The organism is Streptomyces sp. NPDC031445 (genome assembly GCF_055581365.1).
Window position 1 is genome coordinate 1 of record NZ_JBVIJO010000017.1, and the last position, 112926, is coordinate 112926.

Genomic DNA, 112926 nt, shown 5'->3' on the forward strand with positions numbered 1-112926 from the left:
GCAATCCCCGGAACTACCTGGCCTTTCTCGGCCTCGCCGCCGCCCTGTGCTGCTACAAGAGACTCGTCCACCTCACCACATAGGACACCGTCTTAAGGGCCGTCTGCGCGTCGCAGGACCACACCGCGGACACGACCGGCGTCATGAAGTGGGCGCGGAAGTAGGACGAGAATCCGGCCGCGTCCAGGAAGGCGCCGAGCGTCAGCGTCTCATCGGGGCCGGTCTCCAGGAGGCGCCGGGCGGCGCGGTGGAAGCGCGGCACCTCGGCCAGCATGCGCAGGTACGGCCCGCGCAGGGTGTTGCGGGGCTGGGCGAGCAGTCCGCGAAGGCCACGGGCGCCCGCGTATTCCAGTCCGCAGCCCTCGCACCGTACGGACATGCTCATCTCCGACTCCTGTGTGGCCACGCCGAGTTCGCGGAAGAGGCGCAGGAGGCTGGGGTAGGTGCGGCGGTTGTGCACGATGAAACCGGAGTCGACGCGGTGGGTGCGTCCGTCGGAGGCGGTCAGGTCGTGGGTGTGGGCGTGGCCGCCCAGCCGTTCGTCGACCTCGTAGAGGGTGACATGGTGGGCGCGGCCCAGGATGTGAGCCGCGGTCAGTCCCGCTACTCCGCTGCCGATGACGGCCGTGCGGCGCCGGTTCTCGGAGCGGGGGCTCCGCGCGTTCGACGCCGCATCGGACGGTTGTTCCATGATGGTGTCTCCCTCCCCGGACGGGTGAACGGCAAGATCAGAGGGCTGGGCTGCAGGCCCGGGGGTCTGCAGCCCAGCCCTCTGATGAGGGACACCCGCCAGGCCCTGCCGGTCGGGCGCCTGGCGGGTGCCCCGGCCAGGAGGACGCGTGCCGCCTGAGTCGCTCCCGTCAAGGCGACCGGGCAGGACGCGCGTCCTCGGCTCGCGGTGGTGTCAGCTCTTGGGCATCAGGACGGTGTCGACGATGTAGACGTTGGCGTTGGCGGTTTTGACGTTGCCGCAGACGACCTTGGCGGAGTCGTTGACGGTGTAGGACTCGCCCGAGCCGGAGGTCATGACCTTGGACTTCTCCAGCGTGTCAAAGGAGCCGTTCTCCAGGTCCTTCGGCGTGAGCTTCCTGCCGACGACGTGGTAGGTGAGGATCTTCGTCAGTTGGGCCTTGTCGTTCAGCACCTTGTCCAGGGTGGCCTTCGGGATCTTGTTGAAGGCGTCGTTGGTCGGCGCGAACACGGTGATGTTCTGTGCGTTGTTGAGGGTGTCGACCAGGCCGGCCTTCTTCACTGCGGTCACGAGGGTGGACAGTGCGGGGTTGTTGGAGGCGGCGGTGGCGACCGGGTCCTTGGCCATGCCGTCGAAGGAGCCGGCGCCGTTCTTCGGCACGGCGGAACAGGCGGGGCCGAACGGCTGGTCCATGCCGCTCGCGTTGCTGCTCGAGCCGCTGCCCATGTCGTCGCTGCTCTTGGTGGCGGGAGCCGATGCCTTGTTCGAGGAGTCGGACTTGCCCGAGTCGCTGCTGCCGGTGGAGCAGGCGGTCAGGGCCAGGGGCAGCACGGCGGCCGCGGCGAAGAGTCCGGCGCTACGGCGGATACGGGTGTTCATCGTGTTCTCCTGTCGGAAGGTGCAGCGTGATACGGCTGCGCTTGTGGTGTTGCGGAACGGTGGTTGGGAAGGGGCACAGGGCCTCTTGTGATCACTCGACGGTCACTACGACGGAGTGCCATCCGCTGGCGCCGTCGGGGATGGTGCGGGTGCGTTTGTCGGTCTGCACCGTGCCGGTGCGGTCGGTGGCGCGGACGGTGAGGGTGTGGCCGCCCTTGGTGGCCTGCCAGGGAAGGGACCACTGGCGCCAGGTGTCGCGGGTGTCCTCGGCGGCCAGGTCGGGTTCTTGCCAGGGGCCGTCGTCGATGCGGACCTCGACCTTGTCGATGCCCCGGTGCTGGGCCCAGGCGACTCCGGCGATCATCACCGTGCCGGCCTTGGGCCGGCCGAAGGGCTTGGGGGTGTCGATCCGCGAGGCGGTCTTGATCGGGGCCTTGCGGGCCCAGCCGCGCTTGACCCAGTACGGGTCGTAGGAGTCGAACGTGGTGAGCTCGATGTCCTTGATCCACTTGCAGGCGGAGACGAATCCGTACAGGCCCGGGATGATCATGCGCACGGGGAAGCCGTGGTCGAAGGGCAGCGGCTCGCCGTTCATGCCGAGGGCGAGCATGGCATCGCGGCCGTCCATGAGGTCCTCGACCGGGCTGCCGATCGTCATGCCGTCCACCGACCGGGACACCAACTGGTCTGCCGGCCCGCCCTGGGACGGAGGCTTGATGCCGCATTCGGCGAGCAGGTCGGCCAGCCGTACGCCGATCCAGCGGGCGTTGCCCACATAGGGGCCACCGACCTCGTTGGAGACGCAGGTCAGGGTGATGTCCCGTTCGATCAGCTCCCTGCGCAGCAGGTCGTCGAAGGTGTAGGTGCTGGGATGTTGTACGCCCCTGCCGTGGATCCGCAGGCGCCAGGCGGTGGCGTCCACCTTGGGCACCACCAGTGCGGTATCGACCCGGTAGAAATCGGGGTTGGGGGTGACGAAGGAGCTGATCCCTGGGACGCGGATTCCGGCCCTCTTGGGGACCGGTTGCGCCGGTGACCCGGGAGAAGGCAGCACGAGCTTTTTACGGGAGGCGATCGCGTCCTGGCCGCGCGAGGCGTTCAGGGACCGGCCGACCGCGCCGACCGCAGCAGAGGCCGCTGCCGCGGATGCGGCCGCGAGGACGAAGCCCCTGCGGTCCCAGCCTGGGGACGGAGGCGAAGCGTCTCCCGCTTCCTCGGTCGCCGACTCGGATGTCGACGCTGCTGGCCGCCTCACCGCGGTGAGGCGGCCCACCAGCACGTACAAGAGCGGCGCTCCGGCAACGGCCCCGACGACGGATGGGAGTGCGTCGGTGAGGCTGCTGGAGTCGGGGCGGCTGACGGCCGCTGCCGCCCCGACGACTCCGAAGAGAAGGACCCCGGCGGCTCCGACCCGCCGATACCGCACTGCCAGCGAACCCAGCACCAGGGCCAGCACGGCCAGCACGACTAGGATGCCGAGCTGCAGCACGAGCTTGTCGTTGGTGCCGAAGTGGCGGATCGCCCAGTCCTTGACCGCAGCGGGCGTTGCGTCGATGGAGGCGCCGCCCACCGCGATGACCGGACTGGACTGCGGACGCACCGCTGCCGCGACCAGCTCGGCCACCGCCAGCGCTGTGAAGCCGGCCAGCACCCCGCTCAGCGCACCCAGCGCCAGGCGCGGCCACCCTGGCCGTACTCGCTGATCCTTCTCTTCATCCCTCACGGGGGGAATCCGGTTCTGCCCGCAGGCCGGATTGGTCTTAGACCTGATCAGGTGAAAAAAGATTTCAGACCAATCCACCGTGCATTCCGTTACGGATTATCCAGTTGAGCGCCGGCAAGCATCGCCGGACTCGCTCCCCTGGGGCATGCGTGGCACTGCTCGGAGGCGCCTGCGCAAGCAAGTCGATCACGTCGACCCTGTTGCCGCGCAGGCGTTGACCGGGACGCTGACCGGGATCCGCACCACGTCGCCCTACAGCACGCCGCGGCGAGCCGACCGCAGCCCCCTACCGGTCGCCGCCCGCTCACTCAGCCGTCGCACCGGCGAGCGCCACCCTGTCCTCAGTGACCGCCGGACCCGCACCCCCTCGCCCGAGACCGCAGAATCGTCATGTTCACGCGCCTGCGGCAGCAGCCGCCGGCCGGCCGCGTGCCATGACCACCACAGGTAATGCGCTGCCGACCGCAGACCGCTCACAACGGCCTGGACAACCCGAGCGCGCTACCCGGACACCGGCGAAGCCCTCATGTCGGCATGGCGCATGACCGGCAAGCCGATGCTGGGAAGCGGCCACACGGCACACGCCGTCCGATGCTGATGTGCACCAAGCCTTTCTGCCGACGGCTGCGGATTCCGTGCGCGAGATGTCACTGCACAGTGACACCAGGAAGGAGGGGATCGTGTCGACCGTGCAAGAACACGAAGGAAAGTCAGCAACGTCGGCGCTGCGGCTGCGGCACTGCCCGCGGCAGCCGCGGGCGGCGATCGTCAGCCTGCACGGGGGACGGGCGGACAGCTGCCAGACATCGCAGCCCTGGCACTTGACGGCACTGAGAATGCGCCCCGTCCTCCGCGTCGGCTGCATCCGCCATGCCCCTGGACGACATCGTTCTGGCCCACGTGCGCTACCGCCACCGCGGCTGGAACCACAACGATCCCCTGCACGACACCTACCGCGCCCTCAGGGAACTGCACCAGATCGCAGGAGCGGTGCCGACCATCCTCATCGGCCATTCCATGGGGGGCAGGGCAGCCCTGCGGGCAGCTTCTCACCCGCAGGTACACGGCGTCCTCGCTCTCGCGCCATGGCTTCCGCCAGGGGAACCCGCCGGGCAGCTGAGCGGAAAACGCGCCGTCGTCATGCACGGCGAGCGGGACAGGGTGACCAGCCCCCGCGCCTCCGCTGACTACGTCCAGCGGGCCCGAACGGCCGGGGCCCGTGTCGGCGTGATCCTCATCCGCAAAGGGCCCCCTTACGAGGGGGCCCTTCCTGGAGTGGTCGGGGCACGCCGGTTCGTCGCGCGGGTGACAGTGAGCCTTTTCAGCGTTGCTTCTCCAGGGTGAGGATGACCTTGGTGATGACGGACATGCGGTTGGGGCTGATGCGGGATCTGCGGAAGATCTGCCAGGACCCCAGTCGTGCCATGCCGCGTTCGACGGGTGCTCGCGCCTGGGCGAGGGCGTGGTTGATGGTGCGCTGAGTGGGGGTGAGTTCACCGCCGGGTGGCCGTTTGAGTGCGGTGGTGGCCCAGGGGCCGGCGCCTTGGTAAGCGCGGTCGGCGAGGATCGGGATACCTTGTCGCTCGCAATACCGGATGATCTTGTGTGTGCGGGCTGCGGTGAGGTCGTGGGTGCGGCCCGGCAGTGCGGGCGAGATCCGCAGCACCTCACCGGCGGGATCGGTGATGACCTGCACGTTCACGCCGTGGCGGCGGTGTTTGGCGGAGTAGTCGGCACGACTGTCGCCGACACGGTCGCACTCGGCGAGGGTTCCGTCCAACAGGACGAAGCCGGGATCGTGCTCGCGCAGCGTCTTCAGCAGGCCGGGGGCGCGTTCGGTGAGCAGGCCGACGACGCTGGTGACGTAGGCGTGGGCGGTGCCGACGGACATCCCGAAGCCGGCCGCCATGCGGGCCAAGGTGTCGTGACGTCGGAGGTACACGAGAGCGACGAGCGCACGTCGGTGCGGCGGCAGTTTGCACCGCCTGTCACCCTCGCGGGTGACGATGAGCATCGTGACCCACTCGACCAGGGCGTGGGGCAGGTCGATTGCGGCAGGATACGGAAACCAACAGGCCTCCTGCACCGATGGGTTGAGACTTCGAACACCTCCCTCAACGGCACGGGAGCCTTGTCCGTTACGGGCCCCACCCTCACGTCGCCTCCGTCACTCGATCGGCGACCACGCTGAAAACGCTCAGTAGTGGTGCAGTCAACTGTGGCCTCCGGCGACGCGTCCCGATGGGATGCGCATCATCCGCCTCGCCTCACGCTCGGCCGGCCCGCCATCACCGGCGAAGACGACTCCAGCGTGGGCTGCTCAGGGTCAGCGAAATGAATCTACCCTCCGCAGGGCATCTTCCGCCTCCCGCAGCATTCTCGTGACAATCTCGCGCGCCGGGAGAATATCGTGGATGAGTCCTGCGGACTGGCCAGTGAACGGCATGTCTTCGTCCCCGCGCCCCTCAATTACTGCGTTCAACAGGCGTGATGACGCCTCAGCGGAGTCGACAAGTTCCGGATTGTCGCGAAGCATGTCGACGAGCGGTGTTCGCAATGATCTGGGGACTCCGAAACCGTCCGGGCGACTGAACGGTGGCATCACCCTGTCGCTGTTCACTACCTTGACCGCGTCAGAGCCGTCCGACTCAATAATTCTTTGCTTCCACGAATGAGAGACGTTCATTTCGTGGGAGGCAAGGAATCGAGTACCCATGACGACGCCCTGTGCGCCCAGTGTGAGGGCGGCAGCCAGGCCGCGTCCGTCCGCGATGCCGCCGGCAGCAAGGACGGGGGTCTGGCCTGCAAGGTCGACGACTTGTGGTACGAGCACCATGGTGGCCACATCTCCGCTGTGGCCACCTGCCTCGCCACCCTGCGCAACGAGCACATCCGCTCCGGACTCCAGTGCCGAAGTGGCCTGACGGACGTCTGAGACCTGTTGGATCCACAAGATACCCGTGTCGTGAGCTCGGGCGATCAGGTCTGCCGGGACAGCCAGGTGGAAAGAGACGGCTGTCGGACGCTCTTCCAGAGTGGCTGCGAATGCCTCTTCGTCGAAAGGGCGCATGGTGTGATTCACGGCGAATGGCCGTGCAGTCAGTCCTCTCAGGCTATTCCATTGCTCCCTGAGCTGGGGCAATGATCGCACGGCCGTGCCGAGGCTGCCCATACCCCCCGCCTCGCAGACCTCTGCTGCCAGCTGCACCTGATCCCATGGACCGAAAGGAGCACAGACGACGGGCACGCTGATCCCGAGAAGCTCACACACGGGTGTCCTCAACATGTATCGCATCGTAAAGCAGCCACGAGTCGTATCTGTCCCGGAAACGCAGGCGGGCGGGTCCCAGCCGGCTACTGAACGAAGCGTCGCGCGGCTGAAGGCCTGGCAGATCTTCCGCCGTGCCCGTTGCAGCCCCAACCGCCTGTCGTCAGTCTCCGCTGCCGTCCTCACCCTGGAGCGTCAACGCTGAAAACGCTCAGTGAACCTCTTTCATCCTGAATAGTCGCAGGTCAGTAGTGTGTGGATGGCTTGGACGGTGCGGCTGATGCGGCGGGTGGAGGAGCGGGCTCTGCGCATGATGCGCCAGGACTTGAGTCGGGCGAAGGCGCGTTCGCCGGGGGCTCGGAGCCGGGCGTGGTCGCGGTTGAACTGCTGGTAGTGCTCGGGCTGTTCGCCGTGGTGGTAGTACGGGGTTCGGAAGGTGGCGCCGGCGCCCTGGTAGGCCCGGTCCGCCAGCACAAGGATCTGCCGGGTCAGGCAGGCCTGGACGATGCCGTGGGCACGGGCCGAGGTCAGGTCATGTGTGCGGCCGGGCGTCGCCCGGGAGAACCACAGGGGTGTGCCGTCAGGGCGCGCGATCACCTGCACGTTCATGCCGTGCTTCCTGTGTTTCTGCGAGTAGTACGGCTGATCGGCGTGGACGCGGTCGGTGGGGATCAGCGTGCCGTCAACGATGACGTGGTCGCCCTCACCGAGGCCGGTGAGGGCTTCATGCAGGCCTGGGGCCCAGGAAGCCAGCACCTCCAGAGCCTCGTCCACATAGCGCCAGGCGGTGGCCTGCGATATCGCGCACCCGGCGCCGAGCTGGGCGAACGTCTCGTTCTTGCGCAGATGGACCAGCGTGAGCAGTGCCTGGTCGAAGCAGCCGAGCTTCCGCCAGCGGGTGTTACGTGCGCGGCGGTGCTCGTACAGCAGCCAGGCAACGTGCTCAACGAGCTCATGCGGGACGTCGAGCGTGGCACGATACGGAACCAACAGGGCCCCTTCGGTCGCCGGTGTGCTGAGTGGAATCACCACGCCAACGACGAGGGGCCCTGCCTCGTCACCACACCCACTGACCAGCCCATTTCACCCCCCAGCACAGGATGAAAGAGCTTCACTGAGCTTCTTAATCCTTGACGTTCCAGGGTGAGGATGGCTTTGGCAATTGACGTCATGCGGTTCGGACTGCATCGGGACCTGCGGAAGATCCGCCAGGATTTCAAGCGGGCGACGCCGCGTTCGACCGGTGCCCGTGCCGCGGCCAGGGCCCGGTTGACGGTCTTCTCGATGGGGGTGAGTTCCTGCAGGGGCCTGCGTTTGATGCCCGTGGTCAGCCAGGGGCCGCCGCCCTGGTAGGCGAGATCGGCCAGGATGGGGACGCCCTGGCGCTCGCAGATGCGGATGATCCGGTGGGTGCGGGCGGCGGTCAGGTCATGGCAGCGGCCCGGCAGTGCGGGCGAGAGCCACAGCAGCCGGCCGTCCGGATCGGCGACCACCTGCACGTTCACCCCGTGGCGGCGGTGCTTGTGGGAGTAGTCGGCCCGTGAGTCGCCGACCGGGTCACACTCGGCGAGCGTGCCGTCCAGGAGGACGAAGTCCGGACCGTGCTCGCGCAGGACTTTCAGCAGGCCTGGGGCGCGTTCGGCGAGGAGACGGACGACCGCGCTGGTGTTGGCGTGGGCGGTGGACTCGCTGATGCCGAACCCGGCGGCGATCTTCGCCAGGGTGGTGTGCTCGCGCAGGTACACCAGTGCCACCATCGCGCGTTGGGACGGGCGGAGCTTGCAGCGCCGGTCACCCTCACGGGTGACGATGAGCATGGTGACCCACTCCACGAGCGCATGGGACAGGTCAAGTGCGGCAGGATGGATGACCAGCGAGGCCCCGAGCAGCGTGGTTGAGACGTCAGACATCTCCACCAACTGCCCAGGGGCCTCGGTCGTGGCGCTTCGCGTCGACGTGGCACCTGACGGTCGACTTTTCCGGAACCAGGCTGGTAACTACGTGGACGCTGCCGCCTACGGCATCACATGGGCGCGGGCCCGGGAATACGCCCTGACTCGAACTGAGCGCACTTCTCGCCTGGCCAAGCGGCCTTACGATCTCCGTCACGCCGGGATCTCGTTCTGGCTCTACTCCGGAGTGGACCCGGCCGAGTGCGCCCGCCGCGCCGGCCAGAGCATCGAGGTTCTCATTCGCCACTACGCCAAGTTCCTTGACGGCCTTCGAGAGCAGGCGAACCGTCTCATCGAGCAGTCCATGAACGAGTGGCAGCGCGTCAGTCAAGGTGACGCACCCGAGGGCTGAACCGGAGGTTTGGTCCGTGGCTGGTCCGGAAGCACTGGTCAGGAGGGGTGCAGTCGTGGGAGGAATTGGGAGTTAGCGCGCAAGCCGGGCTCGGTCGAGGGCGGGTTGAGTGAAGGGCGCCTGACGGGTGAATACCCAGGTCAGGCGCCTTTCCGCGTGCCTCTAGAAGAAGCCGAGCTTCTTCGGCGAGTACGACACCAGGAGGTTCTTCGTCTGCTGGTAGTGCTCCAGCATCATCTTGTGCGTCTCACGGCCGATCCCCGACTGCTTGTAGCCGCCGAACGCCGCGTGTGCGGGATAGGCGTGGTAGCAGTTGGTCCACACACGGCCCGCCTGGATCGCGCGCCCCGCGCGGTAGGCGGTGTTGATGTCCCGGGTCCACACACCCGCGCCCAGGCCGTACAGCGTGTCGTTGGCGATTTTGACCGCGTCTTCGAAGTCGTCGAACGAGGCCACGGAGACGACCGGGCCGAAGATCTCCTCCTGGAAGATCCGCATGCGGTTGTCGCCCTCGAAGATGGTCGGCTGGACGTAGTACCCGCCCTTCAGCTCTCCCTCAGCGTCGATGCGTTCGCCACCCGTGAGGATCTTCGCGCCCTCCTGGCGGCCGATGTCCAGGTAGGAGAGGATCTTCTCCAGCTGGTCGTTGGATGCCTGCGCGCCGATCATGGTCTCGGTGTCCAGAGGGTGACCCGGCTTGATGCGCCGGGTGCGTTCGACGGCCGCCTCCAGGAACTCCGCGTAGTGACCGCGCTGGATCAGTGCCCGGGACGGGCACGTGCAGACCTCGCCCTGGTTGAGCGCGAACATCGTGAAGCCCTCGAGCGCCTTGTCGCGGAAGTCGTCGTCGTGCGCCCACACGTCGTCGAAGAAGATGTTCGGCGACTTCCCGCCGAGCTCCAGGGTGACCGGCTTGATGTTCTCCGAGGCGTACTGCATGATCAGCCGCCCCGTCGTGGTCTCCCCGGTGAACGCGACCTTCGCCACCCGCGGGCTCGACGCCAGCGGTTTGCCCGCCTCCACGCCGAATCCGTTGACGATGTTCAGCACACCCGGCGGCAGCAGGTCCGCGACCAGGCTCAGCCAGTAGTGGATGGAGGCCGGGGTCTGCTCGGCCGGCTTGAGGACGACCGCGTTGCCCGCGGCGAGCGCCGGCGCCACCTTCCAGGCCGCCATCAGGATCGGGAAGTTCCACGGGATGATCTGCGCGACCACCCCGAGCGGCTCGTGGAAGTGGTACGCCACCGTGTCGTCGTCCAGCTCGCCCAGCGAGCCCTCCTGCGCGCGGATCGCCCCGGCGAAGTAGCGGAAGTGGTCGATCGCGAGGGGGATGTCGGCGGCCAGCGTCTCCCGGACCGGCTTGCCGTTCTCCCAGCTCTCGGCCACCGCCAGCGGCTCCAGGTGGGCCTCCATCCGGTCGGCGATCTTCAGCAGGATGTCGGAGCGCTCCGCGACCGGGGTACGACCCCACCCGGGCGCGGCCTCGTGAGCCGCGTCCAGCGCCCGCTCGACGTCCTCCGCGGTACCGCGCGCGATCTCCGTGAACGGCTGACCGTTGACCGGTGACGGGTTCTCGAAGTACTGCCCGCGCGCCGGCGGCACATAGGCGCCACCGATGTAGTGGTCGTAGCGCGCCTGGTAGGAGACGATCGCGCCTTCGGTGCCCGGCGCCGCGTAACGAGTCATCCTGGTTGCCTCCCGGTGCAGCGCTGCCCGCCGTTGGGCAGCTCTCGGCGCGAGGCTAGGGACGCGGACGTTGCAAGTACGTTGCGTCGCGGCTCCGCGCCCGTGCCCGGCCGGCCGGTGCCGCCAGTTCGGCCTCCAGCGTGGCGAGCCGGGCCCGTACCGGTGCAGTCGGGCGTACGGCGGCGAGCGCCCGCCACACCTCCAGGTCGTCCTCACCCCACGGCGCGTGCGCCCAGTCCGCCAGCAGATCGGGGTCGCCGTGCGCGATCAGCGCGGAGCGCAGCCCGCCGGCCAGCCGCTCCCGCAGCCGCACGATCGCCGGGGCCTGGGAACCGGGCAGCAGCGGGCCGGTGTACGCTTCCGCCGCCGCCGTCAGCGCCCCCGCCTCCAGTCGCCGCTCGACCACGGTGGCGTCCGACTCCACCGCCGCCGTCAACCGGTACGGCCGCGAGGCGAGCAGCCCCGGACCGAGCAGTCTGCGCAGACGCGCCAGCTCGGCGCGCAGCGTCACCGGGGTCACCGACTCGTCCGCGTACAGCGCGCACAGCAGCTCGTCGCCGCTCAGGCCCTCGGGATGCCGTGACAGCAGCACGAGGATCTCGCTGTGCCGACGGCTGAGCCTGATCCGGCGTTCTCCCACGGCGAGTTCGGCCTCGTCGCGGCCGAGCGCGCTCAGCAGCGGCCCCTCCCCGGCGGCGCGCGGCGGGACGAGCAGGGCGAGCTGTGCCTCGGCGGCCCGCGCCACCGCCCGCACGAAGCCGAGACTGTGCGGATGGGCGAGCCCGTCCCCGCCGGTGATGTCCACGGCCCCCAGGACCCGACCGGTGCGTGGATCGTGCACCGGAGCGGCGGCGCAGGTCCACGGCTGCACCTGCCGTATGAAGTGCTCCGCGGCGAACACCTGCACGGGCCGGTCCACGGCGACCGCGGTGCCCGGCGCGTTGGTGCCGACCGTGCTCTCCGACCACCGGGCACCGGGCACGAAGTTCATCCGGTCCGCGCGGCGCCGGGTCGCCGCGTGCCCCTCCACCCACAGCAGCCTGCCGTGCGCGTCGCACACCGCCAGCAGATGTTCGCCATCGGCCGCGAAGGTGCCCATCAACTCCCGGAACAGGGGCATCACCCGGGACAGCGGATGCTCCGCGCGGTAGGCGCCGAGATCGTCGTCGGTCAGCTCCACGCTGGCGGCGCCGTCCGGCCCGACACCGGCCCGCGCGCTGCGCCGCCACGACTCCGCCACCACCGAGCGCACCGGGCGCGGCACCGTGCCCACCGTGGTGAACGTCTCGTGCGCCCGGCGCAGCAACCGGACCCGCTCGGCGGGGTCGGCCCCCGGCTCCAGGGCAACCCACGGATCGCTCAACTCGGCCTCCCGGACAGTGGAACGGTGGTGGTGCGGTGCGGTACGGGACGGTGATACGGCCTACGGCGGCTCCGGGCGGTGGTGCGGTCGGCTCAGCGGTGACACAACGGCTGCCACGGCGGCTGGGACCATCGTCGCCCCGGGCGGTCGCGCGGACAACCGGTGCGACGGCGGCTCCGCCTCCGGCTAGGGCCTTCCGTTTGGATCAGGCCGGACCAGGGCGGGGTGCCAGGGCCCGCGAGCCCGGCATGGTCCGGACGAGAGGCCCTCCTAGGCGAAGTTGACCATTCTGATGTACCGCACCCAGTCCCAGTCCGGCCCCGGGTCGGTGTGGTCGGTTCCGGGCACCTGGTAGTGGCCGATGATGTGCTCCCTGTCCCGGGGGATGCGGTACTTGGCGCAGATCGCCGCCGTGAGCTTCGCCGACTCCTCGTAGAGGGCGTCGGTGAAGTAGGCAGGCTGGTCGATCCAGCCCTCGTGCTCGATGCCGATGCTGCGCGTGTTGTAGCTCCAGTTGCCCGCGTGCCAGGCGATGTCGGTCTCGTGGACGCACTGGGCGACGTGCCCGTCCGCCGAGCGGACCACATAGTGCGCGGAGACCTTCTTCTGCGGGTTGCTGAAGATCGCCAGCGTGTCGGTGAACGTCTCCTGTGTGACGTGGATGATCACTCGGTCGATGGTGTAGTCGCCGGGGCGGGCGGACGCCGTGTAGTTGGAGCTGCTGGCCGCGTGCCACTCGGCGGGCGGATAGTCGACAGCCGCGCTCTGGGCGCCGGCCCGCGGCTCGGGGAGCAGCGCGTAGGGGACGGCGGCGAGTGCCGCGCCCTTGAGCAGCCGGCGCCGGCTGAGCCGGGGTCTGGCTCGGTCCATGTCCATGGCGGGATGCCTTTCGGGATGCCTTCCGGGATGGCTCGGGGAATGCCGTTCGGCGGGCTTTCGGGTGTCGGGGTACGACGGGGACGTCAGCGGCGCAGGGCCCGCGCGGTCTCCCGCAGCCGGGCGTGCACGCCGCGGTACGTCTCCCGCGCGGGCAGCCACTGTTTGCGGAGCTTGGCCACGCACGTGTAGTTCGTGTCGCACACGTTGGCCAACGGGGATTCGACCGCCTGGGTTGCGAACTGGTACGCGTCCAGCTCACTGAACCCGTAGTCGCGCACCAGCCACTGCACCAGGTCGAGCTGGGATATCCGGAACGCGTCCTCCAGCGGCCGGGCCGAACCGGTCGAGATGATGTGCGTGTCCGACTCCAGCCGGGGCCACGGTGTGGCGACGTCCTTGAGGAGGTCGACGACCACCACCGTGTTCATCGCGCACTCCACGGCCACGCCACAGGTCTCGCCCTCGCCCTGCCGGGCGTGCCCGTCGCCGAGGCTGAGCAGGGCGCCCTCGACGTTGACACCCAGGTAGCAGGTGACGCCGGCCCGCATCTCCGGCGTGTCCATGTTGCCGCCGTGGGCGTCGGGCACCAGGGCCGAGCGCACCTCCAGGCTGGCGGGTGCCACACCCACCGTGCCGTGCATCGGGTCCAGGGGCAGCTCCACCTGGAGGTCGCTGTCCCGCGCCTGGAACAGTGCCGTTCCGCGGGCCCGGTCCAGCTGCCAGATCCACACCCGCTCAGGCAGCGGTGGCTGAAGGGCGGCCGTCGTGTGCGTGGAGGTCAGCGCACCGAAGAGGGGGACCGTCGTGGACGCCGCCCAGTCGCGGGCCGGTTCGATCGACACGAAGTGCACGGCCACGGTGTCACCGGGCTCGGCGCCCTCGATGTGGAAGGGCCCGGTCTGCGGATTGAGGAAGGGGAACTCGCACACCTCGGACACCAGGTCCTTCTCGGAGCGGACCCGGCCCGCGAAGCAGTCCTCCGTGTAGAGGTCGAGGACCGTACCGGGCGCGATCCGCGCCAGGGGCGCCGCTCCGCCGAACGTCCACGCGTACTGGTCAGGTTCGGGGCGCACGGTGAGGATCCGGGGGTCGGTCATCGTGGCGTGACTCCCTTCTGGGGGCGTACCCCGGGGCGGGGACGCGGGCGGGTGTGGGTGGAGCCCCACGTGAGGGGTGGTCAGCCCGGCACGGATCCGTTCATGCGGCCGGCGCCGGGGTCGTACGCGTCGAGGTGCACCCGCGCGGTCTCCGCTATCCGCTCCGGGTGCCGCCGTATCAGCACGACCAGCACGACCGCTCCCACGGCCATCCACGCGCCGACGACCGGACCGGCGTAGGACACCGGTGCCGTCAGTTCCGTCACGAAATCGAACACCGGAAGGCCGGCCGCCGTCAGCAGGGCGGGCACGAACGCGGCGATGCCCAGCACGGGGAACAGCAGGTGCCGTACCGGTGCGAAGGAAGCCCGGCCGGAGCGCAGGAAATAGCCGGCGCAGGAGAGGTTCACGACGATGTAGACGCCGACGACGACCGTGACGATCACCGTGGCGAGCAACAGGAACGCGGTCACCGGGCCGTAGGCGAAGCCGAGCCCCAGCACCGCTGCGACCGCGACGAGGGTCTGCAGGGCGATGCCGGCCACGGGGGAGTGGTGCCGGGGATGAAGCGTGGCGAGCAGGCCGGGCAGGACGCGGACGCGGGCGAGGGCGAAGGCCGTGCGGGTCGAGACGTTCGCGCTCGCGTTGGCGTTCGCGATGGCCGAGTTGACCACCGCGAGGAACACCAGCACCCAGAACAGACCGAACGAGGCCCGGGCGACGCCCTCCCAGGACGCCTCGCCCGAGGCGCCGAACTCCGCGAAGCGGTCGGGGCCGAAGTAGACGGTCATCGCGTACGTCGTGAGGACGTAGAACAGGCCGATGCCCACGGCCGCTCCGAGGACCGCGCGGTGCATGGTCCGCCGCGGGTCACGGGTCTCCTCGGCGAGCGGCGCCGCCGCCTCGAACCCGGCGAAGGCCAGCACCGTGTACACGGACCCGGCGAACACCCCGGCGGCCCCCGTGTAGCCGTCGGCGGTGTGGGACGTACCGAACACCGACAGGGTGTTGGCGCTGCCCGCCTTGCCGATGAGCAGCACGGCGAACACCAGGAGGACGAGGATCTCGAAGACGCCGAGGACGGTGCCGAAGCGGGCGGAGGCACGGACGCCCAGATAGCCGGAGACGGCGATCACCCCGGCGCCCGCCAGCGCCCACGGCCACCACAGGTCGGCCGGGTACGCCGGCCATTCCTCGTGCAGCGTGCCCGCCGCCGTGAAGCCCAGCTGGAGGAGCAGCAGGGGTGGCACCAGCATCTCCACGAAGACGTAGGCCCACCCGACGAGGAAGCCGACGGCCGGGTGCAGGCCCTGTGCCGCGTACGTAGCCACCGAGCCGGCCGCGGGCAGCTCCCGCGCGAGCTCGGCCACGCAGGAGGCGGTGAACAGACAGGCCACCAGGGCTACGAGCACCGCGAGCGGGAGGCTGCCGCCCGCGAAAGCGGCGCCCGACGGAATCGAAGCCGCCACCGCGGCGGCCGGCGCCATCGCCGTGATGCTCTGGAACAGCACCTCGCGCAATCCGATGGCGTCGCGCCGCAGCGTCCCCTTCGTCTCCCCGTGCATGTGTCCCCCGATACGTCTCAGTCCGCCGCCACCGCCGCCCGCGCACTCTTGATTCCGCTTGCCCCTGCCGCCTGGTGACGATCCGTCGGCTGGGTCTCGCGTGAATCACGGTACGACTCGGGTGGGTTGGGCAGAAGGGGGTGCCACGGTTCCGTGGACGAGTCGCGGCTTGTGGACAACTTGCTCACTCGATCGGGTGAGGTTGGGCGAGGCGCCGGCTGCGACGTGCCAGGCACCGCGCGCACCGCGGAGGACCGCCACGCCCGCAACCGGCCGGGGATGCTCCCCGTGGTCCGGCGTCCCGGCGAGCAGCGCCGCCTGGGCACCGTCTCCCGGGCATCACCGCCCGGGTGGGCCGCGCCCACGGCTGGAACTCGGTCCAGCGGGGGGACTCAGTCCGTCACCCGACTCCACCGGCCGGGTCCCCGGCGCGCGCCGGACCGCGTCAGGATCGTTCCGCCACCACCGCCGGATCGTCCAGTACCGCCCGGACGACCGAGTGCGCGGCGCCCAGCAGGGGGCCCTGCGGGCCCAGTGGGGAGACCGTCACCGGGCAGGCCGGGCCGGCCGTGCGGCCCGACAGCTCCGTGTCCAGCGACGGCAGCAGCCACGGGGACAGACCGGCCAGGGCCCCGCCCAGGACCACCGTCTCGGGATCGAGCAGGTTCACCGCTCCGGTAAGGGCGATGCCGAGGGCCGTACCGGCGTCCCGCAGCGCGGACCGCACCCTCTCGTCGCCCGCCTCGGCGCGTTCCGCGAGCAGGCCGACCCGGTCGTCCCGCGGCTCAAGACCGGCCGCGCGCAGGACCGCCTCCTCGCCCGCGTACTGCTCCAGGCACCCCCGGCTGCCGCACGGGCAGGGGGGACCGTCCGGTCGTACGGGCACGTGGCCCAGCTCACCCGCGAAGCCCCGGGTGCCGCGCAGCAGCCGGCCGTCCACGACGATCGCCGCGCCGATGCCGATCTCGGCCGACACGTGCAGGAAGTCGCCCGGCGTACCGGCGCCGAGCCACAGCTCGGCCAGCGCGCCGAAGTTGGCCTCGTTGTCGACGGTCAGCGGCCCCTGCGCGGGCAGCAGGGGACCGAGGTCGGTGTCGTGCCAGTCGAGGTTGGGGGCGCGTACGACCGTCCGCCCGTCCCTCGCCACCAGGCCGGGCACGGCGACCGCGAGTCCGGCGGGCCAGAGCTGCGCGCGTTCCGCCTCCGCGACGACCTGCTGGATCAGCGCCGTCAGCTCCTCGATCACCGGTCCCGGCGACCGGCCCCGGTTGACACCGCGCCGCACCGCCCGCGCGCGGACCTCGCCGCGCAGGTCGACCGCGCACACCGCGAGGTGGTCGACGCCGATCTCGGCCCCTATCCCCGCGGGCCCCCGCCCGCTCACCGCGAGCGCCGACCCGGGCCGGCCCACCCGCCCCGGCCGCTCGGGCCCCAGTTCCTCCAGCAGGCCCCAGCGGATCAGCTCGTCCACGAGGGTCGACACCGCGGCCCGCGTCAGTCCGATCCGGGAGGCGACCGCCGCCCGGGACAGCGAGCCCTCGGCGCTCACGGCGTGCAGTACCCGGGCCAGGTTGCGCCGGCGCATGCCCTGCTGGGTGTCCGGCAGGGCGCGCCCGGCGCCCGATGGGCGCGCCTCGTGCAGCGGTGCGGTCATGCCTCCGTCGATCCTCGGTGTCTGCCGCCCGGCTGGTCGCGGGCGGATCGGTCACTCGGTGTCCGTCCCCCGCTCCAGCAGCGGGGCCGCGTCGGAGAGTACCCCGGTGATCCGGTCCAGCGTCGCCCGGTCCCGTTCCACGGGCTCCAGGACGGGGCCCGCGGCCGTGTTCCAGCGGCGAGCGACCGCCGCGGGATCCTCGCCGGTCAGCAGTCCGGCCGCCTGGGCCGCCGCACCCAGGGCGACCAGTTCCCTGGCCTGCGGGATCTGGACGGGCCGTCCCGAGAGCCGGCGCACGGTCTGCTGCCAGGCCGTTCCGCGGGCCCCGCCGCCGATCAGGAGCAGGGGGGTGGCGCGGTCCGCGTCCTCGTCGAGGACGAGGTCGAGAGCCCCGAGCAGCGCGTGCACCGCGCCGTCGTACGCGGCCTGGAGCAGCTGACCCGCGGTGGTGTCGTGCCGCAGACCGTGCAGCACTCCGGAGGCGTGCGGCAGGTTCGGCGTGCGCTCGCCGTCCAGGTACGGCAGCAGGGTCACGGAGCCGCCGGATTCCACCGCCTCGCGGTCCAGGCCCAGCAGGTCCGCGACGCGGTCCACCGCGAGGGTGCAGTTCAGGGTGCAGGCCAGGGGGAGCCAGTCCCCGCGCGCGTCGGCGAAGCCCGCCACCGTTCCGGTCGGATCGGTGGGACGGCGCCGGGAGACGGCGTAGACCGTGCCGGACGTCCCGAGGCTCAGCACCGGCGTGCCGGGACGCAGCCCGAGGCCCAGGGCCGCCGCCGCGTTGTCGCCGGTGCCCGGGGCCACCAGGGTGCCCTTCGAGAACGGCAGGTCGTGGCTGTCGCGCACGGTGCCGGCCACCTCGCCGGGTCGTACCACCCGGGGCAGCAGCGCCGGGTCCAGGCCGACGTGCGCGAGGGTCCCCTCGTCGTACGCCTCCGTACCGGATGCCCACCAGCCGGTGCCCGAGGCGTCACCGCGGTCGGTCGTGCCCTGCCCGGTCAGGCGCTCGGTGAGGTAGTCGTGGGGGAGCCGTACCGCCCGGGTCGCGCGGACCGCCTCCGGTTCGTGCTCGGCGAGCCACGCCCACTTGGTGACCGTGAAGGACGCGCCGGGCACGCTGCCGGTGCGCTCCGCCCAGGCCTTCGGCCCGCCCAGCTCCTCCACCAGACGCACGGCCTGCGGCGCCGAGCGGACGTCGTTCCACAGCAGCGCCGGACGCACCGGCTCGCCGCGCTCGTCCAGGGTGACCAGACCGTGCTGCTGGCCGCCGATCGACACCGCGGCCGCCTCGTGCGCCGCGTCACCGCACTGGCGCAACGCCTCGCACAGCGCGTCCCACCACTGGCGCGGATCGCTCTCCCGGCCGGCGCCGGACGAGACCGTGTGCGGTGCCTGGCCGCTCGCCACCACCCGACCGGTGGCCACGTCGACGACCAGTGCCTTCGTGGACTGGGTGGACGTGTCCACCCCGACGACGAGCGGACCCTCGGCTGCTGACATCGGGCTCTCCCTCTTCCGCGGCTCCGCGGGACGTGCGGGTGTGTGGTTTCGAAGACACCTTGCTGTCGAAGACATCTTGTCTCTTCCCAGAGGTGCGTCGGCATACTAATTTGTAAACCGCCATGACGAAATAGTCGCAACAGAGCAAGGAGCCGCGGCATGAGCTACCAGCCCACCCCCGAGGACAGGTTCACGTTCGGACTCTGGACCGTCGGCTGGCAGGGCAGGGACCCGTTCGGCGACGCCACCCGCCGCGCCCTCGACCCGGTCGAGACGGTGCGGCGCCTGGCGGAACTGGGTGCCTCCGGAGTGACCTTCCACGACGACGACCTGATCCCCTTCGGTTCCTCGGACACCGAGCGCGAGTCCCACGTCAAGCGGTTCCGCCAGGCCCTGGACGCCACCGGCATGACCGTCCCGATGGCCACCACGAACCTCTTCACGCACCCCGTCTTCAAGGACGGCGCCTTCACCGCGAACGACCGCGACGTCCGCCGCTACGCCCTGCGCAAGACGATCCGCAACATCGACCTGGCGGTCGAGCTGGGTGCGAAGACGTACGTCGCCTGGGGTGGCCGCGAGGGCGCCGAGTCCGGCGCCGCCAAGGACGTGAGGTCCGCCCTGGACCGCATGAAGGAGGCCTTCGACCTCCTCGGCGAGTACGTCACCTCGCAGGGCTACGACCTCCGCTTCGCCATCGAGCCCAAGCCGAACGAGCCCCGCGGCGACATCCTGCTGCCCACCGTCGGGCACGCGCTGGCCTTCATCGAGCGCCTGGAGCGGCCCGAGCTCTACGGCGTCAACCCCGAGGTCGGCCACGAGCAGATGGCCGGCCTGAACTTCCCGCACGGCATCGCGCAGGCCCTGTGGGCCGGGAAGCTCTTCCACATCGACCTCAACGGTCAGTCCGGCATCAAGTACGACCAGGACCTGCGCTTCGGCGCGGGCGACCTGCGGTCCGCCTTCTGGCTGGTCGACCTCCTGGAGAGCGCCGGTTACGAAGGCCCCCGCCACTTCGACTTCAAGCCGCCGCGGACCGAGGACCTCGACGGCGTGTGGGCCTCGGCGGCGGGCTGCATGCGCAACTACCTCATCCTGAAGGAGCGGGCGGCCGCCTTCCGCGCCGACCCCGAGGTGCAGGAGGCCCTGCGCGCCTCGCGCCTGGACGAGCTGGCCCAGCCGACCGCGGCCGACGGCCTGCAGGCCCTGCTCGCCGACCGCGCGGCCTTCGAGGAGTTCGACGTGGAGGCGGCCGCCGCGCGCGGCATGGCCTTCGAACGCCTCGACCAGCTGGCGATGGACCACCTGCTCGGAGCGCGGGGCTGAACGCAGGAGGGCCGGGGCGGGCGCCAGCCGTTCACCCCGGCCCCCGGCCGTGAGCCCGGTGTCAGCGGCCCTCGGGCAGCCGGACGTACGTCACGGTCGTCTTGATCCCGCTGTCGACCAGGCGGCCCTGGGCGTCGAAAGCGCCCGTCCCGTCGGTCATCCCGAAGTCGTTGTCGTTGACGAGTGCGAGCGTGTCGTGATCCACGCGCGCGATGCCCTCGATCTTCCCTGGCACCCCCGCGACCTTGCCCAGGTCGACCACCAGGCGCTTGGCCAGCACCGGCACGCCCTGCGCCGCGGGGTCGTCCAGCTGCTCCAGCGACGGAGCCGTGGTGTCGTCGTCCCAGGGACCGCCGAGGATGTCCGACGTGCGCCGCAGGCTGACCAGCTGGAGCCGGGCGGCCTTGTCCGTGCGCTCCTCGACCAGCAGCCGGTCACCGCCGGCTGCGACCACCGAGGAGATCTTCAGCTCGGAGGTGTCGTCCTCGCCCGGGTCCACCACGTCCACCGGGTCGAAGCGGTAGGCGTACTCGGCCGTGACGGCCTTCGCGCGGGGTGAGAAGCGCAGCAGGCGGGTGGTGCGGGAGGCGTCGCCGGCGTTTGCGTCCGGCAGCGACAGCGGGCTCTGCAGGGCCATCACCAGGTCACCGCCGGGAAGCTGCGCCAGCCCCTCGAACCCGCGGTTGGTCTTGCGGTGCAACAGGACCTCCGGGAGCGCCTCCACCACCGGGTAGTCCGCGCCCGTCAGACCGAGCCCCCTGGGCACGTAGCGCGCGAGGACCCGCCCGCGCGCGGAGACGTGCACGAGGGAAGGCCCGTACTCGTCCACGAGCCAGAAGCTGCCGTCCCCGGCCCGGACGAGGCCCTCGGTGTCGAGGCCGTTCGGGTCGTAGGACAGCGGCGTCCGCGCGTCGTAGGTGTACGGCGCCTCGTCCCGGCTCTTCTGATCGGGCAGTCCGGTGACGGCCTTCCCGGAGGAGGTGGTCAGCGGCATCGCGTCGATGACCTTGACGGTGTCCCCGGCAACCTTGATCCTCACGATGGCCGGATCGAATCCCGGCACCGGGAAGGTGCGGCGCTTCTTGCCGTCCACCTTGATCTGACCGTTGGGACCGCGGTCGGTCACCGTCCAGTACTCGTCCTTGCGGCCGGCCGGGTAGATGTCGCTGCCGATGCCGCCGAGCTTGATCCCGTGGTCGTCGGCCACGCTGCCGGGCAGCAGCGCGTTGCTGAACGCGCCGAGCGGGATCTCGCCGAGGGTCGCCGTACGGATCACACGGGCGTCCCCCGACGGCGCCGCGGTGGCCGTCCCCGCCGCGACGAGGACGGCGGCCAGGGCCAGGGGCCAGCCCGTGGCGAGGGAACGGCGGACGCGGCGCAGACCGGCGGCGTGCGGGGACATCGGGCCTCCTGGAGCAAGGTCATGGACTGCCGACACCCTTGGGCTCCCGGAGGAACGCCGCACGACCGCCCGGTGAACGGCCGGCGTCCGCCGCTCATCGGATCACGCCCTCGACGATCCTGGCTATCCGTCAGGAACCGTGCGCTGCCGGAACCTCCCTGTCCGGCCGCGCGGAGGCGAGCGCTGTCGCGGGGTCCGGATCGGCCCCGCCCGCCGGGACCCAGCGTCCCCCCTCGTCGCGGTACGGCCACCAGCGGCCCTCGCGCCCGAGCCGCAGCTGAACGCCTTCCTCCCGGACGGTCCACCGGTTGCCGCCGCGGTGGAACACCGGCCGCTCGTCCGCCTCCCAGGCCGCCTCCAGAGCCGCACGCGCGCGTGCCAGCGCCACACCCTCGACGTCCCGGTCCTCGTCGAGCACCGCCAGGGCCGCCGCGCCACCGGACCGCCAGGCGCGGACCGCTGTCATGAGCCCGTCGTGCCCGCGCCCCGACCCCGCGGCGAGCCGCTCGGTGACGGCTGCGGGGGCCGCCCCGCACGCCAGGCGTACGGCGTCCTGAGCGACCGTCAGGTCCGCTTCCGTCCGCGTCTCACCACGCAGCGCCGCCGCCAGCAGCCGGTACGCCTCCGCGGCGGTGCGACCGGCCAGGTGCTCCAGCGCCGCCGGGTCCACCCCCGGCGCGGCCGGCGCCCCGGTGGCGAAGGACGGTGGCGCGCCGGGAGCCGAGGGCAGTCCGGGCGACTCGGGCAGCGGCGGCAGGATGCCGGCAGCCGCCCAGGCCTCGGCCGCGTCCACCCCCGCGGCCGGGGGTGTCACCCCGGACGGTTCCGCCGTGCCGCGGACGTGCAGCTCCGCCAGGAAGGCGTCCTTGTCCCGCCCGCGCATCAGCAGGAGCAGAAACGGATCCTCGTCCAGCAGCCGCGCCACCTGGTGGCACAGGGCGGCGGTGTGCCCGCAGTGGTCCCAGGCGCCGCAGTCGCACGCGGGATCCAGATCGCCGAGACCCGGCAGGAGGTCGATCCCCGCCACCGCCGCGTCCTCGAGCAGATGCGGCGGAAGCTCCCGTTCGAGCAGCGCGGCCATGTGGCCGGCCTGCTCCACCGCGAGATCCTCGAACCGCGCCCACTCCTCGTCGGACAGCCGCGGCAGCAGGACGTCGGCCCGGTACGCCGCGCCCGCGCGGTCACGGACGACGGCGGTGACCCGGCCCGGCCGTACGGTCACCGCTCCCACGCCGCCCGCGCGCGCGAGCCGGCGCCCGGACTTGACCACCGCGGCCTCCAGCGCGGCGTCCTCCAGGGCCCGCAGCCAGGCCAGCCCCCACCAGCTCCGGGCGAAGGCACGCCCGCGCGCGGGCGGCAGCGCGGCGAACGTGCGCTCCGCGTCCCGTCCATGCTCGTCGTCCCAGCGGCTCATCGCGCCTCCCCGCGCAGTTCCACCAGTGCGGCCAGTTCCTCGTACGACAGTTCCGTAAGGGCCGCCTCACCGGAACCGAGCACGGCGTCGGCCAGCTCCCGTTTGCGGCCCAGCATCTCGGCGATCCGGTCCTCCAGGGTCCCCTCGGCGATCAGCCGGTGCACCTGCACCGGACGGGTCTGCCCGATGCGGTACGCCCGGTCGGTGGCCTGTGCCTCCACCGCAGGGTTCCACCAGCGGTCGTAGTGCACGACGTGCTCGGCCCGGGTGAGGTTCAGCCCCGTCCCGGCCGCCTTGAGGGACAGCAGGAACACCGGGGCCTCACCCGCCTGGAAGCGCCGTACCAGCTCCTCACGCGCGGCGACCGGCGTCCCGCCGTGCAGCAGCAGCGAGGACACCCCGCGGGCCGCCAGGTGCCGTTCGAGCAGCCGGGCCATGCGCACGTACTGCGTGAAGACCAGCACACCCGAGTCCGCGGCGAGGACGGTGCCGAGCAGTTCGTCCAGCAGCTCCAGCTTCCCCGAGCGTCCCGCGAGCCGCGGATCGTCCTCCTTGAGGAACTGCGCCGGATGATTGCAGATCTGCTTCAGTCCGGTGAGCAGCCGCATGATCAGGCCCCGGCGGGTCATGTCGTCGGCGGCCGCGATGCGGTCCAGGGTCTCGCGCACCAACGCCTCGTACAGCCCCGCCTGTTCAGCCGTGAGCGACACCGGGTGATCCGTCTCGGTCTTCGGCGGGAGTTCCGGGGCGACGCCGGGATCGGACTTGCGCCGCCGCAGCAGGAACGGTCCGACGAGCCGGGCGAGCCGTCGTGCGGCGGCGGGGTCCCGGCCGCCCTCGACGGGCTGCGCGTAGCGCGCGCGGAACCCGCCGAGGCCGCCGAGCAGGCCGGGTGTCGTCCAGTCGAGGATCGCCCACAGTTCCGTGAGGTTGTTCTCCACCGGAGTGCCGGTGAGCGCCACGCGCGCGCGTGCGCCGATCGTGCGCAGCGCCCGCGCGGTCGCGGAGTAGGGGTTCTTCACGTGCTGCGCCTCGTCGGCCACCACCATGCCCCACGGGACCCCGGCGAGCCGGCCGGCGTCCAGGCGCAGCGTGCCGTACGTGGTCAGCACGAACTCACCGTCCGCCAGGGACGCCAGATCGCGTCCGGGCCCGTGGAACCGGCGCACCGGCACCCCGGGAGCGAACCGTTCGACCTCGCGCTGCCAGTTGCCCAGCAGCGAGGCCGGGCAGACCACGAGCGTGGGACCGGCCGCCGCCGGATCGGTCTGCCGGTGCAGGTGCAGGGCGATCAGTGTGATCGTCTTGCCGAGCCCCATGTCGTCGGCCAGACAGCAGCCCAGTCCGAGCGATGTCGTCCGCGCCAGCCAGTCGAGCCCGCGCAGTTGATAGTCCCGCAGGGTCGCGGCCAGCCCCGGTGGCTGTCCGACGGTGAGGGCCGGGTCCTGGGCTGTCAGCCGCTCCCGGAGCCCCTCCAGCCACCCCGTGGGCCGTACGTCGACCTGCCGGCCGTCGACCTCCGCCGAACCCGTCAGAGCCGCGGCCAGCGCCTCGACGGGAGCGACGGAACGGTCCCGCTCGGTCCGGGCCCGCTCCGCCTCCCGCGGATCGACCAGGACCCAGCCGTCGCGCAGCCGCACCAGGGGCCGCTTCGCCTCCGCCAGCCGGTCCAGCTCCTGCCGGGACAGCTCCCGCCCGCCCAGGTCGAACCGCCAGCCGAACGTGACCCGGTCGTCCGCGCTGAGGAACGACGGAACGGTGGTGGTCCCGGACGGTGCGGTGCCGTCGTCCGGTGGGCCGATCGCCGCGTGCGCGGTGAGGCCGCGTGCCAGGTCCCGGGGCCAGTGCACGTCGACCCCCGCGCCGGCCAGCGCCCGCGTGCCTTCGCCCAGCAGCTCGGCGATCTCGTCGTCGGCGAGGTCGAGGGTGTCCGGCACGGCGGCGGAGAGCAGCGGTGTCAGCGGCGGCCAGGCGCGGGCCGCCCGGCGAAGCGCCAGCAACGCGTCCGTACGCGCGCGGAGGGCGAATTCCGGGCGCCCGGTGTCCGCACCGGTCCACAGTTTTGCGGCGTCCATGACGTCCGCCGGTCCGCCCTGGCCATGCACCTGGAGGACCGCACGGAAGCGGACCGGAGCACCGTCCTGGGAGGCGGCGGCGTCGTCGAGACCGGACGCCTCCACGCGCAGCGACAGCCGCACCCCCGCGTCATGGCCGGCGGCGATGTCGTCCGCCCACTCCCGCAGCGCGGGCAGACGCCGCGGCTCCAGCGCCGTGTACGCGGGGCCGCCGGTCACCAGCGGGGCCGCGGGGGAGCGCGGCAGCACGTCGGCGACCGCGTCGAGGAAGGCGCGCAGCAGCCGTTCCGGCTCGGGCAACAGCGCGGGCCCGTCGGCCGTGAGCGGCACGGCGTGCGCCTGCGGGGGCATGGCGGCGGCGAGTTCGCGGACCAGTTCCGCGTCGCGCGCGGACAGCGGCCCCACGCGCCAGGCGTCGTGATCGCCGGCGGTCAGGCCCGGCAGGAGCAGACCGCGCGCCAGGAAGCCGAGGGCCAGTTCGTACGCGGTCCGCCAGAACGCGGCGGCCCGGTGTTCCCGCGGCAGCGCACGCGCGCGTGCGAGCACCGGAAGGGCGGTGCCGACGGGAAGCAGGAGGACGGGCAGCGGCACGCGTTCGACGCCTCCGTCGTCCGAGGGCAGTACGAGGTCCAGTTCTGCCGGCGAGCCCTCCGCGTGTCCGGGCGGAACCCCACCGTCCGGCCGCCAGAAGCCGATGCGGCCCGCGCGCGGGGGATCGGACGGCAGGAACACGACGCAGCATTCGGTCAGTTCAGTCAGTTCAGTTAGCTCGGTCAGTTCAGTCAGGTCGGTCGGTTCGGAGGGTGGTGGCGCAGGGATGGTCTGCACAGCTTCGTTGCACTCCTCAAATTTGACTACTCGACCGGAGCCGCCGAGATTACAGGACGGCCGGGGCGTTCCTGTCCTGCCTGTGCCGTGACGCGGGTCACTCCACAATCTGTTCGAAGGAGTTCTGGTTCGTCGCGAGTACGGGCGGCAAGCGCGCACCGGCAGGAACAATGTCCGCTACCGCTGTCGAGCGCAGTGGTCGAGTGAGGGGGACGGCATGGGGGAGAGCCTGAGGGGCGTGGGGCCTGCACAGATCCCGAGACGAGGAGAGGGATCGGAGCCGGGCGGACGGGATCGCATGCCGTCGCCCCTGCGGGAGGAGCACGCGGCCGTGGAACCGCGCCGTGCCGAACAGGCGCACACGGAACCAGCCGGGGTGGTTCCGCCGGTCCATCGGCCGGGAGGCTTCGAGGTCGACGCCTCGGTCCCGAGCCGGCAGCAGTGCTGGGACATGCTGGAACCGGGCGTGCGGGAGAAACTGGCGCACAAGGCCGGTGGCGTCTGGGAGTGGTGGGCGCGATTGGACGACGAGGGCCGCCCCAAGGCGTTCGTGTTCGGCCCCCGCGGACTGTGCCAGGTCGGCTGCGTCGTCCGCGACGGCCGCACCGTCTCCCAGGGCGAGCGCCTGAGAGTGGAGCCCGGATCGGTGCGGCGGCGGTCGTTCGCGGTGACCGGCCGCGGGAAGCGACCCTCGACGGCGACCGGGCCCTGGGACCGGGCCGCGGCCACCCGTGCCGCGCAGCCGCCGGCCCCAGCCGTGCGCCCGCTGAACCTGGCCCCTGCGGCCCTCGGCGTTCTCGGGAACTTTCCCGCCGAGGTACAGGAGTTCGTCCAGCGCCCGTTCCTGTCGGACGACCACGGGCTCGTCGCGGACTGGTACTACGAAGAGACCCTCGAACTCACGCATCGGAAGGTCTTCGTGGTGTTCTGCCTGTCCGCGGAGCGTCATGTGACGGTCGCGGCGGGCACCCGCACCCTGCCGCGGGGAAGGCCGCCGCATCAGGCCCGCTGGGACGTCGAGTGCTATGAGGCGCTGATCCGGCGGGCTTGATGCGGCGGGCCGGCGGGCCGCCGGCGTCCTTGCCGCGTCGCGCCGGGCGCCCAGGGCCTCGCCGCGCCCGGCCGGTCACCGGCGTCCTCACCGTGTCCCGCCGGCTGCGGGCGGCCCCTCACCGCGCTCGGCCCGCCGTCAACGGCCCGCACCGCGTCCCGCCCCCTGCCAACAGGATTCCCGCCCCGTCGCGGACCACTAGGGGGCGTGGCTCAGGGATGTCTCAGGGTCGGGTCGTGGAACCGAGGGGAGCGGGGGGCCGTTCTCAGATCAGAGAGCGGCAGTGGCCGCGAAGGAGGCGACGCTCATGTCCATGAACGCGAAGATCGCCGCAGGGGGCGTGGCGGTCGGGCTGATCCTGCTCATATGGCTGCCCTGGTGGGTGGCGCTCCTCATCGTCGTGGGAGTTCCGGCGGCCGCCTACCTCGCCCTGGACCCCTCACAGCGGCGCAGGCTGCGCAGGGTCACCCGCAAGGAGCTCGGCCGCTGAGGCGCCGGTGCGCGGCAAGGCCTCACTCGGCGAGCCGTCAGGACGAACCGGCCGGGCCATGGGGAGCCGTGTCGCCCAGGGGTGGCGCGGCTGCCGGGGGAGCGACCGGAAGGTCTCGTCCGGCAGCCCCGGCTCACAGGGGCCGTACGGCCATCTTGTCGAGCGCCTCCAGCAGACCGGGCAGCTCGGGTCCCCGGCCCACCGGCAGCACCTCGCCGGGCTCCTCGTCGAGCAGGACGAACGCGATGTCGTCGGTGCGGGCCACGATCGACCAGCCGGGGCCGTCGGCGCGGAGCGTACGGGCCTCGCCGGGCGCGAACGACGAGCGCACGCGGCCGAGCGGCGGTGGCGAGTCGATGTAGGCGCGCGCTTCCGCGAGCACCCGGCGGACACCGGCGTGGCCACCGGCTCTGGCGCCCTCGCCGTCGCCCTCCCGCGCGGAGGGCAGGTCCGGCGTGCGCTCGCCGGGCACGGGGAAGTCGGCGTCGTCGATCTGCTCCCGCCAGGCGGCCCACTGCAGCGCTATCTCGTCGGCACCCAGCCGGCGCTGTGCGGGCCCCCAGGAGGCGGTGTCCGGCGGGCACAGCGCCGACCGTCCGGCCTCCTCGGCGGGCGGGTCGTGAGGAGCGGGCACGCCGGGTGCCGCGACGGCGACGGGCAGGGGCCATCCCGGCAGGGCGGTCACGACCGCGCGCTCGTCCGGCGACAGCTCGTACTCCATGCCGCAGTCCCAGGAAGCGATCGCCACGGCGACCAGCGAGACGTCGTCGATGACGACCGTCCAGCGAGCGCCCAGCCCGTCCTGGCCCAGCACCAGGCCGTACCCGTCGGCGCGCGGCGCGAGGTCCAGCGCCGCACACGCCTCCGGGTAGTCGTCGCCCAGCACGCTCGGAAACTGTGCCGGCGTGAGCAGTACCGCCGTCAGCACGTACAGCGCATCGTCCGCGGCGGCGACGGGCTCAGCGTCCGTCCCGGCCATCCCTGCCTCCCCAGTGGTTCGTCCATCGGCGCGCACCCTAGTGCGAGCGGAAGCCGCTTGTCACGACTCCGCGCACCACACGGAGCTGCAGGTTTCCGCCTGGACAGGGGCGAAACGACCACATGTGGAGAAGGAAGTTCCGTTCAGGCCGAGGGCAGCCCGAGGAGGTCGCGGGCCACCGCCGCGGGTGTCTCGTCGCGTTCCCGGGCCAGCGCGACGACCGCCCGGCAGGCCAGTTCGCTCACCCCGAAGGACAGGGCCTCCGGGGACACCCACGCCGCCGCTTCCTCGATCCGGTCCTGATCGTCCTCCGCGCGGGCGGCGACATAGACAGCCGCCGCTTCGAACAAGTTGTGCGCGCGCCTCTCCCGGGCCCCCTCCGGCCGCCCCTGCGCGGAGCTGCCGAGCCGGCCGGCGTACCTGCGGAGTCTGTCGAACACGCGGACCACCCTTCCCTCAACGGGGGCAGTACGATCGCCCATCTGCTGCTCCTCAACGTAGAGTTGGGGGTTCGGCGGCAGAAGGGGGACGACGCGGTGAAGCGGTTCGAGCGGCTCGCGCAGATCCGCCGGCTGGACCCGGTGGCGGACGCGCTGGAGATCTACCGGATCAGCGTCGCCTACGAGTTCCCCTGGGATTACACCCGCGCTCTCGAACTGGCTCTGTACCGCACCTACGCGGTGCCCGGCATCGGGCGGCTGCTCGCGCGGACGGCGGAGCTGACCGAGCGCACGCAGAAGCGGTACGACGACACCGTGCTGCTCCTGGACACCATCGTGGAACACGGCTTCGCGGCGGAGCAGGGGCGCGCCGCGATCCGCCGCGTCAACCAGATGCACCGCGCCTACGACATCAGCGACGACGACATGCGGTACGTGCTGAGCACATTCGTGGTGACGCCCCGCCGCTGGATCGACGCCTACGGCTGGCGGCGGCTGTCCCGGCACGAGGTCGTCGCCACCACCGAGTACTACCGCACCCTCGGCCGGCACATGGGCATCCCGGACATCCCCCGCACCTACGAGGAGTTCGAGGCCCTTCTCGACTCCTACGAAGAGACCCACTTCGGCTGGGACGAGGAGGCCCGCCGGGTCTCCGACGCCACCCTCGGCCTGATGGCGTCCTGGTATCCGCGCCCCCTGGCACCACTGCTGCGGACGGCCGCGCTCGCGCTGCTCGACGAGCCCCTGCTGCGCGCGTTCCGCTACCCGCGACCCGGCCCCGCCACCTCCGCGCTGGTGCGCCGCGCCGTGCGGACGCGCGGCCGGCTGGTCCGGCTGCTGCCGCCACGCCGCAGCCCCCACTTCGCACGCCAGAACCGGGAGGTCAAGGGCTACCCGAACGGCTACCGCATCGCCGACCTGGGTACGCGTCCGGTCCCCGGTCTGCGTGGTTGCCCGGTGCGGCGCCAGGACGGCTCAGCGGCCGGCCCCGTCGAGTGAGGCCAGTGTGTTCCGCAGCCAGGCCAGTTCTGCCCGGCTCGTGGCGCGCGCGATGGTGAGAACGCCGCGCCGGAACGGATCGTCCAGTTCCTCGGCGCGCAGCGGCCGGTCGCCGTCGTAGAAGAAGCTCGCCGGCTCCTCCAGGAAGGCCAGCCGGCGCCGCAGTACGGCCGCCTGGGCGGCGGGGTCCTCCAGGTGCCGCAGGAACGCGAGCAGTGTGAACCAGTGGTTCTCGTCCGTGATCTCGCGCTGGGCGGGCTCGGCGAGCCGGCGCTTCAGCTCGCGCCCGCCTTCCTCGGTCAGTCTCAGCACGTGGCGTGGCGCGGCGACGGCGCCGGGCTCGGTCGCACGCACCAGCAGACCGGCCTTCTCCAGGCGCTTGATCGCCGGATACAGCGTGCTCTCGGCGACGGGCCGCACATGGCCGGTGAGTGCCGCGATGTGGCGGCGCAGTACGTATCCGTGCAGGGGGGTGCCGTACAGGAATCCGAGGATGGCGAGTTCGAGCATGGCCGCATTCTCCCGCAGGGATGCATCGCTGCGCCAATACAACCTCGACGCGATACATCGAGGACGAGTTATAGTTTCGGGTGTCGCGGACCACAGGGAGGGGCACGGTGCAGCAGGCCACGTTCGACAGCAGGGGAAGCCGGATCCGATGGACCGAGGTGCCCGGAGCGGAGCCCGCCCGGGTGTACCTGCACGGACTGGGAGCGATGTCCGCCGTCTATCACGCGCACATCGCGGCGCGGCCCGAACTCGCGGGCTGGCGCAGCCTGTTCGTGGATCTGCCGGGACACGGCACGAGCGACCGCCCCCAGGACTTCGGGTACACGCTGGAGGGCCACGCCGACGCGGTGGCCGCCGCGCTCGACGCGGCCGGGGCCGCCGGCGCCGAACTGATCGCGCACAGCATGGGCGGTGCCGTAGCCGTCGTCCTCGCCCACCGGCGGCCCGACCTGGTCTCCCGGCTGGTCCTGGCGGAGGCCAACCTGGACGCCTTTCCGCCGCCGACCGCCGGCAGCAGCGGGATCGCCGCCTACGGGGAGGACGAGTTCGTCGAAGAGGGGCACGCGCGCGTACTGGAGACGGTCGGCCCGCTGTGGGCGGCGACCATGCGGCTGGCCGACCCGCGCGCGTTGCACCGCAGTGCCGTCGGCCTGCGCAAAGGCTCGGACCCCGTGATGCGGACGCTCCTGGAGCGGCTGCCGGTCGACCGCGTCTTCCTCCAGGGCGAGCACAGCGGCGAACTCCCGGGCCGGGAGGGCCTGGAAGCCGCCGGGGTGCGCGTGGTGACGGTGCCGGGAGCCGGGCACAACGTCATGTTCGACAACCCCGACGCCTTCGCGGCAGCCGTCACCGGAACCGGCTGACCCGGTCCGTTCCTCAGCCCTCCCGTACCGCGAGCGCCAGGAAACGGGTGTCCTCGTCGGTGTACGACGTCATCCGCCAGCCCGAGCGCGCGAGCAGCGGCCGGAGATTGGCCTCGGCGCGCAGGTCGTCGGGGGTGACCCGGCGCCCCTGCCGCGCCGCCAGCGCCGCGCGGCCGATGGGATGGAAGAGGGCGAGCGTGCCGCCGGGCCGTACGCCACGGGCCAGCTCCCGCAGGTTGTCCACCGGCCGCGGCAGGTGGGCGATCAGACCCGCGGCGAACACGGCGTCCAGGCAGCCCGAGCGCAGCGGGAGCGCGGCGACGTCGGCGAGCACCAGCAGCCCGTCGCGGTGCCTGCCCGCTCGTACGGCGGCCTGGAGCATGGCCGGGGTCAGATCCACGCCCAGCACCACCCCGGAGGGGCCCACGGCGGCCCGCAGGGGCGGCAGCGCGCGCCCGGTGCCGCAGCCCGCGTCCAGCACGCGGTCCCCCTCCCGCAGCCCGAGGCCGGCCACGGCCGCCGCGTAGGCCGGGCCGTCGTCCGGGAACCGGCTGTCCCAGTCGGCGGCGCGGGCGGTGAAGAAGTCCTGGACATGTGTGTGGTCGTCGTTCATGTTCGGCATGATTCCTCACCGTCACGAGGGAAGTCCTTGTGTGCATGTTCGAGCGCGATGCGATCGTTCCGGCACAACTGTGCGTCATATTCCGGCACGTTTCGAAATGCGCCCCCTTTGTGCGCCCCTGCCCCGGCTAGCGTCCCGGGGCCATGGGACACCTGGACCACGCCGCCTTCGGCTGGCTGACCCCCGTACTGTCGTACGCGATGGCCTGCATAGGCGCCGCACTCGGACTGCGCTGCACCGTCCGCGCGCTCGCCACCACCGGCCGCGCGCGCCGCAACTGGCTCGTCACCGCCGCCTCCGCCATCGGCACGGGCATCTGGACCATGCACTTCGTGGCCATGCTCGGCTTCCGCGTCAGCGGCAGCGACATCCGCTACGACGTGCCGCTGACCATCCTCAGCCTCCTCGTCGCCATGGTCGTCGTCTGCGCCGGCGTCTTCGCCGTCGGCTACAGCCGCGACCGCAACCGCGCGCTGCTCCTCGGCGGTCTCACCACCGGACTGGGCGTCGCCAGCATGCACTACCTGGGCATGGCGGCCGTCCGACTGCACGGCGACGTCACCTACGACCCGGTCCTCGTGGGACTGTCGGTACTGATCGCCGTGGTCGCGGCCACCGTGGCCCTGTGGGCCGGACTCAACATCAGGTCGCCCCTCGCGGTCACCGTCGCCTCCCTCGTCATGGGAGCGGCCGTCAGCAGCATGCACTACACCGGGATGTTCGCGGTGAGCGTGCGTGTGGACCCGTCCGGCGACGCCCTGCCCGGGGCCACGGCGATGCAGTTCATCTTCCCCCTCGCCGTCGGCCTCGGGTCCTACCTGTTCATCACCTCGGCCTTCGTGGCCCTCTCGCCCACGGCCGACGAGCGCGAGGCGTCCGCCTCCGCGCAGCGGCCCGTCGAAAGCGTCGCCCGCTAGCGGGACCCCGGCCCGAGCGCACCGACCACGTCCCGAGCGAGGAGGCCATGCGCCCACCCCGTACACCCGAGAACGCCGCCGCCCCGGCGCACCGTCCACGCGGACGCCGCGCACACGCCGGACCGCCCGCCGACGAGGGCCGCCACCCGCCCGGCCCGCCGTCCGCCGCCGCACGCGCGCGGGGGAACCGCCGGCACCTGCGCCCCCGCACCGTCCGCGCCAAGGTGGTCAGCCTCCTGATGGTGCCCGTCGTCTCCCTGCTCGCCCTCTGGGCGTACGCCACCGTCAGCACCGCTCAGGACGTCGCCCGGCTGCGCCAGTCGCAACGGGTGGACGCCGAACTGCGCAGCCCGCTCGCCGCGGCCGTCAGCGCGTTGCAGGCCGAGCGCACCGCGGCCGTCCGCTACGCCACGGACCCCCGCGCCGGCGACGGCGGTGATCTCCAAGACCTCGCGGCCCGCACCGACCGCGCCGTGGACCGGCTGCGGCTCGGCCGGGACAGCACCGTCGCCGACAGCCAGGAGCTGCCCGCCGGCGTCTCCGGGCGCCTCGCCGCCTTCGTCAAGGGCGCCGAGCACCTCCCCGCGCTGAGAACGGCCGTACGGGGCCACAAGACGGGCTGGGACGACACGTACACGCGCTACACGAAGACCATCGGCGCCGCCCTCACGGTCGACGGAGCCCTCACCGGCTTCCAGCAGGCCGACGTCGCCTCCGACGCGCGCGTGCTGCTCGAATTCTCCCGCGCCGCCGAAGCCCTGGCCCAGGAGGACGCCCTGCTGGGCAGCGCGCAGGCCGCCGGAACCCTGCGGGGAGAGCGAATGCGGCTCTTCAGCGCCGCCGTCGCCACGCGCCGTGCCCTCACCGAGACCGCCGTCACCGATCTGCCCAGCGCCCAGCGCGCCGCCTGGCACGATCTGACCGCAGGCGGCCCCTACACCGCCCTCGGCACCGCCGAGGACGACCTGCTCGCCGCGGGACCGGACGTCCGCGTCGCCGGCCAGGCACCGCAAGCCGCGTGGAGCGCCGCCCACGCGCGCGTACAGGACGGGATGCGGACCATCGCGGCAGCCGCCGGCCGGGCCGTCGCCGGCCGCGCCGACCCGGTCACCCGCGGCCTGCTCAGCCCCGCGGGAGCCGCCGTACTCCTGGGACTCGCCGCCGTCGCCGCCTCCCTCGTCATCTCCGTCCGCATCGGACGGGCCCTGGTGGTCGAACTCGTGAGCCTGCGCAACGACGCGCTGGAGATCGCCCGCCGCAAACTCCCGGAAGCGATGCGGAAGCTGCGCGCGGGCGAGGAGATCGACATCCGGGCCGAGGCGCCCTCCGGACCGCCGGCCGAGGACGAGACCGGTCAGGTGGCGGAAGCCCTGACCACCGTGCACCGCGCCGCGCTGCGCGCCGCCGTGGAGCGCGCCGAACTCGCCAGCGGCATCTCCGGAGTCTTCGTCAACCTGGCCCGCAGGAGCCAGGTCCTGGTCCACCGCCAGCTCAGCCTCCTGGACAGCATGGAGCGGCGCTCCGACGACCCGGACGAACTCGGTGACCTGTTCCGCCTGGACCACCTCACGACCCGGATGCGGCGCCACGCCGAGAGCCTGATCATCCTGTCCGGCGCCGCGCCCGGCCGTGCCTGGCGGATGCCGGTGTCCCTGACCAACGTCGTACGCGCCGCCGTCTCGGAGATCGAGGACTACGCGCGCGTGGAGGTACGCCAGTTCCCCGAGGCGTACGTCACCGGCGCGGCGGTCGCCGACCTCACCCATCTGCTCGCCGAAGTCGTCGAGAACGCGGCCCAGTTCTCACCACCCCACACGCGCGTGCGGGTCACCGGCGAACCGGTCGGCAACGGCTACGTCCTGGAGATCGAGGACCGCGGGCTCGGCATGGGCGCCGAGACCCTGGCCGAGGCCAACCGGCGCATCGAACAGTCAGAGGCGCTGGACCTCTTCGACAGCGACCGCCTGGGACTCTTCGTGGTCAGCAGGCTCGCCTCCCGGCACGACATCAAGGTGCACCTGCGGACCTCCCCTTACGGAGGCACCACCGCCGTGGTCCTGCTGCCCAAGGCCCTGCTGCACAGCGGCTCGGCGGTACCGTCCACCCACCAGGGCGCACCGGCCCGATCCGGCGAGGAACGCGCCTACGCGCGCGTACCCGGTGCGACCTCGCCCCAGGAGGCCGCCGGCACCCAGTGGCCGGACCGTCCCGCCCTGGCGGCCACCGGACCCGGTCCGCACGGAACCACCCGGACACCGGGTTCCCAGAGCACCGCGAAGGCGACGGATACCCACGGCACCCGGCCGGAACCCGGCCCCGACGGCACCGGCGCGGCGGCCCGCTCCCGCGACGCCGCCCATGAACCCCCGCCCCCCGGCGTCACCCCCCTGAGATCGCGCCGCTCGCCGGACGACGCCGAGCCCTCCGACGACCTCCCGCGCCGTGTGCGCCAGGCTAGCCTCGCCCCGCAACTGCGCCACGAGCGCCGCGAGGAGCCACCCCAGCGGGCCGCCCGGCACGGAGACGACCGGCGCACCCCCGAACTCGTACGGGACCGCATGGCGGCGTACCGCGACGGCTGGACGCGAGGCGGTGGCAGGCAGCCCGGCCGTGGCGCCGCACCGGAACCGCAAACGGGCAGTCACAGAAGCGAAGGAGACCCGGCATGATCCAGGACCCGACACCGAGGGCCGGCCGGCGGTCCGGCGAACTGGACTGGCTGCTCGACGACCTGGTGACACGCGTGCGCGAGGTACGGCACGCCGTCGTGCTCTCCAACGACGGCCTGGCGGTCGGCGCCTCCACCGGCCTCGCGCGGGAGGACGCCGAGCACCTCGCCGCCGTGGCCTCCGGGTTCAACAGCCTCGCCAAGGGTGCGGGGCGGCACTTCGGAGCGGGCGGAGTGCGCCAGACCATGGTGGAGATGGACGACGCGTTCCTCTTCGTGGCCGCGGCCGGCGACGGTTCCTGCCTCGCCCTGCTCACCGCGGTCACGGCCGACATCGGGCTGGTCGCCTACGAGATGGCCCGCTTGGTCAAACAGGTCGGCGAGCACCTCCGCACGGCGCCGCGCCTCGGGGCGCAACCGCCCGCCGCGGGTTGAGCCGGGAGGGCGGCACCGATGACCGAGAACCCGACCGGCGAGTCCCGGGAGCCGGGCAGCCAGTGGTACGACGGCGAGGCCGGACCCCTGGTCCGCCCGTACGCCATGACCGGTGGCCGCACCCAGCCCGGGCCGACCGGAGTGCGCTTCGACCTGATCGCACTCGTCACCCTCGATCCCGCGGCACCGGCGCTCGACGACGACACCGCGCTCGGCCCCGAGCACCGGACCCTGATCGACCTGTGCCGCCCGGAGACCCAGTCCGTCGCCGAACTCGCCGCGGACGCGGACCTCCCGGTCGGCGTGGTCAGGGTGCTGCTCGGGGACCTCCTGGAATTCGGCTGCGTGACCGTCAGCCGCCCCGTGCCGCCCGCGCACCTGCCCGACGAGCGAATCCTGCGCGAGGTCATCGAGGGATTGCGAGCGCTGTGACCGAGGGACCACGAGCACCGCAGACGAACGTCCGGAGGCCGCTGCCGGCCGCGCCGTGCCGGCACCCGTACGCCCGGCCGCGTCCCGGTCCGTCCGATCCGAGCGCTTTGCGTCAACGATCGGGCGCGAGCCGCTCATATCAGGTGTACTTCGGTCCCCTCGCCCCGACCCGCGTCCCCGTTGTCATGATGCTGCCTTCACCCCCGGACCACGCGGACGCCGGCCGCGGCCGGCCCTCCCGAGAGAAGTGATCATGGTCTCCGAGCACACCGACACCGTCGGCGACACCTCCGCCCTGGCACTGAAGATACTGGTCGCCGGTGGCTTCGGCGTCGGCAAGACGACCCTGGTGGGGGCCGTCAGCGAGATCCGGCCGCTGCGCACCGAGGAACTGCTCAGCGAAGCGGGCCAACTGGTGGACGACACCGACGGCGTGGACCACAAGGTCACCACCACCGTGGCCATGGACTTCGGCCGCATCACCATCCGCTCCGGTCTCTCGCTCTACCTCTTCGGCACACCGGGACAGGACCGGTTCTGGTTCCTGTGGGACGAACTCGCCCAGGGCGCACTCGGCGCGGTGGTCCTCGCCGACACCCGGCGACTGGAGGACTGCTTCCCCGCCGTCGACTATTTCGAGCACCGGCGCATCCCGTTCGTGGTGGCCGTCAACCGCTTCACGGGAGCCCGCTCCTACGGCGCCCCCGACGTCTGCCGGGCACTCGATCTCGACCGCGGCACCCCCGTGGTGCTGTGCGACGCGCGCGACCGCGACTCCGGCAAGGAGGTGCTGATCAGGCTCGTCGAGTACGCCGGGCGGATGCACACCGCCCGGCTCCTGGACTCGGTCGGCTGAGCCCGCCGCTCAACCCGCGACGTCCCGCATGGCCAGTACCTTGTCGATGGTCACGCGGACGAGCAGTTCCCCCGGTACGCCGTTGCGGGCGCCGTACTCCTCGGCGCGGTCCTCGCCCATGTACCGGGCGGCGATCCGGGTCGCCCACAGACGCACCTCGGCCAGATCCTCCGACAACCGGGCGCGGCCGTTGAGCACCACGAAGTGGAACGGCGGGCGGTCGTCGTCCACGCACAGGGCCACCCTGCCGTCACGCGCCAGATTGCGCCCCTTCGCCGTGTTCTTGCCGGTGTTGAACACCAACTCGTCCCCGTCCAGCAGGAACCAGATCGGAGCCACGTGCGGGCTTCCGTCGGCGCGGACAGTGGAGAGCTTGCCGGTGCGAGTGCCGTCGAGGACGAACGCCCGCCATTCCTCATCGGTCATCTTCTCTGCCATGGGCCCATCCTCCTTGCCCGCGCGCCGGTCGTGGGGAAGGCTGGCGGGGAGTTCCTCCAGCCAGGGGGAGACATCACACGGGGAGACGGACATGGCGCAGAAGCAGGGTCTCGGCTGGCTCCTGGACGATCTGACCGAGCGGGTGGACCACGTACGTCACGCGGTCATCCTGTCGAACGACGGACTGGTCACCGCGGCGAGCACGGGCTTACGCCGCGAGGACGCGGAACACCTCGCGGCCGTGGCCTCCGGGCTGCACAGTCTGGCCAAGGGCTCGGGACGCCACTTCGGCGCGGGCAGGGTGCGCCAGACGATGATCGAGTACGACGACGCCGTGCTGTTCGTGACCGCGGCCGGCGCCGGAAGTTGTCTGTGCGTGCTCAGTGGGGCCCAGGTCGACATCGGCCAGATCGCCTACGAGATGACCTTGCTCGTCAACCGGGTCGGCGAACACCTCGGCGTCGACGCCAGGGCACCCGAGAGGTCTCCCACCACAGACCTCTGACCTGCTGCTTTCCCCGCCGCATGGAGTTATCCACAGGCTCGCCACGCCTCGCGCCCAAGCGGCTACGGTGAGTGCACGGCGAACGCGCAGGGCGTGAGCCACCGACTCCACGGGGGAGTACGACCATGTCGGTAAGCACCTTCGGCCCCACCCGCCCCGGTACCTGCACACCGGGCCGTGCCGCTCGCGAACTGGGGCTCAAGCGGGTCGAGTTCGACCTCGCTGTCCAACTCGGCCGTGTCCGCACCGTGCCCGACGAGGGCGGCGGAGGAGGCCGGCGTGTGGAGCACGCGGAGATCGAGCGCCTGCGGGCGCAGGACGGCTTCCCCGAGTCCCTTCGCGAGCGGGTGCGGGTCGTGGGTACGGCGGAGGGCGCCGCCCTCATGGCAATCCCGGCCGGACGGTTCACCCGGCTCGCCCGCCTGGGCCTGCTCGTGCCCGTGAAGTTCTACCTCAACCGTTACCGCGCCGTGGTCTGGCTCTATCTCGCGGAAGAACTGCGCCAGTTCGCGGTGAGCCCGGAGCACGCGCACCTGCTCAAGGGGCGTACGCCCGAAACCCTCCGGGCCCAGCTGGCGGCGGGGGTGGATCTGCGGGCACGCAACTGGCGCGCACGCAAGGTCGGATTCCTGCTGCGGCAGGCCGAGGACCCGTGGGCCCGCGCCGGAGCCGTGGCCGCGTTCCTCGCGCCCGTCGAGGTCGCGGACGTCGTCACACATGCCTGCGAGCGTGCCCACCTCGACCGGTTCCGGCCCGTGTCGCCTGTGCCCGGTGTGCCGGGTTCTCCTTCCGCTCGTCTTACCGAGCGGATCATGACGGCGCAGGACGCGGACGAGGTCGACTGGCTGCGCAGCGAGTTGGCGCGCTCGGTCGAGGAGGCCCGCGCCATCTCGCCGGCCCCGCGCCAGGCCGTCCACCGGGTACCGCCGGCGATGCGGGCGGTGGCACGGCCCATCCCGCCGATCGCACGGACGGTCACCCGGCCAACGGAGGAGACGACGAGGTCGTGGGAGATGGCCGCGCGGCCGACGGAATCGGCGGTGCCTTCTATGGAGTCGGCGACGGCATTTCCGGAGTTGGCAGTGCCATCTTCGAACTCAGCCACTCCATCCGCAGAGTTGGCGGTGCCACCTTCGAAGTACGCGGCACAGTCCCCGGATTCGACGCGTGAGGCCCCACCGTCCCGGGAGACGGCGGCACCGTTCCCGGAGTCGGTGGTGTGGGATCCTCGGCCGACGGGGCGCCCCGCGGACCCGGGACCCCGCGTCCCGCAGATGCGGACGCGGCTTCCCGGGTCGGTGGCGGCACAGCTCATGGAGGCGGCGACATCACCCACGGAGTCGGCCGTGCGGCACCCCGAGCCGCGGGTGCGGCCCCGCCAGCCGTACGTCGTTCCACGAGTGCCGGCCGCGCGGCCGACGGTGCCGCCGCCCCCTCGCGACCACGAGCCGGCGCAGCCCCTTCCGCCGCCCTCGTCGCGCGGTCTGCGGGCCTGGCTACGGCGGAGAAGCACACGGTCGGCACCGCCCGCGCGGGTCTGAACAGCCGGTCCCGGCTGTCGTCGCCAGCTGTTAAAGGGCCCTGAACAGGCCCTCCTGCACGACCGAGACGAGCAGCCGTCCCTCCAGGTCGTAGATGCGCCCGCGGGCCAGCCCGCGACCGCCGGTGGCGATCGGTGACTCCTGGTCGTACAGGAACCACTCGTCCGCGCGGAACGGCCGGTGGAACCACATGGCGTGGTCCAGCGAGGCCATGTCGAAGTTCCGCGGCCCCCACAGGGGCTCCACCGGGAGCCGCACCGCGTCCAGCAGGGTCATGTCGCTCGCGTAGGTCAGCGCGCACGTGTGGACCAGCGGGTCGTCACCGAGCGGGCCGACCGCGCGCATCCACACGGCGCTGCGCGGCTCGGCGCCCTCGATCTCCTCGGAGTTCCAGCGCAGCCGGTCGACGTACCGGATGTCGAACGGCTGGCGGCGCGCCATCCGCTCCAACTGCTCCGGCAAGGCCCCCAGGTGCTTACGGATCTCCTCGGACACCGTCGGCAGCGACTCGGGATCCGGCACCTCGCGGGCCGGCGGCAGCTGGTGCTCGAACGGTCCTTGCTCAGGCTTGTGAAAGGAGGCGGTCAGATTGAAGATCGTGCGGCCCTGCTGCACGGCCGTGACGCGGCGCGTCGTGAAGGAGCGTCCGTCGCGGACCCGCTCCACCTGGTACACGATCGGCACGCCCGGCCGGCCCGGGCGCAGGAAGTACGCGTGCAGCGAGTGCACCGGGCGCTCGCCGTCCGTGGTGCGGCCGGCGGCGACCAGCGCCTGGCCGGCCACCTGGCCGCCGAAGACCCGTTGCAGGGACTCCTGCGGGCTGCGGCCACGGAAGATGTTGACCTCTATCTGCTCCAGGTCGAGGAGGTCGACCAGTCTCTCGGCCGGATTCGTCATCGGTGGGATTCTCCTTGGCTTGCCACGGGCCGGGGACGGCTCACAGCTGGCCGACATCGGTGACGCGGACGACCGCACGCCCCTCGGCGTCGGAAGCCGCGAGGTCGATCTCGGCGCTGATGCCCCAGTCGTGGTCGCCGTTCGGGTCGTCGAAGATCTGGCGGACCCGCCAGAGGCCGTTCTCCGGCTCCTCCTTGATGACGAGCAGCTTGGGCCCCCGGGCGTCGGGCCCGGTGCCGAGGTCGTCGTACTCGTCCCAGTACTTGTCCATCGCCTCGCCCCACGCCTCGGCGTCCCATCCGGACTCGGCGTCCAGCTCTCCCAGTTCCTCGACCTGGTCCAGGGCGGCCAGCTCCACGCGGCGGAACATGGCGTTGCGGACCAGGACGCGGAAGGCGCGGGCGTTGGTGGTGACCGGCTTGACCTCGTCCGCCTTTTCCTGGGCCTCCTCGGCGGTCATCTCCTCCGGGTTGGCGAGCTGCTCCCACTCGTCCAGCAGGCTGGAGTCCACCTGGCGCACCATCTCGCCCAGCCACTCGATCAGATCCTGAAGATCCTCGGACTTCAGGTCGTCCGGAATGGTGTGGTCCAGGGTCTTGTAGGCGCTGGCGAGGTAGCGCAGCACGATGCCCTCGGTGCGGGCCAGCTCGTAGAGGGACACCAGCTCGGTGAAGGACAGAGCCCGCTCGTACATGTCCCGGACCACCGACTTGGGCGACAGCGGGTGGTCGCCGACCCACGGGTGGCTCTTGCGGTAGGTGTTGTACGCGTGGAAGAGCAGCTCCTCCAGCGGCTTCGGGTACGTGACGTCCTGGAGGCGCTCCATGCGCTCCTCGTACTCGACGCCGTCGGCCTTCATCGCCGCCACGGCCTCACCGCGCGCCTTGTTCTGCTGGGCGACGAGGATCTGCCGGGGATCGTCCAGGGTGGATTCGACGACGGAGACCATGTCCAGCGCGTAGGACGGCGACTCGGGGTCGAGGAGTTCGAACGCGGCCAGGGCGAACGTGGACAGCGGCTGGTTCAGCGCGAAGTCCTGCTGGAGGTCGACGGTAAGCCGCACGATGCGGCCCTCGGCATCCGGCTTGTCCAGCTTCTCCACGATTCCGCCGTCCAGCAGCGAGCGGTAGATCGCGATCGCCCGGCGGACGTGCCGCAGCTGCTGCCGGCGCGGCTCGTGGTTGTCCTCCAGCAGATGGCGCATCGCCTCGAACGCGTTGCCCGGCCGGGCGATGATCGAGAGCAACATCGTGTGCGTCACCCGGAATCGCGAGGTCAGCGGCTCCGGCTCCGACTCGATCAGCTTCTGGAAGGTGTTCTCCGTCCAGCCGACGAAGCCCTCCGGCGCCTTCTTGCGGACCACCTTGCGCCGCTTCTTCGGGTCGTCGCCCGCCTTCGCCAGCGCCTTCTCGTTCTCGATGACGTGCTCCGGCGCCTGCGCGACCACGAGCCCCGCCGTGTCGAAGCCGGCCCGGCCGGCCCGGCCCGCGATCTGGTGGAACTCACGGGCCCGCAGCGTGCGCACCCGGCTGCCGTCGTACTTGGTCAGCGCGGTGAAGAGCACCGTGCGGATCGGCACGTTGACGCCCACGCCGAGCGTGTCCGTGCCGCAGATGACCTTGAGCAGACCGGCCTGGGCGAGCTTCTCCACCAAGCGCCGGTACTTGGGCAGCATGCCGGCGTGGTGCACGCCGATGCCGTGCCGGACGTAACGGGAGAGGTTACGGCCGAACTTGGTCGTGAAGCGGAAGTTGCCGATCAACTCGGCGATCTGGTCCTTCTCCTCGCGCGAGCACATGTTGATGCTCATGAGCGCCTGCGCCCGCTCCACGGCCTGCGCCTGGGTGAAGTGCACGATGTACACCGGTGCCTGCTTGGTCTCCAGCAGGTCGGTGAGCGTCTCGGTGAGCGGGGTCAGCTTGTACTCGTAGGAGAGGGGCACCGGGCGGGTCGCCGAACGGACCACCGAGGTGGGGCGGCCGGTGCGGCGGGTGAGGTCCTTCTCGAAGAAGGACACATCGCCCAGAGTGGCCGACATCAGGATGAACTGCGCCTGTGGCAGCTCCAGCAGCGGGATCTGCCAGGCCCAGCCGCGGTCGCCCTCCGCGTAGAAGTGGAACTCGTCCATGACGACCTGGCCGACGTCCGCGTCCTTGCCGTCGCGCAGCGCGATCGACGCCAGCACCTCGGCGGTGCAGCAGATGACGGGCGCGTCGGCGTTCACGGAGGCGTCGCCGGTGAGCATGCCGACGTTCTCGGTGCCGAAGAGCTTGCACAGCTCGAAGAACTTCTCCGACACCAGCGCCTTGATCGGTGCCGTGTAGAAGGTGACCTCGTCCCGGGCCAGCGCGGCGAAGTGCGCACCCGCGGCGATCATGCTCTTGCCGGAGCCGGTGGGCGTCGAGACGATCACGTTCGCCCCCGAGACCGCCTCGATCAGCGCCTCCTCCTGGTGGGGATAGAGGGTGAGACCGCGCTCCTGCGCCCACGACTCGAAGGCTTCGTACAGGGCGTCGGGGTCGGGGGTCGGCGGCAGCTGATCGATGAGGGTCACGCCCCCATCTTGCCTGGCCTCGAGCCCGAGCGCGGAATCGGCTGGGGATGCGAAGATCACGACCGCTACGCTGTGTCGCCGACGCGGCGTCAGCGCACCAGGTCAACTGGTCAGCGGCACACGAGAAATGGGGCGGGAAGCGGCCATGATGGGACCAGCACACTCACTGTCGGGGGCCGCGGCCTGGCTCGGCGTCGGAGCCGCCACCGCGGCGGCCGGACACCCGATGCCCTGGCCGGTCCTCCTCTCCGGTGCCTTGATCTGCGCCGGTGCCGCACTCGCCCCGGACCTCGACCACAAGGCCGCCACGATCTCCCGGGCCTTCGGCCCGCTCTCCCGCTGGCTCTGCGAGATCGTGGACAAGCTGTCGTACACGGTCTACAAGGCGACCAGGAAGCAGGGCGACCCTCGTCGCTCCGGCGGGCACCGCACCCTGACGCACACCTGGCTGTGGGCCGTCCTGATCGGCGCCGGCTGCTCGGCCGCCGCGATCACCGGAGGCCGCTGGGCGGTCCTGGCGATCCTGTTCGCGCACATGGTGCTCGCCATCGAAGGTCTGCTGTGGCGGGCGGCGCGGGGCTCCAGCAGCGATGTCCTGGTCTGGCTGCTGGCGGCGACGAGTGCGTGGATCCTGGCGGGCGTGCTGGACAAACCGGGCAACGGCTCGGACTGGCTGTTCACCGAACCAGGGCAGGAGTACCTCTGGCTGGGGCTGCCGATCGTGCTGGGCGCGCTGGTGCACGACATCGGGGACGCGCTGACCGTGTCCGGCTGCCCGATCCTGTGGCCGATACCGGTCGGCCGCAAGCGCTGGTACCCGCTGGGGCCGCCGAAGGCGATGCGGTTCCGGGCGGGCAGCTGGGTGGAGCTGAAGGTGCTGATGCCCGCGTTCATGCTGCTCGGGGGAGCGGGCTGCGCCGCCGCCCTCAACCTGATCTGACGGGGCCCCGGGGGGTGGGGAGGCCCGCCTGCTCAGGTGGCCTCGCCGGCATCCGCCGCACCGTACCGGCGCTCGAAGCGGGCGACGCGGCCCTCGGTGTCGACCGTGCGGGCCTTGCCCGTGTAGAAGGGGTGGCTCTCCGAGGAGATCTCCACGTCGATCACCGGGTAGGTCTGGCCGTCGTCCCACTCGATGGTCTGCTCGCTCCGCGCGGTGGAACGGGTGAGGAAGGCGTAGCCGGCGGCGCGGTCCCGGAAGACCACGGGGTGGTAGTCGGGGTGCTTGTCCTGCTGCATGGCGGCTCCTTGTGCGGGGCGCTCGGGGCGGGGACGGCCGGAGGGTCAGGCTCAGCCGGGCAGGGAGTCCTCGTCGACGATGTGCATCGCGGCTTCCTCGGCGGAGGCGGCGGCACCGTCGATGCCGACGTCGGTCGCGACGAGGGCGGCCTCCTCGTCCTCGTGCGCACCCTCGTCGGGGGCCACCAGCCGGCCGGAGCGGAAGTTGCCGACCTCGTTGTCCAGCAGCTCGCCGTCCGTACCGTCGACGTCTCCGATGCCGTCGCCGTCCGGGGCGTCGAGGTCCGGCTGCTCCTCGGCGAGCCGCTGGTCGAGGGTCTCGCCCGCCTGGCGCTCGGCCGCCGTCACACCGGTGTGCTCGACCGCCCACGGGCGCTCCGGAGGGGACCAGCCGCGGTCGAGGGGTTCGGCGACGCCGTCGAAATCCAGGGTGTCCTCGACGTCGAGCACCCCCGAGTCCTCCGGGATCTCCGAGGGATCGGGCTGGTAGACGTCGTCGCCCCAGCCGTCCGTGTCCACGACTACCTCCAGGTGGTGAGCACGGCCCGCTGCCGTCCCAGTGGGCGGCGGACCGCCGGCACGCCGGGTGCGGGGACGCACCGGGAACCGCCGGGTTCCCGGAGACACCCCGAGCCGGTGCCGCTTTCCAGCCTTCCACCCCTGCTCGGCACCGCGCAACGGCACGGGTCCCGGCGGGGCCGGACCCACCGGGTCCCGGCCATGGCGACCGACGGCTGCGGAACCCGGCGTCCGGGGCCCCGGCCGGGTACGGATCCCATGCCGGCGCGACGGGCTTCGCCACCGGCCGAACCGAACGGGGCACACCACCGGGCGGAGCCCGTCAATCGCGCCGAGCGGACCGAGTGGGCCGGGCGGACCGGCTCGACCAAGGCGGCCGGACCGGCCGAGCCCACGGAGCCGACCCCCGGCAGGCCGCGGATCTCACCCGTGCCAAGACCGCCACAGCGCCGCGTACGCACCCTCCGCCGCGACCAGCTCCTCGTGGCTGCCCAGCTCGCTGATGCGGCCGTTCTCGACGACGGCGATCACGTCGGCGTCGTGGGCGGTGTGCAGACGATGGGCGATGGCGACCACGGTGCGGCCGTCGAGGACACGCGCGAGGGAGCGTTCCAGGTGGCGGGCCGCGCGCGGGTCGAGCAGCGAGGTCGCCTCGTCCAGGACCAGCGTGTGCGGATCGGCCAGCACCAGCCGGGCCAGTGCGATCTGCTGGGCTTGCGCCGGGGTCAGCGCCGAGCCGCCGGAGCCCACCTCGGTGTCCAGGCCGTCGTCCAGCGCCCGTGCCCATCCGTCCGCGTCGACCGCGCCCAGGGCCGCCCACAGCTCGGCGTCCGTCGCGCCGGTGCGGGCCAGCAGGAGGTTGTCGCGCAGCGAGCCCACGAAGACGTGGTGCTCCTGGTTGACGAGGGCCACGTGGGAGCGGACGCGTTCCGCGGGCATCCGGGACAGTTCCGCCCCGCCCAGGGTGACCCGGCCGTCCCTGGGCGCGTAGATCCCGGCGAGCAGGCGGCCCAGCGTCGACTTGCCCGCGCCGGACGGCCCGACCAGGGCGAGCCGGGTGCCCGGAGCGACCTCCAGGGAGACCTTGCGCAGCACGTCGACGCCCTCCCGGTAGCCGAAGCGCACCCGGTCGGCACGCACGTCCCGCCCGTCGGGGGCCAGCGCGGCCTCCCCGGCCTCGGGCTCGATGTCCCGCACGCCGACCAGCCGGGCCAGCGACACCTGGGCAACCTGCACCTCGTCGTACCAGCGCAGGATGAGGTTCACCGGATCGACCAGCATCTGGGCGATGAGCGCGCCCGTGGTCAGCTGCCCCACGCCGATCCAGCCGTGCAGGACGAAGACGCCGCCGACCATCAGGACCGAGCCGAGCACGAGCAGGTGGACGGTGTTGACGACCGGGAAGAGCACGGAGCGGAGCCAGAGGGTGTAGCGCTCCCACGCGACCCACTGGGAGATCCGCTGCTCGGACAGGGCCACGCGGCGGTCGCCGAGGCGGTGTGCCTCGACGGTGTGGCCCGCGTCCACGGTCTCGGCGAGAGCGGCGGCGACGGCGGCGTACCCGGCGGCTTCCGAGCGGTAGCCGGACGGTGCCCGCTTGAAGTACCAGCGGCAGCCGATCACCAGGACGGGGACGGCGAGCAGTACGGCGGCGGCCAGCGGCGGGGCCGTCACGACCAGTCCGCCGAGCAGCAGCAGGGCCCACACGAAACCGATGGCCAGCTGGGGCACGGCCTCGCGCATGGCGTTGGCCAGGCGGTCGATGTCGGTCGTGATGCGGGAGAGCAGGTCGCCGGTGCCCGCCCGCTCCAGCACGCCCGGCGGCAGTCCGACGGACCGTACGAGGAAGTCTTCGCGCAGGTCGGCCAGCATCCGCTCGCCGAGCATCGCGCCGCGCAGCCGCACCTGCCGGACGAACCCGGCCTGCACGGCCAGCTCGAGCACGAACAGCCCGGCGGTCAGGCCCAGACGGAGGTCGCGGGCGCCGTCCGTCACCCGCTCGACCAGGCCGCCGAGCAGGTACGGGCCCACCATGGAGGCGACCACGGCCACGGTGTTCACCGTGATGAGCAGCCAGAAGGCCCGGCGGTGCCGGCGGAACAGCTCGGTGACGTAGGCGCGCACGGTCGCGGCGGCGCCGACGGGCAGGGTGGTGGCGGTCGTCGGGGCCGCCGGGTCGTACGCCGGTGGCGCAACGCCGATCATGCGCTCTCCTCGATCTCTTCCAGCTCCTGGAGCGCCTCCAGGAGGATGCCCTCGTCGGCCGCGGTCAGTTCCTCGTCGGTCTCCCGGGTCACCACGGCCCGGTACCGCGGCTCGCCGTCGACGAGTTCGCGGTGCACGCCGACCGCCACGACCTCCCCCTCGTGCACCAGGGCGACCCGGTCAGCGCGGTCGAGGAGCAGCGGGGAGGAGGTGAACACCACCGTCGTCCGTCCCGACCGCAGCCGGCGCAGCCCGTCCGCGATCCGGGCCTCGGTGTGCGAGTCGACCGCGGAGGTCGGCTCGTCCAGCACCAGCACCTCCGGATCGGTGAGGAGCGACCGGGCGAGGGCGAGCCGCTGGCGCTGGCCGCCGGACAGGGAGCGTCCGCGCTCGGTGATCCGGGCGTCCATCGGGTCGGCCGCGTCCAGCGAACCCTGCACGAGAGCGTCCAGCACGTCCCCGCACTGCGCTGCCGCCAGCGCGTCCTCGGCCCGTACGGCACCGGAGGCGGGCACGTCGAGCAGCTCGCGCAGCGTGCCGGAGAGCAGGACCGGGTCCTTGTCCTGGACGAGGACGGCGGTCCGGGCGCTGTCGAGGGGGAGTTCGTCCAGCGGGACCCCGCCCAGCAGCACCGACCGGCCCGGCTCCGTGGGGTGGCCGCCCAGCCGTTCGGCAAGCCTGCCGGCCGCGTCCGGGTCTCCGCAGACGACGGCGGTGAACCGGCCGGCGGGGGCGAGCAGCCCGGTCGCGGGGTCGTACAGGTCGCCGCCCGGCACCTCGGCCGCCCGGCTGCCGTCGGTGGCCGTGGACCGCTCCAGCGACAGCACGCGCGCGGCCCGCTTGGCCGAGGGGCGCGAGAAGGAGTACGCCATGGCGATCTCCTCGAAGTGCCGCAGCGGATAGTTCAGGATCATGACGGCGCTGTAGACCGTGACGAGTTCGCCGACCGTGATCCGGCCCTGGCGGGCCAGGCCGATGCCGTGCCAGACGACCGCGATGAGCAGCAGGCCGGGCAGCAGCACCTGAATGGCGGAGATCAGCGACCACATCCGGGCGCTGCGCACGGCGGCGTGCCGTACCTCCTGCGAGGCGCGGCGGTAGCGGTCGAGGAACAGTTCCTCGCCGCCGATGCCGCGCAGCACCCGCAGGCCGGCGACGGTGTCCGAGGCCAGTTCGGTGGCCCGCCCCGCTTTCTCGCGCTGCACGTCGGCGCGGCGCGTCGCCCGGGGCAGCAGCGGCAGTACCGCGAGGGCCACGACGGGCAGGCCCACGGCGACGACCACGCCGAGCGCGGGCTGGTACAGGAGCAGGCTGACGCAGACGACCAGGACCGTGAGCGCGGCGGCGGTGAACCGGGAGACCGCTTCGACGAACCAGCCGATCTTCTCCACGTCGCCGGTGGAGACGGCCACCACCTCGCCGGCGGCCACCCGCCGGGTCAGGGCCGAGCCCAGCTGGGCGGCCTTGCGCGCGAGCAGTTGCTGGACGCGGGCGGCCGCGGTGATCCAGTTGGTGACGGCGGTCCGGTGCAGGAAGGTGTCGCCGACGGCGATGCCCGTTCCGCACACCAGCATCAGAGCACCCGTCAGGGCCAGCCGGGTGCCGGAGCGGTCGACGGCCGCCTGCACGGCGAGGCCGACGCAGAAGGGGAGGGCGGAGACGGAGACGAAGTGCAGCAGGCCCCAGGCGAGCGACTTCAGCTGCCCGCCCAGCTGGTTGCGCCAGAGCCACCACAGGAATCGAGGACCCGAACGCGCGTCGGGCACGCCCGGATCGGGATACGGAAGGTCTTGAATCTGCATGACGTCCCAGTGGCTCGTGTCGAGGGCAGGGAAAGAGCGGAACGCCGCGGGGAGCGGCGACAAGCCGTGAAAGGTTCGCGTCGCAGAGTGGTGAATTTCAAACGGTTTTCTCCAGCGCCCGCCCAAATCGCCTATTTCCGGCCATGGCGACAGTTGTGGTCAGGTCGGGTGCCCCGGATACAAGGGATCACGGCAGCGGTACCTGCGCCGCGCCGGCGTGCGCGAGAAGGCCGTGAAGTGCCCGCGCACCTCACGGCCCGGTGAAGGCGCCGCGCCGCGGCTCCCTCCGAGTGCGAGCCGGACCGGTCCCGGCTCGTCTGACGTCAGCGCCCGCCCGGACCGGCCGCCTTCTGACCCTTCGGTCCCGCCGCGCCGGACGAGTCCACCACGTCCACGTCGCTGGCCCGGACGTACGCGAGCCGGTGGCCGAGCTGGATCTCGTAGTACCGCTCCCGGCCCCACACCACCGGGTTGGGCGTGTCGCTGAAGGACTTGGCGGTGTAGGAACTGCCGACGCCGGCCTGCGTCACGTACCGCTGGCCCGCCAGGATCGGGTACGGCAGCGGCGACTCGGCCGGCCCGTCGATGCCCTCCGGGTACGCGTCCTCCTCGGGGAGGGCGCGGCCGTACACCGGGATCTCGTCCAGACCCTCCTTCGGTGTGATCATGCGCCCCCTGGCACCGACGGCGGTCGGGTGCTTCTTGGGGTTCTCGAACCACGCCTTGTGGCCCTGGAACCAGATGGCCGTCCAGTCGCCCCTGCGGTCGGCCACGGCGAAGGTCTGGCCGGTGGAGACGCGCGACCCCAGGTCGTTGACGTCCTTCGTGGAATCGTCCCCGTTGGGCTTGCGGCCCGGGTCCTGGATCAGCGGGGCCTTCTCGTCCGGTTCGGTGTGCAGGCGGACGGCGCTGGAGCCGTGCGGCGGGCACGGTTTGCCGCTGCCGCCGCATCCCGTGTAGTCGGGCTTGTGCTGCGCGAAGTCCGGCAGGATCGTCACCATGTCGCTGTCCGGGCCCGCCGTGGCCTTCAGCGGCGCTCCGAGGAGGTCGAAGTAGTGCCGCCAGTCCCAGAAGGGACCGGGATCGTCGTGCATGTCGGGGATGCTGCCGGCGGTGGGGGCGGGCACGTTGTCGTGGCCGAAGATGTGCTGGCGGTCGAGCGGGATGCTGTACTTCTGCGCCAGGTACCGCACCAGGCGTGCCGAGGACTGGTACATCCGCTCCGTGTACCAGGTCCCGGGCTGGGTGAGGAACCCCTCGTGCTCGATGCCGATCGAGCGGGCGTTCACGAACTGGCTGCCGGAGTGCCAGGCCTCGTCCTTGGTCCGGATGTGCTGGGTGACATGGCCGTCGCTGGAGCGGATCGAGTAGTGCCACGACGCCTCGGTCGGGTCCTGCACCGTCTGGAGCATGCTCGGCAGCACGGCCTCGGTGTCGTGGATGACGATGTACTCGATCGGCTGGTCCCTGGGCCGGTCGGCCAGGTCGTGGTTGCCGTAGTCGCCGTCGTTGATCTCCTGGTACGGCGCGCCGAGCCAGTCACAGGCCAGTTCGGCGGGGCACTCGACCTGCTCCGGCCGCTGAGGGCCCTGCGCCCGGGGAGTGCGGGGGTGCGGTTGCAGGCCGGGGGTGGCGGGGAGCGCCACGTCCTGTCCTTCGGCGGTGGTGCGGTGTGCTCCCCGCCGGATCAGGGCGAAGACGTCGTCGGCGTAGGCCGCGGCTGACGCGACGTCAGGGGTGCCCGGGAAGCGTGCGACCGTCTCCCACCAGTCCGCCGGGTTCGCGCTCAGGGGCTTGCCGAGCTGCCGTTGCGTGGCCGCGAGGAGTGCCGCTCCGCCGCGGACGTTGGCGGCGGCGTCCGTGCGCAGACGTTCGGCCGGCACATGGATCAGGCGGGCCGCGTTCCGCAGGTCCGCCGGCTGCACGGCGCGTGCCCCCGTGGCGGGCGTTCCCGCCGCGCCCGTGCGGGGCGGGGCCTGGCCGTCGAGCGGCTCCTGCGGTGCGGACGGCGCCGCCGAGGCCTGGACGCGGTCGGCGTCCACCAGGTGCATGGGCCCGAAACCGCCGGCGACGCTGGGCGCGCCCGGGTGGGAGTCCCAGCGGGACTGCATGTAGGACACGCTCATGAGCACGCTGCGCGGCACGTGGAACTCGCGCGCGGCGTTCGTGAAGGCGTCCTGCAGAAGCCGGTCGTCCGCGTCGTCGCTGCCGGACATCGGGAGGATCAGCAGCGGCGGCAGCAGAGCCGCCCCCGCGATCACACAAGCCGTGAGGCGGCACCTCCGGATGGCACCGGGAACATGTGCAGAAACAATTCTTCTCATCGCAGAGGCTCTCCCAACCACGCTCGACCGCACCAGGACAGAGGAGTTGCCCGTAGCGCCACCCCTCGTACGTTTCCGTGCTACGGGCGCCGTGTCGTGGCGAACGTCACCGGGGTGGACCAGCGGTCCGGCCCAGGCCACCCGGTCGGCGGCAGCGGCTCGGCTGCCTGGGGCAACCACGGGCGACCGGGCGCGGCTCAGTCCTCGACCGGGTCCACCTGCCAGTCGGGGTGGCCCGGCATGGGCGGGGTGTGCGGACCGTACAACCACGGGTTCAGAAACGGCGTCAGGTCCTCGCCGGCGACCCGGGAGGCGAGCGCGACGAAGTCCCGGGTGCCGGCCGTACGGCCCCGGTACTCGGTCACCCAGGCCCGCTCGATCCGCTCGAAGGTCTCCGCGCCGACCTTCTCCCGCAGGGCGAACAGCACCAGTGCCGAGCCGTCGTACCGCATCACCTTGAACAGCGTGGCCTCGCCGGGCTCGGCGGGCGCCCCTTCGTCGTGCCGCCACTGGTCGTGCTGTTCGTACGCCGACCGCATCACCGACTCCAGGCTCACTCCGCCGTGCTCGTCGGAGTACAGGCGTTCGTAGAAACGGGCGTGACCCTCGCTCAGCCACAGGTCCGACCAGCGCCGGATGGCGACGCTGTCGCCCGTCCAATGGTGGGTCAGCTCGTGGACGAGGTTGCGTTCGGCGTCGACCCGGTCGCCCAGCAGGTCCTCCCGCGGCAGGACGGAGAGCGACTGGGTCTCCAGCGCCACGGGCAGGTCGGTGTCCCCGACCAGCACGCCGTAGCGGCGGAAGGGGTAGGGGCCGAGCCGCCGTTCCAGCCAGGCCAGGTGGTCCGCGGTGAGCGAGCGGTACTCCGCGGTGCCGGCGACCAGGCCGTCCGGGACCACGTCCCGGACGGGCAGGCCGCGCGGGCCGCTGCTGTCGACGAAGGTGAACCTCCCGATCGCCAGCTGGACCAGCTGTGCCGCGAGAGGGTGCTCGGAGTCGTACGTCCACCGGGTGCGGCCGTCGGGCCGCCGGGCGGTGCCGACGAGCCGGCCGTTGGCCACCGCGTCGAGCCCCGGCGGGGTGGTGATGTGGAAGGTGACCGGTGCCCGCAGGCTCGGGTGGTCGTTCGCCGGGAAGATCATGCGGGCGCCGTCCGGCTGCGCGCAGACCAGGGTGCCGTCGGAGGTGGGCACCCAGCCGTAGTCCTGGATCGCGTCGTCGCGGTGCCGCGCCTGCGTCGGGTCGGCGGTGTAGGCGACGCGGACGGTGAACGTGCTGCCGCGCCGGATCGGTCGTGCGGGAGTGACGACGAGTTCGTCACCGTCGCGTCGCGTGGCGGCGGGCGCGCCGTCGACGGTGACGCGGTGCAGCGTGTTGCCCGCGAAGTCCAGGTCGAAGCGGGACAGGGACTGCGTGGCGGTGGCGCTGATGGTGGCGCCTGCCGCGAAGGGGGTGCGGGGTGCCCGCCAGTCGAAGTCGAGGGTGTAGTGGCGGACGGTGTAGCCGCCGTTGCCGGCGAGCGGCATGAGCGGGTCGCCGATGCCCGGTGCGCCGGAGGCCGGGGGCGGGCCCGACGAGGCGGCCGGACCGGGGGCCGGTGGACTGTCGGCGCCGTGCGGGAGCGCGCCGGTGAAGACGGCGGTACCGGTCAGCGCACCCGCTCCGGCGAGGGCGAGGACCAGGGTCGCGCGACGGGTGCGGAGGACATGACGGGGGCGTTCCGGCCGGAATCCCTCGTGTGCGGATTCCTCGCCCGGCCCCTTGGTGATCTCCATGACCGCACTATGCCAGTAAGATCCGTTTATATCACCAGATGTTCCTGCGTCGGGTGCCCGCCGGGGGGCGTGTGATGACCGGTCTCATCGCGCCGATCCGTCCGAGGCGTCATTGCGGGGCGGCGCGCCTGCCCGTAGAACACCGGCCATGAGAAGACGGATCGTCATGTCCATGCTCGCCGGGGCGACCCTCGTGGCGGGCGCGCTCTTCGGCACGGGAACCGCGGCGGCCCAGGCGGCCGGCGTACCCGCCGAGTTCGGCACCGACTGGCACGACCCCGTGACCGCGGCACCGCCCGTCGAGCGGCCGCACACCACGTCCTGCCAGGTCACCCTCGCCGACGCCCGGTTCCGCGACTTCACGCCGTACCGGGGCGCGTACGCACCCCCCGAGGGCTGCGGCGACCGCTGGAGCAAGGTGGTCCTGCGCCTCGACGGCGAGGTGAAGGGCCGTCAGTACGACCGGCTGGGCTATCTGCACGTCGGCGGCGTCGAGATCCTGCGCACCTCCACGCCGGAGCCCTCGCCCGACGGCATCGCGTGGCACGTCGAGAAGGACGTCACCCGTTACAGCGACACCTTCCGGACCGCCCAGGACGTCGAGATGCTGATCGGCAACGTCGTGGACGACACGTACACCGGTGTCATCGACGTCCACGTCACACTGACCTTCTACGCGGGACGCCCCGCGGCACCCGCCCCCGACCGCGTCCTCACCCTCGCCGGCACGCCCGCCGGCACGACCCTCACCACCCCGCGCAACAGCGAGCGCGTCGTCGCCGAGGTGTACGCGACCGGCTCGGGCGGCGGCTGCGAGGAGTTCTGGTACCTGACCGTCGCCGACCCGGCGCCGTACTCGTGCAAGGCCGGCCGCGGCCCGTACCGCGAGGTGCAGATCAGCGTCGACGGCCGGCTCGCCGGTATCGCGGCGCCGTTCCCGAACGTGTGGACCGGCGGCTGGTCCAACCCCTTCCTCTGGTACGTCCTCCCGGCCCCGCGCGCCTTCGACGTGCGGCCGATCGAGTACGACCTCACGCCCTTCGCCGGCCTCCTCAACGACGGCCGCCCGCACCGCGTCGAGGTGTCCGTCGCCGGCGTGCCCGCGGGCCGGCCGGGCTGGAGCACGCCGGTGAACGTGCTCGTCTGGCAGGACGCGCACCGCGCCCACGTGCCGGGCGCGGTCACCCGGGCCGAGGCGAGCGACCTCGCCGACTCCTCCGCCTTCACCCCCGGAGCGGAGAACCGCGTACGCACCGAGGCGGGGCACCGGCTCACCGTCTCCGGATACCTGGACACCTCGCACGGCCGCGTGACCACCACGGTCACCCGGACGCTCGCCCACACTTCCGTCCACCGCTGGACCGACGGCGAGGCGGTGGACGGGCTCGACGCGACCTGGACCGACGACGAGACGGTCGGTGCCGCCGGCCACGGCCCCGCGCGCACGACCCGCACGCACCGGACGTACACCATGAACGGCGCCACGACGCTGGGCGCGGACGACCGGCTGCGCACGGTGCTGACGCTCGGCGACCGGGCGACGGCGGTGACACGTGAGGGCGGCCGGCGCACCACGTGGTCACGGCTGGACGACACCTACAGCGGCGACGCCACGTACACGGTCGGCGTCCCGCGCGACCAGCGGCACGCCGTCGGCACGTCGGCCGAGCGCTACCGGCTCCTCGGCTCGGACGGCTGCTACGACCGTTCGCTGACCACGGTCCAGGGGGTGCTGACGGAGGACCGCAGCCGCTGCTGAGAGGCGTGGTGCGGGGCGCGCCCCCGTCGGCCGGGCCGCGGGGCCGGGCCGGACGGGGGATCGCCGGCCCGTCGGAGGCGGGCGAGGGGCCGGCGCCGGTCAGCAGCGGTGGGCGGCGTCCCCGTCGATCAGGTTGTCCAGCAGGACACCGAGCACCTGGCGCTCCTTCTCCGTCAGCGGCGCCAGTATCTCCTCGGCCGCCGAGCGGCGGGCGCCGCGCAGTTCGCGCAGGGTCGCGCGCCCCTCGTCCGTCAGCTCGATCCGGGTCACGCGGCGGTTCGCCGGATCCGGCACCCGCCGCACCTTGCCGCTCGCCTCCAGCCCGTCCACCAGCGTCGTCACCGCACGGGGCACGACCTCCAGGCGCTCGGCGAGGTCGGCCATGCGCGGCGGGGAGCCATAGTGCGCGAGGGTGCGCAGCAGCCTGGACTGCGCCGGGGTGACGCCCAGGTCACGCTGTTCCAGATGGCGCTTCTGGATGCGGTGCACCCGGCGGGTGAGCCGCAGCAACTGCTCGGCGAGCAGGCCGTCGGGATCGGGGGTGGTCATGCGGGAACAATATCAGGATGCCGTTCATTGTGAGTATAGGTAACAATGAGCTATGATCCGTACCGTCGTCGCCGGCTGTCCCCCGGCCGGCCCCCCGCCCACTACGTAGGAGCCCATGCACCCCGACCGTGAACCCTCCTGGACCCCACCTGCCGACGCCGGCGAACAGCCCCGGCAGGTGCGCCGCATCCTGCGGCTCTTCCGTCCCTACCGCGGGCGGCTGGCCGTCGTCGGCCTGCTCGTCGGCGCCTCGTCGCTGGTTTCGGTGGCCACACCGTTCCTGCTGAAGGAGACGCTCGACGTCGCCATCCCGCAGGGCCGCACCGGCCTGCTGAGCCTGCTCGCGCTCGGCATGATCCTCAGCGCCGTCCTGGGCGGCGTCTTCGGCGTGCTGCAGACGCTGATCTCCACCACCGTCGGCCAGCGGGTGATGCACGACCTGCGCACCGCGGTCTACGGCCGCCTGCAGCGCATGTCCCTGGCCTTCTTCACCCGCACCCGCACCGGCGAGGTGCAGTCCCGCATCGCCAACGACATCGGCGGCATGCAGGCCACCGTCACCTCCACCGCCACCTCCCTGGTGTCCAACGCCACCAGTGTGATCGCCACGATCGTCGCGATGATCGCCCTGGACTGGCGGCTGACCATCGTCTCCCTGCTCCTGCTTCCGGTGTTCGTGTGGATCAGCCGCCGCGTCGGCAACGAACGCAAGAAGATCACGACCCAGCGGCAGAAGCAGATGGCCGCGATGGCGGCCACGGTCACCGAGTCGCTCTCGGTCAGCGGCATCCTGCTCGGCCGCACCATGGGCCGCTCCGACTCGCTGACGGCCTCCTTCGCGCAGGAGTCCGAGGGCCTGGTCGACCTGGAAGTGCGGTCGAACATGGCCGGGCGCTGGCGCATGGCCGTGATCTCGATCGTCATGGCCGCGATGCCCGCCGTCATCTACTGGACCGCCGGCCTCGCCCTCCGGTTCGGCGGCCCCGAGGTCTCCCTCGGCACCATCGTCGCCTTCGTCTCGCTCCAGCAGGGCCTGTTCCGCCCGGCCGTGAGCCTGCTCGCGACCGGCGTGCAGATCCAGACCTCGCTCGCCCTCTTCCAGCGCATCTTCGAGTACCTCGACCTGCCCGTCGACATCACCGAGCGCGAGCGGCCGGTCCACCTGGACCAGATCAAGGGAGAGGTCCGCTTCGAGGACGTCGAGTTCCGCTACGACGACAAAGGCGGCCCCGTCCTCCACGGCGTCGACGTCACCGTGCCGGCCGGCAGCAGTCTCGCCGTCGTCGGCCCCACCGGCGCCGGCAAGTCCACGCTCGGCTATCTCGTGCCCCGCCTGTACGACGTCACCGGCGGCCGCGTGACCCTGGACGGCGTCGACGTGCGCGACCTCGACTTCGACACCCTCGCCCGCGCGGTCGGCGTCGTCTCGCAGGAGACGTACCTCTTCCACGCCTCGGTCGGCGACAACCTGCGCTTCGCCAAGCCCGACGCCAGCGACGAGGAACTGCACGCGGCGGCCAAGGCGGCCCAGATCCACGACCACATAGCGGCGCTGCCCGACGGCTACGACACCGTCGTCGGCGAACGCGGTCACCGCTTCTCCGGCGGCGAGAAGCAGCGCCTCGCGATAGCCCGCACCATTCTGCGCGACCCGCCGGTGCTCATCCTGGACGAGGCGACGAGCGCACTGGACACCCGCACGGAAGCCGCCGTGCAGGAGGCCATCGACGCGCTGTCGGCCGACCGCACCACGATCACCATCGCGCACCGCCTGTCCACGATCCGCGACGCCGACCAGATCGTGGTGCTGGACTCCGGCCGGGTCGCCGAACGGGGCACGCACGATGAACTCCTGGAGCGCGACGGCCGGTACGCGGCCCTGGTGCGCCGGGACGCACGGCTGCAACCCGCGAACTGAACAGGCGACCGCGACCGACAAGCTGAATATATGCCGGGTTTGTGAGGATATGCGTATTACCGTGCCCGCATGCAGACGAACACTCCGTCACGGAGCAGGACCCGACTGACACGCCGCGGCAGACTCGCCGTCCTGGTGGCCGGCGCCGTCATGGCCGGCACCGCCGTGGCGGTGCCGCTGCTGACACTGGCAGCCGACGACGACCAGGCGAAGCCCGCCGCGCTGGTCATCCCACCGGGCTGGCGCGCGCACCAGATCTACGACGCGATCGACAAGGCCCTCAGCCTGCCCCTGGGAAGCACCCGCGCCGCCCTCGGCAAGGCCGCCCTCAAGCTGCCGAGCGAGGCCGGGGGCAACCCGGAGGGCTATCTCTTCCCGGCGACGTACCCCGTCCGGAAGGGAGCGACGCCCGAATCCATGCTGCAGCTGATGATCGACACGGCGGACCGGAAGTTCAACGGCGCACCGGTCGCGGCCGGGGCCCAGCGCAACGCGATGAACGTCTACCAGACGGTCACCATCGCCAGCATCGTCCAGGCCGAGGCCTCGACGAAGGCGGACATGGGCAAGGTCGCCCGGGTCATCTTCAACCGGCTCAACAGCGGAATGCCGCTGCAGATGGATTCGACCCTGCACTACGCGCTGAACCGCGGCACCGCCGACGCCGGCCAGGGCGACACCCAGGAGAGCCCGTACAACTCCCACCAGCGCACGGGCCTGCCGCCCACGCCGATCGACAACCCCGGCGAGGACGCGATGCGCGCCGCGCTCAACCCGACGCCGGGCGACTGGCTGTACTTCGTCACCATCACCCCCGGGGACACCCGCTTCACCGCGGACTACAACACGCACCTGCGGAACGTGGCCGAGTTCAACGCCCTCCACCAGAACGCGGGGACGGCCCAGCCGACCGGTGACGGCCCGCCGGCACCTCCGTCCGAGTCCGACGGACCGCAGCCCGCGCTCCGCTGAGCCGGTGGGACGTCACGCGGCGACGGGTTCCTCGGCGAGCAGCCGCCGGATGTCCCGGACGGCCGCGCGTCCGGCCCGGTTGGCACCGATGGTGCTGGCCGAGGGGCCGTAGCCGACGAGGTGGATCCGCGGGTCGGCGACCACGCGCGTGCCCTCCACCTGGATACCGCCACCCGGCTCGCGCAGCCTCAGCGGGGCGAGATGGTCGAGCGCGGCCCGGAACCCGGTCGCCCACAGGATCACATCGGCGGACACCTGCCGGCCGTCCCGCCACGCCACGCCGTCCGGTGTGATCCGGTCGAACATCGGCTGCCGGTCCAGGACGCCGTTCGCCAGGCCCTGCCGGACGGCGTCGTTCAGCGGCAGCCCGGTGACCGAGACCACACTGCGCGGCGGCAGCCCCTGACGCACCCGCTCCTCCACCAGCGCGACGGCCGCACGCCCCGCCTCCTCGCCGAACGGGCCCTCACGGAAGACCGGGGGCCGCCGGGTGACCCAGGTGGTCGCGGCGGCGTACGGGGCGAGTTCCAGCAGATGCTGGGTGCCCGAGGCGCCCCCGCCCACCACCACGACCCGCTGCCCGGCGAACTCCTGCGGACCGGCGTACCGCGCGGTGTGCAACTGCCGGCCGCGGAAGGTCTCCTGCCCGGGGTAGCGCGGCCAGAACGGGCGGTCCCAGGTGCCGGTCGCGTTGATCAGCGCCCGTGTCGACCAGGTGCCGCCGGACGTCTCCACGAGCAGCCGCCCGCCGGGGCCCTCGCGCACCGCGCGCACGTCCACGGGCCGCCGCACCCGCAGGTCGAACGTGCGCTCGTACCGGTCGAAGTACTCCCGGACGACGTCGGCCGAGGGCCGCGCTGGGTCGGCGCCGGTCAGCTCCATGCCGGGCAGCGCGTGCATGCCGTGCACCTTGCCGAAGGTCAGCGAGGGCCACCGGAACTGCCAGGCGCCGCCCGGGCCGGGGGAGTGGTCGAGGACGGTGAAGTCGCGGTCCGGCTCGAAGCCGGTGCGCCGCAGGTGGTACGCGGCGGCCAGACCCGCCTGACCGGCACCGATGACGACGACCTCGACCTCGCGCACTTCGTTCACGCCTGGGCCAACAGCGGGCCGCGCACGGATCTTCCCCGCGGCTCCGGCAGAACCGGGGCGCCCATGGGTGTGGGAACCGCCGTATGGGTCAGGATTGAGGGCATGTCCGATGCCTTCACCACACGCGTCCTGAACGTCTCCACCGGCAGCCGGGAACGCGTCGTCGACCTCACCGCCGACTGCGAGGAGTTCCTGCGGGAGGCGGCGGCCGGCCGCGACGGTCTGCTCAACATCTTCGTCCCGCACGCCACCGCCGGAATCGCCGTGATCGAGACGGGCGCCGGCAGCGACGACGACCTCCTGGCCGCCCTGCACACCCTGCTCCCCGCCGACGACCGCTGGCAGCACCGGCACGGCAGCCCCGGCCACGGCCGTGACCACGTCCTGCCCGCCATCGTGCCGCCGCACGCGACCCTCCCGGTGATCGGCGGACACCTGGAGCTCGGCACCTGGCAGTCGGTGTGTCTGGTGGACACCAACAAGGACAATCCCGACCGCAAGGTGCGGCTGAGCTTCCTCGGCTGAGGTCCGCCGGACCATCGAGCCCCGCCGGCCCACCGGGCCGGCCTTCGCCGGCTCACGGCAGGGCCTGGTGCCGCGTCAGGAAGAGCGAGCCCGGGCGGCCTCGGCCCGGCCCGGCGTCGGCACCAGGCCGAGCCGCTGCGCCCGCAGCACCGTGCCGACGCGGTCGCGGGTGCCCAGCTTGCGGTAGATGTTCTCCACGTGCTTGTGCACCGTGCGGACCGAGATGCCGAGACGCCGGCCGATCGCGTCGGCGGTGAGCGCGTCCGTGAGCAGCAGCAGGACGGCGGTCTCGCGGGGAGTCAGCGCGCAGTCCGCCGCCCGCTGGTCCGGCGCGCCGGCCGGGCCGAGCGCCCGCCGCCACTCCACCAGCAGCTGCCGCTGCCGCTCGACCGCCGTCAGCAGCGGCTGGGCACGCTCGGCGACGGTCAGGTGGTCGTCGCTGAAATCCGCACCGGCGCGGTACACCAGGCACCCGGTGATCGGGGCGGCGCTTCCCGGCAGCGGCACGCCCAGCACATGGTCGAGGTCCAGCACCTCGCGGAGCATGCGGGCCGTCGGGCTGGACCGCCACGCACGGCCCGCCGCCCGGTGCGCGCTGACCGGCGTCCGGTCGGTTCCGGCCGCGTAGTGACCGGCGAAGGGATAGCCGGCCCGCAGCAGACCGAGGTCGGCGTCCCCGAGCCGGGCCAGCTCGGCGGCGGCGGCATCCGGCACCGTGCCGAGCGTGCCCTCGCTCTCGCTCCACTCGTCCAGCTTGTGGATGACCGCCTCGCCGCCGCACACGTCCGCGAGCGTGCCGGCCAGCATCGGCCACAGCCGCTCGGGTTCCCGTTCGTGCAGTGCCGCGACGGCGACGGCCGTCATGCGCTCGTAGGCCTTCTCCAGCCGCACGGTTCCTCTCCGGTTGCCTCGCGTACCCGCCCTCCCGCCGGCGTACGTAGTTCTACGCATACCGCTGCGGTCCCCGGCCGGCGCACACTTCAACCCGGTGACACCGGTCTGCTCGGGCAGGGCGTGTCCGAGGGGCCGCCGGCACGGGGGAACGGCGGCCCGTCCGGTGTCGCCCTCCACGTGCCCCTTCCGTGCCTGGCCGGCTCCCCGGCCGGCAACGGGCAACGCCCCCCGGCGGAGCCGGAGGGCGTCGGGACGGGCGGAAGGATCAGCCGCGCTCGGCGCCGCCTTCCCTCTTCTCCGCCTTCTCCTGCTTCAGGTCCTTGAGCCGCGCGGCCTCCTTGCGGACCTCCGCCTGGGTGGCGCGCTCCTTCTCCAGCCACTCGGGCCGCTCCTGCCGGAGCTCCTCGATCTGCTCGGTGGTCAGCGGCTCGGTGACGCCGCCCCGGGCGAGACCGGCGATGGACACGCCCAGCCTGGCGGCCACCACCGGACGCGGGTGGGGACCGTTGGTCCGCAGCTCGCGCAGCCACTCCGGCGGGTCGGCCTGCAACTCGTTCAGCTCGGCGCGCGTGACCACACCCTCCTGGAAGGAGGCGGGGGTGGCGGGGAGGTACACACCCAGCTTCTTCGCCGCGGTCGCGGGCTTCATCGTCTGGGGGCTCTGCTGCGACTTCATGCCGTCCAGGGTATCGGCCATGTGGGGGAGGGCCGACCACGGCCGGTGACGAACGCCTGGCCGGCACGCCGGGGCGGAGCCGGCACCTGCCGCAGGGGCCCGGTGCCGTGGAAGAGGCGGGGGCTCGTCCGCGCCGTGGCGGAGAGCCGTGCCGGCGGTCCGTGGCCCGGGGGGGTTCGGCGGGCCGGTAACCTGGCCTGATGACAGGCTCGGAGGATTCACCGTCGTTCCGGCTCGCGTACGTTCCCGGAGTGACGCCCGCCAAGTGGGTGAGGATCTGGAACGAGCGCCTGCCCGGCATCCCGCTCACCCTGGTCCAGGTCCCGGCCACCGAGGCGCCCGGGGTGCTGCGCGCGAGGGAGGCCGACGCGGGCTTCGTCCGGCTGCCGGTCGACCGTACGTTCTTCAGCGCGATCCCGCTCTACACCGAGACCACGGTGGTCGTCGTCCCCAAGGACCACCTGATCACGGCGGCGGACGAGGTGACCCTGGCCGACCTCGCCGACGAGGTGCTCCTCCACCCCCTGGACGACGTCTTCGACTGGGACGCCCCGCCCGGTGAACCGGCCTTCGAGCGGCCCGCCACCACCCCGGACGCCATCGAGCTGGTGGCGGCGAACGTCGGCCTCCTGGTCGTCCCGCAGTCCCTGGCCCGCCTCTACCACCGCCGGGACCTCACCTACCGCCCGGTCGTCGACGCCCCGCAGGCCAGCGTCGCCCTGGCCTGGCCGGAGGAGGCCACCACCGAGCTGGTGGAGGAGTTCATCGGCATCGTGCGCGGACGCACGGTCAACAGCACCAGGGGCCGTACGGCGGTGCGGGCCCCGGCCGACGAGCAGCGCAAGCGCTCCGACCAGGGCGGCACCCGCCAGACGCAGGGGGCGAAGGCGCAGGCCAAGTCGTCGGGGAAGCCGTCCGCGAAGTCCTCGGGCAAGCCGGGCGGCCGTACGGCACACGCCCGTACGGGCGGTGGCGGCAAGCCGGCCAAACGGGGCAAGCCGCGCCGCAGGTCGTGAGGCCCTTCACGGACCCGGGCGCAGCCCCTCGACGGCGCCCCCGTCCTCCCAGCTCCGCCCGACGGGCTCCCCGGCCTTCCCGGGTTCCGGACGTGCCTGGCGTTCGCGCAGGTCGGCGACCGCGAGCACGAGTGCGACCAGGATGATCCCCGCCACGGTGAGCAGCCCCAGCTGGAGTGCCGTGTCCGCGCGGCCGTGATTGGCGAGGTGGGCGAAGTACACCGCGCCCACCACCGCGATCCCGGCCGCCGAGCCGACGCGCTGGCCCGTCTGGAGGACGCCGCCGGCCGCGCCCGCCCGGTGCACGGGGACGCGGGTCAGAGTCAGGGTGGTGTTCGGGGAGACCGTCAGACCGGACCCGATGCCGCCGACGAGCAGGGGCAGCGCCGACGCCCACCCCACATTCCGTCCGGGCACCAGCTCCACCGCCGCGACGACCCCGAGCACGCCCAGGGCCACTCCTGCCAGCCCCATGACGACCAGCTTGCGGCCGAAGCGCACCACCAGCCGGCCGCCGATGGCAGCGCCGACCGCCGAGGCCGCCGCGAAGGGCAGGACCGTGAGCCCGGAGGCGAGCGCGCTGTATCCCACGCCGTTCTGGAGGTACAGGGCGTAGAGGAAGAAGACGGTCGTGAAGCCCGCGAAGTAGCTGAGGCTGATCAGGGAGCCGAGCGTGAAGGAGCGCAGGGAGAACAGCGACAGGTCGACCAGCGGGGCCCGGCCCAGCCGCCCCTGCCGTCTCTCCCACGCCCAGAACCCGCCCAGCAGCACGACGGCGAGCGGCATCAGCGCCCACTTCTCCCGGCCGGTCCACTGCTGCTCCTGAACCAGGGGCAGCATGAGCGCGAGCACGCCCGAGCCGAGGAGGAACACCCCGAACAGGTCGAACTCCTCGTGCTTCCCGGTCACCGGGAGACGCGGCAGCAGCCGCAGGCCCGCGACGAAGGCGGCCACCCCGATCGGCAGGTTGACGAAGAACACCCAGCGCCAGCCGTCGTCGGTGCCGGCTGCGTCGATGAGCAGGCCGCCCGCCAGCGGGCCCGTCGCCGTGGACACCCCGATGACGGTCCCGAGCACACCGAAGGCCTTGGCCCGTTCGGAGCTCTGGAACATCTGCTGGATCAGTCCCGAGGTCTGCGGCGCGACGATGCCGGCCGCGGTGCCCTGGATCAGCCGGAACACCACCAGCCAGCCGGTACTGGGCGCGAACCCGCACGCCGCCGAGGCCACCGTGAACAGGGCGAGCCCGAAGAGGAAGGCCTCGCGCCGGCCGCGCATGTCGCCCAGCCGGCCGGCCGGGACCAGCGCCAGTCCGAAGGTGAGGGCGTACCCGGAGACCACCCATGCCTGGGTCGCCTCCGAGGCCCCGAGTCCGCGCTCCAGCGAGGGCAGCGCCACGTTCACGATCGAGGTGTCGAGGAGCGAGATGAAACCCGCTGCCAGACAGACCCCGAGCGCCTTCCACCGCCGCTCGTCGGGGGCGGTCCGGGCCTGTTCTGTGCTCATGGGGTCACGCTATGCAGTCATGGCCGCTTGCGCACGCGGGGACCGGCCGCGCGCACCCGTCGCACGGAGCCCTGGCGAGCCGCCGGCTTCCTCCTCGCGCCCCGCCCTCCGGCCGTCCCCCGGGCGACCCGGGCGCCCACGGTCCTCCCCGGGACGAGCAGCGCGTCCTTGCTCCGAACGGGGCGGCGGCGCCGTGGCCAGGGCCGGCCGGGCCGGTGACGAGCGGGCGGTTCAGCGGGCCGTGTCCCGCAGCCACGCGTACGCCGACCGCGCCGTGAACTCCTCCTGGCCGCCCCGCAGCAGCAGGGTCGCGGTGCCGAATTCGGGCGCGTCGGCCTGGGCGGGGACGTACGGGACGGCCAGGCAGCGCATGCCGGCCGCGTGGGCGGCGGCGGCCCCGGGGGCCGCGTCCTCCAGGACCACGCAGTCGGCCGGGTCCGCGCCGAGCCGGCGGGCCGCCTCCAGGAAGACGTCGGGCGCCGGTTTCCCGCGCGGGACCTCGTCGGCCGAGACCACCGTGCGCAGGGAGGCGCCCAGTCCGGTGCCCGCCAGGACCGCTGCGATGGCCTCCGGGGAGGAGCCCGACGCCACCGCCATCGGGACGTTCCGCGCGGCCAGCAGCTCCACGAACGCGCGCATCTCCGGGTACGCGCGCGTGCGGGTGCGCGCCAGCTCCAGGTAGCGGCCGTTCGTCGCGGCCAGCAGTTCCGTCACCGAGGCGCGCAGGCCGTAGCGCTCCCGCCAGATCGCCACCGTCTCCCGGGTGCTGATGCCGACGTAGCCCTCGTGGTCCGACCAGGTGAAGTCCGGGACGCCGTGCTCGGCCAGGACCTGCCGGCTCGCCTCGTAGTAGTTCGGCTCGCTGTCCACCAGCGTTCCGTCGAGATCGAAGATGACCGAGAGGGCGCCGAGATCGTTCATGGCGTCCAGGATGCCAAGCGTCAGGCGCGGGCCGCCCGGCCCACCGACTCCACCAGGGGCAGCAGCCGGTACGGGACGCGCTCGCGCAGCGCCACCTCGGTGCGGGTGCGCACCACGCCGGGGATGCTGATCAGCTTCTGGATCACGTCCTCCAGGTGCGCGTTGTCCCGGCCCACCACGCGCGCGAGCAGGTCTCCGCCACCGGTGATCGAGAAGGCCTCCACGATCTCCGGTACGGCGGCCAGCGCGTCCCCCACGTCGTCCAGGTGGCCCTGGGTGACCTCGATGTGCACGAAGGCCACCACCGGGTGGCCGAGCGCCGCGGGGGAGAGGGAGGGGCCCGTGCCGGTGATCACGCCGTCCCGCTCCATCCGGTCCAGCCGGGCCTGGAGCGTGCCGCGGGCCACGCCGAGGATGCGGGCGTACTCGCGCACGCTGGTGCGCGGCTGCTCCAGGAGCAGCCGCAGGATGCGGGTGTCGAGTGCGTCCACGGCCATGATGGACGACTGTACCAATGGTCCAGGTGCTCCAGTGACGGGTGTGCCGTCCCACCTGGCACGTTGGCATTCCGGTGGGCGTGCGTGCTGAGCTGACGCCATACCAATGGCTCAGCGATGAGCGTCCTGCTTGAGCCAGTGACCTCCGTGATGCTCTCATGGAGGTGTCGATGGCGCTGCGGAACCCCGCGGCGCCTTTTCTGTGCCGGTGTACCCATGCACCCAGGGGAGGGCAGCAGTGCTGAAGAGGATGTTCGCGGCTCCGGACCCGGGACGGGCGCGATTGCGCTTCGCCGCGCGGGCCGTCCTCGGCATCGGACTGGCGGTGGTGGTCTGCGCACTCGCCGGGCACTCCCTCGCCGGCGCGGTCACCGGGGGTCTCGCCGCGCTGCTCGCGCTGTTCACCGTCTCCGACCCGACCGTGCGCGGACAGGCCGTCACCACCGCCCTGCTGCCCGTCGTGGGCGTGCCGGTGCTCGCCGTCGCGGCCGGGCTGCACGACCACCCCGTCGCCCGCGACCTCACCTTCCTGGCCGTCGTCGGCGCCGGCGTCCACGCCCGCCGGTGGGGACCGCGCGGACACAGCCTCGGCGTGTTCGCCTTCATGACGTTCTTCGTGGCCCAGTTCCTGCACGCCATCCCGGGACAGTTGCCCGAGCTGTACGCCGCCGTCCTGCTCTCCGTGCTCAGCGCCGCCGTCGTGCGTTTCGGCGTGTGGTGCTACGAACGCCGGCTGCCGCCGGCCGCCGCCGTCCCGGCCCCGCCCGCCGGGACCGGGCTGGCCCGGGTGACCACCCGGCAGGCCGTCCAGGCCACCGCGGGCGCGGGGTTCGCGCTGGTCGTGGGCCAGCTGGTGTCCGGGCAGCGCTGGTACTGGGCCGTCGGTGCGACATGGTGGATCTTCGTCAACACCACCTCGCGCGGCGAGACCTTGGTCCGCGGCTTCCGCCGGGTCCTCGGCACGGTCATCGGCATCTGCCTGGGCTTCCTGATCGCCGTCCCGGTGCACGGCGCACCCCTGCCGACGGCCGTCCTCGTCGCGGTCGCCGTGTTCGGCATCTTCTACACGGCCGCCGTCTCCTACACCTGGATGATGCTCTGGGTGACCCTGCTCGCCGAGTCCTTGTACGGCCTCCTCGGCGTCCTCAGCCCCGGACTGCTCGCGCTGCGGCTCGTCGAGACCGGTGTCGGGGCGCTCGGCGCCGCGCTCGCCGTCCTGTTCGTGCTGCCGGTCACCACGCACGCCACCACCGACGCCTGGATCCAGCGGGCCCTGCGCTGCGTGCACGCCTGCACGGCCGAGGCCGCCGCCCGCCTCGCCGGCTCCGCCACCGCCGACCCCGCGCCCCGCGTGGCCGAACTGGAGCAGTCGCTCGGCCGGGTCCGGCTCTCGGTGGCGCCGCTGGTGCACCCGCTGAACCCGATGCCGGCACGCAAGGCGCGGGCCCGCCGGGTCCTGGCGCTGCTCGACGACTGCGCCCGCGAGATCCGGGGCCTGGTCGCGGTCGCCGCCGACCCGGTGGCCTCCCACGACGCCCGCCTCGCCGCCGCCTGCTGGCGTGTGGAAGCCGCGGTCGAGGCCCTCACCGAAGGCCGTGCCGAGCCGTCGCACCGCCCCGCCGAACCGCCCGCGGAACCCGCCTTGGCGCATCTGCACGGGCTGGAACGCGCCCTCGCCGAACTGGCCGAGCCGCTGCGCACGCCGTCGGGCTCCCGGCCGGCCGGGGCGTGAGCGACGCGGGGCGCACGAGAACCGAGTGCGCCCCACTCCGCAGGGAAGTGCGCCGACTCCCGGAAGAACCACGCCGCGACTCCCGCATCTTGGTCTAGACCTCGCGTGATCGACTGCTACCGTCGGCCCCGGACCGGCTCGACGGCTCGACCGAGAGGGGACAGCGGTGGCACAGGACGGCAGGGCGGGCAGGCGCCGGGCGTTCATCGGATCGTTCACGGCGGCGGGCGGCCCGGGGCTGGTGACAGCGGAGGTCGCACCGGACACCGGGGCACTCACCCTGGTCTCCGCCGTGCAGGACGTACCCGACCCCTCCTACCTGGCCCTGTCACCGGACGGGCACACCCTCTACGCGGTCAGCGAGACGGCCGAGGGCGCCGTCGCCGCCTACCGCGTCACCGGGGGACGGCCGGAACCCGCCGGTCCCCCGGTGCCGGTGGCCGGCAGCGGCCCCACCCACCTCAGCCTGTACGACGGACATGTGCTGACCGCCAACTACGGCTGCGGCAGCGTCACCGCCGTCCCCCTGCGCCCGGACGGCACGCTCGCCGGCGCGCCCTCCGGACGGCTCCAGCACACCGGCTCGGGACCGCACGACCGGCGCCAACGCGGCCCGCACGCCCACCAGGTGCGGCCCGACCCCAGCGGACGGTGGGCGGTCAGCGTCGATCTCGGAACCGACTCGGTGCGCGTGTGCACCCTCGTGGACGGCAGCCCCGCCGTGCACCGCGAGATCGCGATGCGTCCCGGCTCCGGGCCGCGCCACCTCGCCTTCCACCCCGACGGCGAGCACGCCTACGTGGTCAACGAGCTGACCCCCACGGTCACGGTGTGCCGCTGGGACGCCGCGGGCGGCTCCCTGAAGCCGCTGACGGAGGTGCCCGTGCTGCCCGGCGCACCCGCCGGCGACGCCTACCCGTCGGGGATCGTCGTCTCACCCGACGGCCGCTTCGTGTGGGTCGCGACCCGCGGCGAGGACGTCCTGTCCGTCCTCGCCGTGGAGACGGACGGGCTGCGGCTGATCCGTACGGTGCCCTGCGGCGGGCGCTGGCCGCGCGCGCTGGCCGAGCACGACGGCTTCCTCTACGCCGCGAACGAGCGCTCCGGCGACGTGACCTGGTTCGCCGTGGACAGGCTGACCGGCGTCCCCCGTTACGACGGCTCCGTACGGGTTCCGGCGGCCTCGTGCGTGGTCTTCGGCTGAGCGGGCGCCGCGGACCGGTGGTGCCGTCGCCCGGCCCGGTGAGGCGGCCGGCGTCCCCGGGCGCGCCGACGCCCCGGCCAAGGCGAAGGGCCCGCTCCCGGAGGGGAGCGGGCCCTGTGTCGTACGAGTGCCGAGGGACCCGGGTGCCGGGGGCGTCAGCGGGCCGGTGCGCTCTGCGGCTGCTGCGGGGCGATGCCCAGCGCCGTCGTGTACTTGGCGAGCGCGAGCTTGCCGATCGCCGGGTAGGCACCGAGGGCCTCGGCCGTGGCGCAGCCCACCTCCTCGGCGGCCCCGGCCAGCAGCGCCGGGTCGATCTCCGGGCCGATCAGGTACGGGGCCAGGGCGAGCTGCTGCGAGCCGGCGGAACGCAGCTGCTCGGCCACGGAGGCGATGGAGCCCTCCTGGTCCAGGGCCGCCGCCATCACCGGCACGGCCAGACGCGCGGCGAGCAGCATGCCGGTGATCCCGGCCGCCTGGACGGCCTCCTCGCCGCCCACGGAGGCCAGGATGATGCCGTCCGCTGCGGTGGCCACGGTGAACAGCCGGGCGCGGTCGGCGCGGGCCAGGCCCGCCTCCGACAGCCGCACGTGCAGCGCCTCCGCGAGCAGCGGGTGCGGACCGAGGACATCGGTCAGGTCGGCGGCGACCCGGCTGTCCATCACCGCCTGACGGATCTGCCGCAGCAGCGCGCTGTCCGGGCCGGCCAGCAGCGGGACGACGACGGCGACCGGGCCGTCGGGCTCCTTGATCCCCTCGACCCCGGCGGCGACGGCCTGCTCATACCGCGCGGTGCGCTCCTCGGCGGCGCGCGCCAGCACGGAACGCAGCGCCGGGAACTCGGTGTCGTCCCCGTCCAGGTACCCGATCCGGGCGTCGAGGCCGGGCAGCTCGGAGCGGGCGATGCTCACGACCTCCTCGGCGAGGCTGCGCGTGGTGGTGCTGGGCACACCGGGCACCGCGAGGACGAGCGCGGGCGCGCCCTCGGGAGCCACCAGCGGTTCCGGACGGCGGTGCCGTCCGGGCTGGCGGGGTCGCGGCATTCGTACGGGCAGGCCGGACGCGGGTCCAGTGGGGGAGCTCATGGCGCCGCATGTTACTGGCTTCCTGGTCTCCGCCGTTCGGGGAGGGTGCAGGTGAGCGGTATCCGTCCTGTTTTGTCTGATGAGTTACGCCGGGGAGACGCCTGTAGGAGGCGCGTGCCCGGCGAGTGTGCCGGACGTCGACCGGGAACCGGCACGGAACCACTGGTCGGAGGCACCGCCCGGCCGTGCCGGACCGGTTACGGCAGGCGCCAGTCCACCGGTTGTCCGCCCTGCTGGATCAGCAGGTCGTTGGCCCGGCTGAACGGACGCGAGCCGAAGAAGCCGCGGTCGGCCGACATCGGCGAGGGGTGCGCCGACTCCACCGCCGGCAGACGGCCCAGCAGCGGACGCAGATTGCGGGCGTCACGGCCCCACAGGATGGACACCAGCGGCTTGCCGCGTGCCGCGAGGGCCCGGATCGCCTGCTCGGTGACCTCTTCCCAGCCCTTGCCGCGGTGCGCGCCCGGGCTGCGCGGCGCGGTGGTGAGCGCCCTGTTCAGCAGCAGCACGCCCTGCTCGGTCCACGGGGTGAGATCCCCGGTCGACGGCTGGGGCAGCCCCAGGTCGCCGGTCAGTTCACGGAAGATGTTGATCAGGCTGGGCGGCAGCGGGCGCACGTCGGGTGCCACGGAGAACGACAGGCCCACCGCGTGCCCCGGTGTGGGATACGGGTCCTGACCCACGATCAGAACCCGTACCTCGTCGAAGGGTTGCTGGAAGGCCCGCAGGACGTTCGGTCCGGCCGGGAGATAGGTGCGCCCCGCGGCGATCTCCGCGCGCAGGAAATCGCCCATCTCGGCGATCCGTCCGGCGACGGGTTCCAGGGCCTTCGCCCAGCCCGGTTCGACGATTTCATGCAAGGGTCGTGGTGCCACGGGCGTCACCCTACTGCCGTACACCCGTCGGCGATCAACCGATGGCCGGATCACGGCAGCGGACGGCGTCCCGCCGCTGTCCGCCTCCGGGGCGGGGCCGGACGGTCGGTCAGCCGATCACCGCCGCCCGTACGCACAGCACGTCCGGCAGGTGCCCGGCCAGCAGTCGCCAGCTGTCACCGTCGTCGTCCGAGGCGTACACCTCGCCGTTGCGGTTGCCGAAGTACACCCCGGCGGGGTCGCGGTCGTCCGTGCACAGGGCGTCCCGCAGGACCGTGCCGTAATGGTCCTCCTCCGGCAGCCCCTTGGACAGCGGCTCCCAGCCGCGGCCCGCGTCGGTCGTCCGGAAGACCCGGCAGCGGCGCCCGGCGGGCACCCGGTCCGCGTCCGCGGCGATCGGGAAGACGTACGCCGTGTCGCCCCGGTGCGGGTGCGCCGCCGCCGCGAAGCCGAACGTCGACGGCAGGCCCTCGCCGATGTCGGTCCAGTGCGCGCCCGCGTCGTCGCTGCGGTACACCCCCCAGTGGTTCTGGAGATACAGGCGGTCCGGGGCGGCCGGGTCCCTGGTGATCTTGTGCACGCACTGGCCGAACTCCGGGTCCGGATCCGGCAGGAACACCGCCGACACACCGGAGTTGGACGGCGACCAGCTGGCGCCGCCGTCCGTCGTGCGGAACACGCCCGCCGCGGAGACGGCCACCGTCACGACCCCGGGGTCGCGCGCGTCGGTGAGCACCGTGTGCAGGCACTGGCCGCCCGCGCCCGGCACCCACTGCGGGCGCGAGGGGTGCTCCCACAGCGGCCGGACCAGCTCGAACGTCTCACCGCGGTCCTCCGAGCGGTACAACGCGGCCGGTTCCGCGCCCGCGTACACCACGTCGGGCTCGGCGGCGGACGGGTGCAGCTGCCAGACGCGCTCCAGGGAAGCGCCGGTCTCCTTCGGGAACTTCACGGCGGGCCGGGCCGGTTCGGTCCACGTGCGGCCGAGGTCGTCGGAATGGAACACCGACGGACCCCAGTGCGCGCTGTCACCGCCCGCCAGCAGCCGGGGCCGGGCGCCCCGGGTGTCGATCGCCACCGAATAGACCGCCTGCGCGTTGAAATACGGGCTCTCGTCGAACTCCCAGGGGCCGTCGCCCCTCCGCCGCGCGATGAACAGGCCTTTGCGGGTGCCCACCGCGAGCAGTACCTCGGTCATGCCGATCACCTCCGGGACGCCGTTGTCCCGATAGCCGATAGATACCGGCCAGTGTGCACCCCACCACTGACACTCCCCCCGGAATGCGTGTCGGCCCAGGTCAGCGCCTGTGTCGTCGGGGTGCGGCCTAGACAGGCCGTCCCGTTCCGGCATGTGCCTGCGCGGAAGGGGTGTCTCGTGCGACCGTCGGGGAGACGGCTCGTCGTGAGCAACGGAGCGGTCTCCCGCGTATGGGAGGGCGGTCCGGCCGGTCGGTGCGCTCGTGAGGAGGATGCCCTTGAAGGCGTTCCGTGGTCCGAAGGTGTGGCTGTGGCGCTGGCGGCGCAACCCGCTCAGACGCCGGGCCGACGTCGTGGAGGCCTGGGTGGTGCTCGGCACCTGTCTGCTGACCGTCCTGGCCGGCGTGCTCGCCGGACTCGCCGCGGCCGGCTCGGTGGAGCACGGACTCGCCCGGGAGCGGGCCACCTCGCGGCCCACCGTGGCCCGGGTCGTCACGCGGGTTCCGGGAAAGTCCCCGGCGCACAGCAGCCATGCCTCCGCCGGGGAACGGGTCTGGGCCGAGGTCCGCTGGACGGCCGCCGACGGCTCCGCCCACACCGGCCGGGTCCGGGTGGAGCCCGGCAGCAAGTCCGGTACGCCCGTCACCGTCTGGACCGACCCGCAAGGCCACCTGGTCTCCCGGCCCACCACCGCCTCCGAGGCCGCGTTCCGGTTCACCGTGATAGGCCTCCTGGTCGGCGCCGGCACCGCCGCCGTGCCCCTCGTCGCCGGCCTGGCCGTACGCAGTCGTCTGGAACACCGGCGCATGGAGGCGTGGGACACGGAATGGGCCCGGCTGGGCCCCCAGTGGGGCCGGACGGTCTGACCCCGCGGGGCCGCTCCGGCGGGGTCGGACTTCCGGCTGCCGCCGACGGTCCGCTCCACGGCCCGGGGGAGCGAGCCGGACCGTAGCGCGTCGCAGGGCTCATCGGCCGGCGTCGCGGGGCTCATCGCCCTCGCCCGGCGGACCGGGCCCGTCCGGCGGGTCCTACAGCCCCGCCGGCACCTCCCGGCACCTCCTCAGCGGTTCCTTCGTGGGGAGACGGGCCGGACGGTAGCGCGTCGCGGGGCTCCTCACCTCGCACGGCGGACCGGCCCGTACGGCGGCCCTCACAGCACCGCCAGCACCTCCCGGCACCTCCTCAGCAGTTCCTCGTCGTCCGGGATGTCACGGCTGCCGTACGCGCCCTCGGCGGCCGTGTGCCGGCGGGGGTGGGTCAGTTCTGCGGTGACCAGGTCGCGCAGCGGCGCGGCGGCCGGGCCCATCGTGGTCAGGCACCGGGCGATCGGGACACGGGCGCGGGGGTCCGCCGTCCAGGCGTACCGGAGGACCGGGCGGACCGGTTCGGGGTCCCCGGCGATGCGCCACAGCGCGCACGCGGCCGGTATGCGTTCCGGCACCGGTCCGGACCGGGCGAGGCGGCGCAGCCCGGGCAGCGCCGCGCGCGCGGCCGGCCCCAGTCTGCCGAGCTGCCGGACGGCGGCGCGCCGGGCGCCCGGATCGTCCCGCGCCGACTCCCGCAGCAGGACGGGCAGTACGGCGGTGGCGTCCCCGTCCGCCGACCACAGCGCGCCCGCCGCGGTGGCCGCGTGCCGGGTCCGGAGCAGTCGGCGCAGGAGCGGTGCCGTCTGCCCGGCGGCGCCCAGTTCCGCCAGCGTTTCGATCACCTGGCCCGCGACCGCGTCCCGCGCCCCCAGGCCGTCGGGGGCACCCGAGAGCAGCCGTACCAGTTCGGGGACGGCCTCCTTGTCGCCGATGGCCCTGATCGCCGTCAGCAGCGGGGTGGCGAGCCGGGCGGCGGCGGGCGAAGCGAGCGGGAGGCGGCCGAGGCGGAGTCTCAGCGCGGGGGCCAGCGGAGCCGCGGCCCGGCCCAGGTGCGCCGCTTCGCGGCCCAGCGCGAGGGGCGCCGCCGGACCGGCCAGCAGCTGGGCCAGGGCCGGGACGGCGCGCCGGTCGCCGGTCCTGGCCAGCGCCTTGAGCGGGCCGCCGAGCGAGGGGGAGCCGCGCTCCCAGCGGTGCGTCCACAGGTCGGGCCGGGTGCTCACCAGCGCGTGCAGGTCGTCCGCCGCGGGCGCGGCCAGCGTGTACAGCTCCGCCAGGACCGAGACCGCCGCGTCCCGCAGGCGGTCCTGATCGGTGCTCAGCTGGGCGCCCAGCAGCCGGACGGGCGTGCCGTAGGCGCCGCGCCAGCCGCGGAACAGGGCCGCCGACATCCAGACGGCGTTGCACCGGTCCACCGGGTCCGGACTGGTCAACTGACCGGTGAGCAGGGCGATCCGGTCGTCCACCCGGTCACCGAGCGCGAGGTGCAGGGTGCGCAGCAGGACGGCGCCCTGTTCGTCCGAGGGGCGCAGCCGCCGTATCCGGCGCACCAGGGTGTCCGTGCCGGAGCCTTCCGCGGCCGGCCGGTGCCGCGCGGACCGCTCGTGCAGCAGCCGGACCGCCGTGGGCACCAGGTCGGCGGGGAGCCGGACGGGCGCGTGGAGCGCCAGCTGGCCGAGTGCGGCCAGCCGCGGGCCCGGCGCGTAGGGGGGCGCGCTCTGTTCGGCCAGGAGGTCCAGCGCGCCGTCGGCGAGGGCCGGGTGCCGGTGCGCGAACAGGGCGAGCGCCTCCGTCAGGGCCGGCAGGACGTGGTCGTCCCGCTCGGCCGCGAGCCGCCGCCGCAGCAGCCCCAGGACCCGCGCGGGGTCGTCCAGGAAGCGCACCAGGGCCCCGGCCGCCGCCCGGCGCACCGCGGGGTCCGGGTCCCCGGCGAGCGTGACGAAGGCCTCGGCGCCGGCACGCACCGCCCTCCGGGCCGCGTCCGCCGCAGCCGCGGCGCCCGCGCTCCCGCCGCCCTCCCCGCCGATGCCGACCAGCAGCTCCACGACGCAGCCCCGGTCCGGTACCTCCTCGCGGGCCGCCAGCGCGAACAGGAAGGGCACGCAGGCCGGCGTCGCCTCGTACACCCTCCCCTCGTGGTGCAACGCGTCGTACAGCCCGTCGAGCGCGGTCGCCCGCTCGACGGTGTCGGAGGACGCCAGGGCCCGTAACCACCCGGGCACGTCCTCCGCGCTGCCGCGCGCGTGCCGCAGCGAGGCCCAGTCGACCTCGTCGATCCCCGTGCACACGTGTCCTCCCTGTCCCCCCGGACGAGTGACGCCTGACGGGGAGTGTGCACCACGGCACCGACAACGGACCGGAACCGTGCGCTGACTGTGTGCGATCCGCCGTCGGTGACCGGCCACCCGGCGCGACCGCCCGGCACGCGCGCGTGCAGCGGTCAGTCCCGGCCGGGCAGGGCGCGTTCCAGGACGGCGTCGAGGTCGGTTCCCGCCGGCAGGGTGCCGAACGAGTGGCCCCAGTCGCCGCCCAGCCGGCTCGCGCAGAAGGCGTCCGCGACCGGGTGCGGAGCGTGCCGGACGAGCAGGGAGGCCTGGAGCGCCAGCGCCATCCGCTCGACCAGCCGGCGTGCGCCCACCTGATCGGTTCCGGCCACGTCCTGCTTCAGCGTGGCCACGGCCGCGTCGAGCCGGGTGTCCGCCCCGCGCGCGAGGGCGAGTTCGGCGAAGAACGCCTCGGCGGTGTCCGGTTCGCGGCCGAGGGCGCGCAGCACGTCGAGCGCGTTGACGTTGCCGGAGCCCTCCCAGATCGACAGCAGCGGAGCCTCCCGGTAGTGCCGGGGCATGCCGGAGTCCTCGACGTACCCGTTCCCGCCCAGGCACTCCAGGGCCTCGGCGGTGAAGGCCGGGCCGCGCTTGGTCACCCAGTACTTGCCGACGGCGGTGGCGATGCGCCGGAAGGCCCGCTCCCCGGCGTCCCCGCGCACCGCGCGGTCGGCCGCGCCGGCCAGCCGCAGCGTGAGGGTCGTCGCCGCCTCCGACTCCAGCGCGAGATCGGCCAGGACGTTGCGCATCAGCGGCTGGTCGATCAGCCGGGCGCCGAACGCGCTGCGGTACCGGGCGTGGTGCCCCGCCTCGACCAGCGTCTTGCGCATCAGGGTCGCCGAGGACATCACACAGTCCAGGCGGGTGCAGTTGACCATCTCGATGATGGTCTTCACGCCCCGCCCCTCCGGCCCCACCAGCCAGGCGACGGTCCGGTCGAACTCCGGTTCCGAGGAGGCGTTGGACCGGTTGCCGAGCTTGTCCTTCAGCCGCTGGATGCGGAAGGTGTTGCGGCTGCCGTCCGGCAGGACGCGCGGCACCAAGAAGCACGACAGCCCGCCCGGAGCCTGCGCGAGCACCAGGAAGACGTCGCACATCGGCGCCGACGTGAACCACTTGTGCCCGCGCAGCGTGTAGACGCCCGCCTCCCCGGTGGGCGTGGCCGTGGTGGTGTTCGTCCGGACGTCGGAGCCGCCCTGCTTCTCGGTCATGCCCATTCCGGCCAGCAGCCCGGACTTCTCCGTCGGAACGCGCAGCCGGGGATCGTACTCGCGGCTGGTGAGCAGCGGCTCGTACACCTTGGCGAGATCCGGCTGTGCGCGCAGGGCGGGTACGGCGGCGTACGTCATCGACGTGGGGCAGCCGTGTCCCGCCTCCGTGTGCCCCCACACCAAGCCGCCAGCCGTCCGGGCGACGTGCGCGCCCGGCCGGTCGTCGGCCCACGGGGCGCCGGCCAGGCCCTCGGCGACCGCCGTCCGCATCAGGTGGTGCCAGCTGGGGTGGAACTCCACCTCGTCGACGCGGTGGCCGTAGCGGTCGTGGGTGCGCAGCACAGGCTCGTACCGGTTCGCCAGCTCGCCCCACTCCTGCGCCTCCGCGCTGCCGGCGCGCGCCCCCAGCCGCCGGACGCGCTCCTCGGCCCACCCCGCGCCCTCCCGGCGCAGCCCCTCCAGCAGGGCCGGGTCGTCGGAGGGGTCGTAGGGGGCGAGCGGCGGGGGCTGGTTGGTCACGTCGTGCGTGGCGTACGACGGCTGTGACGGCGAGGGCGGCTGTGACTCTGACTGTGACTGCGTCTGCTCGGAAATCGAGGCCATGACAGCATGTTGCACTCTTCCTGCGGTTGTAGCAATGATGCAACACGACAACGCACGTACAGTACGGGGCCATGCGCATGAACGTCTCCGCGGAGCCGGACGCGGACGCCGCCGGTCTGCGGCCGCTGTCCGCCCGGTCGGTCGTGCTGAGCCTGCTCCTCGGCGTGCATCCGCCCCAGCTGCCGGTGAAGGACCTGGTCCGGCTGGTGGAGCCGTTCGGGGTCGGCGGCTCCACACTGCGGGCCGCGCTCAGCCGCATGGTGGCCGCCGGCGACCTGCGGCGCGGCGACGCCGTCTACCGGCTCAGCGACCGGCTGCTGGCCCGGCAGCGCCGCCAGGACGAAGCCGTACGGCCCCGCACGCGCGCGTGGGACGGCGACTGGGAGATGGTGGTGGTCACGGCGACGGGCCGCGGCCCCGCCGAACGCGCCGACCTGCGTGCCCGGCTGACCGCCCTGCGCCTGGCCGAGCTCCGCGAGGGCGTCTGGCTGCGCCCGGCCAACCTCGACCGCCCCCTGCCGGGGGATGTGCGGCAGGTGGCGCTGACGTGCACCGCGCGCCCCGACGAGCCCTCGCGCGACCTAGCCGCCCGGCTCTGGCCGCTGACCGACTGGGCGGCCACCGCGCGCTCCCTGCTGGCCCGCGCGACCGGGGCCGACCACCCGGCCGTCCGGCTCACCGCCTACGCGGCGGCCGTCCGGCACCTGCTGACCGACCCGGTCCTGCCGTCCGCGCTGCTGCCCTGCGACTGGCCGGGGGAGGACCTGCGCACGGCCTACGCCGACTACCGGCGGCAACTGGCCACGACCCTGGGCACACCGGAACCGGACGACGCACCCTGACCGCACGGCCCCGCGGGGTGCCGGGGCGCTCCGAGCGGGGCTGGTGTGGCCGGCGGCTGCGTCGAGGACGACCCACGAGACGCGGGCCGGCGCGCGCCCGGCCCTGCGCTGTGCGGGCCTTCGGGGGAGCGGGCTGCCGCGGCGGCCGGCGTGGGCGTCAAGTTCGCTGCGGTGTGCGGGCCGGCCTGTGGGACTGTCCTGCCGTGACGGCTCGGGCAAGGCTTGTGCGGGCGCATGGCAGAGGTCCGGTGATGGGGGCAGCTCCGCGGGGGTGTGGGCCGGTGCGGGTGTCCGGCTGACCGTGCTGTGCGGGCCTCCGGGAGCGGTCTGCCGCGGGGTTAGTGTCCGTGCGTGGCCGGCGGTCCGCTGAGGGATGGTCCCGAGGTGGCGGGGGGTGGCGTGGGCGTCCGGCTCCCCGCGATGTGCGGGCCAGCCTGTGGGATCGGCCTTCGACGACTGCTCGGGCGGGTGACCGGCTGGCTGGCCGGGTCCTGAGGAGGCCGCGGGTAGGTCCGGGCGTCTGGTTGAGCGCGCTGTGCACGTCACCTGGGGGAACGACTCGGACGGGGCTCGTGTCCGCGCATGGCCAGGGGCCCGGTGGCCGGACGGCTCCGGGGAGGTGGGGGCCGGTGCGGGTGTCCGGCTGACCGTGCGCGCCAGCGGAGACGCGGTTCGGGGGCTCGCGTCCGCGTACGGCCCCCCAGGGGCGCCGAGGGGCGCGGCCCGACGCGGGCGTTCAGCTCACCGCCCCGCACGCCACCCGGAGGGATCGGCCCGCCTCGGCGGTCCGGGGCCCAGCGCGGCGCACACGTCCGGCTCACCGCGCCCCACGCGCCGCGCGGGCGCCCGGGGTGACGGTGGCACCCCGGGCGTCCGGCCGGCGATCACTCGCAGCCGGTGATCACTTGTAGGTGAGGTCCGAGCTGGAGTACTTGCAGTACGTGCTGTCCGGGCCCGAGCCGTTCGTGGTCGGCTCCTTGCCGGTGTTGTTGCCCGTGTACTTCTGGCAGGGAACGATCTTCTTGCCGCTGTCCCCGACGATGGTGATGTTCCTCAGGGTCGCGCTGTCGCCGTAGTTGGTGTTGATGCCGACGAGCTTGCTGCCCTTGTAGGTCGCCTCGATGCCGCTGAGGTTGATCGTCCGCTTGTACTGCGTCTTGCAGTTGCCGCAGGAGCGGGCGAACGTGCCGAAGTTCTTCACCGCGAAGCCGGAGACGTTCAGCGTGCCGGCGCCGTTGAACTGGAACACCTTGTCGCCGGCCTCCTTCGCCCCGCCGCCGCTGACGGTGTAGACGTTGGACGACGAGGAGCCGAGGAAGGTGGCCGCGTCCTCGCCGACGTCCTCCCACCACACGTTCTGGAGCGTGCAGCTGCCGAGGCAGTGGATGCCGTCCGCGGCGGGGGCGCCGATGATGACGTTCTTGAGGACCGTGCCGGGGGCGAGTTCCAGCAGGGGGCCCTGGTCCTCGTCCTGGCTGTCACTGCCGAGGTCGCCGGTGCCGTACAGCCGCTTCATCCCGTAGTCCTTGGTGCCGGACACGGAGATCGTGGCGGAGACCGCCTGGCTTCCGCTGGCGCTGGGCCAGGTGGCGGCGCCCGCCGGTGCGCCTGATGTCATGATCATGCCAAGCATCAGTCCGAGGGCGGCCAGGCCGCCCAGCAGACCGCGCGGGCGTGCTGATGAGGTCATGTCCCGAATGCCTTCTTCCGAGTGGGGGTCAGATCTTCCCCGCGCCCGCGCCCGACGTCACCGAAGCGACGACTCCGGACGCGGGTTCGGCCGTGTAGCCGTACGGCGGGGTGGTGAAGGAACCGCCCTGCGAGATCTCGGTGGCGGCTCCGCCGAGGTCGTTGCCGCGCAGGACGGCGTATCCGTCGACGTCGCTGTCCCGGCTGGTGGTGACGGCGACCTGGGTGTCACGGAACACGTTGTTCTCGACGAGCATCTGCGCGCCCATGCGGGAGTGCACGGCGGTCTCCGCGCCGACCACGTAGTTGTCGTAGAAGTGCCCGGTGCCGAAACGCAGGCTGGGGATGCGGGAGTTGACGTTGGCGAACCAGTTGTGGTGGTACGTCACCCGCAGGTGTCCGGTGTCCTCGGCCGCGTTGTTGTCGCTGTGGCCGACCAGTGAGCCCTTGTAGTGGTCCTTGAAGACGTTCCAGGACACCGTGACCTGGTCGGAGCCGTGGGTGATGTCGACCAGGCCGTCGTAGTAGTCCTTGCCGTGGTCGCGGTCGGAGGACAGCGTGTTGTGGTCGATCCACACCTTCGTGGAAGCCTGCACGGTGAGGGCGTCCGTCTTGACGGCCTTGCTGATGTTCAGGTTGCGGATGACGACGTTGCCGACCTTCTTCAGGCGCAGTCCGCCGCCGGTGAAGCCGGAGGACGAACCGACGCCCAGCACGGTGGTGTTGGAGCCGATGTCGACCTGGCCGCTCAGCGCTATCAGGCCGTTCACCTTCACCACCTTCGCGGAACCGCCGGTCACGGCCGCCTTGAAGGCGTCCAGGGTGGAGACCGTCACCGCGGGGGCGCTGCCGCCGCCGGTCGTGCCGGCGCCGTAGCCGACCGGCGCGGACTCGGCGGCACCGGCCGGCTGCGGCAGGGCGAGGACGGCCGCAGCCGCCACGGCGACGGCCGTTCCGGCCGCGCCGGTAACTCCTTTGCTGCGCATGCGGGTGCGTCCCTTCTTTGTGGGGGGGGGGTGTTTGTATACGTGAATGCTGTACGTCACGCGGAACGCATGTGCGGGTCCCGTGGCCGTCGACAGCCGCTGTGGGCGTCGATCGGTCACGCTGATGAACGGACCGTAGAGTGCAAGCGCTTTCTAGTCAACAGGTCGCGCAGCGCGGTTCCGGCCACCGGAGAAGTGCCGTGGGAGCGCTTCCATGAACTGCGTGTCCATGCCACGATGCCGGGTGTTCCTCGCACGACGCGCACGCAGCGCGCCCTCGCACGAGCCGCGATCCGAAGGGACAAGTGACGTGCCCCCCACACCGCACCGCTGCCCGCACCGCTCACCGCACCGCTCGACAACCGGTCTCCGCAAGGCACTTGTCACCCTCCTGGGTGCTCTCCTGCCGCTCATGGCGGCCCTGGCCCTCGCCTCGCCCGCGGCCACGGCCCGGGAGCGGGCCGTCCCCACGGCCGCCCTCACGGAGGTCACCGGCTTCGGCGCCAACCCCAGCAACCTCCGGATGTACCTCTACGTGCCGGACGACGTCACCGCCCACCCGGCGGTCGTGGTGGCCGTGCACTGGTGCGGCGGTTCCGCCTCCGCGATGTACTCCGGCACGGAATGGGCCTCGCTGGCCGACCGGTACGGGTTCGTCGTCGTGTACCCGTCGGTGACCCGCGGCAGCAAGTGCTTCGACGTCTCCTCCCGGCAGGCGCTCCGCCGCGACGGCGGCAGCGACCCCGTCGGCATCCGGTCCATGGTCGACTGGACGGCCCGCGCCTACGCCGCCGACACCGGCCGGATCTTCGTCACCGGCAATTCCTCCGGCGCCATGATGACCAACGTCCTGCTCGGCGACTACCCGGACGTGTTCGCCGCGGGCGCCGCCTTCTCCGGGGTCCCCTTCGGCTGCTTCGCCACCACCGACGGCTCCGAGTGGAACAGCGCCTGCTCCGGCGGCACCGTCACCCACACCCCGCAGGAATGGGGCGACCTGGTGCGCGCCGCCTACCCCGGCTACACCGGTCCCCGCCCCCGGATGCAGTTGTGGCACGGCACCGCCGACGACACCCTGCGCTACCCGAACTTCGGGGAGGAGGTGAAGCAGTGGACGAACGTCCTCGGTGTGGGCCAGACCCCGGCCGCGACCGACACCCCCGTCTCCGGCTGGACCCGTACCCGTTACGGCGCCACCGGTGACCGGGCCCCCGTCGAGGCGATCAGCCTCCAGGGCGTCGGCCACAACCTCTACGGCCCCGGCATGGCCTCCCGGGCACTGGCCTTCTTCGGTCTCGACGGGGGCACCACCACGCCGCAACCGCCCGCCGGCGCCTGCGCGGTCACGGCGGGCGTCAGCGCCTGGAACACCGGTCTGACCGCCTCCGTGACCGTGACCAACACCGGTACGACCGCGCTGAACGGCTGGAAGCTCGGCTTCACCCTCCCGGCCGGCCAGACCATCACCAACGGCTGGAACGCCACCTACAGCCCGGCCTCCGGCACCGTGACGGCGACCAACACGCCGTACGACGCCACCCTCGCCCCCGGCGCGAGCGTGACCATCGGCTACCAGGCCACGCACACCGGCAACAGCGCGGCACCGGCCGCGTACACCCTCAACGGCAGTGCGTGCACGGCCGGTCGATGACCCGGGTGCGCGCCGGAGCGGCATGAGCCCCCGGTGCGCGCCCCTGCGCACCCGCGCCCCGGACAGCCCCACGCGTCACACCGCACATCGCACCCGTCGTCGCCCCGCATCCCCGGAAGGTCTCCGTGAAGCCGCCCAGCAGAACACCGCTCGCCACCGTCCTCGGCGCCTGCGTCCTGGTCCTCGCCCTCGCCGTGACGGCCTCGGCGCTCACGGCGCTGGTCAAACGGGGGGCCGCGGCCACCCCCGCGGCGGGCCCCGGCCGGCACTGGGTGAACACCTGGACCGGCATGCCCCAGCTGACCGAGCCCGCCAACCTGCCGCCCGCGCCGTACACCGGTGAGAAGTCGGTGCTCGCCGACACCACCCTGCGGCAGACGGTGCGCGTCACCGCCGGCGGCCGCCGCGTCCGGCTGCGGTTCTCCAACGCGTACGGCGACACCCCGCTGCCGCTGACCGCCGTCACCGTCGCCCTGCCCCGCGACGGCAGGGCCGGGGTCAGCGCGGTCGAACCCGGGACCCTGCGCCGGGTCACCTTCGCCGGCCGGGACTCCACGACCGTCCCGGTGGGCGCCCAGATGGTCTCCGACCCCCTCGACTTCGAGCTGCGCGCCGGGTCCGAGCTGACGGTGACGGCGTACACCGCGCGCGGCCAGGCGTCGCTCGCGCTCACCTCCCACCCCGGTTCGCGCACCACGTCGTACCTGACGCACGGCGACCACACACGCGACCAGGACCTCCCGGGCGCGACCGCCGTCGACCACTGGTACCTGCTCAGCGACGTCGAGGTGCTGGCGCCCGGCCGTACCGAGGCGGTCGCCCTGGTCGGCGACTCCCTCACCGACGGACGCGGCTCCACCACCAACGGAAACGACCGCTGGCCCGACCAGTTCTACGACCGTCTGCGCCGCGACCCGGCCACCTCGGACATCGCCGTCCTCAACCAGGCGGCCGGCGGCAACCGCGTCCTCCACGACGGGCTCGGCCCCAACGTGCTCGCCCGCCTCGACCGGGACGTCCTCTCCCGCAGCGGCGTGGCCTGGCTGGTCCTCTTCGAGGGCGTCAACGACATCGGCACCGCCGACGCCACCCCCGAGGCCCAGCGCGCGGTCACCGACGACCTGATCGCCGGGTACCGGCAGGTCGTCGTCCGCGCCCACGCCCAGGGCATACGGGTCTACGGCGCGACCCTCACCCCGTTCGGCGGCAGCACCCTGTACGACGATCCGGCGGGCGAGCGGGAGACCGCCCGGCAGCGCGTCAACGCCTGGATCCGCACCCCCGGCCACTTCGACGCGGTGATCGACTTCGACCGGGCGGTACGGGACCCCGGGGCGCCGGACCGGCTCCGGCCCGCGCTGCACGCCGGGGACTGGCTGCACCTCAACCCCGAGGGGTACGGCGTCCTCGCCGCGGCCGTGCCGGCGGCGCTGTTCCGGCGCACCTCCTGACGGGCGGGGCGGGTGGCGCTCAGAGGATTCGTGGCATTTCCTTGGAAAAGGTGGTTTCCCTACGAAATGAGGGGATGACCAGCATGGTCGCGGGCACTCGGTGGGGCAGGCAAGACGATCTCACCCGAGGAGAGTCATGGCTGAGCAGAAGTCGTCGGCCCTCACGGCGCCCCTGCGCGGCGCGGCCTCGGTACTGCGCAGGGTGCCCGGCGCCGGAACGGTGACCAGGGCCGCCGAGGAAACACTGGACAAAGTCGGCGCGGTCTCGCCCCGCGGCCGACGCATGGCGGTCTACGCGGGAGCAGGGGTGCTCGGCGCCGCGGGCGTGGTGGAGTGGCCCGTGGCCCTGACCGGCGCGGCGGTGGCCTGGCTCACCCAGCCCCGGCCCCCGCAGCCGACGGGCACCGGGGAGGCGGCCCCGGCCGCGGAACCGGCGCACGACCTGGGCACCGCGGCCCTCAGGGCCGGCGGCGGGAGCCCCGAGCCCGGCCAGGCGGCCGGCACCGGGACCCCCGCGGACACCCCGGCACCGGCCGGCACCGTGACGCCGGGGCCGGTCAAGCAGCCCGGTCACACGGCGGAACCGAGCCCGCCCGAGGCCTCCCACGGTGCTCGCGCGTCCGCGGGCAGGACGTCCTCCGGTCCCCTCGGACCCACCGCACGCCCCGATCGCACCACGCTCTGAGGAGGGCATGTGCCCGGTCTGCTGACAGCGCCGTCGTCCGCCGTCCGCCGGATGTCGGCGGCGCCACGCCTGCTCGCGCGGGCGGCGGCACCGGCGGCCGGACTGGCCGCCGGTGCCGCTGCCGGAACCGCGCGCGCCGGCGTACGCGGCCTGGACGCCGCCGCGCATGTGGGCCGGGTGGCGCGCAGCGCGCTGCCCGGCTCCGGTGGCCACTGGCGGTCCGGCGCCCGCACCCACCTGGCGGTACGACCGCTGGAACAGGCGCGGGCGCGGTGCGCGGGCGGCACGGGGCACCTGGCGCGCCGGATGGCCGAGGCGCTGGCGGACCACCCCGACGTCCTCGTCGCCTACTGGGACGAGGGACTCGCCCGCCTGGTGGTGACCGCGACCGGGGAGGAGGCCCTCGACCGCGTCCTGGACCACGCGGCCGGCCTCGCCGAGCGGCACGGGCTCGCCCTGGCGGACGGAGGCGTGGACGACACCACGCATCCGGCCGACCCGGCCGGAGTGCGCGCCGCGCTGACCACGCTCGCCGTCGACGGCGCCGGAATCGCGGTCGCGCTGACCGCGTACGCGCTGCGGCTGCCGCCCTCCCCCCGGGTGGCGACCGCGGCCGTGACCCTCCTGCGGGAGAACCCGCGTTTCCGCGCGTGGCTGCGCGCCCGGCTCGGCGACACCGGCATGGACCTCCTGCTGACCTGCGCCAACGCCGCCGTGCACGGCGCCGGCCAGACCCCCACCTCCCTGGTGCTCGACGGCGCCCTGCGGGCCTGCCAGGTGGCCGAGACGGTGGCCCGCTCGGCCGCCTTCGACACGGTGCACGACCAGCTGTGCGCCCCCGGCCGCGTCAGCCTCGCCGCGCAGGGCCCGCCGCGCCCCCCGCTGCGCGTCTCCCCGGCCCAGGAGTACGCGGCCCACGCGTCCGCCGGCAGCCTCCTGGGCGCGGCGGCCACCCTCATGGTCAAGCACGACGGCGCCGAGGCGGCCGAAGCGGTGCTGGCCGGCTCCCCGAAGGCCGCCCGCTACGGTCCCGCCGCCTTCCACGCCGTGCTCAGCGCCGCCCTGGCCCGCACCGGCGTGCTGGTCCGCGCCCCCGAACGGCTGCGCCAGCTGGAGATGGCCGGCACGGTCGTCCTGCACCCCAGCGCGCTGCGCACCGCGGACGGCGAGGCCGACCCGTGGGCCGAACCGGTGCTGGACGCGGCCCGCCGGGCCGGACTCCGGGTGGTCCTCGTGGACGACCCGGCCCTGGAGGACTTCACCGGCCTCGCCGACCAGGTCGTCGACGCCCGCCGGCCGCTGGACGACGTCGTGTACGAGGCGCGTGGCGACGAGGGCGCCGTCCTGGTGGTCGCCCGGGTCCGCACGGCCGACGAGCACGACGTCCTGGGCGCCCTGCGGGCCGCCGATGTCGCGCTCGCCCTGACCGACCGGGACGGAGCGGTGGTCTGGGGCGCGGACCTCCTCGCCCTGCACGGCCTGCCCGACGTGTGGCGGGTGCTGACCGCGGTCCCGGCCGCCCGCCGGGTCGGGCACCGGGCGCAGACCCTGGCCCGCTCCGGTGCCGCGCTGTCCGGGCTGCTCGTCGCCGTCGGCGAGTCCGGCGGCGGCCGCGGCCGCCGGTCCGTGCTGCCGGGGCTCCGGCACGCACCCGTCGACGCCGGCGCCGCCCTGGCCCTGCTGTCCGGGATGCGCTCCGCACTGGGCGTGGCGGCGGCCCGCGCCCCGCACCCGCGGCCCCGGGTGCACTGGCACGAGCTGGACGCGGACCAGGCCCGGGACCGGCTGGCCCGCGAACCGGCCGCCGAGAGCGACCGGTCCGACACGCTGGCCGCCCGGATGCGCAAGGCGGCCGAGGGCGTCGGCCGGCATCCGGCCGCCGCGCCCGCCCGCTGGACCTACCGGCTCGGCCGCGCCGTCCGCAGCGAACTCCAGGACCCGCTCACCCCGGTCCTGGCGGTCGGTTCGGCCGCGTCGGCGATCCTCGGCTCCGTCATGGACGCGCTGCTCGTCGTCGGCGCCCTCGACCTGAACGCCCTCGTCGGCGGCATCCAGCGGCTGCGGGCGGAGCGGGCCCTGTCCGGGCTGGTCGCGGAGCAGAAGCAGAGGGCGCGCCTGGTACCGCCGGAGACCGAGGCCCCGGCCGGCGGCACCCGCACCGTGGAGGCGGGCAAGCTCCGGCCGGGCGATGTGATCCAGCTCAAGACGGACGACGTGGTCCCCGCCGACGCCCGGCTGCTGTGGCAGGAGGGCCTGGAGGTGGACGAGTCCGCCCTGACCGGGGAGTCGCTGCCGGTGGAGAAGCGGACGGCTCCCACTCCGCACGCCGCGGTGGCCGACCGGCGGTGCATGGTCTTCGAGGGCACGACCGTGGTGGCGGGCGAGGCCCGGGCCATCGTCGTCGACACCGGCGACCGCACCGAGGCCGCCCGCGCCGTCCATCTCGCCGCCCGCACGCCCCCGGCCGGCGGCGTCCAGGCCAGGCTCCAGGAACTCACCCGCAAGGCGCTGCCGCTGACCCTGGCGGGCGGCGCCGCGGTGACCGGGCTGGCGCTGCTGCGCGGCACCCCGATCCGCGAGGCGGTCAGCGGCGGGGTGGCGGTGGCCGTGGCGGCCGTGCCGGAGGGGTTGCCGCTGGTGGCGACGGTGGCGCAGCTCGCCGCCGCCCGGCGGCTGAGCCGTGGCGGCGTCCTGGTGCGCACCCCGCGCACCCTGGAGGCGCTGGGCCGGATGGACACCATCTGCTTCGACAAGACCGGCACGCTCACCGAGAACCGGCTGCGGCTGGTGCGCACCTCCGACGCCGGGGGCACCGTCCACGCGGTGGACGACGCCGGCTCCGAGGAGACGATCCGCATTGCCGCGCGGGCCTGCCCGCGGCTGAACGGCGGCTCCGACCGGCCGGTGCACGCCACCGACGAGGCCGTGCTGGCCGCCGCGCCGCCCGACCCCGGCTGGACCCAGCTCGCCGACCTGCCGTTCGAGGCCGCGCGCGGCTACGCCGTCGGCGTCGGCCGGAGCGGGGACGGCCCGGCGGTCCTGGTGGTCAAGGGCGCCCCGGAGACCGTGCTGCCCGCCTGCACCGGGCTGCCTGCGCACGCCTCCGAGTCCGCGCACACGCTGGCCGGGTCCGGGCTGCGGGTCCTGGCGGTGGCCGAACGGCGGCTCGACGCGGCGGAACAGGAGTCGGACGTCCCCGAACAGCCCCTCCACGACCTGGAGTTCATCGGTCTGCTGGCCCTGTCCGACGTACCCCGCGAGACCTCAACGGCGCTGGTGAACGGGCTGAACGGCGCGGGCGTACGACCGGTCATGCTCACCGGCGACCACCCGCAGACCGCGCGGTCCATCGCCGCCGACCTGGGCTGGCCGGAGGACACCGTGGTGGTCACCGGCGACGAGCTGGCCGCGGCCGACCGCGCGTCCCGGGCCCGGATGCTGCGGGACGCGGGCGTGGTGGCCCGGGTGGCGCCCGAGCAGAAGCTCCAGGTCGTGGAGGCACTGCGGGACGCGGGCCGGGTCGTCGGCATGGTCGGCGACGGCGCCAACGACGCCGCGGCCATCCGCGCCGCCGACATCGGCGTCGGCATCAACGCGCGCGGATCGGCCGCCGCGCGCAACGCTGCGGACATCGTGCTGACCGACGACGACCTGACGGTGCTGATCGACGCCGTCGGCGAGGGCCGTGCGCTGTGGCACAGCGTGGCCGACGCGATCGCCATCCTGATCGGCGGCAACGCGGGCGAGGTCGGGTTCGGCATCCTCGGCACGCTGCTGTCCGGCCGAGCGCCGCTGTCCACCCGGCAGATGCTCATGGTGAACCTCTTCACCGACCTGTTCCCGTCGATGGCGGTGGCGGTGACCGAGAAGGAGGGCGAGGCGGACCTGGGGCACGTGGAGGAGGCCGCCGGGGTGCTGGGCGACCCCCTGCTGCGGCAGATCCGGCACCGGGCCCTGACCACCTGCCTGGGCGCGCTCACGGCCTGGCTGATCGGCCGCTTCACGCCGGGCACCGCCCGTCGCTCCGGCACGATGGCGCTGTGCGGGGTGGTGGGCACCCAGCTCGTGCAGACGCTCCTCGACCGGCGGGACAGCCGCCTGGTGCAGATCACCTCGCTGGGCTCCGCGCTGGCCCTGGTGGCCGTGGTCCAGACCCCGGGCATCAGCCGGGTCTTCGGCTGCACCCCGCTCGGCCCGGTCGCCTGGGCGGGTGTCGTGGCCGCGATCGCCCTCGCCCTGGCGGGCCAGCGCGCCCTGCCGGGGCTGGAACGGGCCGTCGTGCGGCTGCTGCCGGACTGAACCGCGTCGCCGGGCCGGGGGGACCGGCCCGGCGGTACCGGCTCAGACCGAGCGGTGGTACTGGTCCGGGACCCGGACCTGAGCCTCCAGCTCACGTGCCGCGTGACGGGCCCAGGAGGGGTTGCGCAGGAGTTCCCGGCCGAGCAGGACCGCGTCCGCCTCGCCGTTCGCCACGATCTTCTCGGCCTGGCCGGGCTCGGTGATCAGGCCCACCGCGGCGACCTGCATCGGCGTCTCGGCCTTCACCCGGGCGGCGAACGGGACCTGGTAGCCGGGCCCGGTCGGGATGCTGACGCCGGCGGCGTTCCCGCCGGTGGAGACGTCGAGCAGGTCGACGCCGTGGGCGTGCAGGTCGCGGGCGAGGCGGACCGTGTCCTCGGGGGTCCAGCCGCCGTCCTGGAGCCAGTCGGTGGCCGAGACGCGGAAGAAGACCGGCTTGTCCGCGGGCCACACCTCCCGTACGGCGTCCACGACCTCGAGGGCGAACCGGGTCCGGTTCTCGTACGAGCCGCCGTAGGCGTCGGTGCGGTGGTTGGAGTGCGGGGAGAGGAACTCGTTGACGAGATAGCCGTGGGCACCGTGGATCTCGACGGCCTGGAACCCCGCGGCGAGCGCGCGGCGCGCGGCGGCGGCGAACTGCCCGGTGATCTCGGCGATCTGGTCCGCCGTCAACTCGGTCGGCACCGGGTGGCGTGCGTCGAACGGCAGCGGGCTCGGGGCGAGCGGCTGCCAGCCGTGCGCCTCGGGCCCGACGGGCGCACCGCCCTTCCACGGCCGGTCGGTGGACGCCTTGCGGCCGCTGTGGCCGATCTGGACCGCCGGCACGGTGCCCTGTGCGGTGAGGAAGCGGGTGATCCGGCGGAAGGCCTCCACCTGGGTGTCGTTCCACAGCCCGAGGTCGTACGGGGAGATCCGGCCCTCGGGCGAGACCGCGGTGGCCTCCACCACGATCAGGCCGGTGCCGCCGGCGGCCCGCGCCGCGTAGTGCGCGAAGTGCCAGTCGTTCGGAGCACCGGCGAGCGGCCCCTCCGGGTCGGCCGAGTACTGGCACATCGGGGGCATCCACACCCGGTTCGGGATGGTCACTTCGCGCAGGGTGATGGGCTCGAAGAGCGCACTCACGACGGACTCCATTCGTCACGGACCGCTGATCGGTTCGTACGGTACCCCTCGTACTACGATGGATGTCAAACTACGATGGCTCTCGTACAATGCGGGCAGCCGAGCATCTTGTGAGGAAGGGGCAGTCGCCGTGACCGACACCGCCACCGCCGGCCGCGCGCTGCCGCATCCGGCACGGGAGCAGATCCGGCTGGAGTCCGTGCTGCACGCGCTCTCCGATCCGATGCGGCTCCGGATCGTGCGCGAACTCGCCGTGCGCGGAACGGAGCTGACCTGTTCGCACTTCGACCTGCCGGTCACCAAGTCCACCAGTACGCACCACTTCCGGGTGCTGCGGGAGAGCGGGGTCATCCGGCAGGTCTACCGGGGTACGGCCAAGATGAACGGCCTGCGCCGCGACGATCTGGACGGCCTCTTCCCGGGGCTGCTCGACAGCCTCCTCACCGCCGCCGACCGTCAGTCAGGCCGGCTGCGCGCCGACGGCTGAACCGCGCTCCACCGCGAGGTGGTCCAAGAGCGGGCACGTGCTCGCGACGTGCGCGGGCGGCCGCCGTGCCGTGGACCGTGGGCGGCGAGACCGTGGGCGCCTCGAACAGTGCGGGGACAGCCGCGCTACGACGGCACTCGCGCCGCTCCCAGCAGCGCGTCCCAGTCGGAGAGCTTGACCACGCCCCGCCCCAGCCGCGCCCCGAGCTCGGTCTCCGCCCGCTCGATCGCCAGCCAGCCGTCCCAGGGCACGGGCTCGACGCCCGCCGCCCGCAGGGCCGCGACCGGCTCCTCCGGCAGGTCCGCGCGGCCGAGCGCGGGAGCGTCCGCGAGCAGCGAGGTCACCGTCTCCTTGGCGCAGGGCCGGTTGGTGCCGATGACCCCGGTCGGGCCGCGCTTGATCCAGCCGGCGACGTATTCGCCGGGGCAGGGGACGCCGTCGCGCAGCACCCGGCCCTCCTGGTGCGGGACGGTGCCGCTCGCCGGGTCGAACGGCAGGCCCTCCAGCGGCACTCCGCGGTAGCCCACCGAGCGCAGGACCAACTGGGCGGGCACGTCCTCGTACCGGCCCGTGCCGGTCATGCCGCCGGTGCCGTCCGGGGCCGTCCGCTCGAAGCGCACGGCACCCACCCGGCCGCCGTCGGCGAGCAGCTCCACCGGCCGCAGGAAGAAACGCAGCCGGATCCGCCGCGCGGCGGCCACCGCGGGAGGTCGTGCCGCCCAGTCGCGCAGCACCTCCACGTTGCGGCGCGGCCCCGCCGGCAGCGCGCCGGGATCGGCCGGATCGAGCGCCAGCTCGGCCTTGTCCACGATCACGTCGGTGTCCGGCAGCCCGCCCAGCTCACGCAGCTCCTTGGTGGTGAAACGGGCCTGTGCCGGGCCGCGCCGGCCCACCATCTGCACCTCGGTGAGCCCGCTCGCCGCCAGCGTGTCCAGCGCGGCCTGCGGGATGTCCGTCGGCCGCAGCTCCGCCGCACCCCGGACCAGCATCCGGGTGACGTCCACCGCGACGTTGCCCACCCCGATGACGACCGCCGAGCGCACCCCGCGCAGGAAGCCCGCGTCGGCCGCGTCCGGGTGCGCGCTGTACCAGGACACGAACTCGGTCGCCGACCAGCTGCCCGCCAGGTCCTCGCCGGGGATCCCCAGCCGCCGGTCGGTGGCCGCGCCCACGCAGTACACCACCGCGTGGTAGAGCTCCCTGAGCCGCCGTGCCGGCAGTCCGCCGGGGCCGCCCACCCGGACCCCGCCGAGGAACCGCACCCGCTCGTGCTCCAGCACCGTCCGCAGACTGCCCTGAAGCGACTTGATCTTCTCGTGGTCCGGGGCGACGCCGTAGCGGACCAGGCCGTACGGACACGGCAGCCGGTCCAGGACGTCCACCCGGACCTCCGGATCACGCTGAACGAGGCTCTGGGCGGTGTAACACCCACTCGGCCCGGAACCGACGACGGCGACACGCAGCACAGCGGTGCTCCTCGCCCGAAGGAGGATGTGCGGACGGCTCCAGCATGGCACCGCGCAGGCCCCGGGGGCAGGGGCCGGTGGGGTGACCCGGGTGCGTGTCCATGCGTACGGGTGTGGTCACGACGTTACGTTGCGTGGGTGCCAGAAGCATCCTTTCTTGATCTTTCTGATCGGCACGCGGAGGATGGCGCGGTCTCCGTGTGGCCCGCGTGGCAGGTGCGGGAGCACGACGGCGTCACGTCCTGGTTCCAGGTCCGGCTGGCCTTCTCCGACGGGGCCCGGGTCGACGCCCTTGCCGTGGTGAGCGGGGGGCGCGTCTCCATCGAGGACGTCCAGGCCGAGCCGGCCCTGTCCCTCGCCGACCTGACGGCGCTCGCCGACTGGATCGAGGGGCCGCTGTTCGCGGCGTGCGGCGTGGAGACCGGTGCGGGCAGGGCGTGTGACGCGGAGCGCGAAACTCGCGTGGCCTTCGGCGTGCTCGTTGACGCGGGCGTGGCACGCGAGGCGGACGCCGACGACCACCCGGCGTCCGGCGCGGACGCCGGTGGTGGCTTGGCGTCCGGTGTGGACGCCGGCGCTCATGTGGCTTGCGATGTGCTCGCGGAAGCCGACGTGGCACGCGGTGCGGGAGTGGGCATGGGCGGGGGTGGAGCGGGTGACGGGGTGGACCCGAACGGCGGGTCCCCGGCGACCGGGCGATCCCGGCCCGACGCTGGCCCAACCGACGCCGGCCCAACCGTCGCCGGCCGTGCCCGGCCGCCCTGGCCGCGGGGCACCGAGGGCCGCCGGCTCGTCGCGCGGGAGTACCGCGCGGCCCAGGACGCGGGCGCCGACCCGGTGCTCGCCGTGATGAACGCGACCGGACGCGGTCGCCGGCGCGCCCTGCGGCTGATCGCCCAGGCACGGGACGCGGGCCTCCTCGCACCCCGCCACGCCCGGCGCTGACCGAGCGGCCGGACCGCGTCAGGGAGTGCCGGGCCGCTCCCCCGTGGCGAAGAACCGGGACACGTCCCCCTGCTCCGCCCCGCGCTCCGCCTCGCTCTCCGGGGGCACACCCATGTCCCACTCGAGCCCGTACCGCTGGAACAGCTCCGTCCGCAGCGCCGGCACGGGCATCGGCACCCCCGGCACCAGCGCCGCGTACACCGCGCCCATCAACAGGGCCCGCAGCATCGGGTAGTCGGCCGAGACGTTCTGCGCCCCGTACCGGGCGACGGTGTCGCTGAGCAGCTCCGCCAGCCGGCGCTGCTCCGGGCACTGTACGAAGCCCTCGGCCTGGAGCAGGCCCGCCATGTGCTGGCGCATCAGCACGGGCCGGTCCCGGGCGAGGCCCAGGATCGCGTCGATGGCCCGGGCCAGCCGCTCCCGGCCGTCCTGCGTGCGCGGCTCCCGCTCCAGCGCCTCCTCCAGCGTCCGGTGCATCAGCCGGTGCACGGCGGACTGCACCAACTGGCGCTTGCCGGGGAAGTAGTACGACACCAGACCGCGCGCCGAACCAGCCCGGTCCGCGATGTCGCCCAGCGTCGTGGCCTCGAACCCGTGCTCGCCGACCAGTTCCACGGCGGCCTGCAGCAGCCGTTCCCGGGAACGCCGCCGCAATTCTTCATTGACCGAGGCGCTGCGCGGGGACATCCTGTAACTCCTGCGTTGACTGGCTGCCAGCCAACTATACTCAACGCAGCGGGTGCCCCCATGCCCGGGGCCCGCCCGGAACAGCCGTCCGTCTGGGGCGACGCGGGGGATCGTCTCAGACGGGCGGTGCGGTGCACTCGCTCGCTGCCGGTGCTCAGGGCGCCGGCAGGTCGTCCACGAAGCGCACCCGGCAGCCGAGCGCGGCGGCGCCGCCGTCCGCCACCCGGTTGTCGCCGACCACGGCGCGGGTCCCAGCCGATGTCGCTGACCACCCCGACGCCGGTCCCGCGCTCGCGCAGGGTGCGCAGCACCTCCTCGGCGTCGGGGTAGGGGGTCCAGGCGGCGCGGGGGACATGGGCCGTTCGTACAGGGCGTCGTGCAGGCGTGGATCCGGCAGCGGCACCCGGCGGGACAGGCCCGTGCAGGCGGCCCGGTGCAGCTCCGCGCTCTCGTCCCGCACCGCCCAGAGCGCCGCGAGGTCCGCCGGCGGTTCCACCGGCTCCGCACCGCCAGGCTGTGCGCCGGCCGCCTCAAGGGCCCGTGCGGTGCGGGTCAGTCCGGCCTCGGACAGCGGGTGACCGGTCCCGTCCAGCACCGCACGCGCCCATGACTCGGCGGACTCGGTGCGCTACAGGGTCCCGGAGAAGTCGAACAGCACGGCGGTCATGCGCCCGGACTCCGCCGGCCGCGCGACGGCCACGCCCGGCCGTCGCGCGGCCACTCGTGGACGGTCACCGCCGCCGCGACCAGCGCCGCGCCGGCCAGCCATCCGCCCAGCACGTCCGAGGGCCAGTGGACGCCCAGCCACACCCGGGTGACACCCACGCCCAGCACCGAGACGAGTGCCGCCGTCACCGCGGTGCGCCACAGGGCGGGGCGTGGGCCGTGCCGGTGCAGCAGCCACAGCAGCAGGCCGCTGACGACGGTGGCGGTCATCGCGTGACCGGACGGGAAGGCCGCGTAGTGCGCGGAGTCGACCGGGTTCGGCCAGACCGGGCGGGGTCGGCCGACGGCGGACTTCACGGCCTGCTGCACGAGCGTGGCCACCGCGCAGGTGATCGCCAGCCACAGCGCGGTCCACCAGGCCGCGCGCCGCCAGACCAGCCACACCGCCGCCGCCGCGCAGACCAGACGCATGGTGGTCGGGTCCCACACCCAGTCCGTCAGCACGCGGAAGACACGCGTCACCTCGTGGTCGCCGACCGCCCAGCGGTGGGTGGTGCGGGAGATGTCGCCGTCCACGGTGATCAAGGGATGCCAGCGCAGGGCGACGAGCACCAGCAGCACCAGGAAGCAGGCGCCGAGCGCGGCGGCCAGACGGGCGGCTCTGCGGAGCGTCGTCGGTGGCTCGGCGACGGGGGGCGACGGGGGAGCGGAGGGGCGATGGCGCATACCGTGATCCTTGTGCAACGGAGCCGCCGTGGCCAAGCCCCCGCGGGCCGGGGGCGACCCCGGTGCCATCGGGTGGGGCCCGCAGGGCGGCCGGCATCGGCCCGGCACCGGTGGCCCGTGCATCGACGCCCTCGGCAACGGGCCGAGGGCACCGGCGAGGGCCGCCGGTAGCCCAGTCAGCCCGGTCGGCGCAGGGCCGTCAGCCGCCGCACACGGGGCGGCAACCGGGGCCTGTGGAGCGGCACCGGGACGGTCGACGGCGACCGGTGGCGACCGTCCCGTGCGGCAGCCGGTGTCCGGTGGCGACCGTCCCGTGCGGCAGCCGGTCGTGCCGGGCCCTCGCCTGTCCTCTCGTGGCCGAGCGGCCGGGACGCCTGGCCGGGCCATCACCGGACATCGGGGCGGCCGCCGTCCGTTTCCCCGCCCGGCGGCAGCGGTGTGCCCACCCGTGTCCGGTCCGGCGGCCTGTACGGCCTCCCCGGCGGCGCGCCCGGGCCGCACAGGCCGCCGCGGTCGGGCGGCACGGCGGCGACGGCGGTCAGGGCGTCGACCGGCACAGGGCACAGGGCCGCGGGGGCCGTCCCTGGCCGGGGTCCGGGTTCCCGAGGGTGCGCGTTCCTGACGCCGACGCGGGCGTGCGGCTCGCCGAGCCCGTCGTCACATCGTCAGCAGCATCGCCACCATGCCGATCCCCATCGACAGCCGGCAGGCCCGGGCCAGCTCGGGGCGGTCGCCCCAGTGTGCCGGGCCGCCCCCGCCCGTGGTGCCCGTGCCGCCCGCCGGGGCGGGGGCCGGCACCAGTCGGGCGCCGGAGAACAGCACGTACCCCGCGAAGTACAGCAGCAGGGCGCCGGTGAGCAGCGGCACGCCGGTGCCGCCGTGCCCGTGGTGGGCGGCGTGCGGGGACACGGCCATCGCCACCGCCATGTAGACCATCGCGGCGCTGCCCACCAGGTGGTGCAGATGGTGCGGGGCACCGCGCGCGGCCCACAGCGCGCGCAGGGCCGCCGCGCCGAACACGGCCGCGTACACCGGCCACGCCCATCCCGGCGGCGTGAACACCGCCGCCGGGACGGCCATCGCGGCCATGCCGAAGCCCATCAGCGCCTCGCCGCCCGCGGCCCGGCGCTGCTCCTCGACACCGCTACGCATCCGCAGCAGGCAGTAAGCCCCGGTCAGCGCGCACAGCGCGACCAGCAGCCAGGCGATCGACACCGGTCCGTGCACGCGCACCTCCACGCTCGACGGTCGGTCGAGGGTGCGATGCCCACCGCCGGCGGAGCGCACGCGAGCGCAAGGAGGTACACGGGGAGCATGCGGGGGAGCACGGTCGGTGACCAGGCCCTCCCACAACTGTTTTACAGATAAAACACATGCTAAATTTATGAGTATGAGCAGTGCGACCCCCCACCGTCTCCCCCTCGCCACGACCCTCCGCCTCGGGCGCCCCTCCGACATCTGGTTCAAGCCCGCGCTGAGCGTGGTGGCCGCGGTCGCCCCGCCCAACCTCACCCTGCTCGCCCTCGGCCGCCTCGACCTCGCCATGTACACGATGGCCGGCTCCCTGTGCGCGCTCTACGGCCACAACCGGCCCTACGCCGCCCGGGCCCGCACGCTCGTCTGGGTCGTGCTCGGCATGGTCGGCGGTCTCGCCGTCTCCCTGCTCGCCGCCGCGCTCACCACGAACGCCGTCGTCCTCGTCACCGTCGGCGCCGTCCTCGCGGCGGTCCAGAAGACCGTGTGCGACGCCACCCGGATCGGACCGCCCGGCAACGTGGTCCTCACCTTCATCAGCTCCGCCTCGCTGTTCGCGCCGCAGACCCCCGGCCAGGTCCCCGGCCACCTCGGCCTCGCGCTGGCCGCCGGCGCCTGGGCCTGGCTGGTCGGCATGGCCCCCGGGCTGCTCCGCCCGCACGGCCCCGAGCGCCGCGCCACCGCCCAGGCCCTGAACGCCGCCGCCGCGTACGCCGAGACGCGCGGCACCGCCGACGGCCACGCCCGGGCCCGCGCCGCGACCGCCGCCGCGATCCACGCCGCCTGGCAGTCGCTGCTCGCCGCCGGCGCCCGCCCCGACCGCACCCGGCGCGCCCTCGAACAGCTCGTCGTCCGCGCCGAGGTCGCCCTGGCCGCGCCCGCCGACACCGACCCCGTCCGGCTGCGCGCCTGGGCCCGCGACCTGCGCGGCACCGGCCGTGTCCCGCGCGTCGAGACGCCGCGCGAGTCCGCCGACGAACTCCTCGGTCTGGCCGCCGAACAGGCCCTGCCCGCCCGCTCGCCGCGGCACCTCCTGGCCCCCCTCGCCCCGCTCGCCGTGCGCACCGCGCTCGGCTGCGCCCTCGCCGGATACGCCGCCCTCGCGCTCGGTGTCGGCCGCCCCTACTGGGCGCTGGTCACCGCGGCCTCGCTCTACCAGGCCAACGTCACCCTCACCTGGAGCCGGGGCGTCCAGCGGGTCGTCGGCAACCTCCTCGGCGTCCTGCTCTTCGCCGCGCTCGCCCCGCTCACCCATCTGCACCCCGCCGCCCTGGTGCTGTGCTGCATCGCCCTGAACTTCGGCGCCGAGGCGCTGATCGGCCGCAACTACTGGCTGGGCACCGTCTGCGTCACGCCGATGGCCCTGCTCATCACGGAGTTCGCCCGCACCCAGGACGCGACCGAGCTGATCACCGACCGGATCGTGGACACCCTCGTCGGCGCCCTGGTCGGCTTCGCCGCCGCCGTCGCCGTCACCAACCGCCGCGCGGGCGACCGCCTGGAGCACGCCCTGACCGCGGCGGAACGGGCCCGCGAGCACGCCGCCCGCCTGCTCGCCGAGCCGCAGGCCGGGCCCCGCGCGCTGGAGTCCGCCCGCCGTACGCTGGCCGCCGCCCTCGTCGATCTGCGCGCCACGGCCGACGCCGCGGCCGGCGAGTGGTGGCAGCGCGCCCTGCCCGAGGAACGGCTCGTGCTCACCGAGCAGGCCGGACACCGTACGCTCGCGGCGACGGTACGGCGGCAGGGCCTCGTGCCGCAGGACCCGGACAGCCACCAGGCCCCGGGCCGTGACCAGGACCGCGACCGGGTCCAGGACCCGGGCAGGACGACGGAGGACATACGGCCATGACGGCGACGAACGGCGGACCGACGCCCGGAAGCGACGCGACCGGCACCCGGCCCCGGGCCGGCACCGACCCCGCGCGCGGCGACACCGTCTCCGCCGTCGTCAGCCAGTGGCGGGCCGTCCACCCCGAGCTGGACACCGGGCCGATGCAGGTCATCGGCCGGATCAACCGCTGCGCCGCCCTGCTCCAGCAGGCCGAGGACGCCCCGCTGCGCCGGGCCGGCCTGAGCCGCGCCGAGTTCGACCTGCTCGGCGCGCTCCGCCGCACCGGACACGAGCTGACCCCGGGCGAGCTGGCCCGGGAGACCTTCTCCTCCGGAGCCGCCGTCACCAAGCGGATCAAGCAGCTGACCGAGCGCGGCCTGGTCGAACGGCGCGGCGACACCCGCGACCGCCGCGTGGCCCACGTCCGCCTCACCGGCACCGGCCGTGACCTGGTCGACGGCATCCTCCCCGAACAACTCGCCTACGAGACGGCCGTCCTGTCCGTCCTCGACCCGGCCGGACAGGGTGAACTCGCGGGCCTGCTCGCTGAGTTGCTCAGCCGCCTGGAGGGCCGGGCGAGCGGCCTGCGGGCGTAGCCGGGCCGGCCGCCGCGCTCCCGCCCCGGCGTGCCTCTCGGCCCCGGGCGTACCGCCGCGTGTTCCAATCGGGCATGGCATCGTCCTGGACTGGTGAACGGGTACGCCTGCGGGCCATCGAGCCCGGCGACTGGACGGCGTTCGCGCGCCTCGCCGACGACGGGTGGCGCGTGGGCCGGCCGGACCTGCCCCGGTCCGCCGAGAGTTACCGTGCGTGGGCGCGGGAGCAGGCCGTCGCCGGGTGCGACGGCGACCGCTTCCGGCTGGCGGTCGAGACGACGGCGGGGCAGGAGCTGGTCGGCACGGTCGCCTCGCACCGCACCGGCCGTCACTCGGGCTGGTTCGAGTTCGATGTCGCGATCGGCGCCGAGCACCGGCGCAGGGGCTACGCCGCGGAAGCCCTGGCGCTGCTGCTGCGCTTCATGTTCGAGGAGCGGCGTTATCACAAGTGCATGGCGGTGATCCACGCCCGCAACGAGGCGTCGCTGGCACTCACCCGCCGGCTCGGCTTCACCGAGGAGGGGCGGTTGCGGGACCACGTCTTCTTCGCCGGCCGGTACCACGACCTCGTCGTGCTGGGCCTGCTCGCCGACGAGTTCGGCCGGCGGCACGCGACGAGCGGGCCGTGACGAGCGGGCCGGTCACCCGGGGCGGGACCGCGCCGGGTCCCGCGGGGCGGCACGCAGGCGCAGGCCGGGGGTCGCCAGACCTTCGAACGTGGTGACGCGGAAACCGGGTTCCGGTCCGGACGGCTCGCTCAAGCGGTGGCAGCGGGCCGTGTGCGCGGTCAGGAGCGTCAGCATCGCCATGGCGAGTGCGGCTCCCTCGCAGCCGTGCGGCCCGGTGCCGAAGGAGAGGAAGGGCCCGGGGTCGGCCGGCGCGCCCGAACCGTCGAGCCAGCGCTCGGGCCGGAACCGGTCCGGCTCGGCGTGTTCCCGTGCGTCCCGGTGCGCGGTGTAGGGGCAGACCAGAACGGTGGACCCGGCGTCGAGGGCGTAGTCGGCGAGTTCGGTCCGCCGTGCGGTCCGCCGGGTCAGCAGCCAGCTCGGGGGGTAGAGCCGGAGCACCTCGCGTACCAGTGCCTGGGTGTACCGCAGGTCGTCCAGGTGGGCGCTGGTCGTCGCGGCGGGTTCGGCGGGCAGCGAGGCGGCTTCGGCAGCGACGCGGTCCGCCGCCCGCGGGTGCCGGGCCAGGTGGAGCAGGATCCACCCGGCCGCCCGGGTGGGCGCCTCGAAGGTGGCGACGGTGATTCCGGGGAGGGTGTCGAGGACGGCCTCCTCCGGCAGCGGGCCGTAGCGCGAGGAGGGCTGGAGCATCTGCCCGAGCACGTCGTCGCCGAGCCGGCCCGACGCGAGGCGCCGGCGGACGATGAGCCGCAAGGCGTCGGTGAAGGCGGCCTGTTGCCGTGTGCGGAACCGCCGTGCCGGTGTGGGGACCCACCGCGGCCACTCCCAGCGGGAGGGGCGTACGAGCACTTCCCGGGCCAGGAAGAGCCGTGCGGCGAACGGCAGCAGGGCGGGGGCGTCCTCGGAGAAGAGGTAGCGGACGCCGATCTCCGCGAGGGCGTGCCGGGCCGCGGGCAGGACCTCCACGTCCTGGCCGGCGGGCCACCGGTCGGCGAAGAGCGCGGCTCCGGCTGCGATCTCGCCGACCCGGGCCGCGACCGCCTGCGCGCGCAGTCCGCGCATACGGGCGGCGTGGGCGTGCAGACGCTCCTGAGCCGTCGGCGCCCCGTTCGACCCCTTCAGCGGCGGGAAGAGCGGCGAGGGCGCCTTGGGGAAGTCCTCCGCGCGGCGCAGCACGGCCTCGCACGGTCCGGCCGTGGCGGCCACGTAGACACCCGGCTCCAGTTGCCAGACGTCCCCGCACTCGTCCAGACCACGGCGTGCCTCAGCCAGCCGGTCGCGGCTCCAGGCGGCGAAGCCGCCTCCGGGCAGCCGCGGTGGCTCGATCATCCGGCCCATGAGATCGTCCCCGACCTTCGTGCCTGTCCAGGCCGATGCCCTCGGCAGTACGCCTCACAGCCGACGGGCGCCCGGGGCGCCCGCCGGGAGTGCCCTCAGACTCAGTCGCCGGCGTACGCGTCCCACTCGTGGGAGCCGTACGCACCGTAGCGGCGGGTGAAGGACAGCTTGCCGAGCAGCCTGGCGATCATGATGCGCTCCTCTCGCCTGTCCGAGCCGTCCAGCCGGGGAGTCCGATGAACCCACCAGCACCTCAGATGCCACAGTCGCCATCTTTCCAGCACATGCCGTATATGTCATATCCGCACGGCACGTGCACCGGCCCGGCCGGAGGCTAGATTCCCGGCCGGTGCCGCAGGGGGTGGTCCGGCGGGATCTCCACCAGGACGATCGGGGTGCCGTCCGGGTCGGCGATCCACATCTCGACCAGGCCCCACGGCTCCCGCACCGGGGGCCGGACGATCTCGACACCGCGCGCCCGCAGCTCCTCGCCCGCGGCCCGCACGTCCTCGACCTGCAACCACAGCCGCACCGCGGGCGCGGACGGGCCCTCGGACCGGCCGGACACCTCCAGGAAACCGCCGCCGAGGAAGTAGACCGTGCCGCGCTCGGGGCCGGTACCGAACTCGCGGTAGACGGACAGCCCCAGCCGCTCGCCGTAGAAGGCACGGGAGCGCTCGGGATCGGTGGGCCGGAGCAGGATCCGGCTGCTGAGTACATGCACCATGCGGGGGGAGCCTAGCGGCAGGGTTACCCTCGTCCCTGGCTCAGCCACGCCCGAGATCGGAGACCGCAACCATGGACGCCACCGCCACCGGACTCACCTTCCGGGACGCCACCGACGCCGACGTCGACGCACTCGTGGCACTGATCGAGTCGGCGTACCGGGGGGACGCCAGCCGGTCCGGGTGGACCACCGAGGCGGACCTGCTGGAGGGCCAGCGGACCGATCCGCAGGGCGTGCTCGAGGTGATCAAGGCCCCCGGCAGCCGGCTGCTGACCGCCGAGCGGGACGGCCGTCTCGTCGCCTGCTGCCAGCTCGAACACCGGGGCGGCCACGCCTACTTCGGCATGTTCGCGGTCAGTCCCACCCAGCAGGGCGCGGGCCTCGGCAAGGTCGTCATGGCGGAGGCGGAGCGCCTGGCCAGGCAGACCTGGGGGGTCACCGAGATGCAGATGACGGTGATCTCCCAGCGGGAGGACCTGATCGCCTGGTACGAGCGCCGCGGTTACCGCCGTACGGGCCGGACGCAGCCGTTCCCCTACGGCGACGAGCGCTTCGGCATCCCGCTCCGCCCGGACCTGCGGTTCGAGCTGCTGGTCAAGCCGCTGGTGTGAGGTCACGGCGGGCGTCCGGGCACGGGCCTGAGCGCCCGGGTCAGGCGGTGAACCGGCCTGTGCGCTTGATCTCGGGATAGTCGGTCGTCGCCCCGTCCAGCTCCAGGGCGCGGACCAGCCGCAGCTGGTCCTGCGTGTTGACGACCCAGCCGATGATCCGCAGCCCGGACGCGCGCGCGTGCTCGACGATCTCCAGGGTGAGCCGGCGGATGTCGAGGCACACCGTGGCGGCGCCCACGGCCACGGCGCGGTCCACCACGTCGGTGCCGTACCGGCTCGCGACCAGCGCGGTGCGCACGCCCGGCACCAGTCGCGCGATCTCGGCGACCGCCTCGTCGTCGAACGACGACACCTCGACCCGCGCGGTCAGATCCCGCGCGCGCATCACCTCGGCCAGCGCCCGCGCCGCGGCCACGTCCTTGATTCCGGCCTGCAACGGGGTGCCGACCGCCTCCAGGACCTCCTCGAACACCGGCACCCGCTCCCCGCGGCCCGCGTCCAGGGCGCGCAGCTCCGCGAGCGTCTTCTCGGCGACCGGTCCCGAGCCGTCGGTCGTCCGGTCCACCTCCGCGTCGTGCATGACGACCAGGGCGCCGTCCTTGCTGAGATGCAGATCGAGGGCGATCAGGTCCAGGCCGGCCTGCTGCGCGGCGACGAAGGAACGGAGGGTGTTCTCGGGCTCGACGCCCATGACTCCGCGATGTCCGATGGTAAGGAAGTTCACGGTCAACTCGCTTCCGTCGACGGCGGCTCGGCGACGCGCGGACCGACGGCCCCCGTACCGGACGTCGTCGTCCACGCGGCAGGCTCGCAGCCTAGTGGCCGGGCCGCGCGTTGAACCCGTGGCTGCACCGGGGCTTCCGGCTCCCGGACGGCCGCCCGTCGGCCGGTACCTATCGGACCATGGCCGCCCCTGGCTCGCATGTTGTCGCGGAAGTGAGCGCCGTCACGGTTTACCGCAGGAAAAATGTCGGTGACCAAGGGGGTGGACAGAATAATTTCCCGAATCTGCTCTTGCTGAGAGAAACCGGGTATGCATACGGTGTCTGCACGCGAGGTTCTCCTGTGGAGGATGGGACATGACGGAAATTCTTGTGCAGTCGGGTGTGGAGGAGCAGGTTTCTCCGCTGAACAGGGTGGTGGAGCACCCGGCCTGGCCCGTGCTCAAGGATGCCGTGGAGCAGATCCGGCCATGGCAGTCGAAGGACGGATCGATCGACTTCGACGCCGAGGGCGCCCCGGAGCGGGCCGACGCCGCGGCGGCCGTCGAGCGTGTCGCCGACGCGGTCGAGCGGCTCTCCCCGCTCCTCCCGCACGACGCCGCCTACCACGAGGCGCTGGTGAGGGACCTGCGCCGCTGGGCCGAAGGCGGCTTCCAGGTCCCGGACTTCCTGGACTCCCTGCTGGCCTTCAACCCGGCCGCGAACCGCGCCGACGGCCTGCAGCACCTGGTCGTCTTCCCGATGTACACGCAGAACGGCAACCCGGACCGCAACCTGGAGGCGGTCGTCCTGCGCATGGTCTGGCCGGACTGGCTGGCCGAGCTGGAGCGCACCCGGTACGACAACCCGCTCTTCTGCGGCATCACCTTCGAGGACTTCACCTCGGGCTACGACACCAACTCCGCCGTGCTCTTCCCGGAGACGATCGCCGTGCGCGAGGCGCCGGAACGTTTCTCCTGGGGTGGCATCTTCTGCGACCGCGAGGCCGCCCGCTTCCGCCGCGTGACCGAGGCCGCCGTCGACCTCCTGGGCCTGGAGCTGCCCGAGGACATCGCCGCGATGGTCCACGACCAGAAGCGCTGCGAAGAGGCCTTCGTGCTCTGGGACATGGTCCACGACCGCACCCACAGCCACGGCGACCTGCCGTTCGACCCGTTCATGATCAAGCAGCGCCAGCCGTTCTGGATGTACGGCCTGGAGGAGCTGCGCTGTGACCTCACCGCCTTCAAGGAGGCCGTGAAGCTCCAGGCGGACGGCGTCCCGCAGGCCCGGGACGTGCAGTACGCGGTCCTCTTCGACCGGATGTTCCGCTTCCCGGTCACCGGCGACCGCAACCGCAACTACGACGGCCTCGGCGGCCAGCTGCTCTTCGCCTACCTGCACAAGCACGACGTCGTCCGCTGGACCGACAACAAGCTCTCCATCGACTGGGAGCGCGCCCCGCAGGTCACCAACCAGCTGTGCGCCGAGATAGAGAAGCTCTACCGGGACGGCATCGACCGCCCGAAGCTGGTGCACTGGTTCGCCGGCTACCAGCTGGTCTCCACCTACCTCGCCCCGCACCCCGGCTCCCGGTGGGCCAAGGGCCCGGACGCCCTGGACCTGACCCAGCCCCCGCGCAAGCTCGTGGACGACGTGCTTCCGGACGAGTTTCCGCTGAGCATGTTCTATGAGGCCCTGTCCAAGAAGCTGAAGAATGTGATCGCCTCCACCAAGGGCATCACGGCGGACACCGCCGAGCGGATCGCCGCGTGAGCGACCGCGTCGGCCGGAACACTGCTTCAGAGGGGAAGAACATGGGGAACGGGACGAACGGACCGCTCAGCGGCGCGGTGATCGCGGTGGCCGGTGCGGGCGGACCCGCCGGGCGCGCGGCGCTGCTGCGGCTCGCCGAGGCCGGGGCGACCGTCGTCGGGGCGGACAACGACCCGCAGCGGCTGTCCGAGGCCGTCGACGCGGCCCGGTACGCCTCCGGTGGCGCGACCGTCACCGGTGACACGGTGGACCTGCTCGATCTGCAGTCCACCCGGGACTGGGCCGCGCACATCGAGAAGGACTTCGGCCGGGTCGACGGGCTGGTGCACCTGGTGGGCGGCTGGCGCGGCAGCGAGACGTTCACCAAGACCAGCCTGGACGACTGGGACTTCCTGGAGCTGCTGCTCGTCAAGACCGTGCAGCACACCTCCCTCGCCTTCCACGAGGCGCTGCAGCGCAGCGAGCGCGGCCGGTACGTGCTGATCAGCGCGGCCGGTGCGTCGAAGCCGACCGCCGGCAACGCCGCGTACTCCGCGGCCAAGGCCGCCGCCGAGGCGTGGACGCTGGCCCTGGCCGACTACTTCCGCAAGGCGGGCGGCCCCGAGGGGCCGACGTCCGCGGCTACCATCCTGGTGGTGAAGGCGCTGGTGCACGACGCGATGCGCGCCGAACGCCCCAACGCGAAGTTCGCGGGCTTCACGGACGTCAAGGACCTGGCCGAGGCCGTCGTGGGCGTCTGGAGCAAGCCCGCCGCGGAAGTGAACGGAAACCGTCTGTGGCTGACCGAGAAGCCGTGAACCCTCCGAAGACCGACGCGCGTCGCCACCACGACCCGCAGGTCCGCGGTTTCGCCAGTGACAACTACGCCGGAGCGCACCCGGAGGTGCTGGCCGCCCTGGCCCTGGCGAACGGCGGCCACCAGGTGGCGTACGGCGAGGACGACTACACCGAGAACCTCCAGCGGATCATCCGGAGCCACTTCGGGGCCACCGCGGAGGCCTTCCCGGTCTTCAACGGCACCGGCGCGAACGTGGTCGCGCTCCAGGCGGTCACGGACCGCTGGGGCGCGGTGGTCTGCGCCGAGAGCGCGCACATCAACGTGGACGAGGGCGGTGCGCCCGAGCGCATGGGCGGGCTCAAGCTGCTCACCGTGCCGACGCCGGACGGCAAGCTCACGCCCGAGCTGATCGACCGGCAGGCCTGGGGCTGGGAGGACGAGCACCGGGCGATGCCCCAGGTGGTGTCGATCACCCAGAGCACCGAGCTGGGCACCCTCTACACGCCCGAGGAGATCCGCGCGATCTGCGAGCACGCCCACGCGCACGGCATGAAGGTGCACCTGGACGGCTCCCGGATAGCCAACGCGGCCGCCTCCCTGGACGTGCCCATGCGGACGTTCACCAACGCGGTCGGCGTCGACATCCTCTCCCTCGGCGGCACGAAGAACGGCGCCGTGTTCGGCGAGGCGGTCGTCGTGCTCAACCCCGGCGCGGTGCGGCAGATGAAGCACCTGCGCAAGATGTCGATGCAGCTGGCCTCCAAGATGCGTTTCGTCTCCGTGCAGTTGGAGGCGCTCCTCGCCAAGGACCTGTGGCTGCGCAACGCCCGGCACGCCAACGAGATGGCCCAGCGGCTCGCCGAGGGCGTCCGCGCGGTGCACGGCGTGGAGATCCTTTACCCGGTGCAGGCCAACGGTGTCTTCGCCAAGCTGCCGCACGACGTGAGTGAGCGGCTCCAGAAGCGGTTCCGTTTCTACTTCTGGGACGAGGGCGCCGGGGTGGTGCGCTGGATGTGCTCCTTCGACACCACGGAGGACGACGTCGACACCTTCGTGGCGGCGCTGAAGGAGGAGATGGCGCGCTAGCCGCGGGATCTCCCCCTCCTGCTCTGCATAGGTATGCGGTCGCCTGAAAAGTCATTGACTCTCGGGTGATCGCGTTCCTATGCTCTGCGGGCATGGAGCTCATCCAGGACACCGCCGACCTGTCCGCCTACCTGGCCGCCGACGACGTCATCGACCACCATCATCCGCTCGTCCGGGCCACCGCCGCCCGGCTGGCGGCGGAGGTCTCCGACTCGTATGACTATGCGCGGGCCGCCTATGAGTTCGTCCGGGACGCCATCCCGCACTCCCAGGACTCGGGCGACCTCCGCGTCACCTGGCGCGCCTCCGACGTGCTGGCCCTCGGTACGGGCATCTGCTACGCCAAGTCCCATGCCCTGGCCGCCCTGTTGCGGGCCGAGGACATCCCGGCCGCCCTGTGCTACCAGCGATTGGGGGACGGTGAGGGCGGGCACGCGGTCCACGGCCTGGTCGCCGTCCGCTTCCGCGGCGCCTGGCACCGGCAGGACCCCCGCGGGAACAAGCCGGGTGTCGACGCCCGGTTCTCGCTGGACGGCGAGCGGCTGGCCTGGATCCCTGACCCCTCGTCCCACGAGGTGGACTATCCGGTCCTGTACGCCGCACCGCACCCGGTCGTCCTCGCCGCCCTGCGGGCCGCGCCGGACCGGCCGCACCTGTGGAGGACGCTCCCGGGCACACTCTGAAGGAGACGGCCGGACCCCGGGCCGGAGGAGCGCCGGAGCGGGTGGCCAGTGGCGTCGGGCATGACGTGGGCCGGCCGGCGGCCGGGACCGCGTTCCCCGCTCCGTGCCGTGGGCCTCAGTGGGCGCCGGCCGTGCGCAGTTCCTCGGTCGTCGGTGCGGTGCCGCCCAGGTGGGAGGGCAGCCACCAGGTGTCCTGCGGGTCCTTGGGACGGCCCGGGTACGCGCGCTGGGCGGCGTCCAGCAGTTCCTGGACGCGTTCGCGCAGGCGGCGGGTGATCGCGCCGGCGTACTGGTCGCGCGGTGCCTCCACCGGCTCGCCGACGCGGACGGTGACGGGCAGGTGGTCGCGCTTGAAGTTGCGGGGGTGGCCCTTCGTCCACAGCCGCTGCGTGCCCCACACCGCCATCGGGACCAGCGGGACGCCCGCCTCCTGGGCGAGCCGGGCCGCGCCCGACTTGAAGCTCTTCAGCGTGAACGACTCGGAGATCGTCGCCTCCGGGAACACCCCGATGACCTCGCCGGAGCGCAGCGAGTCCAGGGCGTGCGCGTACGCCGTTTCGCCCTGCGCGCGGTCCACCGGGATGTGCTTCATGCCCCGCATCAGCGGACCGGAGACCTTGTGCCGGAAGACCGACTCCTTGGCCATGAACCGCACCAGGCGCTTCTGCGGCAGCGCGGCCAGACCGTTGAAGATGAAGTCCAGGTAGCTGATGTGATTGCTCACCAGAACCGCGCCGCCCGCGCGCGGGATGTTCTCCGACCCCTGGCAGTCGATCTTCAGATCCCAGACCTTGAACAGCGTCTTGGCGAAACCGATGACGGGACGGTAGACCAGCTCTGCCATGGGCGGGGTGGACCCTTTCTGCTCTGCTCGGGAAAGGGGCTCCCGGCGGGAAAGTTACGCAGCCGTAGGTTTACGGCGTCTCGCAGATCGTGCCCGAAGAACGGACGGGGAGCCAGTCCTGGTGCCCCGCGGCGGCGAGATCCTCGTCACGTCGGCCTACATCCCACCGTGGATCCTCACGTTCCTTTACTCCACACGTGTCGTGGTTCCCCGTGAAGGGGGGAATATGCCGCACCCTGACGGCTGTCGCCGCGTCGGGGCCCCCGGGGAATCATCGCGGGCGCGGGAACGCTTGTATGGAGTACGACCGGTGGTGTGCCGGGCGGTGCTCGCGGCGGCGGGCGCCCATGAAGAGCCGTACGGACGGCGGAAGGGGAGAACGCGGGTGCGCGGGCACGACGACGGAAGGCGGCTCGGTGCGGCCGAACTCGGCGGCGAACTGGGTCAGCGCGCCACGCTCGTACAGTTCTCCAGCGCCTTCTGCGCACCCTGCCGGGCCACCCGGCGCGTCCTCGCCGGGGTCGCCGCAATGGTCCCGGGCGTCACCCACGTCGAGGTCGACGCCGAGGCGCACCTGGACCTCGTACGCGAACTGGAGATCCTCAAGACGCCCACCGTCCTCGTCCTCGACGCCGGCGGGCGGGTGGTGCGGCGCGCCACCGGGCAGCCGCGCACGGCGGACGTCATCGCGGCGCTCGGGGAGGCGGTGTGAGCGGGTGTCAGGGAACGGTGAGGCGTCTTCCGCATCCCGGAGCCGGCTTGACTGCACGCGCCATCCATCGTCAGCCTGACCGTATGCCGACCGAACTCCTTCTCCACGGTCGGGTCCACGTCGACCTGGCCCGCACCGCGAGCGCGCGCTGTCCGGGCCGTTGAGCTGCCACGGACCCACGCCCCGACTCCCGCAGAAGGACAGTTCCATGACGGCCACTCCCGACCTCGGCGCCGCCCGGCCCGCCTCCTCCGACCTGCTGCGCTCCACCTTCCGCCGGCACGCCGCCGGCGTGGCGGTGATCACCGCGCGCGGCGCCTTTGGCCCGGTCGGCTTCACCGCCACCTCCCTGACCTCCGTCTCCGCCGACCCGCCCCTGGTCTCGTTCGGCATCGGCACCGGCGCCTCCAGCTGGCCCGCGGTGGCCGAGGCCGACCACGTGGGCGTGCACATACTCGGCGAGCACCAGAGCGAGCTGGCCGCCACCTTCGCCCGCAGCGGCGCCGACCGCTTCGGCGCGCCCACCGTCTGGCGGGAGGGCCCGGAAGGCGTCCCCGTGCTGGACGACGTGCTCGCCTGGCTGGTGTGCAGGATCGTCGGGCGGGTCCCGGCCGGTGATCACCGGATCGTGCTCGCCGAGGTGGTCCTCGGCGACCCTTCGGGCGCCGGCCGCCCGCTCCTCTACCACCAGGGCCGCTTCAACGGCCTGCGGGATTGATCACGTCCCGACCGCTCCGCCCCCTCCTGCGAGGCCGTCGGGTTCCGGTTACGCTGCGTTGCGAACGTCACAGTTCAAAGCGCTTGCTTAGCGGGCAGGCACTAGGTGTACTGGCGAGTAATATCTCGTTCGGAGCGCGCGGACGCCCCGACCGGGATCGGCCGATTGAGGCGCCTATGCTGCCTGCAAGAGGCAGCCCGAAATGACGATGCAGTAGGAGAGCCGGCGTGAGCTTGAGGATCGTTGTCACTGTGAAGTACGTGCCCGACGCCACTGGCGACCGGCACTTCGCCGATGACCTGACCGTCGACCGCGACGACGTGGACGGTCTGCTCTCCGAGCTGGACGAGTACGCGGTCGAGCAGGCCCTCCAGATCGCGGAGAACGCGGACGACGCCGAGGTCACCGTCCTGACGATCGGCCCCGAGGACGCCAAGGACGCGCTCCGCAAGGCCCTCTCGATGGGTGCCGACAAGGCCATCCACGTCGAGGACGACGACCTGCACGGCACCGACGCCATCGGCACCTCCCTGGTCCTGGCCAAGGCCATCGAGAAGGCCGGCTACGACCTGGTCGTCTCCGGCATGGCCTCCACCGACGGCACCATGGGCGTCGTCCCGGCGCTGGTCGCCGAGCGCCTCGGGGTCCCGCAGGTCACGCTGCTGTCCGAGGTCTCCGTCGAGGACGGCACGGTCAAGGGCCGCCGCGACGGCGACGCCGCCTCGGAGCAGCTCGAGGCGCAGCTCCCGGCCGTCGTCTCCGTCACCGACCAGTCGGGCGAGGCCCGCTACCCGTCCTTCAAGGGCATCATGGCGGCCAAGAAGAAGCCGGTGGAGTCCTGGGACCTGTCCGACCTCGACATCGAGGCCGAGGAGGTCGGCCTGGACGGCGCGTTCACCAAGGTCGAGGCCGCGACCGCGCGTCCGGCCCGCACGGCCGGCACCATCGTCAAGGACGAGGGCGAGGGCGGCAAGCAGCTCGCTGAGTTCCTCGCGAGCCAGAAGTTCATCTGAGGCTCGCCCCCGCTGACCGCCCCTCAACTTCGTTTCGCAGGAGAGCAATCCCATGGCTGAAGTCCTCGTCTACGTCGACCACGTGGACGGTGCCGTCCGCAAGCCCACCCTGGAGCTGCTGACCCTGGCCCGTCGCCTCGGCGAGCCCGTCGCCGTCGCGCTGGGCAATGGCGCCGCCGACACCGCCGCCACGCTCGCCGAGCACGGCGCGGTGAAGGTCCTCACCCACGACGCGTCCGAGTACGCCGAGTACCTGGTCGTGCCGAAGGTGGACGCCCTCCAGGCCGCCTACGAGGCCGTCTCCCCGGCCGCCGTGCTGGTCCCGTCCTCCGCCGAGGGCAAGGAGATCGCCGCCCGCCTGGCGCTGCGCATCGGCTCCGGCATCATCACCGACGCCGTCGACCTGGAGGCCGGCGACGAGGGCCCGGTGGCCACCCAGTCGGTGTTCGCCGCGTCCTTCACCACCAAGTCGCGCGTCATCAAGGGCACCCCGGTCATCACGGTCAAGCCGAACTCGGCCGCCGTCGAGGCCGCCCCGGCCGCGGGCGCGGTCGAGGCCCTGTCCGTGACCTTCTCGGACAAGGCGACCGGCACGAAGATCACCGGCCGTACGCCGCGTGAGTCGACGGGCCGCCCGGAGCTGACCGAGGCCGCGATCGTGGTCTCCGGCGGCCGCGGTGTCAACGGCGCCGAGAACTTCTCGATCATCGAGGCCCTCGCCGACCAGCTCGGCGCGGCCGTCGGCGCCTCGCGTGCCGCCGTGGACGCCGGCTGGTACCCGCACACCAACCAGGTCGGCCAGACCGGCAAGTCGGTCTCTCCGCAGCTCTACGTCGCCAACGGCATCTCCGGTGCGATCCAGCACCGCGCCGGCATGCAGACCTCGAAGACGATCGTGGCCGTCAACAAGGACGCCGAGGCGCCGATCTTCGAGCTGGTCGACTTCGGTGTGGTCGGCGACCTGTTCGACGTCGTCCCGCAGCTGACCGAGGAGATCAAGGCCCGCAAGGGCTGAGTCCTCCCAGGGCTCGCGCCGAGGCCCCGGTGACCGCATCGGTCACCGGGGCCTCGGCGCATCCTGGTGACAGGCGGACGGAAGGGGCGGCCAGGGTCCGGACGGGGTGTTGACCAGTGAGAATCACCCAGATAACTTCATTCTACGGATTGTTGATTCCGTAGAGCGGAAAATTGGAGGGTGTGGGATGGGTCAGCAGGAGAAGGTGGCGACGAGCCTCGCGGGCACCGTCAGCGAGGAGATCAGCGCCTCCCTCGCACCGGTCGACGCGGAACTGGAACGCCGCTACCCCGGAGACCCCGGCACCCGGCAGCCCGTCCACACCGTGTACGTCCCCGGGGACGCCTTCACCGCGGACACGCTGCGCTCCTGGGGCGACCAGGCGCTCGCCCTGCTCGACGAACACGCCCCGGACGCGGCCTCCTTCGCGGCGGTCCTCGGCCTGCCCGCCGAACTGGCCGAGCCGGTCCACTCCCGCGTCCGCGCCAAGCTGGAGCGCGAGCCCGTCGAGGACCTGCGCGTCGACTTCGAGGACGGCTACGGCCCCCGGCCCGACGCCGAAGAGGACGAGGCGGCCGCCCGCGCGGCCCGTCTGATCGCCGAGGCGTACGCGAACGGCACGGCGGCGCCGTACATGGGCATCCGCGTGAAGTGCATGGAAGCCGCCGTACGCGACCGCGGCATCCGCACCCTCGACGTCTTCCTCACCGGCCTCATGGCGGCCGGGGGCCCGCCCGAGGGGCTGGTCCTCACCCTGCCCAAGGTCACCTACCCCGAGCAGGTCGGCGCCTTCGTCCGGCTCCTGGAGTCCTTCGAGAAGACGCACGGCCTGGACGCCGGCCGCCTGGGCTTCGAGATCCAGATCGAGACCAGCCAGGCCATCCTCGCCACCGACGGCACCGCCACCGTCGCCCGCATGATCCAGGCCGCCGAGGGCCGCGCCACCGGGCTGCACTACGGCACCTTCGACTACAGCGCCTGCCTCGGCGTCTCCGCCGCCTACCAGGCCAGCGACCACCCGGCCGCCGACCACGCCAAGGCGGTGATGCAGGTCGCGGCGGCCGGCACCGGCGTCCGCGTGTCCGACGGCTCCACCAACGTCCTCCCCGTCGGCCCGACGGCCAAGGTCCACGACGCCTGGCGCCTGCACTACGGCCTCACCCGCCGCGCCCTCGCCCGCGCCTACTACCAGGGCTGGGACATGCACCCCGGCCACCTCCCCACCCGTTACGCGGCCGTCTTCGCCTTCTACCGCGAGGGGTTCGAACAGGCGGCGGCCCGCCTCGCCCGGTACGCCGACCGGGCCGGCGGCGACGTCATGGACGAGCCCGCCACCGCCAAGGCCCTCAGCGGCTACCTGCTGCGCGGCCTCGACTGCGGCGCCCTCGACCTCCCCGAGGTCGCCCGCCTCACCGGCCTGACCCGCGCCGGCCTGGAGAGCTTCGCGTCCCCCCGCCGCGGCGACCTGACGGCTTCGGGGCAGTAAGCAGTAAGGAGGACGCGGGCCGTCCGGCCGGGGGAGCACGTCCGCCGGCCGGGGGAGCACGTCCGCCGGCCGGGCGGCAAGGGCGGCCTCATCCCGGTCGCCGGCGTGCGGGGCCCGGCCCGGGCCTACGGCTGCGAGGCCCGCCGCCGCGGGCCCCTCACACCGCCGGGGGCAGTTCGCCCGAGCCGCGGGTGATCAGGCGGGTCGGCAGTTCGATGCGTTCGGGGGCGAGCAGGGTGCCCTCCAGCTGACGGAAGAGGCGTTCGGCGGCGGTGCGGCCGAGGGCCGCCGCGTCCTGGGCGACGACCGTGACGCCGGGCTGGAGCAGATCGGCCAGCTCGATGTCGTCGAAGCCGACGAGCGCCACCGGCCGGGAGTGCTCGGCGAGGACCCGGATCACGGTGACCGTCACCCGGTTGTTGCCGGCGAAGATCGCGGTGACCGGGTCGGCGCCGGACAGCATCTCCTCCGCCGCCCGGCGCACCCGCTCCGGATTCGTCGCGCCGAGGGACATCCAGCGCTCCTCGACGGCTATGCCCGCGTCCTCCATGGCCGCCCGGTAGCCGCGCAGCCGCTCCGCCGCGGTGTGGATGCGGGGCATGTCGCCGATGAAACCGATCCGGCGGTGCCCGTGCGCGAGGAGGTGCGCTACCCCGTCGCGGGAGCCGCCGTAGTTGTCGGACAGCACGACGTCCGCGTCGATCCGTCCGGCCGGGCGGTCCACGAACACGGTCGCCACACCCGCCCTGATCTCCGGCTCCAGATAGCGGTGGTCGTCCCCGGCCGGGATCACCACCAGACCGTCCACCCGGCGCGCGCACAGCGCCAGCGCCAGCTCCTGCTCGCGCTCGGGGTCCTCGGCGCTGGACCCGTTGATCAGCAGCGCGCCGTGCGCGCGGGCCACCTCCTCGACGGCGCGGCTGAGCGGGCCGTAGAACGGGTCCGCGAGGTCCTCCAGCACCAGGCCGATGCTCGCCGTCCGGCCCTTGCGCAGCACGCGGGCACTGTCGTTGCGGCGGAAGCCGAGCGCCTCGATCGCCTCCTGCACCCGGCGCTCGGTGTCCGGGGTGACCCCGGGCTCGCCGTTGACCACCCGGGAGACCGTCTTCAGTCCGACCCCGGCGCGCGCCGCCACGTCCTTCATCGTCGGACGGTTGCCGTACCGGTTACCGGGACGGCGGTCTGCTCGGCGGGTGGTCTCGGGCACGATGCGTCTGTCCTGTCTCTCGTCCGACTCGTCCACGGGGGGTAGCGGGGGGTGGTGCGCGATCCGTGGGCTTGTATGAGGATGTGGCGTCGAGCAT

Annotated in this window: 95 protein-coding genes and 4 pseudogenes; 44 read left to right on the plus strand and 55 right to left on the minus strand. The window is 73.1% G+C overall.

Translation table 11 applies throughout. The features are described 5' to 3' along the window. Window positions 1-91: 91 nt before the first annotated feature. From ACZ5DC_RS34840 to ACZ5DC_RS34850, 3 genes and pseudogenes are all read right to left on the minus strand, one after another. A pseudogene (locus ACZ5DC_RS34840) lies at window positions 92-691 on the minus strand (NAD(P)-binding protein); the annotation flags it as partial. 213 nt (window positions 692-904) lie between these two features. Further along, window positions 905-1570, minus strand: coding sequence for a fasciclin domain-containing protein (locus ACZ5DC_RS34845; protein ID WP_468659537.1), 666 nt, complete (start codon window positions 1568-1570; stop codon window positions 905-907). A 91-nt stretch (window positions 1571-1661) separates the two neighbouring features. Then, window positions 1662-3293 carry a molybdopterin-dependent oxidoreductase gene (locus tag ACZ5DC_RS34850; RefSeq protein WP_468659539.1) on the minus strand — a complete coding sequence of 544 codons (1632 nt, stop codon included), beginning with the start codon at window positions 3291-3293 and terminating at the stop codon, window positions 1662-1664. Between the two features lie 870 nt (window positions 3294-4163). On the opposite strand from ACZ5DC_RS34850, the gene ACZ5DC_RS34855 reads away from it, so the two are divergent. Next, window positions 4164-4637: an alpha/beta fold hydrolase gene (locus ACZ5DC_RS34855; protein WP_468659541.1), complete on the plus strand. Its 474-nt coding sequence runs from the start codon at window positions 4164-4166 to the stop codon at window positions 4635-4637. On the opposite strand, the gene ACZ5DC_RS34860 is transcribed toward ACZ5DC_RS34855, so the two are convergent. Together ACZ5DC_RS34860 and ACZ5DC_RS34865 are read right to left on the minus strand one after the other, a co-directional pair. Next, the gene (locus tag ACZ5DC_RS34860) at window positions 4615-5307 is read right to left on the minus strand and encodes a transposase (RefSeq protein ID WP_468659543.1); all 693 of its coding nucleotides are present in this window, start codon (window positions 5305-5307) and stop codon (window positions 4615-4617) included. The genes ACZ5DC_RS34855 and ACZ5DC_RS34860 overlap by 23 nt on opposite strands. Before the next feature lie 312 nt (window positions 5308-5619). After that, window positions 5620-6588, minus strand: coding sequence for an NAD(P)H-dependent flavin oxidoreductase (locus ACZ5DC_RS34865; RefSeq protein WP_468659545.1), 969 nt, complete (start codon window positions 6586-6588; stop codon window positions 5620-5622). A gap of 64 nt (window positions 6589-6652) precedes the next feature. Here ACZ5DC_RS34865 and ACZ5DC_RS34870 point away from each other — a divergent pair. Continuing rightward, a pseudogene (locus ACZ5DC_RS34870) lies at window positions 6653-6766 on the plus strand (IS5/IS1182 family transposase); the annotation flags it as partial. A 20-nt stretch (window positions 6767-6786) separates the two neighbouring features. Here ACZ5DC_RS34870 and ACZ5DC_RS34875 read toward each other — a convergent pair. Beyond that, a complete protein-coding gene (locus ACZ5DC_RS34875; protein ID WP_468659547.1) occupies window positions 6787-7593 on the minus strand; it encodes an IS5 family transposase in 807 nt (268 codons plus the stop codon). Between the two features lie 98 nt (window positions 7594-7691). Beyond that, window positions 7692-8435: pseudogene (locus ACZ5DC_RS34880) on the minus strand (transposase); the annotation flags it as partial. 64 nt (window positions 8436-8499) lie between these two features. Here ACZ5DC_RS34880 and ACZ5DC_RS34885 point away from each other — a divergent pair. Continuing rightward, window positions 8500-8865 carry a hypothetical protein gene (locus ACZ5DC_RS34885; protein ID WP_468659549.1) on the plus strand — a complete coding sequence of 122 codons (366 nt, stop codon included), beginning with the start codon at window positions 8500-8502 and terminating at the stop codon, window positions 8863-8865. Between the two features lie 162 nt (window positions 8866-9027). Here the strand turns inward: ACZ5DC_RS34885 and exaC are convergent, their stop codons facing one another. The 7 genes from exaC to xylB form a co-directional block, all read right to left on the minus strand. Beyond that, window positions 9028-10551, minus strand: coding sequence for an acetaldehyde dehydrogenase ExaC (exaC, locus tag ACZ5DC_RS34890; RefSeq protein ID WP_468659551.1), 1524 nt, complete (start codon window positions 10549-10551; stop codon window positions 9028-9030). Between the two features lie 55 nt (window positions 10552-10606). Continuing rightward, window positions 10607-11914: a GAF domain-containing protein gene (locus ACZ5DC_RS34895; protein WP_468659553.1), complete on the minus strand. Its 1308-nt coding sequence runs from the start codon at window positions 11912-11914 to the stop codon at window positions 10607-10609. A gap of 270 nt (window positions 11915-12184) precedes the next feature. After that, window positions 12185-12784 (minus strand): N-acetylmuramoyl-L-alanine amidase, encoded by a 600-nt coding sequence (locus tag ACZ5DC_RS34900; RefSeq protein ID WP_468659808.1) that lies wholly within the window; start codon window positions 12782-12784, stop codon window positions 12185-12187. Window positions 12785-12876: 92 nt separating this feature from the next. Beyond that, a complete protein-coding gene (locus tag ACZ5DC_RS34905) occupies window positions 12877-13890 on the minus strand; it encodes an acetamidase/formamidase family protein (protein ID WP_468659555.1) in 1014 nt (337 codons plus the stop codon). Window positions 13891-13970: 80 nt separating this feature from the next. After that, entirely contained in the window at window positions 13971-15455 is a 1485-nt protein-coding gene (locus tag ACZ5DC_RS34910) for an APC family permease (RefSeq protein ID WP_468659557.1), read from the minus strand. Window positions 15456-15900: 445 nt separating this feature from the next. After that, complete coding sequence (locus tag ACZ5DC_RS34915) at window positions 15901-17109, minus strand: ROK family protein (protein WP_468659559.1); 1209 nt, start codon at window positions 17107-17109, stop codon at window positions 15901-15903. 51 nt (window positions 17110-17160) lie between these two features. Beyond that, window positions 17161-18606 (minus strand): xylulokinase, encoded by a 1446-nt coding sequence (gene xylB, locus ACZ5DC_RS34920; protein ID WP_468659561.1) that lies wholly within the window; start codon window positions 18604-18606, stop codon window positions 17161-17163. A 159-nt stretch (window positions 18607-18765) separates the two neighbouring features. Between xylB and xylA the strand changes: the two genes are divergently transcribed. Then, window positions 18766-19932, plus strand: coding sequence for a xylose isomerase (xylA, locus tag ACZ5DC_RS34925; RefSeq protein WP_468659563.1), 1167 nt, complete (start codon window positions 18766-18768; stop codon window positions 19930-19932). Window positions 19933-19993: 61 nt separating this feature from the next. Here the strand turns inward: xylA and ACZ5DC_RS34930 are convergent, their stop codons facing one another. The 3 genes from ACZ5DC_RS34930 to ACZ5DC_RS34940 all read right to left on the minus strand — a co-directional run bounded on the left by ACZ5DC_RS34930 (window position 19994) and on the right by ACZ5DC_RS34940 (window position 24946). Then, window positions 19994-21334: an esterase-like activity of phytase family protein gene (locus ACZ5DC_RS34930; protein WP_468659565.1), complete on the minus strand. Its 1341-nt coding sequence runs from the start codon at window positions 21332-21334 to the stop codon at window positions 19994-19996. 130 nt (window positions 21335-21464) lie between these two features. Then, a complete protein-coding gene (locus ACZ5DC_RS34935) occupies window positions 21465-22748 on the minus strand; it encodes an SWIM zinc finger family protein (RefSeq protein ID WP_468659567.1) in 1284 nt (427 codons plus the stop codon). Further along, window positions 22745-24946 carry a DEAD/DEAH box helicase gene (locus ACZ5DC_RS34940; RefSeq protein WP_468659810.1) on the minus strand — a complete coding sequence of 734 codons (2202 nt, stop codon included), beginning with the start codon at window positions 24944-24946 and terminating at the stop codon, window positions 22745-22747. The genes ACZ5DC_RS34935 and ACZ5DC_RS34940 overlap by 4 nt, the downstream gene beginning before the upstream one ends. A gap of 1003 nt (window positions 24947-25949) precedes the next feature. On the opposite strand from ACZ5DC_RS34940, the gene ACZ5DC_RS34945 reads away from it, so the two are divergent. Further along, the gene (locus ACZ5DC_RS34945) at window positions 25950-26702 is read left to right on the plus strand and encodes a hypothetical protein (RefSeq protein WP_468659569.1); all 753 of its coding nucleotides are present in this window, start codon (window positions 25950-25952) and stop codon (window positions 26700-26702) included. Between the two features lie 307 nt (window positions 26703-27009). After that, window positions 27010-27192, plus strand: a complete 183-nt coding sequence (locus tag ACZ5DC_RS34950) for a hypothetical protein (RefSeq protein ID WP_468659571.1) — start codon at window positions 27010-27012, stop codon at window positions 27190-27192. Between the two features lie 133 nt (window positions 27193-27325). Here ACZ5DC_RS34950 and ACZ5DC_RS34955 read toward each other — a convergent pair whose 3' ends face one another. Next, complete coding sequence (locus ACZ5DC_RS34955; RefSeq protein ID WP_468659573.1) at window positions 27326-28171, minus strand: hypothetical protein; 846 nt, start codon at window positions 28169-28171, stop codon at window positions 27326-27328. A 143-nt stretch (window positions 28172-28314) separates the two neighbouring features. Then, entirely contained in the window at window positions 28315-28611 is a 297-nt protein-coding gene (locus ACZ5DC_RS34960; RefSeq protein WP_468659575.1) for a hypothetical protein, read from the minus strand. A 96-nt stretch (window positions 28612-28707) separates the two neighbouring features. Here ACZ5DC_RS34960 and ACZ5DC_RS34965 point away from each other — a divergent pair, with 96 nt between their 5' ends. Next, a complete protein-coding gene (locus ACZ5DC_RS34965; protein WP_468659577.1) occupies window positions 28708-29613 on the plus strand; it encodes an oxygenase MpaB family protein in 906 nt (301 codons plus the stop codon). Here the strand turns inward: ACZ5DC_RS34965 and ACZ5DC_RS34970 are convergent. After that, window positions 29590-30123, minus strand: a complete 534-nt coding sequence (locus ACZ5DC_RS34970; protein WP_468659579.1) for a PadR family transcriptional regulator — start codon at window positions 30121-30123, stop codon at window positions 29590-29592. The two genes, ACZ5DC_RS34965 and ACZ5DC_RS34970, sit on opposite strands and share 24 nt — an antisense overlap. Window positions 30124-30230: 107 nt before the next feature. Here ACZ5DC_RS34970 and ACZ5DC_RS34975 point away from each other — a divergent pair, with 107 nt between their 5' ends. Further along, complete coding sequence (locus ACZ5DC_RS34975; RefSeq protein ID WP_468659581.1) at window positions 30231-30986, plus strand: alpha/beta fold hydrolase; 756 nt, start codon at window positions 30231-30233, stop codon at window positions 30984-30986. 13 nt (window positions 30987-30999) lie between these two features. On the opposite strand, the gene ACZ5DC_RS34980 is transcribed toward ACZ5DC_RS34975, so the two are convergent. Then, window positions 31000-31599, minus strand: a complete 600-nt coding sequence (locus ACZ5DC_RS34980) for a class I SAM-dependent methyltransferase (protein WP_468659583.1) — start codon at window positions 31597-31599, stop codon at window positions 31000-31002. A gap of 152 nt (window positions 31600-31751) precedes the next feature. Here ACZ5DC_RS34980 and ACZ5DC_RS34985 point away from each other — a divergent pair, with 152 nt between their 5' ends. From ACZ5DC_RS34985 to ACZ5DC_RS35005, 5 genes are all read left to right on the plus strand, one after another. Beyond that, window positions 31752-32525, plus strand: coding sequence for an MHYT domain-containing protein (locus ACZ5DC_RS34985; RefSeq protein ID WP_468659585.1), 774 nt, complete (start codon window positions 31752-31754; stop codon window positions 32523-32525). 47 nt (window positions 32526-32572) lie between these two features. After that, a complete protein-coding gene (locus ACZ5DC_RS34990) occupies window positions 32573-35194 on the plus strand; it encodes a sensor histidine kinase (protein WP_468659587.1) in 2622 nt (873 codons plus the stop codon). Next, window positions 35191-35628 (plus strand): roadblock/LC7 domain-containing protein, encoded by a 438-nt coding sequence (locus ACZ5DC_RS34995; protein WP_468659589.1) that lies wholly within the window; start codon window positions 35191-35193, stop codon window positions 35626-35628. The genes ACZ5DC_RS34990 and ACZ5DC_RS34995 overlap by 4 nt, the downstream gene beginning before the upstream one ends. An 18-nt stretch (window positions 35629-35646) precedes the next feature. Then, window positions 35647-36060, plus strand: coding sequence for a DUF742 domain-containing protein (locus tag ACZ5DC_RS35000; RefSeq protein ID WP_468659591.1), 414 nt, complete (start codon window positions 35647-35649; stop codon window positions 36058-36060). A gap of 253 nt (window positions 36061-36313) precedes the next feature. Next, complete coding sequence (locus tag ACZ5DC_RS35005; RefSeq protein ID WP_366751623.1) at window positions 36314-36916, plus strand: GTP-binding protein; 603 nt, start codon at window positions 36314-36316, stop codon at window positions 36914-36916. Between the two features lie 9 nt (window positions 36917-36925). On the opposite strand, the gene ACZ5DC_RS35010 is transcribed toward ACZ5DC_RS35005, so the two are convergent. Next, window positions 36926-37354, minus strand: a complete 429-nt coding sequence (locus ACZ5DC_RS35010) for a PPOX class F420-dependent oxidoreductase (RefSeq protein WP_366751622.1) — start codon at window positions 37352-37354, stop codon at window positions 36926-36928. A gap of 91 nt (window positions 37355-37445) precedes the next feature. On the opposite strand from ACZ5DC_RS35010, the gene ACZ5DC_RS35015 reads away from it, so the two are divergent. After that, the gene (locus ACZ5DC_RS35015) at window positions 37446-37859 is read left to right on the plus strand and encodes a roadblock/LC7 domain-containing protein (RefSeq protein WP_468659594.1); all 414 of its coding nucleotides are present in this window, start codon (window positions 37446-37448) and stop codon (window positions 37857-37859) included. A 125-nt stretch (window positions 37860-37984) separates the two neighbouring features. Then, window positions 37985-39400 (plus strand): DUF6397 family protein, encoded by a 1416-nt coding sequence (locus ACZ5DC_RS35020; RefSeq protein ID WP_468659596.1) that lies wholly within the window; start codon window positions 37985-37987, stop codon window positions 39398-39400. Window positions 39401-39430: 30 nt separating this feature from the next. Here the strand turns inward: ACZ5DC_RS35020 and ACZ5DC_RS35025 are convergent, their stop codons facing one another. Beyond that, window positions 39431-40297 (minus strand): acyl-CoA thioesterase, encoded by an 867-nt coding sequence (locus ACZ5DC_RS35025; RefSeq protein WP_468659598.1) that lies wholly within the window; start codon window positions 40295-40297, stop codon window positions 39431-39433. A gap of 40 nt (window positions 40298-40337) precedes the next feature. Continuing rightward, window positions 40338-42851, minus strand: a complete 2514-nt coding sequence (locus ACZ5DC_RS35030) for a DEAD/DEAH box helicase (protein WP_468659600.1) — start codon at window positions 42849-42851, stop codon at window positions 40338-40340. 145 nt (window positions 42852-42996) lie between these two features. Here ACZ5DC_RS35030 and ACZ5DC_RS35035 point away from each other — a divergent pair, with 145 nt between their 5' ends. Continuing rightward, window positions 42997-43791 (plus strand): metal-dependent hydrolase, encoded by a 795-nt coding sequence (locus tag ACZ5DC_RS35035; RefSeq protein WP_468659602.1) that lies wholly within the window; start codon window positions 42997-42999, stop codon window positions 43789-43791. Between the two features lie 32 nt (window positions 43792-43823). Here ACZ5DC_RS35035 and ACZ5DC_RS35040 read toward each other — a convergent pair whose 3' ends face one another. The 6 genes from ACZ5DC_RS35040 to ACZ5DC_RS35065 form a co-directional block, all read right to left on the minus strand. Further along, window positions 43824-44087 carry a type B 50S ribosomal protein L31 gene (locus ACZ5DC_RS35040; protein ID WP_468659604.1) on the minus strand — a complete coding sequence of 88 codons (264 nt, stop codon included), beginning with the start codon at window positions 44085-44087 and terminating at the stop codon, window positions 43824-43826. A 51-nt stretch (window positions 44088-44138) separates the two neighbouring features. After that, the gene (locus ACZ5DC_RS35045; protein ID WP_468659606.1) at window positions 44139-44606 is read right to left on the minus strand and encodes a DUF5709 domain-containing protein; all 468 of its coding nucleotides are present in this window, start codon (window positions 44604-44606) and stop codon (window positions 44139-44141) included. A gap of 423 nt (window positions 44607-45029) precedes the next feature. Then, complete coding sequence (locus ACZ5DC_RS35050) at window positions 45030-46811, minus strand: ABC transporter ATP-binding protein (protein WP_468659608.1); 1782 nt, start codon at window positions 46809-46811, stop codon at window positions 45030-45032. Continuing rightward, window positions 46808-48613 carry an ABC transporter transmembrane domain-containing protein gene (locus ACZ5DC_RS35055; protein ID WP_468659610.1) on the minus strand — a complete coding sequence of 602 codons (1806 nt, stop codon included), beginning with the start codon at window positions 48611-48613 and terminating at the stop codon, window positions 46808-46810. The genes ACZ5DC_RS35050 and ACZ5DC_RS35055 overlap by 4 nt, the downstream gene beginning before the upstream one ends. 323 nt (window positions 48614-48936) lie before the next feature. Next, window positions 48937-50874 carry an N-acetylmuramoyl-L-alanine amidase gene (locus ACZ5DC_RS35060; RefSeq protein WP_468659612.1) on the minus strand — a complete coding sequence of 646 codons (1938 nt, stop codon included), beginning with the start codon at window positions 50872-50874 and terminating at the stop codon, window positions 48937-48939. Window positions 50875-51134: 260 nt separating this feature from the next. Continuing rightward, window positions 51135-52712 carry a M1 family metallopeptidase gene (locus ACZ5DC_RS35065; RefSeq protein ID WP_468659614.1) on the minus strand — a complete coding sequence of 526 codons (1578 nt, stop codon included), beginning with the start codon at window positions 52710-52712 and terminating at the stop codon, window positions 51135-51137. Window positions 52713-52860: 148 nt separating this feature from the next. Between ACZ5DC_RS35065 and ACZ5DC_RS35070 the strand changes: the two genes are divergently transcribed. Next, complete coding sequence (locus ACZ5DC_RS35070; RefSeq protein WP_468659616.1) at window positions 52861-54471, plus strand: peptide-N4-asparagine amidase; 1611 nt, start codon at window positions 52861-52863, stop codon at window positions 54469-54471. 99 nt (window positions 54472-54570) lie between these two features. Here ACZ5DC_RS35070 and ACZ5DC_RS35075 read toward each other — a convergent pair whose 3' ends face one another. Continuing rightward, the gene (locus ACZ5DC_RS35075) at window positions 54571-55020 is read right to left on the minus strand and encodes a MarR family winged helix-turn-helix transcriptional regulator (protein WP_468659618.1); all 450 of its coding nucleotides are present in this window, start codon (window positions 55018-55020) and stop codon (window positions 54571-54573) included. Window positions 55021-55135: 115 nt separating this feature from the next. Between ACZ5DC_RS35075 and ACZ5DC_RS35080 the strand changes: the two genes are divergently transcribed. Next, on the plus strand, window positions 55136-56938 hold the full coding sequence (locus ACZ5DC_RS35080) for an ABC transporter ATP-binding protein (protein ID WP_468659620.1): 1803 nt from the start codon (window positions 55136-55138) through the stop codon (window positions 56936-56938). A gap of 69 nt (window positions 56939-57007) precedes the next feature. Then, entirely contained in the window at window positions 57008-57910 is a 903-nt protein-coding gene (mltG, locus tag ACZ5DC_RS35085; RefSeq protein ID WP_468659622.1) for an endolytic transglycosylase MltG, read from the plus strand. Window positions 57911-57922: 12 nt separating this feature from the next. On the opposite strand, the gene ACZ5DC_RS35090 is transcribed toward mltG, so the two are convergent. Beyond that, window positions 57923-58999 (minus strand): NAD(P)-binding domain-containing protein, encoded by a 1077-nt coding sequence (locus ACZ5DC_RS35090; RefSeq protein WP_468659624.1) that lies wholly within the window; start codon window positions 58997-58999, stop codon window positions 57923-57925. Between the two features lie 102 nt (window positions 59000-59101). On the opposite strand from ACZ5DC_RS35090, the gene ACZ5DC_RS35095 reads away from it, so the two are divergent. Continuing rightward, window positions 59102-59524 (plus strand): YjbQ family protein, encoded by a 423-nt coding sequence (locus ACZ5DC_RS35095; RefSeq protein WP_468659626.1) that lies wholly within the window; start codon window positions 59102-59104, stop codon window positions 59522-59524. A 75-nt stretch (window positions 59525-59599) separates the two neighbouring features. Here ACZ5DC_RS35095 and ACZ5DC_RS35100 read toward each other — a convergent pair whose 3' ends face one another. After that, window positions 59600-60415 (minus strand): helix-turn-helix transcriptional regulator, encoded by an 816-nt coding sequence (locus ACZ5DC_RS35100; protein ID WP_468659628.1) that lies wholly within the window; start codon window positions 60413-60415, stop codon window positions 59600-59602. Between the two features lie 268 nt (window positions 60416-60683). Beyond that, window positions 60684-61094 (minus strand): DUF5997 family protein, encoded by a 411-nt coding sequence (locus ACZ5DC_RS35105; protein ID WP_468659630.1) that lies wholly within the window; start codon window positions 61092-61094, stop codon window positions 60684-60686. A gap of 200 nt (window positions 61095-61294) precedes the next feature. On the opposite strand from ACZ5DC_RS35105, the gene ACZ5DC_RS35110 reads away from it, so the two are divergent. After that, on the plus strand, window positions 61295-62110 hold the full coding sequence (locus ACZ5DC_RS35110; protein ID WP_468659632.1) for a LysR family substrate-binding domain-containing protein: 816 nt from the start codon (window positions 61295-61297) through the stop codon (window positions 62108-62110). Window positions 62111-62116: 6 nt separating this feature from the next. Here ACZ5DC_RS35110 and ACZ5DC_RS35115 read toward each other — a convergent pair whose 3' ends face one another. From ACZ5DC_RS35115 to ACZ5DC_RS35125, 3 genes are all read right to left on the minus strand, one after another. Continuing rightward, window positions 62117-63616: an MFS transporter gene (locus ACZ5DC_RS35115; protein ID WP_468659634.1), complete on the minus strand. Its 1500-nt coding sequence runs from the start codon at window positions 63614-63616 to the stop codon at window positions 62117-62119. Window positions 63617-63847: 231 nt separating this feature from the next. After that, window positions 63848-64537, minus strand: a complete 690-nt coding sequence (locus tag ACZ5DC_RS35120; protein WP_468659636.1) for an HAD family hydrolase — start codon at window positions 64535-64537, stop codon at window positions 63848-63850. Window positions 64538-64557: 20 nt separating this feature from the next. Beyond that, window positions 64558-65034 (minus strand): Lrp/AsnC family transcriptional regulator, encoded by a 477-nt coding sequence (locus tag ACZ5DC_RS35125; protein ID WP_468659638.1) that lies wholly within the window; start codon window positions 65032-65034, stop codon window positions 64558-64560. Window positions 65035-65272: 238 nt separating this feature from the next. Between ACZ5DC_RS35125 and ACZ5DC_RS35130 the strand changes: the two genes are divergently transcribed. Both ACZ5DC_RS35130 and ACZ5DC_RS35135 read left to right on the plus strand, forming a co-directional pair. Continuing rightward, window positions 65273-66766, plus strand: a complete 1494-nt coding sequence (locus ACZ5DC_RS35130) for an FUSC family protein (protein ID WP_468659640.1) — start codon at window positions 65273-65275, stop codon at window positions 66764-66766. A gap of 166 nt (window positions 66767-66932) precedes the next feature. Continuing rightward, a complete protein-coding gene (locus ACZ5DC_RS35135; protein WP_468659642.1) occupies window positions 66933-67970 on the plus strand; it encodes a lactonase family protein in 1038 nt (345 codons plus the stop codon). A 155-nt stretch (window positions 67971-68125) separates the two neighbouring features. Here the strand turns inward: ACZ5DC_RS35135 and ACZ5DC_RS35140 are convergent, their stop codons facing one another. The 3 genes from ACZ5DC_RS35140 to ACZ5DC_RS35150 form a co-directional block, all read right to left on the minus strand. Further along, window positions 68126-69052: a sirohydrochlorin chelatase gene (locus tag ACZ5DC_RS35140; protein WP_366751599.1), complete on the minus strand. Its 927-nt coding sequence runs from the start codon at window positions 69050-69052 to the stop codon at window positions 68126-68128. A gap of 197 nt (window positions 69053-69249) precedes the next feature. Further along, entirely contained in the window at window positions 69250-69927 is a 678-nt protein-coding gene (locus tag ACZ5DC_RS35145) for a uracil-DNA glycosylase (RefSeq protein ID WP_171158729.1), read from the minus strand. Window positions 69928-70036: 109 nt separating this feature from the next. Beyond that, window positions 70037-71125, minus strand: a complete 1089-nt coding sequence (locus ACZ5DC_RS35150; protein WP_468659644.1) for a WD40/YVTN/BNR-like repeat-containing protein — start codon at window positions 71123-71125, stop codon at window positions 70037-70039. A 271-nt stretch (window positions 71126-71396) separates the two neighbouring features. Between ACZ5DC_RS35150 and ACZ5DC_RS35155 the strand changes: the two genes are divergently transcribed. Then, window positions 71397-71990, plus strand: a complete 594-nt coding sequence (locus ACZ5DC_RS35155) for an Rv1733c family protein (RefSeq protein ID WP_468659646.1) — start codon at window positions 71397-71399, stop codon at window positions 71988-71990. A gap of 284 nt (window positions 71991-72274) precedes the next feature. Here the strand turns inward: ACZ5DC_RS35155 and ACZ5DC_RS35160 are convergent, their stop codons facing one another. Both ACZ5DC_RS35160 and ACZ5DC_RS35165 read right to left on the minus strand, forming a co-directional pair. Next, window positions 72275-74275, minus strand: a complete 2001-nt coding sequence (locus ACZ5DC_RS35160) for a HEAT repeat domain-containing protein (RefSeq protein WP_468659648.1) — start codon at window positions 74273-74275, stop codon at window positions 72275-72277. Between the two features lie 152 nt (window positions 74276-74427). Beyond that, window positions 74428-76125 carry an acyl-CoA dehydrogenase family protein gene (locus ACZ5DC_RS35165; RefSeq protein WP_468659650.1) on the minus strand — a complete coding sequence of 566 codons (1698 nt, stop codon included), beginning with the start codon at window positions 76123-76125 and terminating at the stop codon, window positions 74428-74430. A 71-nt stretch (window positions 76126-76196) separates the two neighbouring features. Here ACZ5DC_RS35165 and ACZ5DC_RS35170 point away from each other — a divergent pair, with 71 nt between their 5' ends. Then, the gene (locus ACZ5DC_RS35170) at window positions 76197-76967 is read left to right on the plus strand and encodes a PaaX family transcriptional regulator C-terminal domain-containing protein (protein ID WP_468659652.1); all 771 of its coding nucleotides are present in this window, start codon (window positions 76197-76199) and stop codon (window positions 76965-76967) included. Between the two features lie 901 nt (window positions 76968-77868). Here the strand turns inward: ACZ5DC_RS35170 and ACZ5DC_RS35175 are convergent. Both ACZ5DC_RS35175 and ACZ5DC_RS35180 read right to left on the minus strand, forming a co-directional pair. Next, window positions 77869-78657 carry a pectate lyase gene (locus ACZ5DC_RS35175; protein ID WP_468659654.1) on the minus strand — a complete coding sequence of 263 codons (789 nt, stop codon included), beginning with the start codon at window positions 78655-78657 and terminating at the stop codon, window positions 77869-77871. A 28-nt stretch (window positions 78658-78685) separates the two neighbouring features. Continuing rightward, entirely contained in the window at window positions 78686-79642 is a 957-nt protein-coding gene (locus ACZ5DC_RS35180) for a pectate lyase family protein (protein ID WP_468659656.1), read from the minus strand. Window positions 79643-80054: 412 nt separating this feature from the next. Here ACZ5DC_RS35180 and ACZ5DC_RS35185 point away from each other — a divergent pair, with 412 nt between their 5' ends. From ACZ5DC_RS35185 to ACZ5DC_RS35200, 4 genes are all read left to right on the plus strand, one after another. After that, complete coding sequence (locus tag ACZ5DC_RS35185) at window positions 80055-81293, plus strand: extracellular catalytic domain type 1 short-chain-length polyhydroxyalkanoate depolymerase (protein WP_468659658.1); 1239 nt, start codon at window positions 80055-80057, stop codon at window positions 81291-81293. A 125-nt stretch (window positions 81294-81418) separates the two neighbouring features. Further along, window positions 81419-82744, plus strand: coding sequence for an SGNH/GDSL hydrolase family protein (locus tag ACZ5DC_RS35190; protein ID WP_468659660.1), 1326 nt, complete (start codon window positions 81419-81421; stop codon window positions 82742-82744). 136 nt (window positions 82745-82880) lie between these two features. Further along, the gene (locus ACZ5DC_RS35195; protein WP_468659662.1) at window positions 82881-83429 is read left to right on the plus strand and encodes a hypothetical protein; all 549 of its coding nucleotides are present in this window, start codon (window positions 82881-82883) and stop codon (window positions 83427-83429) included. Window positions 83430-83480: 51 nt separating this feature from the next. Continuing rightward, window positions 83481-87728: an HAD-IC family P-type ATPase gene (locus tag ACZ5DC_RS35200; protein WP_468659812.1), complete on the plus strand. Its 4248-nt coding sequence runs from the start codon at window positions 83481-83483 to the stop codon at window positions 87726-87728. A gap of 42 nt (window positions 87729-87770) precedes the next feature. Here the strand turns inward: ACZ5DC_RS35200 and ACZ5DC_RS35205 are convergent, their stop codons facing one another. Next, window positions 87771-88850 carry an NADH:flavin oxidoreductase/NADH oxidase gene (locus ACZ5DC_RS35205; protein ID WP_468659664.1) on the minus strand — a complete coding sequence of 360 codons (1080 nt, stop codon included), beginning with the start codon at window positions 88848-88850 and terminating at the stop codon, window positions 87771-87773. Window positions 88851-88980: 130 nt separating this feature from the next. Between ACZ5DC_RS35205 and ACZ5DC_RS35210 the strand changes: the two genes are divergently transcribed. Further along, a complete protein-coding gene (locus ACZ5DC_RS35210) occupies window positions 88981-89337 on the plus strand; it encodes an ArsR/SmtB family transcription factor (protein ID WP_468659666.1) in 357 nt (118 codons plus the stop codon). A 125-nt stretch (window positions 89338-89462) separates the two neighbouring features. Here the strand turns inward: ACZ5DC_RS35210 and ACZ5DC_RS35215 are convergent, their stop codons facing one another. Then, on the minus strand, window positions 89463-90803 hold the full coding sequence (locus tag ACZ5DC_RS35215; RefSeq protein ID WP_468659668.1) for an FAD-dependent oxidoreductase: 1341 nt from the start codon (window positions 90801-90803) through the stop codon (window positions 89463-89465). Window positions 90804-91001: 198 nt separating this feature from the next. Between ACZ5DC_RS35215 and ACZ5DC_RS35220 the strand changes: the two genes are divergently transcribed. Then, complete coding sequence (locus tag ACZ5DC_RS35220; RefSeq protein ID WP_468659814.1) at window positions 91002-91748, plus strand: DUF6214 family protein; 747 nt, start codon at window positions 91002-91004, stop codon at window positions 91746-91748. 18 nt (window positions 91749-91766) lie between these two features. On the opposite strand, the gene ACZ5DC_RS35225 is transcribed toward ACZ5DC_RS35220, so the two are convergent. The 4 genes and pseudogenes from ACZ5DC_RS35225 to ACZ5DC_RS35240 form a co-directional block, all read right to left on the minus strand. Continuing rightward, window positions 91767-92435, minus strand: a complete 669-nt coding sequence (locus ACZ5DC_RS35225; RefSeq protein ID WP_468659670.1) for a TetR/AcrR family transcriptional regulator — start codon at window positions 92433-92435, stop codon at window positions 91767-91769. 154 nt (window positions 92436-92589) lie between these two features. After that, window positions 92590-93102 (minus strand): annotated as a pseudogene (locus ACZ5DC_RS35230) (HAD family hydrolase). Further along, entirely contained in the window at window positions 93099-93827 is a 729-nt protein-coding gene (locus tag ACZ5DC_RS35235; protein WP_468659672.1) for a phosphatase PAP2 family protein, read from the minus strand. Before ACZ5DC_RS35235 ends, ACZ5DC_RS35230 begins: the two are co-directional and overlap by 4 nt. A gap of 657 nt (window positions 93828-94484) precedes the next feature. Next, window positions 94485-95054 carry a DUF5134 domain-containing protein gene (locus ACZ5DC_RS35240; protein WP_468659674.1) on the minus strand — a complete coding sequence of 190 codons (570 nt, stop codon included), beginning with the start codon at window positions 95052-95054 and terminating at the stop codon, window positions 94485-94487. Between the two features lie 163 nt (window positions 95055-95217). Here ACZ5DC_RS35240 and ACZ5DC_RS35245 point away from each other — a divergent pair, with 163 nt between their 5' ends. The 3 genes from ACZ5DC_RS35245 to ACZ5DC_RS35255 all read left to right on the plus strand — a co-directional run bounded on the left by ACZ5DC_RS35245 (window position 95218) and on the right by ACZ5DC_RS35255 (window position 98137). Then, complete coding sequence (locus ACZ5DC_RS35245; RefSeq protein ID WP_468659676.1) at window positions 95218-96930, plus strand: FUSC family protein; 1713 nt, start codon at window positions 95218-95220, stop codon at window positions 96928-96930. Then, entirely contained in the window at window positions 96927-97508 is a 582-nt protein-coding gene (locus ACZ5DC_RS35250; protein ID WP_468659678.1) for a MarR family winged helix-turn-helix transcriptional regulator, read from the plus strand. Before ACZ5DC_RS35245 ends, ACZ5DC_RS35250 begins: the two co-directional genes overlap by 4 nt. A 74-nt stretch (window positions 97509-97582) precedes the next feature. Then, on the plus strand, window positions 97583-98137 hold the full coding sequence (locus ACZ5DC_RS35255) for a GNAT family N-acetyltransferase (RefSeq protein ID WP_468659680.1): 555 nt from the start codon (window positions 97583-97585) through the stop codon (window positions 98135-98137). Window positions 98138-98149: 12 nt separating this feature from the next. Here ACZ5DC_RS35255 and ACZ5DC_RS35260 read toward each other — a convergent pair whose 3' ends face one another. After that, window positions 98150-99463: a cytochrome P450 gene (locus tag ACZ5DC_RS35260; protein ID WP_468659682.1), complete on the minus strand. Its 1314-nt coding sequence runs from the start codon at window positions 99461-99463 to the stop codon at window positions 98150-98152. Between the two features lie 343 nt (window positions 99464-99806). After that, a complete protein-coding gene (locus tag ACZ5DC_RS35265) occupies window positions 99807-100199 on the minus strand; it encodes a VOC family protein (RefSeq protein WP_468659684.1) in 393 nt (130 codons plus the stop codon). Window positions 100200-100270: 71 nt separating this feature from the next. Between ACZ5DC_RS35265 and ACZ5DC_RS35270 the strand changes: the two genes are divergently transcribed. Then, window positions 100271-100810 carry a GNAT family N-acetyltransferase gene (locus tag ACZ5DC_RS35270; protein ID WP_468659686.1) on the plus strand — a complete coding sequence of 180 codons (540 nt, stop codon included), beginning with the start codon at window positions 100271-100273 and terminating at the stop codon, window positions 100808-100810. 40 nt (window positions 100811-100850) lie between these two features. Here the strand turns inward: ACZ5DC_RS35270 and ACZ5DC_RS35275 are convergent, their stop codons facing one another. Continuing rightward, window positions 100851-101534, minus strand: coding sequence for a glycerophosphodiester phosphodiesterase (locus ACZ5DC_RS35275; protein WP_468659688.1), 684 nt, complete (start codon window positions 101532-101534; stop codon window positions 100851-100853). A gap of 355 nt (window positions 101535-101889) precedes the next feature. On the opposite strand from ACZ5DC_RS35275, the gene ACZ5DC_RS35280 reads away from it, so the two are divergent. The 4 genes from ACZ5DC_RS35280 (at window position 101890) to ACZ5DC_RS35295 (ending at window position 105834) form a co-directional block, all read left to right on the plus strand. Continuing rightward, entirely contained in the window at window positions 101890-103287 is a 1398-nt protein-coding gene (locus ACZ5DC_RS35280; RefSeq protein ID WP_468659690.1) for a DUF6421 family protein, read from the plus strand. Window positions 103288-103328: 41 nt separating this feature from the next. Then, a complete protein-coding gene (locus ACZ5DC_RS35285; protein ID WP_468659692.1) occupies window positions 103329-104084 on the plus strand; it encodes an SDR family NAD(P)-dependent oxidoreductase in 756 nt (251 codons plus the stop codon). Continuing rightward, window positions 104081-105151 (plus strand): threonine aldolase family protein, encoded by a 1071-nt coding sequence (locus ACZ5DC_RS35290; protein ID WP_468659694.1) that lies wholly within the window; start codon window positions 104081-104083, stop codon window positions 105149-105151. The genes ACZ5DC_RS35285 and ACZ5DC_RS35290 overlap by 4 nt, the downstream gene beginning before the upstream one ends. A gap of 92 nt (window positions 105152-105243) precedes the next feature. After that, the gene (locus tag ACZ5DC_RS35295) at window positions 105244-105834 is read left to right on the plus strand and encodes a transglutaminase-like domain-containing protein (protein ID WP_468659696.1); all 591 of its coding nucleotides are present in this window, start codon (window positions 105244-105246) and stop codon (window positions 105832-105834) included. 115 nt (window positions 105835-105949) lie between these two features. On the opposite strand, the gene ACZ5DC_RS35300 is transcribed toward ACZ5DC_RS35295, so the two are convergent. Then, entirely contained in the window at window positions 105950-106678 is a 729-nt protein-coding gene (locus ACZ5DC_RS35300) for a lysophospholipid acyltransferase family protein (protein WP_468659698.1), read from the minus strand. A 310-nt stretch (window positions 106679-106988) separates the two neighbouring features. Here ACZ5DC_RS35300 and ACZ5DC_RS35305 point away from each other — a divergent pair, with 310 nt between their 5' ends. From ACZ5DC_RS35305 to ACZ5DC_RS35325, 5 genes are all read left to right on the plus strand, one after another. Next, window positions 106989-107390 (plus strand): thioredoxin family protein, encoded by a 402-nt coding sequence (locus tag ACZ5DC_RS35305; protein WP_468659700.1) that lies wholly within the window; start codon window positions 106989-106991, stop codon window positions 107388-107390. A 208-nt stretch (window positions 107391-107598) separates the two neighbouring features. Further along, window positions 107599-108108, plus strand: a complete 510-nt coding sequence (locus ACZ5DC_RS35310; protein ID WP_468659702.1) for a flavin reductase family protein — start codon at window positions 107599-107601, stop codon at window positions 108106-108108. A 227-nt stretch (window positions 108109-108335) separates the two neighbouring features. Further along, entirely contained in the window at window positions 108336-109121 is a 786-nt protein-coding gene (locus ACZ5DC_RS35315) for an electron transfer flavoprotein subunit beta/FixA family protein (protein ID WP_468659704.1), read from the plus strand. A 52-nt stretch (window positions 109122-109173) separates the two neighbouring features. Next, window positions 109174-110136 (plus strand): electron transfer flavoprotein subunit alpha/FixB family protein, encoded by a 963-nt coding sequence (locus ACZ5DC_RS35320; RefSeq protein ID WP_468659706.1) that lies wholly within the window; start codon window positions 109174-109176, stop codon window positions 110134-110136. A 187-nt stretch (window positions 110137-110323) separates the two neighbouring features. Then, window positions 110324-111622: a DUF6986 family protein gene (locus ACZ5DC_RS35325; RefSeq protein WP_468659708.1), complete on the plus strand. Its 1299-nt coding sequence runs from the start codon at window positions 110324-110326 to the stop codon at window positions 111620-111622. Between the two features lie 157 nt (window positions 111623-111779). On the opposite strand, the gene ACZ5DC_RS35330 is transcribed toward ACZ5DC_RS35325, so the two are convergent. Next, complete coding sequence (locus ACZ5DC_RS35330; protein WP_366751563.1) at window positions 111780-112829, minus strand: LacI family DNA-binding transcriptional regulator; 1050 nt, start codon at window positions 112827-112829, stop codon at window positions 111780-111782. Between the last annotated feature and the right edge of the window lie 97 nt (window positions 112830-112926).

What these genes read in the sequence shown, in the direction of transcription:
- ACZ5DC_RS35010 (WP_366751622.1), bottom strand. Translation starts at nt 37,354, where the DNA reads ATGGCAGAGAAGATGACCGATGAGGAATGGCGGGCGTTCGTCCTCGAC.
- ACZ5DC_RS34935 (WP_468659567.1), bottom strand. Translation starts at nt 22,748, where the DNA reads ATGAGCCGCTGGGACGACGAGCATGGACGGGACGCGGAGCGCACGTTC.
- ACZ5DC_RS34845 (WP_468659537.1), bottom strand. Translation starts at nt 1,570, where the DNA reads ATGAACACCCGTATCCGCCGTAGCGCCGGACTCTTCGCCGCGGCCGCC.
- ACZ5DC_RS35065 (WP_468659614.1), bottom strand. Translation starts at nt 52,712, where the DNA reads ATGGAGATCACCAAGGGGCCGGGCGAGGAATCCGCACACGAGGGATTC.
- exaC (WP_468659551.1), bottom strand. Translation starts at nt 10,551, where the DNA reads ATGACTCGTTACGCGGCGCCGGGCACCGAAGGCGCGATCGTCTCCTAC.
- ACZ5DC_RS34855 (WP_468659541.1), top strand. Translation starts at nt 4,164, where the DNA reads ATGCCCCTGGACGACATCGTTCTGGCCCACGTGCGCTACCGCCACCGC.
- ACZ5DC_RS35000 (WP_468659591.1), top strand. Translation starts at nt 35,647, where the DNA reads ATGACCGAGAACCCGACCGGCGAGTCCCGGGAGCCGGGCAGCCAGTGG.
- ACZ5DC_RS35225 (WP_468659670.1), bottom strand. Translation starts at nt 92,435, where the DNA reads ATGTCCCCGCGCAGCGCCTCGGTCAATGAAGAATTGCGGCGGCGTTCC.
- ACZ5DC_RS34995 (WP_468659589.1), top strand. Translation starts at nt 35,191, where the DNA reads ATGATCCAGGACCCGACACCGAGGGCCGGCCGGCGGTCCGGCGAACTG.
- ACZ5DC_RS35150 (WP_468659644.1), bottom strand. Translation starts at nt 71,125, where the DNA reads ATGACCGAGGTACTGCTCGCGGTGGGCACCCGCAAAGGCCTGTTCATC.
- ACZ5DC_RS35040 (WP_468659604.1), bottom strand. Translation starts at nt 44,087, where the DNA reads ATGCAGCAGGACAAGCACCCCGACTACCACCCCGTGGTCTTCCGGGAC.
- ACZ5DC_RS35280 (WP_468659690.1), top strand. Translation starts at nt 101,890, where the DNA reads ATGACGGAAATTCTTGTGCAGTCGGGTGTGGAGGAGCAGGTTTCTCCG.
- ACZ5DC_RS34900 (WP_468659808.1), bottom strand. Translation starts at nt 12,784, where the DNA reads ATGGACCGAGCCAGACCCCGGCTCAGCCGGCGCCGGCTGCTCAAGGGC.
- ACZ5DC_RS35175 (WP_468659654.1), bottom strand. Translation starts at nt 78,657, where the DNA reads ATGACCTCATCAGCACGCCCGCGCGGTCTGCTGGGCGGCCTGGCCGCC.
- ACZ5DC_RS35300 (WP_468659698.1), bottom strand. Translation starts at nt 106,678, where the DNA reads ATGGCAGAGCTGGTCTACCGTCCCGTCATCGGTTTCGCCAAGACGCTG.
- ACZ5DC_RS35055 (WP_468659610.1), bottom strand. Translation starts at nt 48,613, where the DNA reads ATGCAGATTCAAGACCTTCCGTATCCCGATCCGGGCGTGCCCGACGCG.
- ACZ5DC_RS34910 (WP_468659557.1), bottom strand. Translation starts at nt 15,455, where the DNA reads ATGCACGGGGAGACGAAGGGGACGCTGCGGCGCGACGCCATCGGATTG.
- ACZ5DC_RS35320 (WP_468659706.1), top strand. Translation starts at nt 109,174, where the DNA reads ATGGCTGAAGTCCTCGTCTACGTCGACCACGTGGACGGTGCCGTCCGC.
- ACZ5DC_RS35235 (WP_468659672.1), bottom strand. Translation starts at nt 93,827, where the DNA reads ATGCGCCATCGCCCCTCCGCTCCCCCGTCGCCCCCCGTCGCCGAGCCA.
- ACZ5DC_RS34930 (WP_468659565.1), bottom strand. Translation starts at nt 21,334, where the DNA reads ATGTCCCCGCACGCCGCCGGTCTGCGCCGCGTCCGCCGTTCCCTCGCC.
- ACZ5DC_RS35270 (WP_468659686.1), top strand. Translation starts at nt 100,271, where the DNA reads ATGGACGCCACCGCCACCGGACTCACCTTCCGGGACGCCACCGACGCC.
- ACZ5DC_RS35025 (WP_468659598.1), bottom strand. Translation starts at nt 40,297, where the DNA reads ATGACGAATCCGGCCGAGAGACTGGTCGACCTCCTCGACCTGGAGCAG.
- ACZ5DC_RS35155 (WP_468659646.1), top strand. Translation starts at nt 71,397, where the DNA reads ATGCCCTTGAAGGCGTTCCGTGGTCCGAAGGTGTGGCTGTGGCGCTGG.
- ACZ5DC_RS35140 (WP_366751599.1), bottom strand. Translation starts at nt 69,052, where the DNA reads ATGAGCTCCCCCACTGGACCCGCGTCCGGCCTGCCCGTACGAATGCCG.
- ACZ5DC_RS34950 (WP_468659571.1), top strand. Translation starts at nt 27,010, where the DNA reads ATGTCCATGAACGCGAAGATCGCCGCAGGGGGCGTGGCGGTCGGGCTG.
- ACZ5DC_RS34980 (WP_468659583.1), bottom strand. Translation starts at nt 31,599, where the DNA reads ATGAACGACGACCACACACATGTCCAGGACTTCTTCACCGCCCGCGCC.
- xylA (WP_468659563.1), top strand. Translation starts at nt 18,766, where the DNA reads ATGAGCTACCAGCCCACCCCCGAGGACAGGTTCACGTTCGGACTCTGG.
- ACZ5DC_RS35110 (WP_468659632.1), top strand. Translation starts at nt 61,295, where the DNA reads ATGACAGGCTCGGAGGATTCACCGTCGTTCCGGCTCGCGTACGTTCCC.
- ACZ5DC_RS35260 (WP_468659682.1), bottom strand. Translation starts at nt 99,463, where the DNA reads ATGATCGAGCCACCGCGGCTGCCCGGAGGCGGCTTCGCCGCCTGGAGC.
- ACZ5DC_RS34945 (WP_468659569.1), top strand. Translation starts at nt 25,950, where the DNA reads ATGCCGTCGCCCCTGCGGGAGGAGCACGCGGCCGTGGAACCGCGCCGT.
- ACZ5DC_RS35185 (WP_468659658.1), top strand. Translation starts at nt 80,055, where the DNA reads ATGGCGGCCCTGGCCCTCGCCTCGCCCGCGGCCACGGCCCGGGAGCGG.
- ACZ5DC_RS35080 (WP_468659620.1), top strand. Translation starts at nt 55,136, where the DNA reads ATGCACCCCGACCGTGAACCCTCCTGGACCCCACCTGCCGACGCCGGC.
- ACZ5DC_RS35015 (WP_468659594.1), top strand. Translation starts at nt 37,446, where the DNA reads ATGGCGCAGAAGCAGGGTCTCGGCTGGCTCCTGGACGATCTGACCGAG.
- ACZ5DC_RS35120 (WP_468659636.1), bottom strand. Translation starts at nt 64,537, where the DNA reads ATGAACGATCTCGGCGCCCTCTCGGTCATCTTCGATCTCGACGGAACG.
- ACZ5DC_RS35005 (WP_366751623.1), top strand. Translation starts at nt 36,314, where the DNA reads ATGGTCTCCGAGCACACCGACACCGTCGGCGACACCTCCGCCCTGGCA.
- ACZ5DC_RS35250 (WP_468659678.1), top strand. Translation starts at nt 96,927, where the DNA reads ATGACGGCGACGAACGGCGGACCGACGCCCGGAAGCGACGCGACCGGC.
- mltG (WP_468659622.1), top strand. Translation starts at nt 57,008, where the DNA reads ATGCAGACGAACACTCCGTCACGGAGCAGGACCCGACTGACACGCCGC.
- ACZ5DC_RS35310 (WP_468659702.1), top strand. Translation starts at nt 107,599, where the DNA reads ATGACGGCCACTCCCGACCTCGGCGCCGCCCGGCCCGCCTCCTCCGAC.
- ACZ5DC_RS35125 (WP_468659638.1), bottom strand. Translation starts at nt 65,034, where the DNA reads ATGGCCGTGGACGCACTCGACACCCGCATCCTGCGGCTGCTCCTGGAG.
- ACZ5DC_RS35165 (WP_468659650.1), bottom strand. Translation starts at nt 76,125, where the DNA reads ATGGCCTCGATTTCCGAGCAGACGCAGTCACAGTCAGAGTCACAGCCG.
- ACZ5DC_RS35295 (WP_468659696.1), top strand. Translation starts at nt 105,244, where the DNA reads ATGGAGCTCATCCAGGACACCGCCGACCTGTCCGCCTACCTGGCCGCC.
- ACZ5DC_RS35180 (WP_468659656.1), bottom strand. Translation starts at nt 79,642, where the DNA reads ATGCGCAGCAAAGGAGTTACCGGCGCGGCCGGAACGGCCGTCGCCGTG.
- ACZ5DC_RS34915 (WP_468659559.1), bottom strand. Translation starts at nt 17,109, where the DNA reads ATGACCGCACCGCTGCACGAGGCGCGCCCATCGGGCGCCGGGCGCGCC.
- ACZ5DC_RS35255 (WP_468659680.1), top strand. Translation starts at nt 97,583, where the DNA reads ATGGCATCGTCCTGGACTGGTGAACGGGTACGCCTGCGGGCCATCGAG.
- ACZ5DC_RS35170 (WP_468659652.1), top strand. Translation starts at nt 76,197, where the DNA reads ATGCGCATGAACGTCTCCGCGGAGCCGGACGCGGACGCCGCCGGTCTG.
- ACZ5DC_RS34990 (WP_468659587.1), top strand. Translation starts at nt 32,573, where the DNA reads ATGCGCCCACCCCGTACACCCGAGAACGCCGCCGCCCCGGCGCACCGT.
- ACZ5DC_RS35035 (WP_468659602.1), top strand. Translation starts at nt 42,997, where the DNA reads ATGATGGGACCAGCACACTCACTGTCGGGGGCCGCGGCCTGGCTCGGC.
- ACZ5DC_RS35020 (WP_468659596.1), top strand. Translation starts at nt 37,985, where the DNA reads ATGTCGGTAAGCACCTTCGGCCCCACCCGCCCCGGTACCTGCACACCG.
- ACZ5DC_RS35115 (WP_468659634.1), bottom strand. Translation starts at nt 63,616, where the DNA reads ATGAGCACAGAACAGGCCCGGACCGCCCCCGACGAGCGGCGGTGGAAG.
- ACZ5DC_RS35105 (WP_468659630.1), bottom strand. Translation starts at nt 61,094, where the DNA reads ATGAAGTCGCAGCAGAGCCCCCAGACGATGAAGCCCGCGACCGCGGCG.
- ACZ5DC_RS35325 (WP_468659708.1), top strand. Translation starts at nt 110,324, where the DNA reads ATGGGTCAGCAGGAGAAGGTGGCGACGAGCCTCGCGGGCACCGTCAGC.
- ACZ5DC_RS35095 (WP_468659626.1), top strand. Translation starts at nt 59,102, where the DNA reads ATGTCCGATGCCTTCACCACACGCGTCCTGAACGTCTCCACCGGCAGC.
- ACZ5DC_RS34985 (WP_468659585.1), top strand. Translation starts at nt 31,752, where the DNA reads ATGGGACACCTGGACCACGCCGCCTTCGGCTGGCTGACCCCCGTACTG.
- ACZ5DC_RS34865 (WP_468659545.1), bottom strand. Translation starts at nt 6,588, where the DNA reads ATGCGATACATGTTGAGGACACCCGTGTGTGAGCTTCTCGGGATCAGC.
- ACZ5DC_RS34970 (WP_468659579.1), bottom strand. Translation starts at nt 30,123, where the DNA reads ATGCTCGAACTCGCCATCCTCGGATTCCTGTACGGCACCCCCCTGCAC.
- ACZ5DC_RS34955 (WP_468659573.1), bottom strand. Translation starts at nt 28,171, where the DNA reads ATGGCCGGGACGGACGCTGAGCCCGTCGCCGCCGCGGACGATGCGCTG.
- ACZ5DC_RS35245 (WP_468659676.1), top strand. Translation starts at nt 95,218, where the DNA reads ATGAGCAGTGCGACCCCCCACCGTCTCCCCCTCGCCACGACCCTCCGC.
- ACZ5DC_RS35195 (WP_468659662.1), top strand. Translation starts at nt 82,881, where the DNA reads ATGGCTGAGCAGAAGTCGTCGGCCCTCACGGCGCCCCTGCGCGGCGCG.
- ACZ5DC_RS35200 (WP_468659812.1), top strand. Translation starts at nt 83,481, where the DNA reads ATGTCGGCGGCGCCACGCCTGCTCGCGCGGGCGGCGGCACCGGCGGCC.
- xylB (WP_468659561.1), bottom strand. Translation starts at nt 18,606, where the DNA reads ATGTCAGCAGCCGAGGGTCCGCTCGTCGTCGGGGTGGACACGTCCACC.
- ACZ5DC_RS35075 (WP_468659618.1), bottom strand. Translation starts at nt 55,020, where the DNA reads ATGACCACCCCCGATCCCGACGGCCTGCTCGCCGAGCAGTTGCTGCGG.
- ACZ5DC_RS35265 (WP_468659684.1), bottom strand. Translation starts at nt 100,199, where the DNA reads ATGGTGCATGTACTCAGCAGCCGGATCCTGCTCCGGCCCACCGATCCC.
- ACZ5DC_RS35070 (WP_468659616.1), top strand. Translation starts at nt 52,861, where the DNA reads ATGAGAAGACGGATCGTCATGTCCATGCTCGCCGGGGCGACCCTCGTG.
- ACZ5DC_RS35285 (WP_468659692.1), top strand. Translation starts at nt 103,329, where the DNA reads ATGGGGAACGGGACGAACGGACCGCTCAGCGGCGCGGTGATCGCGGTG.
- ACZ5DC_RS34860 (WP_468659543.1), bottom strand. Translation starts at nt 5,307, where the DNA reads ATGCTCATCGTCACCCGCGAGGGTGACAGGCGGTGCAAACTGCCGCCG.
- ACZ5DC_RS34905 (WP_468659555.1), bottom strand. Translation starts at nt 13,890, where the DNA reads ATGACCGACCCCCGGATCCTCACCGTGCGCCCCGAACCTGACCAGTAC.
- ACZ5DC_RS35050 (WP_468659608.1), bottom strand. Translation starts at nt 46,811, where the DNA reads ATGATCGGCGTTGCGCCACCGGCGTACGACCCGGCGGCCCCGACGACC.